The following is a 113,689-nucleotide window of genomic DNA, read 5'->3' as shown; positions in this document are numbered from 1 at the left end:
GGGCCAGATCCGCGTACCCGCGCCCGACCACCCCGTACTTCTCGCGCAGCCACGCCTCGTCGGTGAGCTGGAGCGTGCCCACGCCCTTCAGCGGGTACAGCACCCGCACCTCGCGCTCGTCGTCGACCAGCTGGTACAGGTCGCGGTCGCCGGTGACGATGTCGACCGGCTCCTTGGCCCGGGCGGTGAAGGTGCCGATCACGTCGTCCGCCTCGTACCCGGCGACGCCGACGCGCGCGATGCCGAGCGCGTCCAGCACCGCCTCGATGATCGGCACCTGCGGCGAGAGGGTGTCCGGCACCTCCTCCTCGTCCGGGCCGACCTCGTGCTCCTCGGCGACGCGGTGCGCCTTGTAGGAGGGGATCAGATCGACGCGCCACTGCGGCCGCCAGTCCGCGTCCATGCACGCGACCAGGTCCGTCGGCCGGTGGTCCTTGACCAGGCGGTCGATGAATTCGAGCAGCCCGCGCACGGCGTTCACCGGGGTGCCGTCCGGGGCCTTCACGGATTCCGGCACCCCGAAGTAGGCGCGGAAGTACAGCGAGGCGGTGTCGAGAAGCATCAGGCGTCGGGTCACGCCCCGCATCATGCCGTACACCACGGACACCCGGTCGCCGACGCAGCAGCGCGCGACTCTCCACGCACCGGCGAGGGGCTCCGCCGCACGGGCTCCCGCACCGGCGTACGGATCAGCCGCACGGTCTCCCGCGCCGGCGCACGGACTTCACCTCACCGGCGTGCGGCCCTCGGCGGGGCGGCCCGCGTGCCCCCTCGCGACAGCGCGTGCGCCCTGTGCAGGTGTTCCGTGAACGCCCCTGGCCTGCGGTGAATGCCCTGTGAAGCGGGACACGGGCGCGTTTCGGCCGGTCCGGCCAGGGCAGGCGCGGGCCCGGAGCAGCGCCGGTCGTGGTGTCGACATCACGGGCCGGGCGGGCCGATCCCGCCGCGCTCCACGGCCGGCCTGCGGGCGGGGAAGGCGGGCCGTTCCATCGCTATCCAAGAGGTGCACGTGTCAGCCAGGGAGTCCTCCAGACTCGAAGCCGAGGGCCTGTTCAAGGTGTTCGGCAGACGACCCCACGACGCGGTGGACCGGCTGAGGGCCGGCGCCGACCGCGAGGAACTGCGTGCCGAGGGCACCACCGCCGCCGTGATCGACGCCTCCTTCACCGTGGAGCCGGGCCAGATCTTCGTCGTCATGGGCCTGTCCGGGTCGGGCAAGTCCACGCTGCTGCGCATGCTCAACGGGCTCCTGGAGCCCACCGCGGGCCACGTCCGCTTCGGTGGCCGGGACCTCACCACGATCGACGACCGCGAACTGCGCGCGGTGCGGGCCACCGGCATCAGCATGGTCTTCCAGCACTTCGCGCTCTTCCCCCACCGCAGCGTCCTGGAGAACGCCGCGTACGGCCTGGAGGTCCAGGGCGTGCCGCGCGCCGAGCGGCTGCGGCGCGCCACCGAGGCCCTGGCCCTGTGCGGCCTGGCCGGCTGGGAGAAGTCCTGGCCCGACGAGCTGTCCGGCGGTATGCAGCAGCGCGTGGGCCTGGCCCGCGCCCTCGCCACCGACGCCGACGTCCTGCTGATGGACGAGTCGTTCAGCGCGCTCGACCCCCTGATCCGCCGTGACATGCAGGACCAGCTGCTGGAACTCCAGCAGACCCTGAAGAAGACCATCGTCTTCATCACGCACGACCTCAACGAGGCCATGCGCCTCGGCGACCGCATCGCCGTCATGCGCGACGGCCGCATCGTGCAGACCGGCACCGCCGAGGACATCCTGATCCGTCCCGCCGACGACTACGTGGCGTCCTTCACCCAGGACGTCGACCGTTCCCGGGTGCTCACCGCCGGGGCCGTGATGGACACGGCCGTACGCGGCGACGAGGCGGACTGCGGCTGCGGTACCGCGACGCCCGACACGCCGTTCGCGGAGCTCTGCGCGCTCAGCGCCCGCCTGTCCCACCCGGTCGCGGTGCTCGATCGGAAGGGCGCCGTCGTCGGCGTGGTGCCGCAGCGGCGCCTGATCGGCTTCCTCGCCGACCAGGACGGCGCGCACGGCGCTCACGGCCCGCACGACGCGCGCGACGCGCAGGGCACCCCCGTCCCCCCGTCCGTCCCCATACCGTGCGACGCCCCGCGCGCCCACGTCGTACAGGCGGTGAAGGCCAGTGCCTAGGATCCACCTCGGCGACTGGGTCGCCCACGGCGTCGACTGGCTGCGGGACCACCTCGGGCCGCTGTTCGACCTCGTCAAGCTGGTCGTCGAGGCCATGTACGACGCGGCGAACGCGGTGCTCACCGCCCCCGACCCCCTGCTCCTCGCCGGCATCCTCGCCGTGCTCGCCTTCTGGCTGCGCGGGCTGCTCCCCGGCGTTCTGGCCTTCGCGGGCCTGGTGCTCATCGACTCGATCGAGCAGTGGGAACCGGCGATGAACTCGCTCGCGCTGGTGCTGGTCTCCTGCGTGATCATCTTCGCCGTCGCGATGCCGATCGGTATCTGGGCGGCCCGCAGCCGCGCGGTCAGCGGCGCGATCCGCCCCGCGCTCGACTTCATGCAGACGATGCCGGCGATGGTCTATCTGATCCCGGGCATCTTCTTCTTCGGCGTGGGCCCGGTGCCCGGCATGGTCGCCACCATCGTCTTCGCGATGCCGCCCGCCGTACGCCTCACCGAGCTCGGCATCCGGCAGGTCGACGCCGAACTCGTCGAAGCGGCCGAGGCGTTCGGCACCCCTCCGCGCCGCACGCTGTGGCGGGTGCAGCTGCCGCTGGCGCTGCCCACGATCATGGCGGGCGTCAACCAGGTGATCATGCTGGCCCTGTCGATGGTCGTCATCGCGGGCATGGTCGGCGGCGGCGGACTCGGCTCCACCGTGTACGACGGCATCAGCTCCGTGGACGTCGGCCTCGGTTTCGAGGGCGGTATCGCGGTCGTCATCCTCGCGATCTACCTCGACCGGATGACCGGCGCCCTCAACCAGCGCGTGTCCCCGCTCGGCCGCCGCGCCCTCGCCAGGGCGAACACGGCCCTCGGCGGTCCGCGCTTCCTGCGCTGGAGGCCGGCCACCCCGGTCGCGATGGTCGGTGTGGTCGTCCTCGCGCTGGTCGCCGGCGGCCTGAACATGGTCGGCGGGTCGGACGACGACGCCGAGGTCACCACGAACGTCGGCCAGGGCCGCCCGATCAGCATGGGGTACATCGACTGGCCCGAGGGTGTCGCCTCCACCTACCTCTGGAAGGAGATCCTCCAGCGGCGCGGCTTCACCCCGGAGACCAGGTCGCTGGAGGTCGGCGCCCTCTACAACGGCCAGGCGCAGGGCAGCGTCGACATCCAGACCAACGCCTGGCTGCCGGCCACGCACGCCTCGTACTGGGCCAAGTACAAGGACCGGCTGGAGGACTACGGCAGCTGGTACGACGAGACCTCGCTGGAGATCGCCGTCCCCTCCTACGTCAAGGGCGTGAAGTCCCTCGACGACCTCAAGGGCAAGGGCACCCTGTTCAAGGGAAAGGTCTACGGCATCGAGCCGGGCGCCGGCGAGACGAAGCTCTACGAGGACGAGGTCCAGCGCGCCTACGGCCTGAAGGGCGAGTACGAGCTGGTCAAGTCCAACACCTCGGCGATGCTGGCCCAGCTGGACCGCGCCTACCAGAAGAAGGAACCCATCGCGGTCACCCTCTGGTCGCCGCACTGGGCGTACGACAAGTACGAGCTGACCAAGCTGAAGGACCCCGAGGGCGCCTTCGGCGCGGGCGACGGGATCCACACCCTCGGGCGCAAGGGATTCGCCGGGGACGAGCCGCAGGTCGCGCGGTGGCTGAAGGACTTCGAGCTCACCGAAGCCCAGCTCACCTCCCTCGAAGGCGCCATTCAGGACGCCGGAAAGGGCCACCAGGAGGACGGCGTCAGGGCCTGGCTGAAGAAGAACCCCGGGCTCGTCGACAAGCTGGCCCCGGTCGCCAAGTCCCGCTACGCGGAGGGCCGGCAGGCCGGTGCCGCGCCGGTCCTCGGCTACCCGGCGTGGGACGAGGGCATCGCCGTCACCCACCTCTGGGAGAACGTCCTGGAGAAGCGCGGCTACCGGCCGAAGAAGACCAAGCTCGACATCGGTCCGCTCTTCACGGGTCTGTCCACCGGGCAGGTCGACGTCGAGTTCGACGCCTGGCTGCCGGTGGCGCAGAAGGCGTACTGGGACAAGTACGAGAACGATCTCGTCGACCTCGGTGCCTGGTACGACAGGACGTCGCTGGAGATCGCCGTGCCGTCGTACGTGAAGGGCGTGCGCACGATGGACGATCTGCGGGCGCACAAGGACGAGTTCAAGGGCCGGATCGTCGGCATCGAGCCCGGCACCGGTCAGATGGTCCGGCTGGAGAACACCGTCATGCCCGCCTACGGACTGTCCGACTTCAAGCTCACCAAGGCCGGGACGAGTTCGATGCTCGCCGAACTGGACCGCGCGTACGCGAACAAGGAGCCGATCGCCGTCGTGCTCTGGTCGCCGCACTGGGCGTACGACAAGTACGACCTGACACGGCTCGCCGACCCCGAGAGGACCTGGGGCGCGAACAACCAGATCCGTACGCTCGCGCACCGGGACTTCCCCGAGAAGTACTCCGAGCTCAGCGGCTGGCTGAAGAACTGGCACATGACCCCGGACGAGCTGATGAGCCTGGAGCAGGCGATCCAGCAGGCCGGGCGCGGCAAGGAGGACGAGGGCGTCGAGAAGTGGATCGACGCGCATCCGGGGATCGTCGACGAGATGGCCCCCGTGACGTAGCCGGACGCGACCCCCGAACGTGTGCAGGGGTTCGCGTACGGGTGTACGAGAAAGATCCGGACAACCCTGGGGCGGTCCGCATCCATCCGGTTCCGCAGCCCGGCGGCCGGTGGGGCGGGCCGCCCCAGGGTGTTCAACTCCGTTTGACGGGACCTGACTTCGTGGTTCGGCGAGCGGTCGCGCCGTCCACCCGCGACGATGTAGTGGCTGCGCGGGGCGGCTTCAGGGTGCGGCGGACTCCCACCGTCGGTCCGGTGACACGGTGTGCCGGAGGGCGTACTCCGCGCGGTCGCCGTCGCGGCGGCGCGCCTCGCCGTGCCGTGCGCGGAGGACGTGAAAGGGGAGGTGGGGCGATGGCCGCGCTGGCGAGAAGTGTGAGCATGGACCTCTGCCGTCGCACAGGGATGTGACGGGCGCGTGAAACGGTTTGCCGAACATGCGTAGGGTGCAGAGAACTCATCAGGACAAGCGCGCCCGATGAGTGCCGGACGGGTGGGCATCCGTAACCGGACCAGTGCGCGTTCGCGAGTCCGCCCGGTGGGCGTCCGCGAGCCGACCGACGAGCGAAGGAGGGAGCCGGAGCGATGGGCGACCACAAAGAACAGCCCCTTCGGGTGGGCGCGGCCGTCCGGCGGCGGCGCCGGGCACAGGAGCTCACCCTCGCCGCCGTGGCCGAGCGCAGCGGCCTGTCGGTCCCCTTCCTCAGCCAGGTCGAGAACGAACGGGCCCGCCCCAGCAGGCCCTCCCTGGAACGCATCGCGGACGCCCTCGGCACCACCGCCGTCGAACTCCTCGCCGCGGCCGACCCGGCGTGCAGCGTCGACGTGGTGCGCGCCGCCGACGAGGACGGCTTCACGCCCCCCGACGCCTCCGCGCGCTCCCTGGTGCGCGGTCACCACCAGCTGCACGCCATGGAGTTCACCGGCGACCACGACGAGGGCCGCGAGGTCCAGCACCGCAACGACGAGCTGATGTACGTCGTCGACGGCGCCGTCGAGGTCGAGGCCGAGGGCCGGGCCCACCGCCTCGGACGTGGTGACACGCTGTACATGTCCGGTGGCGTACGGCACCGCTGGCGGGCCACCGAACCCGAGACCCGGGTGGTCGTGGTCGCCGTGGCGGACCACATCGAGGCCCTCGAGGACCGCCACCGCAAGGGCGCGTGAGGTCGCGGTGCGGTCCGTCTCCCGGGTCGTCTCCCTCGTCCCGTCCCTGACGGAGGCCGTCGCCGTCACGCTGCCCGGGGTGCTGGTCGGCGCCACCGACTGGTGCGCCCACCCGGGTGATCTCGACGTGGCGCGGATCGGCGGCACCAAGAACCCCAGGACCGACGACATCGTCCGCCTCGCCCCCGACCTCGTGATCGCCAACGAGGAGGAGAACCGGGAGCCGGACCTGACCGCCCTGCGGGAGGCGGGTGTGGAGGTCCTCGTCACCGAGGTACGGGACGTGCCGGGCGCCTGCGCCGAGCTGGACCGGGTGCTGCGGGCCTGCGGGGCCCGCTCCCGGCCGCGCTGGCTGGACGAGGCGGAGTCGGCGTGGTCCCGGCCCCCGGGCGCCGTGGACGGCCCGCTGACGCCCGGCCGCCGGACGACCGCCGTCGTGCCGGTCTGGCGCCGGCCGTGGATGGTCCTCGGCCGGGACACCTTCGCCGGGGACGTGCTCGCCCGGCTGGGCGTGGACCACCTGTACGCCGGGCACGCGGAGCGCTACCCGCGGGTCCCCGTGGAGGAACTGCGGGCCGCCGCGCCCGATGTCGTGGTCCTGCCCGACGAGCCGTACCGCTTCACCGCCGAAGACGGCCCCGAGGCGTTCCCCGGGGTGCCGTGCGCGCTGGTCAGCGGCCGGCACCTCACCTGGTACGGGCCGTCGCTGGCCGAGGCTCCGCGGGTGCTGGACGCGGCGCTGCGAGCAGCCCACCGCTGACCAGCCCGCGCACGGTGCACACGGCGGCGGTGGCCCAGGCCGCCAGGAGCAGCGCGTACAGCGCGACGGCGAGGACGTCGAGGGCGGCGAGCCCCGTGTGCCGGGCCAGTGCCGTCGCGCCGGTCGCACAGGTGCCGACCGGGAAGGTGAACGCCCACCAGGCCATCGAGAACCGCATGCCCCGCCGCCGGGCGCGCACGACCAGGGCGGCGGCGAGCGCGAGCCAGAGCAGCGCGAAGCCCAGGACCGGGACGCCGTAGAGGACGGCGAACGGGGTGAAGGCGTGCGCGTACGGGGCCGGTACGGCGCCGGGGGCCGCGTCGGCGAGATTGCCGACGGCGGTGGTCGACTGCCCGAGCGGGCCGAGGACCAGGAACAGGCTCGGCGTGAGCGCGAGCGGCAACGGCCCCGCCGCGACGAGCCGGCCGCACACCGCCGGCAGCACTACCAGGGTGGCCAGCAGGCTCAGCCCGAACAGCGCGAGACAGCCGAACAGCAGCGTCTGCCGGGCCTGCCCCGGCGGCAGGTACGGCACGAGCAGCGGACCGAGCGCGGCGGAGACCATGGGGGCGACGAGGGGGAGCAGTAGGGCGGGGGTGAGCCGGTCCGCGTCGATCCGATGCCGGACGATCATCAGATAGGGCACGACCACGGCGGCGGCGAGGCCCACGACCGTCCCGACGGAGAAGAGCACGACGTCCAGGACGACGGCCGCCCGCAGGCCGATCCAGTCCCGGCCGACGACCAGCGCACCGCCGCCGACGGCCAGCAGGGCCATGGAGAGGCAGCCGTGGAAGGGGGCCACGGCCGGGTCGAGGAGGTCGGCGCGGGCCCGGTCGCGGTGGTGGGTCCAGTGCAGGGCGCGGGCGCCGAGGACGGAGACCAGCGCGACCAGCGCGAGCGCCCACACCGCCGTGCAGGCCGTTCGCAGCCCTGGGAGGGCCAGGGGGAGCCCGGCACCGGCGGAGGCCACGATCGCGGTGCCCATGACGGGGGCGTACCAGTTCGGCCCGAGGTGGCGGAGGGAGGGGAAGCGGCGGGGGAGGGAGTGGGATCGCGAGGGGGAGGAAGCCAGGGCTGGTTGGGCTGGGCGTACTGGATGGGCTGGACGGACTGCGGTGGCCATGCCGTGAGCGTCTCGCTGCCGGGCGGGGCCCACCAGGGAGTTCGCGTGTATGGGGACATAAGCTGGGGTTATGGGTGAGACGAGCGGGGAGCGGGGCGGACTGGCCCACCGGGTGCCGGACCTCGGGGCGCTCGAACTGCTGCTGGCCGTGGCCCGGCTGGGGTCGCTCGGGCGGGCGGCGCGGGAGCTGGGGATCACCCAGCCCGCCGCGAGCAGTCGTATCCGCTCGATGGAACGCCAGCTGGGGGTCGCGCTGGTCGACCGGTCGCCGCGCGGGTCCCGGCTCACCGACGCGGGGGCGCTCGTCACGGACTGGGCGCGGCGGATCGTGGAGGCGGCAGAGGCGTTCGACGTGGGCGCGCAGGCGCTGCGGGACCGGCGTGACTCGCGGCTGCGGGTCGCCGCGAGCATGACCATCGCCGAGTATCTGCTGCCGGGCTGGCTCATCGCGCTGCGCGCCGAGCGCCCGGACACGGCGGTCTCCCTCCTCGCGGGCAACTCGACGGTCGTGGCGGAGCGGCTGCTCGCGGACGAGGCCGACCTGGGGTTCGTCGAGGGGCCGACGGTTCCGGCGGGGCTGGACGCGGCCGTGATAGCGCACGACCACCTGATCGTGGTGACCGCGCCGAGCCATCCGTGGGCGCGCCGTCGCAGGCCCCTGGAGGCGGCCGAGCTGGCTTCCACGCCGCTGATCCTGCGCGAGAAGGGGTCGGGTACGCGGCAGGTGCTGGAGACGGCCCTGGGGGGCCTCGCCCGTCCGCTCATCGAGCTGTCCTCCACGACGGCGGTCAAGTCCTCCGCGCTGAGCGGTGCGGGCCCGGCGGTCCTCAGCGAACTCGCCCTCGGCGAGGAACTCTCCGCCCGCCGCCTCGTCCGCGTCCCGGTGAACGGCGTCCGCCTGCGCCGCGCCCTAAGAGCAGTCTGGCCCACGGGCCACCGCCCGACGGGCCCGGCACGGGACCTGCTGGGGCTGACGAGGGGGGTAGCGGCCGGCGGGTGAGTCGTCGGGTGCGGGTGCGTGGGGGCTCGTCGCGCGGTTCCCCGCGCCCCTGAAGAGGCCTTCGGTCCTTCGACGAAAAGCACGGGGCGCAGCCCCTGCTTTTCAGGGGCGCGGGGAACTGCGCGAGAAGCCCCCACCGGAGGGACGCTTGGGGGTCAAAGGGGCGCAGCCCCTTGAGGATGGGACGGGTAGGGGCGGCGGGGGCGAAGAAAAATGTGGTGGCATGGCCGTACGGGCAGCCCCCAGCATGGTGGCCATGCCCGTCACCGCCCCACCCGCCACCGGCGTCCGCACCCCCTGGGAAGCCCTCCCCACCCCCGTGCGCGAAGCCGTCCACAACCTGCTCGGCGCCCCGGTGACCGAGGCGGTCACCCAGGACGGAGGCTTCTCCCCCGGCGTCGCCGCCCGAGTCGTCACCGCCGCAGGCGACCGCGCGTTCGTGAAGGCGGTGAGCGCGCACGCCAACCCCGACAGCCCCGGCATCCACCGCAAAGAGGCCCGCAACGCCGCCGCCCTGCCGCCGGAGGTGCCCGCGCCCCGACTGATCGGCTCGTACGACGACGGCACCTGGGTGGCCCTGGTGTTCGAGGACGTGGCGGGTCGACAGCCCCATGTGCCCTGGCGGAAGAGTGAGTTGGCGGTCGTGCTGAACGCGGTAGGGGAACTGAGCCGCGCGCTCACACCCGCGCCCATCGTCGCGCAGCCCCTCGTGGAGGGTTTGACCGACACCTTTCTGGGGTGGCAGCGGATGATCGACCAGGGGGATCGGGGCGAAGGGCTCGACCCGTGGACCGTGCGCGAGCTGCCCAGGCTCGCCGAACTGGCAGCCCGCTGGGCCGACTTCGCTGTCGGAGACAGTCTCGCCCACTGTGACCTGCGCGCCGACAACATGCTGTTGACGGGGGACGGCCGGGTCGTGTTCGTCGACTGGCCGCACGCGCACGGTGAGGCTGCGCCCTGGTTCGACCTGCTGTTGCTGCTGCCGTGCGTCCGGGCGCAGGGCGGGCCCGATCCGGAGGAGATCTTCACCTCCCACCCCCTGGCCCACGACGCCGACCCCGCCGGCGTCACCGCGACCCTCGCCGCGTTCGCCGGCTTCCTGATCGAGAGTTCCCGCCGCCCGCCGGTCCCCGGCATCCCCACCCTCCGCTCCTTCCAACGAGCGCAGGGTGAAGCGGCCGTGCGATGGCTGCGGGCGCGGCTGGGGTAGGGCCGCGGGGGCGTGGGCGCCTTGTCGGGCGCGGGTGGGTGGGGCTTCTCGCGCAGTTCCCCGCGCCCCTGAAAAGCAGGGGCTGCGCCCCGTGCTTTTCATCGAAGGGCCAAGCGCCCCGCAACCCCCACCAGCGCCCGCATCACCCTCACGTCCTCGCCCATCTCCGGATGCCACTGGACGCCCAGCACCCACGCGGGAGCCGGTAGTTCGATGGCCTCGATCGTGCCGTCGGAGGCGTGGGCCGAGGGGAGCAGGCCGGTGCCGAGGTCGTCCACCGCCTGGTGGTGGTAGGTGGGCACGTCCGTCTCCTCGGGGACGAGGTCGCCGTACAGCGTGCCCGGTACCGGCTTCACCGCGTGGCGGCCGAAGACGCCGACCTCGGCCACGTGGTCGTCGATGTGCTGGATCAGCGTGCCGCCGAGCGCGACGTTCAGCAGCTGCATGCCCCGGCAGATGCCCAGCAGCGGCGTCCCGGCGTCCAGCGCCGCCCGGATCAGCGCCAGCTCCCACGCGTCGCGCGCCGGCGCGGCCGGGCCGCAGCGCGGGGAGCGCTCGGCGCCGTAGAGGGACGGGTCCACATCGGGACCGCCCGCGATGACCAGGCCGTCGACACGGGCGACCGCCTCGGCGGCGTACGACGGGTCGTCCGGCGGCAGCATCACGGCCGCGCCGCCCGCCGCCTGCACGAGCCGGGGGTAGCCGACCGGCAGCAGCGCCGCGTCCAGCTCCCACACCCCCCAGCGCGCGCCCGACTCCAGATACGTACTCACACCGATCAACGGCCTGGTCACACATGCTCCTCACGTGTGGAAGTCACGAAACCCCGCACCACGGAACCCGCGGAACGGAGCGCTCAGTCCCGTGCCAACTCTGCCTCGGCCGCGGCCAGCGCCGCGAATTCCTCCTCCGGCGCCTTCGCCACCAGGTGCTTGCGGCTGTAGAACCCGAAGTACGCCGCCGCGACCGCGTACACGCCGAGCGCGATGAGCGCCGCCGTCACGTCCACCAGGAACGTCGCCACCAGCGCCGAGCAGGCGAGGACGAGGGCGACCGAGGAGGTCAGCACCCCGCCCGGCGTCCGGTACGGCCGCTCCAGACCCGGCTCCCGGCGGCGCAGCACGATGTGCGACAGGGACATCAGCGCGTAGCTGATCGTGGCGCCGAAGACGGCGATGTTCAGCATCCGGCCGCCGTCCCCGCTGGCCGCGGCCAGCGCGAAGCCGATCGTGCCCGGCACCAGCAGTCCCAGGTACGGGGCCTTGCGGCCGCTGGTGAGGGACAGGACGCGGGGCAGGTAGCCGGCCCGGGAGAGCGCGAAGAGCTGGCGCGAGCCCGCGTAGATGAGGGAGAAGAAGGAAGCCACGAGGCCGGCCAGACCGGCGTAGTTCACGAAGCGGCTCAGTGCCGTCGCCTTGCCGTCCGGCTGGAGCGCCTCGACCAGCGGGTTGCCCGCCGCCTGGATGGCGTTGGAGCCACGCGCCCCGGCCGCGGCGAAGAAGGTGATCACGGCCAGCACCACGAGGATGCCCATCGACCAGCGGATCGCCTTCGGCAGCGTACGGGCCGGGTCCCTGGTCTCCTCGGCGGCCAGCGGCACGCCCTCGACGCCCAGGAAGAACCACATGCCGAACGGGAACGCCGCCCAGATGCCCAGCAGCCCCATGGGCAGCCAGGAACTCGCGCCGAACGCCGAGGAATCGACCGGGATGTCGTCCAGCGCGGACGCACTGAAGTCGGGCAGCGCGCCCAGGGCGAACACGATCAGGGCAAAGACCGCGATGCCCGTGACGACGAAGCTGGCGATCAGTGCCTCACCCACACCCCAGAGATGGATGCCGATGAAGATCGCGAAGCAGACGAGGTAGACCGGCCAGCCGGACTCCAGGCCGAACAGGCCCAGCGATTCGACGTAGTCACCGATGAAGATCACGATCGCGGCGGGGGCGAGCACGTACTCGATCAGGATCGCCGTGCCCGTCAGGAAGCCGCCCCACGGGCCGAGCGCCCGGCGTGCGAAGCCGTAGCCGCCGCCCGCCGTGGGCAGGATCGCGGACAGTTCGGCGAGGGCGAAGACCATGCAGGCGTACATGGTGCCCATGAGCACCGTGGCGATCGCCAGACCGCCGAAGCCGCCCTCCGCCAGGCCGAGGTTCCAGCCGGAGAAGTCGCCGGAGACGACATAGGCGACGCCGAGGCCGGTCAGCAGGACCCAGCCGGCGCTGCCCCGGCGGAGCGTCCGGCGCTCCAGATAGTCGTCCGCCGCGTCGGCGGTGTCCGTGGCTTTCAGGGACATGGCGCACTCTCCCCACTCAAAGGAATGGATCCATACCTTTGTGGGGTGGGTGGCCGAAAAGCAATACCCCTGCGTTAAGCGAGCGTAAATACGTGCCCGTCCGGCTCATCCGAGGAAGCCGCGCAGCAGGGCCGCCGTGCCCGCGCAGTGTTCCCGCATGATCTCCCGCGCCGCCTCCGCGTCCTCGTCGAGGACGGCCTCCACCAAGGCCGTGTGCTGCTGCTGCGAGTGCTCCAGGTTGCGCACGAGCAGGGGGATGCAGTCGAGCAGGTCGTTCACCCCGGCGCGTACGCCCGCGTACTGGGCGGCCAGCGAGGGCGAGCCGGACAGCTCGGCGATGGTCAGGTGCAGCAGGGTGTCCAGCCGGCGGTACTCCGTGAGCGGCGCGTTGTGCGTGCGTGCCAGGGCCCCGCGCAGCCGCTCGGCCTGGTCGTCGCTCAGGCCGTGCGCCGCGCACAGTCCCGCCGCGCCCACCTCCAGCACCTCACGGAAGCGCAGCGTGTCCTCGACGTCGATGCCCTTCAGGCGCCGGCGCAGCTCGTCCTCGCCCGGGGTGTCGACCCGGGGCAGCACGAACGTGCCGCCGTACCGCCCGCGGCGCGCCTCGATCAGACCCTGGTCCTGGAGCACCTTCAGCACCTCGCGCAGCGTCACCCGGCTGATCCCGAGCCGCTCCGCCAGCTCGCGCTCGGCCGGCAGCCGTTCGCCGCCGGGCACCAGGCCGAGCCGGACCACCTGGAGGATCTGTTCCAGCGCCTCTTCGAAGCCGTTGCCCGCCCGGACCGGGCGCAGGACGGACGCCAGTCGGTCGTCGGCCCACGGAGTCTCCGGTTCCGCCCCTGTCCGCGACATGTGACCGTTCCCCCTTCCCAACTAATGGTTACGGGTAATACCTTATGGCTCCCGGATGGCTGAATGGCTCCGGGGTGGCCGAAGAAGCCCCTAGGAGGCTTTCCCGTGGCAGACCGCACACCCCCGCTCTCCGTCGAGGAACTGCACACCCTCGTCGCGGGCGGTGAGATCGACACTGTCGTCCTGGCCTTCCCCGACATGCAAGGGCGCCTCCAGGGCAAGCGGTTCGCCGCGCGCTTCTTCCTCGACGAGGTGCTCGCCCACGGCACCGAGGGCTGCAACTACCTTCTCGCCGTCGACACCGAGATGAACACCGTCGACGGCTACGCGATGTCCTCCTGGGACCGCGGCTACGGCGACTTCGCCATGCACCCCGACCTCAGCACCCTGCGCCGGGTGCCCTGGAACGAGGGCACGGCCATGCTCATCGCCGACCTCGCCTGGAACGACGGCTCCCCGGTCGTCGCCGCGCCCCGCCAGATCCTGCGCCGCCAGCTGGAACGCCTCGCCGAACTCGGCTACACGGCCAACGTCGGCACCGAGCTGGAGTTCATCGTCTTCAAGGACACCTACGAGCAGGCCTGGGACTCCGGCTACAAGGGCCTGACCCCGGCGAACCAGTACAACATCGACTACTCGGTCCTCGGCACGGGCCGCATCGAACCCCTGCTGCGGCGCATCCGCAACGAGATGGCGGCCGCCGGGCTGACCGTCGAGTCCGCCAAGGGCGAGTGCAACCCCGGCCAGCACGAGATCGCCTTCAAGTACGACGAGGCCCTGGTCACCTGCGACCAGCACGCCATCTACAAGACCGGCGCCAAGGAGATCGCCTCGCAGGAGGGCGTCTCGCTCACCTTCATGGCGAAGTACAACGAGCGCGAGGGCAACTCCTGCCACATCCACCTCTCCCTCGCGGACGCCGACGGCACCAACCTCATGGCCGACGGACAGGACATGTCCCAGGTCATGCGGCACTTCCTCGCCGGACAGCTGGCCGCCCTGCGCGACTTCTCGCTGCTCTACGCCCCCAACATCAACTCCTACAAGCGGTTCCAGCCGGGCTCCTTCGCCCCGACCGCCGTCGCCTGGGGCTACGACAACCGCACCTGCGCCCTCAGGGTCGTCGGCCACGGCCGCTCGATGCGCTTCGAGAACCGGCTCCCCGGCGGCGACGTCAACCCGCACCTCGCCGTCTCCGGACTGATCGCGGCCGGCCTGTACGGCATCGAGCAGAAGCTCGAACTGCCGGAGGTGTGCGCGGGCAACGCCTACGCCGCCGAGTACGACCACGTGCCGACCACCCTGCGCGAGGCCGCCGAGCTCTGGGAGAACAGCCCCATCGCCAAGGCCGCCTTCGGCGACGAGGTCGTCGCGCACTACCTGAACATGGCCCGCGTCGAGCTGGCGGCCTTCGACGCCGCCGTGACCGACTGGGAGCTGCGCCGCTCCTTCGAACGTCTGTGAGGCACCCCTTGTCCCAGCACCACATCCTGGACGTCCTCAACCCGGCGACGGAGGAGGTCATCGCCGCCGTCGCGGGCGCCGCCGAGCACGACGTCGACGCGGCCGTGCGCCGGGCGCAGAAGGCACAGCACGCCTGGGCCGCCGTCGCCCCCGCCGACCGGGCCCGGCTGCTGCGCCGCTTCGCCGGCGTCGTCGACGACCACCTGGAGGAACTGGCGCGCCTCGAGGTCCGCGAAGCCGGACACACCCTCGGCAACGCCCGCTGGGAGGCCGGCAACGTCCGGGACCTGCTCGACTACGCCGCCGGCGGCGTCGAACGGCTCTCCGGCCGGCAGATCCCCGTGCCCGGCGGCCTGAACATCACCATCCTCGAACCGCTCGGGGTCGTCGGCGTGATCGCCCCCTGGAACTTCCCCATGCCGATCGCCGCCTGGGGCACCGCACCCGCGCTCGCCGCCGGCAACGCCGTCGTCCTCAAGCCCGCCGAGACCACCCCGCTCACCGCGCTGCGCCTCGCCGAACTCGCCCTGGAGGCAGGGCTCCCGGAACACCTCTTCCAGGTCCTGCCCGGACGCGGCGACATCACCGGCGAGGCCCTCGTCCGCCACCCCGACGTCGCCAAGATCGTGTTCACCGGCTCCACCCGGACCGGCAAGCGCGTCATGGAACTCTGCGCCGACCAGGTCAAGCAGGTCACCCTCGAACTCGGCGGCAAGAGCCCCAACATCGTCTTCGCCGACGCCGACCTCAAGACGGCCGTCGACCCGTTCTCCTTCCTCGACAACGCCGGCCAGGACTGCTGCGCCCGCACCCGCGTCCTGGTCCAGGAGTCCGTGTACGACGAGGTCAAGAGCCTGCTCGCCGAGTCGCTGGCCGGCGTGATCGTGGGCGACCCCGCCGACGAGAAGACCCAGATGGGGCCGCTGATCTCCCGTCAACAGCTGGACCGAGTACGGTCGTTCGTGCCCGACGGCGCCTCCGCGCTGCGGGGCGACGCCCCCGAGGGGCCCGGCTTCTGGTTCCCGCCGACCGTCCTCACCGGGGAGGGGCCCGACTCCGCCGCCGCCCGCGAGGAGATCTTCGGCCCGGTCGCCGTCCTGCTGCCCTTCACCGACGAGGCGGACGCGATCCGGCTCGCCAACGACACCCCGTACGGTCTCTCCGGCTCCATCTGGACCCGGGACGTCGGCCGCGCCCTGCGGGTCTCCCAGGGCGTCCGCGCGGGCAACCTGTCCGTCAACTCCCACTCCAGCGTCCGCTACTGGACCCCGTTCGGCGGCTTCAAGCAGTCCGGCATCGGCCGCGAGCTCGGCCCGGACGCCCTGACCGCCTTCACCGAAACCAAGAACGTCTTCATCAGCACGGAGGGCCCCGCACAGTGACCGAACAGAGTGTTTGCCGCCGTCTCGTCGGCCGTACCGCCGTCATCACCGGCGCCGGCAGCGGCATCGGCCTCGCCACCGCGCGCCGGCTCGCCTCCGAGGGCGCGCACATCGTCTGCGGAGACGTGGACGAGGCACGCGGCAAGGCGGTCGCCGAGGAGGTCGACGGGATCTTCGTGAAGGTCGACGTCACCGACCCCGAGCAGGTCGAGGCGCTCTTCAAGACCGCCTACGACACCTACGGCAGCGTCGACATCGCCTTCAACAACGCGGGCATCTCGCCGCCCGACGACGACTCCATCCTGGAGACCGGCCTGGAGGCCTGGAAGCGGGTCCAGGAGGTCAACCTGACCTCCGTCTACCTGTGCTGCAAGGCCGCGATCCCCTACATGCGGCAACAGGGCAAGGGCTCGATCATCAACACCGCGTCCTTCGTGGCCCGCATGGGCGCCGCGACCTCCCAGATCTCGTACACGGCCTCCAAGGGCGGTGTGCTGGCGATGTCGCGGGAGCTGGGCGTGCAGTTCGCCCGGGAGGGCATCCGCGTCAACGCGCTCTGCCCCGGGCCGGTCAACACCCCGCTGCTGCAGGAGCTGTTCGCGAAGGACCCCGAGCGGGCCGCGCGCCGGCTCGTACACATCCCGGTCGGCCGGTTCGCCGAGGCCACCGAGATCGCGGCCGCCGTCGCGTTCCTCGCCAGCGACGACTCGTCGTTCGTGAACGCCACCGACTTCCTGGTCGACGGCGGTATCTCGGGCGCGTACGTCACCCCGCTCTAGGCGGCACGGCCGTGCCGCACATCCCGGCGCCCGGAACACCGACCCCGCCGGTGTGATTAGAGTGCCGGGATGAGCAGTTCGCCGCCGCCCGGCTGGTACCGCGACCCGTCCTTCCCGCTCACCGAACGCTGGTGGGACGGGACCGCGTGGACCGACCACCGGCGCCAGCCGGAACATCCCGTGCCGCCGGTGCTCCAGCCCCGACCGCCGCGGCGGGGCCCCGGCCGCACCAAGGTCGTGGCCCTGGCCCTCGCCGGGGCCGTCTTGGTCGCCGGGGCGGTGACCGGCGGTGTCCTGCTGCTCGGCAAGGACGGCGACGGCGGCCAGGAGACGAGAACCACCACGGCGTCCCCGACCTCCGACGCCGACGGGAAGGACAGCCCCTCACCGACGGAGTCCACCGCCCCGTCCCCCTCCGGAGACGCCGACCTCGTCGTGGACGAGCTCAACGGCATCGCGTTCCCGGTCCCCGACGGCTGGGAGAACGGCGACCGATCCGGTGAGGAGGACGCCGTCCTGGTCACGGACGGCACCTTCGACTGCCCCGGCGAGGGCAGTGTGTGCCGCGGTGGCGTCGTCGTCTCCCGGACCGTCACCGGCAGCGACGAGACCTCCCCGAAGATCCTCGCCGAGAAGGACATCGAGGACGCCGCCAACGACGCCTTCGACCGCGACGTCCTGGACCAGCAACCGTACGACGGCATCACCGGCCACGAGGTCGTCGGCTCCGGTTCGGTCGCCGTCGCGGGCCGCGCCGGCTACTACGTGCGCTGGCGGGTGACGACGGGGGCCGGCGCCGGCGGCTACGTCCAGTCCCTCGTCTTCCCCTCCAGCAGCGGTTCCGAGGCACCGGTCCTGGTCCGGTTCGCCCTCGACGCGGGCGACGAGGGCCCGCCGCTCGACGACATCGACGAGATCGTCAAGGGCATCCGCCCGGCCGGCGACGCCGACGCCGACACGGGTGGGGGAGTGGGCAGCAGCCTCGGCCCCTCGTGACCGCCGCTACGGGAACGCGCTAGAGGAACGTGTGACCCTCGCCGCGATACGTCGGCACGGTCGCCGTCACCTCGTCGCCCTCCACCAGGTGCAGCACGTCGAACCGCTCGCACAGCTCACCGGCCTTGGCGTGCCGGAACCACACCTTGTCACCGAGCAGCAGATCGTCCGCGGGCGCGCCGAGCAGCGGGGTCTGCACCTCGCCGGGGCCCTCCTGCGGGTCGTACTTCAGCCCCTCCGGCAGATACGGCACCGGCAGCCGGTCGCGGCCCGGCGCGCCGGAGGCCGGGTAGCCGCCGCCCAGCACGGTGACGACCCCGACACCGGGCCGTCGTACGACGGGCATCGCGAACAGCGCGGCCGGACGCCCCGTGAACGAGGTGTAGTTGTCGAAGAGCCGAGGCACATACAGCCCGGACCCGGCGCCGATCTCGGTGACCGCGTCCTCGGCCGCCGTGTGCTGCACACTGCCCGTGCCGCCGCCGTTGACGAACTCCAGGTCCGGCGCCACCCGCCGCACGGCACGCACCACTTCGGCCCGCCGCGCGGCCAGCTCCTTCTTCGCGGTGGCCTGCATCATCCGCACCGCCCGCGACCGCAGCGGCCGTCCGGCCACCGAGTCGCCGACACCGGCGATATGACCCTCGTACGCCATGATCCCGACCAGCTTGAACCCGGGGCGCTCGGCGACGGCGCGCGCCATGTCGGCGACCTGCCCGGGGGAGTGCAGGGGGGAGCGCCGGGCGCCGACGCGCACCCGGCCGCCGAGCAGCTTCAGCGAGGTGTCCAACTCCAGGCAGACCCGGACGACTTCGGTGCCGCCGCGTCGGGAGGTGTCGATCAGCTGGAGCTGGGCGGGGTCGTCGACCATCACGGTCACCGCCGCGGCGAGCTTGGGGTCGCCCGCCAGCTCGGCGAAGGCCTCGTGGTCGGCCGACGGGTAGGCGAGGAGGATGTCGTCGAACCCGGAACGGGCCAGCCACAGGGACTCGGCGAGGGTGAACGACATGATGCCCTGGAAGCCCTCACGGGCCAGGACCCTCTCCAGCAGCGCCCGGCAGCGAACGGACTTGCTCGCGACGCGGATCGGCTTGCCGCCGGCCCTGCGGAGGAGGTCGTCGGCGTTGGCGTCGAAGGCGTCGAGGTCGACGATCGCCAGCGGGGCGTCGAGATGAGCTGTGGCCCGGTCGTACCGGGCCCGGTCGGCGGCGCGCGCAGTCATGCACGAAGCCTGCCAGACATGATTACCGCAGGGTAGTGGGACGTTCCGGGCTAAAGCCACGGTCCCGCGGACTGGTTCCCGTTCGACCGGGGCCAACCCGTAGAGTGACGCGCACGCAGGGACGACCTCGACGGGGGTGCCGATCCGCTGCCACGGGTATGGCTTGCCCGAGGTACCGGCCGGGCCGTCGGCGGCCGACACCCACGACACACGCGCCGACCGCTCCCCACGGGCGGCCGGCCGACAGGACGACCTTCGGGTGCCTGAACGACGACCTTCGGGCCGCCGGGACGACGACCGCTGGGGACGTTGGCTCGGTGACCTTCGGGCCGCTGGAACGGCGACCTTCGGGCCGCCGGGACGACGACCCCCGGGTCTTCCGGGGCGGCGACCCAAGGGTCGGCGGGAACGACGGCCTCCGGGTCGGCAGGAAGCGACGACCTCCGGGTCTGCACGAACGAGGAAACGGGGGGTGCATGAGCACGGAAGCGCGCCGCGCCTCCATTCCCCCACGCCCCCGGTCCCACCCCGCCCCTCCATACCGCCGGGCCAGGACCCGTCGACCCCGACCCCGGGCACCCCGACGGACACCGCGCGCCCGACCACCCCGGCACCGGACACCACAGACCCGGTCGCCCCGCCCCGGCCGCCGTCCCGGGAAACCGCCGCAGGCCGGGAGACGCCGGGCAGGCGCCCGAACACGACAGGCGACTCGGGGGCACGGTCGTCCGACGCGGGCGGTTCGCAAGCGTGGCCGTCCGTCGGTGGTGGCTCAGGGACCCGGCCGTCTGTGGGTGATGGCTCGGGGACACGGCCGTCCGTTGGTGGGGGCTCGGGAGCGCGGCCGTCCGTGGACGGGGGGTCGGGACCGGTGCCGCCCCGCCCCGATCGCGCGCCCTCGGCCGGGGGGCCGCCCGCGCCGCGTCGCCCGCAGCGGCCGCCCGTGGCGGGTGCCCCCGCGCGGCCCAGCACACCGCCCCGTCCGTCCTCGGCGCCTACGTCGACACCGGGCGCGTTCCGGGACGTACGGCACCCGGGTACGGCGGAAGCGCCCAACGCCGGTCAGAACAGCGGGAGTTCCGACAGCCAGGGCGAGCCGGGGCTGCCCTCCCGGACGCGGGGTTCCGGCCCGGCCGCCGGTCACGCGGCGCCTTCGCGAGGCCCCCAGCGACCGACTCCCCACCGGCCCGCCCACGGCTCCGGCGAGACGAACGGGCGTAACCCGGTGCACGGTTCGGGAGAGACGACGGGTCAGACTCCCGCGCGGGGTGCCGGGCAGGCGGCGACCGGTCGTGGTCCCGGCCGTGATTCCGCGCAGAGCGTCAACGGGCGTGGCCCCGCGCGGGTTTCGGGTGAGTCCGTCGGGCAGAGCACCGGGCGGGGTTCCGCCGTGAACGGTGGCAGTGACGGTGACGGTGGCGGTGGCCGACGCCGCGCCGAACACCCGCGCTTCTCCGACTTCCGACGCACCGCGAACCAGAACGCCGGCACCCCCGCCACCCCGCCCCCGCCCCCGGCGGCCTCGGCCCGTTTCCCGGACACGCCCCCCAGGGGCTCGGCCCGCTTCCCGGCGACCCCTCCGACGACGTCGGCCCCTTCCCCGGACGCCCGGCCCGCCGCGTCGCCCCGCCTCCCCGACGACCAACGAGCGGCCTGGACCCGCTACCTGAACACCCCGCCGCCGACAGCGACACGTTTCCCGGACGGCCCGCCCGCGCCGTCGTCACGTTTTCCGGACGAACCGCCCGCGGCGTCCGCTCGGTTCCCGGACGAGCCGCCGGCCGCCCGGCGGCCGGAGGGCACCCCGCCGCCGGCGTCGGCGCGCTTCCCGGACGCCCCGCCCGCCGTGCAGGACACCGGTCGGCGTACGTCCGCTGCCTCGCGGGCGGCGGGTGGCCGGTCCGGTGACTCGGGCGCGACGCTCGGCGACCGCGCGTCCCGGCCCACGGGCACTTCGGGACCCTCCGCCGCCGGCGCGCCACCTCGCCCCGCCGGGCCGCCCTCCGGCGGCATCGCGTCCCGTACCGGCGACTCCGGCCCCCGCGACGCGTCCCCCCGCCCGACCGGACAGCCCCCGGCGTCCGCACCGCGCGACCGCGTACCGGCATCCGACGGCGCCATGCCGTCCTCGCCCCTGCGCCGTCCGCTGGCCGAGGAAGTAGGCCCCCAGGGGACTCCCCGGCCGCGGCCCCTCACCCCCGAGCGCCCCGGTGGCTGGCAGCCACCGTCGGGTAACTCCCGGCGGTCGGCCGAGGCCCTCGACGGCGTGCTCGGCACACCTCAGGGGCGGCCCTTCGTGACGTTCGCGCAGCCGGACACCTCGCCGTGGACGCCGCCCGAGTCGCACGACGGACGGCGCACACCCCGGCCGACCAAGGCGCGGGCGGCGGCCGTGGCGGCGTGCGTGGTGCTCGGCGTGGGACTCATCGGCGGTGCGGCGGCCGGGAGTTGGCTCACCGGGGACTCCGGGGCCGACGACCCCCGCACCACCTTCGCCGCCGCGGGCGAGCTGTGGCACGGCGTACCCGTGGACGAACTGTTCCCGCCCACGGTCCAGGGCGAGGGCGCGGGACCCGGCGGCACCGACCGCACCTGGACCCGGATCGCCGTCGCGCCCGACAGCGGCTGCGCCGACGCCTTCGACCCGCTGCTGCGCAAGGCCCTGGCCCCGGTCGGCTGCCTGCGGCTGCTGCGCGCCACCTACACGGACGCGACCCGCAGCAACGTCACCACCGTCGGCCTGCTGTTCACCAAGACGGACGCCGCCGCCATGACCGCGCTCAAGGCCCGCTTCACGCAGGACCGGCTCGACCGCCGCACGGATCTGATGCCCCGCCCGTACGCCGCCGAGGGCACCGTCGCCGCCGGCTTCGGCGACGACCAGCGGGCCTCCTGGACGATCTCCGTCCTCACCGACGTCCCCGTGGTCGTCTACGCCGTCTCCGGCTTCGCCGACGGCCGCACCGTCACCGAACCGCAGGCCGCCGAGGACGCGATGGCGTCCGGTGCGACCACCGCGCCCGCCCAGTCCGGCCTCGGCCACGAGGCGAAGGGCCTCGCCGACCGCATCGAACGCGGCCTGCGCAGGACCGCCGCGTCCGCCACGGAGCAGCCTTCATGAAAGCCGACAAACCCGAGACCACCGCCCCCGCTCCCGCGCACGCCACACCCCACAGCGCCACCGCGCCCCCCGCGGTCGTCGCGCGCGCCCCCAGAGCCCAGCTCCGACGGCGTCTGCGGAGCGGTCTGCTCACTGTGTCCCTCGCCGCCTCCCTGGCGCTCCTGCCGTCCACCGCCGCCCACGCCGACGGCATCCGGGACCAGCAGTGGGCGTTGGACGCGATGCGCACGCAGGAGGCGTGGCGGACGACGAAGGGCGCCGGGATCACCGTCGCCGTGCTCGACACCGGCGTCGACGACGAGCACCCCGACCTGGCCGGCAACGTCCTGCCGACGAAGGACATGATCGGCTTCGGCGCGTCGCGCGGCGACGACTCCTGGGCCCGGCACGGCACCGCCATGGCCGGCATCATCGCCGGCCATGGCCACGGCGTGAACCGCTCCGAAGGCGTCCTCGGTATCGCCCCCGAGGCCAAGATCCTCCCCGTCCGCGTCATCCTCGAGGACGGCGACCCGTCCCGCTCCAAGGCCCGCAGCACCCGGGGCAACGCCCTCGCCGACGGCATCCGCTGGGCCGCCGACCAGGGCGTCGACGTCATCAACCTCTCCCTCGGCGACGACTCCGAGTCCGCCCACCCGGAACCCTCCGAGGACGCGGCCGTCCAGTACGCCCTGGCGAAGGGCTCGGTCGTCGTCGCCTCGGCCGGCAACGGCGGCGAGAAGGGCGACCACGTCTCCTACCCGGCGGCCTACCCGGGCGTGATAGCGGTGACCGCGGTCGACGAGGATGGCGATCGCGCCCCGTTCTCCACCCGCCGCTGGTACGCCACCGTCAGCGCCCCCGGCATGCACGTCGTCATCGCCGACCCGGACCGCAAGTACTACGAGGGCTGGGGCACCAGCGCCGCCGCGGCCTTCGTCTCCGGCGCCGCCGCCCTCATCCGGGCCGCCCACCCGGGACTCACCCCCGCCCAGGTCAAACGCCTCCTGGAGGAGACCGCCCGCGAAGCGCCGGTCGGCGGTCGCGACGACTCCCGGGGCTTCGGCTTCGTCGACCCGGCCGCCGCCATCGAGGAGGGCGGCAAGCTCGAACCCGACGACCTCAAGGCCGCGTCGTACGGCGGCAGGTACTTCGGCTCCGGCCCGGACCCGGTCGAGGAGGAGGACCCCACCGCCGCCTGGACGGCCCCCGCCGCGGGCGGCCTCGGCGTGGTCCTGCTGATCGCCGCGGTGGTGATCTGGCGCGGCCGGGGTCGCGGCCGCCCCGACGAGTACATCGTCTGACCCTCGCGCCTACGGGCCGGTGGCAACCTCCGCCACCTCCGCCTCTGCCGCAGCGTCCACCGTCTCCGCCGTACCCGCCGTACCCGTGAAGACCGACACCCCCGCCTTCGCCGCCGCCTCGACCGACGCGATCCCCTTCGCCTTCGTCGTGTGACCGTCCGACACCACGGCGACCAGAAACTCCCGCCCGTCCACCGAGACCCGGCCGACGCTGTTGATGTCCCACAACCCGGTGGCGGTACGGGGCAGCCACCCGTTCTTCAGCGCGAAGCCGGACCCCGGGGCCCCGCCCGTCGCCGCGGCCGAGACACCCCAGTCCTGGCCCTCGGCGATCCGCCCCATCAGATCCTGGACGTACGCCCGCGAGGCCGCGCTCAGCTCGGAGGTGTCGTCGTCCCCGAACACCTGCCGGAGCAGGACGAGTTGATCGGCCGCCGTGGTCTGGGTGAGGCCCCAGTACAGCCCGTCGCCGCCCTCGGTCGCCGTCAGCCCGAACCGCTCGTTCGCCGCGTCCAGGCCGGCCGACTGCCCGATGGCCTTCCACAGCGCCGTCGCGGAGGCGTTGTCGCTGTCGCGGATCATCGCCGAGGCGTACGTCCTCTCCTGCGCGGTGAGCCGCCGGTCCGCGTCCTGCGCCTGGAGCAGCAGCGCCGCCAGGATGTCCAGCTTGACGATGCTCGCGGTGTCGAACCGGCCGTCCCCGTACCCGGCCGAGTCGCCGGACGCCACGTCGAGCACGGCCACGGAGACCGCCGCCCCGTCCTCGACGGTCACCGCCGCGAGGGCCGTCGCGAGCAGTTCGTCGTGGTCCACCTCGGGTGCCGCCACCGGTTCCACCGAAGCCTCCTCAGTGAGCACCGACGAGGGTGTCGATGACGCCGACGACGATACGGCGACGGCGCCGCCGTCCTGCGCCTGGGCCCGCATGAACACCGTCCCCGCGGCCGTGCCGCCCACCAGGACGAGCGAGGCGAGCGCGAGGTGCAGGAGCGGACGGCGACCGACCGACGTACGGGCGCGGCGGCGAGCTCGGCGAGAGGGCATGCTCGATGGTTCTGCGCCGGGCTGTGCCTGTGGTTAGGCCCTTGTTAGATGGTTGTCAGGGTTGGCTGAGAAAACCGTGAGTGAGGTGACGACCACGTTTCCGGCCCCCCGAACGCCCAGGAGACTTCCCCCGATAGGGTCGACGACCGTGGCGAACAAGAACATTCCCGACCCCGGCTTCTCCGACGACGACGGCTCCGCCGACCCCCGGCTGAGCGCCGCGCTCGCCGCCTGGGCCGACGACCGGACCGCCGTGGGCCCCGTCCTCGAGGCGCTCGAGGGCGCCCGGCTGCTCGTGCCGGTCGTGGCGGTGCTCGGCGAGGTCGAGGTGGACGAGAAGGGGCTGCGCCGCGAGAAGACCAGCGACATGGCGGTGCCCACCCTTCAGGCCGGCGGCCGCACCGCCCTGCCCGCCTTCACCTCCACCGAGAGCCTCGCCCGCTGGGACGCCGCCGCCCGCCCGGTCGCCGTACCCCTGCGGCAGGCTCTCCAGGCCGCCGCGCACGAGAAGGCCGACACGATCGTCCTCGACCTGGCAGGCCCCGTCCCCTTCGAGCTGACCGGCCGCGCCCTGCTCGCGCTCGCCGAGGGGCGCACCACCACCGACCCGCTCGCCGACCCCGCCGTCCTCGACGCCGTACGTTCCGCCGTAGCCGCCGAACCGGCCGTGCTCCGCGCCCACCTCGGCCCCGGGCAGGCCGACGGCACCCTGGCCCTGGTCCTCGACGCGTCCGCGCCCCCGGCCGAGACGGCGCGGTCCGTCGCCGGGCGCCTCGCCGCCGACGAGACGCTGAGGGCCCGCCTGGTACGCGGCCTCGACCTGGCACTGCTGCCGGCCGGGGCGACACCACCGGGCGAGCCCCTGTACGTACGGGCGTAGCCGTCGAGTACGGCCACGAGGCCGTAGTGGCTAGCCGTAGATCGGGCCCGTGTACTTCTCGCCCGGGCCCTGGCCCGGCTCGTCCGGGACGAGCGACGCCTCGCGGAACGCCAGCTGCAGCGACTTCAGACCGTCGCGCAGCGGGGCCGCGTGGAAGGAGCTGATCTCGGTCGCGGAGGCGTCCAGCAGACCGGCGAGGGCGGTGACCAGCTTGCGGGCCTCGTCCAGGTCCTTGTACTTGTCGCCCTCCTCGGTCAGACCGAGCTTCACCGCGGCGGCGCTCATCAGGTTGACGGCGACCGTCACGATCACCTCGACCGCGGGGACCTCGGCGATGTCGCGGGTCATCGAGTCGAAGTCGGGGTTCTCAGGAGGGGTCTCACTCATGCCCCACACGATAGGCCCCGCCACCAGCCTCCCGACCTGCGGGAGTCCGCCGCCGCCCGATTGGCACGTCAGGTTTGAACCCGGTATGGTGGTGTCAACGACCGGCTGGACACCTGTGTGCCCGGCCCGCAAGTGGAGGCTCCGCACTCCCACCTGACCGCCCTCCGGGACGGCAGGTCACCCGGTCAGACGGCCCCCACCGTTCCGTACGGACGGTGGAGTCGTCCGATATTGCGCCCCGCGGCACACCCGCGGCGGTGCTCCGGCAGTACATGGAGCCCCGCCTGTGTCCCGTCCCGGGGCATTTTTCATGCCTCCCGATGGTTGGTCTTGATGTCAACCAGACATAACGCGGCGGTCCGCCAGACCGTCGTGTGGTGCTACCGAGGAGGATCCATCAGCGCCGAGCCCCGCATCAACGACCGGATTCGCGTTCCCGAGGTGCGACTTGTCGGTCCCAGCGGCGAGCAGGTCGGGATTGTTCCGCTTGCCAAGGCCCTGGAGCTTGCGCAGGAGTACGACCTCGACCTGGTCGAGGTGGCCGCGAACGCACGTCCGCCGGTCTGCAAGCTCATGGACTACGGGAAGTTCAAGTACGAGTCGGCCATGAAGGCCCGTGAGGCGCGCAAGAACCAGGCGCACACGGTCATCAAGGAGATGAAGCTCCGGCCGAAGATCGACCCGCACGACTATGACACCAAGAAGGGTCACGTCGTCCGGTTCCTCAAGCAGGGCGACAAGGTCAAGATCACGATCATGTTCCGTGGTCGCGAGCAGTCCCGGCCGGAACTCGGCTACCGACTGCTGCAGCGTCTCGCGGAGGACGTCCAGGACCTCGGTTTCGTGGAGTCGAACCCGAAGCAGGACGGCCGCAACATGATCATGGTTCTCGGTCCGCACAAGAAGAAGACCGAGGCGATGGCCGAGGCCCGTCAGGCGCAGGAAGCCCGGAAGGCGGAAGCGAAGGCCAATCCTGGCAAGTCGCAGAACGCCGCCGACGCCGAGCACGCCGATGTCGACGTCGAGGCGCCGGCCGAGGAACCTGCCGAGGCGTAAGTCCCCGGGACGCGAGTCCGGGGGAAGCCCTGGACACCGGTCCAGGGTGCCAACCGAAAGAAATGACGTTCCGTCGTGCCCGGTTTCGCGACCGGGCACCGGAGCGCCACTGACGAGGAGAGAACGGCGCTATGCCGAAGAACAAGTCGCACAGCGGTGCCAGCAAGCGCTTCAAGATCACCGGCTCCGGCAAGGTGCTCCGTGAGCGCGCCGGCAAGCGCCACCTGCTCGAGCACAAGTCGTCCCGCGTGACGCGTCGCCTCACCGGCAACGCCGAGATGGCCCCGGGCGACGCCGCGAAGATCAAGAAGCTTCTCGGCAAGTGACGTACCCGGCGCCCCTCGTGAGCGCCGTACGTCAGGACCGGGACCCCATCGATTTCGGGTCGTGTGACGACAACCACGGCCCCGCTACAAGGAGTTAAAAAGTGGCACGCGTCAAGCGGGCAGTCAACGCCCACAAGAAGCGCCGGGCGATCCTCGAGCAGGCCTCCGGCTACCGCGGTCAGCGTTCGCGCCTGTACCGCAAGGCCAAGGAGCAGGTCACCCACTCGCTGGTCTACAACTACAACGACCGCAAGAAGCGCAAGGGCGACTTCCGTCAGCTGTGGATCCAGCGCATCAACGCCGCTGCCCGCGCCAACGGCATCACCTACAACCGCTTCATCCAGGGTCTGAAGGCCGCGAACATCGAGGTCGACCGCAAGATCCTCGCGGAGCTGGCCGTCAACGACGCCACGGCGTTCGCCGCGCTCGTCGAGGTCGCGCAGAAGGCGCTGCCGGCGGACGTGAACGCGCCCAAGGCGGCGTGACGCTGCGCTGGCTCTGAGCCGCGTATGACCCGGGCCCGCAGGTGCAAGCTGCCTGTGGGCCCGGGTTTTTTGGGTGCGTTGCCGGGTGCGGCTCCGGTGGGGCTTCTCGCGCAGTTCCCCGCGCCCCTCAAGGGCCTCCGGCCCTTTCGGGCCGAAAAGCACGGGGCGCAGCCCCGGCTTTTCAGGGGCGCGGGGAACTGCGCGAGGAACCACGGACCACCCGTACTCGCCCACGCACCCGCACCCCCGAGCTCTCAGGCGCCCCTCCCCACCCCCTCGATCCAAAAGGTGACCCATGCCCACCCCTGAGTTGATCTCCCCCCGCTCCGCCCGCGTCTCCGCGGCCCGGCGGCTCGGGAAGCGGAACTTCCGGGGGAAGGACCGGCTCTTCCTCGCCGAGGGCCCGCAGGCCGTCCGGGAGGCCACCGGGCGCCCGGACACCTTGGTCGAGCTCTTCGTCACGGTCGACGCCGCGGAGCGCTACGCCGACATCGTCCAAGACGCCCGCACCGCCGGCGCCCGCGTCCACCTCGCCGACGAGGCCGTCATCGCCGACATCTCCACCACCGTCACCCCGCAGGGCCTCGTCGGGATCTGCCGGTTCCTCGACACCCCGTTCGAGGAGATCCTCGCCGCGCGCCCGCGGCTCGTCGCCGTACTCGCCCACGTCCGCGACCCCGGCAACGCCGGCACCGTCCTGCGGTGCGCAGACGCCGCCGGCGCGGAGGCCGTCGTCCTCACCGACGCCTCCGTGGACCTCTACAACCCCAAGGCCGTGCGCGCCTCCGTCGGCTCGCTCTTCCATCTGCCGGTGGCTGTCGGCGTACCCGTCGAGGACGCCGTCGCGGGGCTCAAGGGCATCGGCGTACGCGTCCTCGCCGCCGACGGCGCGGGGCGGGACGACCTCGACGACGAGCTGGACAAGGGCACCATGGGCGGGCCCACGGCCTGGGTGTTCGGCAACGAGGCCTGGGGGCTGCCCGAGGAGACCCGGGGGCTCGCCGACGCCGTCGTCCGCGTACCGATCCACGGAAAGGCGGAAAGCCTGAACCTGGCGACCGCCGCCGCCGTATGTCTCTACGCGTCCGCCCGCGCACAGCGCGCCTTCGGAGGGTGCCGCACCGTCACGCCCAGCTAGTAGGGTGACGGGCTCGGGGGCCCACTGCACAACGCGAGAGGTGGGGTACGGGGATGAGGGTCGGCACGAGCAGCACACCGGTGGCACGGGACGTGCGCGCCACATCCGCGGCCCGGCAGGGCGACCTCGCCGACCTGGGCATCGACCCCGACGACCTCCCCGACGGACTGGTCGTGGCCGACGAGAACGGCCGCGTGATCTGCTTCAACGCCGCCGCCGCACGGATCACCGCCACCCCCGCCGCCGACGCCCTCGGCCGCCCCCTCGAATGGGCCCTCCCGTTAGAAGACCTCGAAGGCCGCCGCTGGTGGCAGCTGACCGACCCGTACGGAGGGCTCGCCATCCGGGTCGGACAGCCCGAGCGGAACCTGCTCCTGCCGGGGGCGCGGGAGATCCTCGTGTCGGCGCGCTACATCCGTAGCGAGCCCACCGGACCCGTCCGCCGGGTCGTCGTCTCCCTCCGCGACACCGAGGCCCGGCGCCGCACCGAGCGCAGTCACGCGGAGCTGATCGCCACCGTCGCCCACGAGCTGCGCTCGCCCCTGACGTCGGTCAAGGGGTTCACCGCGACGCTGCTCGCCAAGTGGGAGCGGTTCACGGACGACCAGAAGAAGCTGATGCTGGAGACCGTCGACGCCGACGCCAACCGGGTCACCCGGCTCATCGCCGAGCTGCTCGACATCTCGCGGATCGACTCGGGACGGCTCGAGGTACGACGCCAGCCCGTCGACATGGGCGCCGCCGTCGGCCGGCACATCCAGGCCTATGTCGCCGCCGGACAGCCCGCCGACCGGTTCATGCTGCGGATCGAGCAGCCGTTGCCCGCCCTGTGGGCCGACCCCGACAAGATCGACCAGGTGCTGAGCAACCTGCTGGAAAATGCGGTGCGGCACGGCGAGGGAACCGTCACGATTGACGTCACGCCCACGGCGTCCCCCCGGGAGGGGGAGGACACCGGTACGTCGGTCACGGTGAGCGACGAGGGCAGTGGCATCCCGGAGGAGTCCATGAACCGCGTCTTCACCCGCTTCTGGCGGGGCAGCAAGCGCGGCGGCACCGGCCTCGGGCTGTACATCGTCAAGGGCATCGTCGAAGCCCACGGCGGCACCATCACCGTCGGACGCGCCCCGGGCGGCGGCGCCGAGTTCCGATTTACGTTGCCCGTGGCGGCGCCGGCCTACCTGGCCTGAGCACCACGGGCGCGTTCGCAACACCTCCACCCCGTTAGACTCGGCCTTTGGCACCTTTGTGTCCCAAAAACCGTGACGATCTGTCCACGAGTCGGTACGGGGACCATCCGCCAGCCAATCGGAAGCACGGGAAGAGATGTCGGCACCGAATAAGTCGTACGACCCTGTAGAGGTCGAGGCCTTGAAACCGGAAGAGATCGAGCGCATGCGGGACGAGGCGCTCGCCGCCTTCGCCGCCGCGGACTCCCTCGACGCGCTCCAGGAGGCCAAGGTCGCCCACACCGGCGGCACCTCCCCGCTGGCCCTCGCCAACCGCGAGATCGGCGCGCTGCCCCCGCAGGCCAAGGCCGCCGCGGGCAAGCTCGTCGGCCAGGCCCGGGGCGCGGTGAACAAGGGCCTCGCCGCCCGACAGAGCGAGCTGGAGGCCGAGCGCGACGCCCGGGTGCTGGTCGAGGAGGCCGTGGACGTCACGCTGCCGTACGACCGCGTCCCGGCCGGCGCCCGCCACCCGCTCACCACCCTGTCGGAGCGCATCGAGGACATCTTCGTGGCCATGGGCTACGAGGTCGCCGAGGGCCCGCAGGTCGAGGCGGAGTGGTTCAACTTCGACGCCCTCAACATCGGCCCGGACCACCCGGCCCGCGGTGAGGCCGACACCTTCTTCGTGCAGGGCCCGGAGGGCGGCACCGAGTCCGGTGTCGTGCTGCGCACTCACACCTCGCCCGTGCAGATCCGCTCCCTGCTGGAGCGCGAGCTGCCGGTGTACGTGATCTGTCCCGGCCGCGTGTACCGCACCGACGAGCTGGACGCCACGCACACCCCGGTCTTCCACCAGGTCGAGCTGCTCGCCGTCGACGAGGGCCTGACCATGGCCGACCTCAAGGGCACCCTCGACCACATGGTCCAGTCGCTGTTCGGCGAGGGCATGAAGACCCGGCTCCGGCCGAACTTCTTCCCGTTCACCGAGCCGTCCGCCGAGATGGACATGCTCTGCTACGTCTGCAAGGGCACCTCCGTCGGCAACCCCGACCGGCCCTGCCGCACCTGCTCCAGCGAGGGCTGGATCGAGCTCGGCGGCTGCGGCATGGTCAACCCCCGGGTCCTCACCGCCTGCGGTGTCGACCCCGAGAAGTACAGCGGATTCGCCTTCGGGTTCGGCATCGAGCGGATGCTGATGTTCCGCCACAACGTCGAAGACATGCGAGACATGGTCGAGGGTGACGTCCGGTTCACCCGGCCGTTCGGGATGGAGATCTGATGCGGGTCCCGCTTTCCTGGCTGCGGGAGTACGTCGACCTGCCGGCCACCGAGACCGGTCGTGACGTCCAGGCCAAGCTCATCTCGGCCGGTCTGGAGGTCGAGACCGTCGAGCAGCTCGGCGACGGCCTCAAGGGCCCCCTCGTCGTCGGTCAGGTGCTGACCATCGAGGAGCTGACGGAGTTCAAGAAGCCCATCCGCTTCTGCACCGTCGACGTCGGCACCGCCAACGGCACCGGCGAGCCCCAGGAGATCGTCTGCGGCGCCCGCAACTTCGCCGTCGGCGACAAGGTCGTCGTGGTCCTCCCGGGCGCCGAACTGCCCGGCGGCTTCGCCATCTCCGCGCGCAAGACCTACGGCCGCAACTCGCACGGCATGATCTGCTCCAGCGACGAGCTGGGCATGGGCGACGACGGCACCAAGGGCATCATCGTGCTGCCGCCGGAGACCGAGGTCGGCAAGGACGCGATCGAACTGCTGGAGCTGGTCGACGAGGTCCTGGACATCGCCGTCACGCCCGACCGCGGCTACTGCCTGTCGATCCGCGGCGTCGCCCGCGAGACCGCCATCGCCTACGGCCTCCCGCTGCGCGACCCGGCGCTCCTCGACGTACCCGGCCCGAACGCGTTCGGCCACCCCGTCCAGGTCTCCGACCCGCTCGGCTGCGACCGCTTCACCGCCCGCACCGTCACCGGTCTCGACCCCGAGGCGCGCTCCCCGATCTGGCTCAAGCGCCGGCTGCAGAAGGTCGGCATGCGCCCGATCTCCCTCGCCGTCGACATCACCAACTACGTGATGATGGAGCTGGGCCAGCCCCTGCACGCCTACGACCGCTCCCTCGTCCAGGGCACGATCGGCGTCCGCCGGGCCGAGGAGGGCGAGAAGATCGTCACCCTCGACGGCGTCACGCGGAAGCTGCACGCCGAGGACCTGGTGATCACCGACGAGCGCGGCCCCATCGGCCTCGCCGGTGTCATGGGCGGCGCCAACACCGAGATCGCCGACCACGACGCAGCCGAGAACGGCGGGAACGCCTCCACCGACGTCGTCATCGAGGCCGCCCACTTCGACCAGGTCGCCATCGCGCGCACCGCCCGCCGGCACAAGCTGTCGTCGGAGGCGTCCCGCCGCTTCGAGCGCGGCGTCGACCCGCTGGCCGCGGCCGCCGCCGCCCAGCGCACCGTCGACCTGCTGGTGCTCCTCGCGGGCGGCACCGCCGACGCGGGCGTCACCGAGGTGATCGCCCCGTCCGCACCCCGCACGATCACGATCCCGGCGGACCACCCGGACAAGGTCGCGGGCGTCGCGTACGGCCGCGAGACCGTCGTACGCCGCCTCCAGGAGGTCGGCTGCGACGTCTACGGGACGGACGAGCTGATCGTCACCGTGCCGTCCTGGCGGCCCGACCTCACCGACCCGAACGACCTCGCCGAAGAGGTCATCCGCCTGGAGGGCTACGAGAACCTGCCCTCCACGCTGCCCAAGCCCCCCGCGGGGCGCGGCCTCACCCACCGGCAGCGACTGCACCGCCGGGTCGGCCGGGCGCTGGCCGGCGCCGGATACGTCGAGGCGCCGAACTACCCCTTCATCGGTGAGCAGGTCTTCGACCAGCTCGGCCTGGAGGCGGACGACCCGGCCCGCCGTGTCGTCCGGCTCACCAACCCGCTCAACGACGAGGAGCCCGCGCTCCGCACGTCGCTGCTGCCGGGTCTGCTGGGCGCGCTGCGCCGCAACGACGGCCGGGGCACGCACGACCTCGCCCTGTTCGAGACCGGCCTGGTCTTCCTCCCCCGTGAGGAGCAGCGTGTCGCCGTCGCGCTGCCGGTCGACCGCCGGCCCACCGACGAGGAGATCGCGACGCTGAACGCCGCGCTGCCCGAGCAGCCGCGCCACGTCGCCGTCGTCGTCGCCGGGGCCCGCGAGCAGGCCGGCTGGTGGGGCAAGGGGCGTCCCGCCGACTGGGCCGACACCGTCGAGGCCGGCCGCGCGGTCGCCCGCGAGGCCGGTGCCGAACTGGTCGTCCGCAAGGGCCAGTACGGTCCCTGGCACCCCGGGCGCTGCGCCGAGTTCGTGGTCGTCGCCGACGGCACCGAGCGGGTCGTCGGCCACGCCGGCGAGCTGCACCCGCGCGTCCTCAAGGCGCTCGGGCTGCCGGCCCGGACCGCCGCGATGGAGATCGACCTGGACGCCCTGGAGCAGGTGGGGGACGGCACCCCGCAGGCGCCGAGCATCTCCACGTTCCCGGTCGCCACGCAGGACGTCGCGCTCGTCGTCGACGCGTTCGTGCCGCACGCCGACGTGGAGGCCGCGCTGCGTGAGGGCGCCGGTGAACTCCTGGAGGGCATCCGCCTGTTCGACGTCTACGAGAACGCGGAGCAGCTGGGCGACGGGCGGAAGTCGCTGGCGTACGCGCTGCGCTTCCGGGCCGCGGATCGCACGCTGACCGTCGACGAGGCGTCGGCGGCCCGCGACGCTGCGGTCGCCCTCGCGGGCGAGCGCACGGGAGCGGTGCTGCGTAGTTAGGGCGCCTCGGGTGCCCAGGGGGCACGGGGACAAGTCCCTGTGCCCCCGGCCCGTCCCCATGTCACCTCACTCATTCGGGTGACAATCCAGGGTGATCGCCCCCAACCGGGCGTGCTGTGGACAGAATCGGACCGGCCTCTCTGGGCCGTACGCGCTGTCCGGGCCTGATGGGGGGCCAACGGCATGATTCGAAACAGGGCCGGGGCCCCTCGTCGGGCGTGGTCCCGGGGGCGCCGCCTCTCCGGTCGGCTCGGCGCCGGGATCGTCGGCGGTGCCGTCGTCCTCGCCGCCGGCACCGGGCTGATGCTCCACGTCAGACGGAGGATGCTGCGGGAAGTGCGGCAGGCGCGCGCCGTCGCGGGCGCCGTGCGGAGCGTCCTGCTCAGGCCGCTGCCCGCACGGATCGACGGACTCGCCACCGCCGCCGCCCAGCTCTCCGCCGACCGGGGCGCGACCGTCGGCGGCGACCTGTACGAGGTGATCGCCACCGAGCACGGCGTACGGGTGGTGATGGGCGACGTACGCGGTCACGGCCTCGCCGCGATCGGGACCGTCGCCGCCGTCCTCGGCAGCTTCCGCGAGGCCGTCCACGACGAGGCCGAACTCGCCGGGGTCCTCGCCCGTCTCGACCGTGCCCTCGCCCGGCACCTCCGCGCCCGCGCCGAGGACACCGAGGACTTCGTCACGGTCCTCCTCCTGGAGATCACCCCCGACGGCGAACTCAACGCCCTCAACTGCGGCCACCCCTGGCCCTACCTGCTCGGTGTCGACCGAGCGGCACCCCTCGCCCGCGCCGACCCGCTGCCCCCGCTCGGCCTCTTCCCGCTCCCCGCCGAACTCCCGGTCACCGCCTGCGGCCAACTCCTGCCCGGCGAGGCCCTGTTCCTCCACACGGACGGCGTGGAGGACGCGAGGGACAGCGAGGGCCGCTTCTTTCCTCTGGCGGGCGCGCTGAGGCAAACCGTACGAGGCCGTCCCATCTCTCCTCAGTCGGTCCTTCGCGCCGTCTTCACGCAACTCCTCCGCCACACGGCGGGAAGGCCCAAGGACGACATCGCGATACTGGTACTCCGCAACGATCGCCCACTTGTCTTGAGGGGCGCGGGGAACTGCGCGACCAGCCACCAACGACCCGCAGCCGACGCCCCACCCGTAGCGCCCACCCCGTAGTCGCCCCCGTTCCGCCCGGCAGGGCCACCGCACTGTACGAGGGGGAGCCGGCGGCCCGGCCGGCCTCTTGGCGAGGGATCCCAGTCAACCTGTCCGAAACTCTCTGCGACAGCGCGCACACAGCGCGAATTCGGGCGTTCCCGTCACACCCCGTGTGAAGAGGGAGGCGCTACGCTGCGATTCGCCGGCACCGAGCCACCGGAGGGCCTCCATGCAGCCCAATACCCTGCTCGACGCGATCCTCGACGAGGCCGGTATCTCCCACGCCGGTCTCGCCGCCCACGTCAACCAGGCGGGACGGGCCCGGGGGCTGGCGCTGAGATACGAACACACCGCCGTGGCACGGTGGTTGAAGGGGCAGCGGCCGCGCGGACAGGTGCCCGACCTGATCTGTGAGGTGCTCGCGGGGCGGCTGCGCCGTACCGTCACCCTCGACGACATCGGGCTCGGTGTGCCGGGCGAGGCCGCCGCCCCACACGGTGCCGGACTCTCCGGGTTCGTGGAGCGCGCAACCGCCCTGTGGCGCTCCGACGAACAACAGCGCCCCCATGTCCTCGGCGCCCCCGCCGTCACCGGGACGCCCGCCGTGATGCCCGTCTGGGAGTGGGAGAACCCGCCGGAGGACGTCGACGTCTCCCGGGGCGGACGGCACCGCGTCAGCATGGCCGACATCGAGATGCTGCGCGCGGCCCGGACGCACTACGAGCAGATGTACCGCAAGGCCGGGGGCGTCGCGACCCGCACCCGGATCGTCGGGTTCCTCAACGCCGAGGCCGCGCCGCTGCTGCGGGGCAGCTACACCGACGCCACCGGCCGCCAACTGCACCGGGCCACCGGCGGGTTGGTCGCGATCGCCGGGATCTGCGCGTACGACTCCGACGCCCACGGCCTGGCCCAGCGCTACTTCCACCAGGCGCTGCGGCTGGCGAAGGCCAGCGGGGACCGGGGGCTGGGGGCGTATGTGATCGCGCTCCTCGTCAACCAGTCGCTGTTCATGCGGGAGCACCGGCAGGCCGTCGCCTTCGCCGAGGCCGCGCTGCGCACGGCCGGCACGCACATCACCCCGGCGCTCGCCTCCGACCTGTACGCGATGCAGGCGAAGGCGTACGCGCACCTGGGCGACGGCACGAGCGCGCTGTCCTGCATCCGGCGGGCTGAGCAGGCCGCCGAGCGCATCCGGCGCGGGCACGAACCGGATGAGACCGGCTATGTCCAACCCGGCCTGGTGAACGTCCAGGTGGCGGAGGCGCTGCTCAGCCTCGGTGACCTGACGGCAGCGGCGGAGCACGCCGCGGCGGCCGTCGACACCCCGGCGCACGACCGGGGGCGGGTGCACCGGCTCGCGATGCTCAGCCACATCGAACTGCGGCAGGGCAACGCGGACAAGGCGGTGGCCACCGCCGTCGAGATGGCCGAGCGGGCGCGCGGAATGGAGTCCATGCGGCTGCGTGACAGACTCCGGGCGGTACGCGAACACCTCGTGCGCAACGGCTGCGCGGGGACCTCCGAGGCCGCCGAACTCATCGACGGGGCACTGCGCGTACCGCTCTGACGCCGTCCCGGGACGCGGCCGTGCACCGGCTGTGCGCCTGCTGTCACCTAGCTACTGCTGCGATATTGCCACTTACTCGGCGGAAGGTGGCAGAACCGTGCAGTGGACGAAACAGAGCGAACAAACTGTGTACTCGAACCGCTGGTTCAGCGTCAATCTCGCGGATGTGGCGCTGCCGGACGGGCGGCACCTCGATCACTTCCTGATACGGCTGCGGCCTGTCGCCGTGGCCACCGTGGTCAACGAGGCGAACGAGGTGCTGCTCCTGTGGCGGCACCGCTTCATCACCGACAGCTGGGGCTGGGAACTCGCGGCCGGCGTCGTCGAGGACGGCGAACCCGTCGTGGAGGCCGCCGCCCGCGAACTGGAGGAGGAGACCGGATGGCGGCCGGGACCCCTGCACCACCTGATGAGCGTCGAGCCCTCCAACGGGCTCACCGACGCCCGGCACCACATCTACTGGGCCGACGAGGGCGCGTATGTCGGTCACCCCGTGGACGACTTCGAGTCGGACCGTCGGGAATGGGTTCCCCTCAAGCTCGTCCCCGACATGGTCGCCCGCGGCGAGGTCCCGGCCGCCAACATGGCGGCCGCCCTGCTCCTGCTGCACCATCTGCGGCTCGGGCAGGACACCAAGCCCTGAATCCCCGCGCGTCCCGCCCGAGGGACCCTAACGGCCCAGCGCCTGCCAGATGGACACCACGAGGGCGCCCAGGGCCGTGAGGGCCGCCACCGCGGGCAGCGGCCAGCGGGCGTGCTCCAGGGTGACGACCCGGGTGTTGAGGTCGTCGAGTTCCTTGGCGCTCTGTTCGGCGCGGTGGCTCAGCAGGGTCAGCCCTCCTTCGACGCGTGTGTGCGCCACATCCAGGCGGCGGCGTAACTCAGCGAGTTCGCCGTGGTGCACGGGATGCTCGGGGTCGATGGCCACGAGTCCGCTCCTCTCTGTAGTCAGCGCATCCCTTGCATGCGCACGTGAAGTCAACTCGCCTGGTGGACGGGTGGGGAGAGTGTGCGAACGGCATATGCGTGTCCGCCGCGCACACGGTGTGTGAATGCGACGGGCCCGGCACCTCGTGGGTGCCGGGCCCGTACGCGCAAGGGAACTGACGGTGCGTAACCGGACTGCCGGGGATCAGGCGTACGCGTAGAAGCCCGACCCGGACTTCCGGCCGAGCCGCCCCGCGTCCACCATGCGCTGGAGCAGCGGGGGAGCGGCGTACAGCGGTTCCTTGTACTCCTCGTACATCGAATTGGCGATGGAGACGATGGTGTCCAGGCCGATCAGGTCGGACAGCTTCAGCGGGCCCATCGGGTGGGCGCAGCCCAGCTCCATGCCGTTGTCGATGTCCTCGCGGCCCGCGATGCCCGACTCGAACATCCGGATCGCGGAGAGCAGGTACGGCACCAGCAGCGCGTTGACGACGAAGCCCGAGCGGTCCTGGGCCCGTACGGCGTGCTTGCCGAGCACCTTCTCGGCGAACAGCTGCGCCCGGCTGAGCGTGCCCTCGGAGGTGGTCAGCGCCGGGATCAGCTCGACGAGCTTCTGCACCGGGGCCGGGTTGAAGAAGTGGATGCCGATGACGTGGTCCGGCCGCGAGGTGGCGACCGCGAGCTTCACCAGCGGGATCGAGGAGGTGTTGGAGGCGAGGATCGCGTCCGGGCGGGTCACCACCTGGTCGAGCACCTGGAAGATCTCCGTCTTCACCTGCTCGTTCTCCACGACCGCCTCGATGACGAGGTCACGGTCGGCGAACTCGCCGAGATCGGTGGTGAAGCTCAGGCGCGCCTGGGTCTCGTCCCGCTCGGCCTCGGTGATCTTGCCGCGCTCGGCGGCCTTGGACAGGGAGTTGAACAGCCGGGTACGGCCGATCTCCAGGGCTTCGCCGGTGGTCTCGGCGACCTTGACGTCCAGTCCGGCGCGGGCGCACACCTCGGCGATGCCCGCTCCCATCTGGCCGCAGCCCACGACTCCGACGCGTGCAATGTCTCCCGCCGGGATGTCCGTCACATCGTCCCTTTCAGTGGTGTTCTTGGCCGGCAGATACCCCTGGTGGGGGCCTGCGCCAAACCTGCACGTTACCCGCGACGCCTACTGATCAGTATTCCGGGTGTCACATGGAAGGCTGGTCCGGGATCGGTCCGCGCCGGGGCGGACAGGCGTGACGCGGTAGGCGGAGGTACGAGGATGCATCGGAAGCCACGGATGTCACGGCGGGCGTTCTGGGCGACCGCCGCGGCGACCGTCGTGGCCGCGGGCGGCGTGGTGGCGGGCACCGCCATCGCCGGCGGCGACCCGAGTCCGCGCCGCAGGGCCGGCGAGGGCGAGCTGCGCGGCATGTGGCTGGCGTCCGTCCTCAACCGGGACTGGCCCTCGAAGGCCGGCCTGACCGCCGCCCAGCAGCGCGCGGAACTCCTCGCCCACCTCGACACCGCCGTGGAGCGCCGCCTCAACGCGGTGATCTTCCAGGTCCGCCCGAGCGCCGACGCCCTCTGGCCCTCCCCGTACGAGCCGTGGTCGCAGTACCTCACCGGCACCCAGGGCAAGGACCCCGGCTGGGACCCGCTGGGCACGGCCGTCAAGGAGGCACACGCCCGTGGGCTGGAACTGCACGCCTGGTTCAACCCGTACCGGGTCGCGGTCCACACCGACCCGAGCCGGCTGGTCGCCTCCCATCCGGCCCGGCAGCACCCCGACTGGGTCGTCCCCTACGGCGGCAAGCTCTACTACAACCCCGGCATCCCCGCCGTCCGCGCCTTCGTGGAGAAGGCCATGCTCGACGCCGTCCGCAGGTACGCCGTGGACGCCGTGCACTTCGACGACTACTTCTACCCGTACCCGGTGGCGGGCCAGGTCTTCGACGACGACGCGGCGTACGACGCGTACGGCGGGAGCTTCCCCAACCGGGCGGCCTGGCGGCGCGCCAACATCGACCTGCTGGTGCGGGAGACGGCGGCCCAGATCAAGACGATCCGCCCCGGCACCCAGTTCGGGATCAGCCCCTTCGGCGTGTGGCGCAACGCCGAGACCGACGCGCTGGGCTCGGACACCCGGGCGGGCGTGCAGACCTACGACGACCTGCACGCGGACACCCGGAAATGGGTCCGGGAGAACTGGATCGACTACATCGTCCCGCAGCTGTACTGGAACATCGGCTTTACCGCCGCCGACTACGCCAAGCTCCTGCCCTGGTGGGCGAAGACCGCCCAGGGCAGCGGGACGCGGCTGTACATCGGGGAGGCCCTCTACAAGGCGGGCGACCCGGCGCAGCCCGCGGCCTGGCAGGACCCGGCCGAACTGTCCCGCCACCTCACCCTGGCCCGCGACTACCCGGAGGCACGCGGCCACGTCTTCTTCTCGGCCAAGGAGGTCAAGGAGGACAAGATCGGCGCCATGGCCCGAGTGGTCACCGACCACTACCCACAGCCGACCCGCACCGCACGCTGACGGCGATCCGCAGCTCAGGAAATGGAGGCACCGGCGGTGGGCCGCACACCGCTCTTGGCCTGCCGGGTGCGCTCGTCCATCAGCCGCAACGCCTCTTCGGCGCGCTCGCTGGTGGCGGTCTGCTTCGACCCCAGGGCGAAGACCCACAGGACCGTGTTGCCCGTACGGGCCTTGATGGACAGCGTGGTCGCCTCGCCGACCTTCCTTCGGGTCACCTCGTGCTCGTCACCGACCGAGCCGGAGAGCGTGAGCCCGGTGCCGCCCAGGTCCAGTGCGGCGTACAGGTCATGCGCCGCGCGCTCGCTCCGGAAGGAGTACAGGGTGAAGCTCAGGCGCACCCACTCCTGCGGTGTCCGTCTTCCCCGCGTGAACTCCGACTGGCCGAGGGCCACCAGGTCGTCGCACTCATCGGTGAACAGGTTCTGACACAGGAAACGGTCCGCGTCGGCGGTCGGCTTGACGACGTTGTCCCAGCCCGGCAGAGCGGCCGCGTCCGGCATCGCCTGCCGGACGTGCGATACGCGCAGCACGGGCACGGGGGTGCGGACGGCCGTGGTGGCCGGTGTGCCGCCGGAGGCACAACCGGCGAGCAGCAGGCACGCCGTCACCGCCCCCGCCACCCCGCGTCTCCATCGGCTGCCGCCGCTCACCGCCACGCACCCCACCCCCGTGTTCGAGTGGCGTGATCATACGCACGCGGAGGGGCGCGACGGCACGCGTTTCCGCCGACCACTGCCGGCGGTCGGCGGGAGCGCCTCGCTGACTGACGGAAACGGGGTGTCGGGGCCGGGGCGTCGGGGCTGTCGTTACTCGGTTTCTCCGAGGTGGCGGACGACGGTGTCGGGGCCCGGGGACATCAGGGCCTCGTGCCCGTCGTCGAACCTGACCCGGTAGGGCGGGTTCCCGTTCTGGCCGAGCACCTCCAGGACCTCCGCGGTCCGGTCGTGGTGCCCGACGGTCCTGCCGTGCACCAACAGGGTGTCGCCTTTGGCTGCCTGCATCGGGGGCCTCCTCGTCTCGCACGGGAGTGGCGGTCCGTGACCGCAGTCTATTGCGGGCGGCGCCGAATGGACCGGGGTGAGTACGGCTCTCACGCGCTCCCGCGCCCGACTCAGGCGGACGAGCGCTGGGTGACCGCGATGCAGACCAGTACCGCGGCGGCCGTCAGGGGCGCGGCCGGGGTGAGCTGCTCACCGAGGAGCAGCACCGACCACACCAGTGTGAGCAGCGGCTGCGCCAGCTGCAACTGGCTGGCCTTCGGTATGCCGATCGCCGCCATACCCCGGTACCAGACGACCAGCCCCAGGAACTGGGACCCGGCCGCCACCCACAGCAGCCCGGCCACGCTGTGCGCCGTCAGCTGCGCCGGCTCGTACGACAGGGCCAGCAGCGCGCCCGGCACGCTCAGCGGCAGACAGAGCACCAGGGCCCAGCCGATGACCTGCCAGCCGGGCATCACCCGGGCCAGTCGCCCGCCCTCGGTGTAGCCGGCCGCGCACACCAGCAGGGCGCCGAAGAGGTAGAGGTCGGCCGTGGTGAGCGAGCCGCCGCTCTGGGTCACGGTGAACACCAGCACCGCGGCGGCTCCGGCGAGCGCGGCCGCCCAGAAGGTGCGCGAGGGGCGGCTGCCCATCCGCAGTGCCGAGAACAGGGCGGTCGTCAGCGGAAGCAGACCGACCACGACGGCGGCGTGCGCGGTGGTGGAGGTCTGGAGCGCGAGCGTGGTCAGCATCGGGAAACCCAGCACGACACCGGCGGCCACCACCGCGAGCCCGGCCCAGTGCCGACGCCCCGGCGGGGGCACCCGCAGAACCAGCAGACAGACACCCGCGATGACGGCCGCCAGGGCGCTGCGCACGGCGACCAGCGACCAGGGCCCGAAGCCCTCCAGACCCCACGCGGTGGCAGGGAACGTGAGGGAGAAGGCAGTGACGCCGAGGGCCGCCTGGAGCGTGCCGCCGGCCCGGAGTCGCTGACCGCGCGATAGCGCGGCGGGGCGGGCAGCGGCGGGAGCCGCGCCGGCGGCACGGGCTCCCGGAGTGGTCGGTCCCGGCTCGGTGTCCTGCCGCGTGCCCGTGCCCACCGCTACTGAGGAATCGGCGATAGCGCTATTCTCTGCTCTCATGCAAGAGCGTAGCAGTGTCGCGGAACTGGTGGAACAGCTGCGGAAGGAGCTCGACCGCTACTCCGTGGGTGGAAAGCTGCCGTCGAGTCGTGCCCTCGTCGAGCGGTTCCGGGTGAGCCCGGTGACCGTGTCGCGGGCCCTGGCGCAGCTGTCCGCCGAGGGGCTCGTGGTGACCCGGCCGGGGGCGGGCGCCTTCCGGGCCGGCCCGCGCGAGGGCGCCACGGCGGCCGTGGGCGACACCTCCTGGCAGGAGGTCGCGCTGAGCGCGGACGGCAGCGCCGAGCCCTCGCCCCGCACGGTGGACGCCTCCGGGGTCCTGGTCTCGCTCGCCTCCCCGCCGCCCGGCGTCATCGAGTTCAACGGCGGCTATCTGCACCCGTCGCTGCAGCCGGAGCAGGCGATGGGCGCCGCCCTGTCCAGGGCCGGGCGCCGGCCCGGGGTGTGGGCGCGGCCGCCGGTCGAGGGGGTGCCGGAGCTGCGCGAGTGGTTCGCGCGGAGCATCGGCGGAGGGATCACCGCGGCCGAGGTGATCGTCGCGGCAGGCGGCCAGTCCGCCCTGACCACCGCCCTGCGCGCCCTCGCACCGCCCGGGGCGCCCGTACTCGTCGAATCGCCCACCTACCCCGGCATGCTGGCGATCGCCCGGGCGGCCGGCCTGCGGCCGGTGCCGGTGCCGGTGGACGCCGACGGGGTCAGACCCGCTCTCCTCGCCGACGCGTTCAAGGCGTCCGGCGCCCGGGTCCTCGTCTGCCAGCCGCTCTTCCAGAACCCCACCGGTGCCGTCCTGTCGGCCGACCGCAGGGGCGAGGTGCTGCGGATCGCCCGCGCGGCGGGGGCCTTCGTCGTGGAGGACGACTTCGTGCGCCGTCTCGCGCACGAGGACGCGGGGCCCCTGCCCCGGCCCCTGGCGGCCGACGATCCCGACGGCGTGGTCGTGCACGTCTCCTCGCTGACCAAGGCGACCTCGCCCAGCTTCCGGGTGGGTGCCCTGGCCGCGCGGGGCCCGGTCCTGGAACGGCTGCGCGCCATCCAGGTCGTCGACACCTTCTTCGTGCCGCGCCCCCTTCAGGAGGCCGCCCTCGAACTCGTCGGCTCGCCCGCCTGGCCCCGCCATCTCCGGTCGGTCGCAAGGGAGTTGCAGAACCGACGAGTCGCACTCACCTCCGGGCTGCGGTCGCGCCTGCCTCAACTCGCCCTGCCCCACATCCCCTCCGGCGGCTACCACCTCTGGTTGCGGCTCCCCGACGGCACCGACGAACCCGCCCTGGTCGCCGCCGCCCTCCGCGCGGGTGTCGCCGTCACCCCCGGCCGCCCCTACTTCAGCGCCGAACCCCCGGCCGGACACCTGCGGTTGAGCTTCGCGGGTGTCGCGGGCGCGGGCGAGATCGCGGAAGGGGTACGGCGGCTGGAGGAGGCCGTAAACGGTTCGACAGCGGGCGCCCGGCCTGCGAACGTCCTGCCATGAGCGACGAGTCGAACCCCGCCGTCCCCCCGGGCTACGAGATCTCCGACGATCCCGGACGCATCGACGTCGGACGGGTCCACCACTGGCTGTCCACCGACGCCTACTGGGCCCTCGGCCGCGCCCGCGAGAAGCAGGAGAGCGCGATCAGGGGATCCCTCAACTTCGGCGCTTACGAGGTGGGTTCGGGGGAGCAGGTGGCGTACGCGCGGGTGGTGACCGACCGGGCCACGTTCGCCTGGCTCTGCGATGTGTACGTCGCCCCGTCGGCGCGCGGGAACGGGCTCGGCACCGCGCTGGTCGCGGCCGTGCGCGAGCACCTGCGGGCGTACGGTCTGCGGCGCGTCCTGCTCGCCACGCACGACGCGCACGGCGTCTACGCGAAGCTCGGGTTCGAGCCGCTCGCCAAGCCCGATCAGTGGATGGCTCTGATGTTCGAGTGAGGGGCCGGGTGCGGCGACGCGTGCCCGGAGTACCGGACGCGGTACCCCCGGTAACTCCTGAGTAACGCCTCTTGACCTGCGCAGAACCCCGTTCCACCATCGCCGCATGCATCTTCGGGTCACGTTCGTCGCCGCCGCGCGCTGCTCCTCGCTGCTCGCGGAGCGTTTCGAGGACGACCGGCCGCTGGACCAGGCCGGCTGGGACGAGGTGCAGCGCGCCGCCCATGAGCTGGTGCCGCTGGCGGCGGCCGAGCTGCGTTACTGCTCGCCCACGCCTCGCAGCCGGGCCACCGGGGACGCCCTCGGCTACGCGCCGCTGGCCCAGCCCGCGCTGCGGGACTGCGACATGGGCCGCTGGCGCGGCTTCACGCTGGGCGAGGCCATGGCGCGGGAGCCCTCGGCCGTGGACGCCTGGCTCGCCGACCCGCACTCCACCCCGCACGGCGGCGAGTCACTGATCGGCTTCATCTCCCGCATAGGCGGCTGGCTCGAGACCCGCCCGGTGGCCGAGGGCGGCCGGGTCGTCGCGGTGGCCGAGCCGTCCGTGCTGCGCGCCGCCCTGGTCTACGCGCTGAAGGCCCCGCCGTCGTCGTACTGGAACATGGACATCCGTCCGCTGTCGACGGTCACGGTCGCGGGCCACGCGGGCCGCTGGAACCTGCGGTTGGGCGCCGCGCAGTAGAAGCGGGGTCTCCGGCCGGCCGGTCGCGGGTGTAGTCGGTGACGAGGAGCAGATCCTTCGCGGGCCCGCCGACCCGCCAGGTCGTCCGCCAGCGGTCCTCGTCGTACACCTCGAACTCGCCCCGGTAGAGGTCGGCGACGCAGGGGTGGTCCGTGTGCCATCGCCCGGTCGTCAGATCCAGGTCGTGGAAGGGGCGGCCGTCGGCGAAACGGACGTCCGCCGTGCCGGGCGCGGCCCCCGGGAGGAAGCGCAGTGTGCGTTCCGCGGGGCGCGGGACGCCCTGCCAGACGAAAGTTCCGGATTCCCGGTGCAGAAGACCGCCGTCGTCCAGCGGGCTGAAAACGGTCGTCCCGGTGAACTCCCCTTCGGCGCCGTTCGCGAGGTCCCGAACGGACCGCTGGAGCCGCCAGTGCCCGCGGAGATGGGCCAGCACCTCCGGAACTGGCAGGAAAGCGCTCATCCGTCCTTCACTTCCGATCACTTCCGACACTTTCGGTGCCGTGTGACCCGTTGACGCTGTCTCGGTCACCTCCCTATCTTGCCGTTCGACGTGCTGATCATCGTCCGATATTTCGAATAACTCCAGACCCCCACCCCGAGCCGCGGAGTATCCATGTCACGCAGCACCCGCACCCGTTGGAGACTCGGCCTCACCGCCACCGCCTTCCTGGTGGCCGCCGCCTCCGTCCCGGCCCCCGCGCACGCCGAGGACGTGACCGACTACGCGATCACCGTCGACCCGGCCGCGAAGGGCGCGAAGATCGACGACACGATGTACGGCGTCTTCTTCGAGGACATCAACCGGGCCGCCGACGGCGGTCTCTACGCCGAACTCGTACAGAACCGGTCCTTCGAGTACTCGACCGCCGACAACCGCGCCTACACCCCCCTCACCTCGTGGACCGTCGACGGCACCGCGCAGGTCGTGAACGACGCCGGCCGGCTCCACGAGCGCAACCGCAACTACCTTTCCCTGGGCGCCTCTTCGGCCGTCACCAACGCGGGCTACAACACCGGTGTCCACGTCGAGGAGGGAAAGAAGTACGACTTCTCGGTGTGGGCGCGCGCCGACGCCCGTACGACGCTGACCGTCACCCTCCAGGACGCCGACGGCACGCTCGCCGAGGCCCGCCGGGTCACGGTCAAGGGCGGCTGGGCCAAGTACCGGGTCTCGTTCAAGGCGACGCGGACCAGCTCCGACGGCCGGCTGACCGTCGCCTCCGCCGACGCCGTCGCCCTCGACGAGGTGTCCCTCTTCCCGCGCGACACCTACAAGGGGCACAGGAACGGCCTGCGCAAGGACCTCGCCGAGAAGATCGCCGCGCTGAAGCCGGGCTTCGTCCGCTTCCCCGGCGGCTGCCTCGTCAACACCGGCTCCATGCAGGACTACAGCGAGGCCTCGGGCTGGGAGCGCAAGCGCTCGTACCAGTGGAAGGACACCATCGGCCCCGTCGAACAGCGCGCCACCAACGCCAACTTCTGGGGCTACAACCAGAGTTACGGCCTCGGCTACTACGAGTACTTCCAGTTCTCCGAGGACATCGGCGCGATGCCGCTGCCCGTGGTGCCCGCCCTCGTCACCGGCTGCGGCCAGAACAAGGCCACCGACGACGATGCCCTGCTCCAGCGGCACATCCAGGACACCCTCGACCTCATCGAGTTCGCCAACGGGCCCGTCACCAGCAAGTGGGGCAAGAAGCGGGCCCAGATGGGCCACCCGAAGCCCTTCCACCTCACCCACCTCGGCGTCGGCAACGAGGAGAACCTGCCGAACGAGTTCTTCGCCCGCTTCCAGAAGTTCCGGGCCGCCATCGAGGCGAAGTACCCCGACATCACGGTGATCTCGAACTCCGGCCCCGACGACACGGGCACCACCTTCGACACCGCGTGGCAGCTGAACCGCGAGGGCGACGTCGACATGGTCGACGAGCACTACTACAACAGCCCCCAGTGGTTCCTCCAGAACAACGACCGCTACGACTCGTACGACAGGAACGGGCCCAAGGTCTTCCTCGGCGAGTACGCCTCCCAGGGCAACGCCTTCAAGAACGCGCTCTCCGAAGCCGCGTTCATGACCGGCCTGGAGCGCAACGCCGACATCGTGAAACTCGCCTCCTACGCACCGCTCCTCGCCAACGAGGACTATGTGCAGTGGAGCCCCGACATGATCTGGTTCAACAACCACGCCTCGTGGAACTCCGCCAACTACGAGACGCAGAAGCTCTTCATGAACAACGTCGGCGACCGCGTGGTGCCGTCGAAGGCCACCGGCACACCCGCGCTGACCGGCCCGATCACCGGAGCCGTGGGCCTGTCCACCTGGGCCACGACGGCGGCGTACGACGATGTGACGGTCACGGCCGAGGACGGTACGAGCCTGCTCGGCGACGACTTCAGCGGTGACGCCTCGAAGTGGACCCACACCGGCGGCGGCAGCTGGAGCGTCCAGGACGGCCAGTACGTGCAGACCGACGTGGCCGCCGAGAACACCATGGTCACGGCCGGTGACACCGCCTGGCACGACTACGACCTCAAGGTGAAGGCCACCAAGAAGTCCGGCAAGGAGGGCTTCCTCGTCGCCTTCGGCGTCAAGGACACCGGGAACTACTACTGGTGGAACCTCGGCGGCTGGAACAACACCACCAGCGCGGTCGAGCAGGCCGTCGACGGCGGCAAGTCCTCGCTGATCTCCAAGCCGGGCACGATCGAGACGGGCCGTACGTACGACATCGAGGTCAAGGTGCGCGGCCGGCAGGTGACCCTGCTGCTGGACGGCAAGGAGTGGGGGAGCTTCACCGACGACAAGCCGGCGGAGCCGTTCCGGCAGGTGGTGACGCGGGACGCGAAGACGGGCGACCTGATCCTGAAGGTCGTCAACGCGCAGGGCGTGGCCGCGCGGGCGGCCATCGACCTCGGGGGCGCGAAGGTGCGCTCCACGGCGCGTGTCACGACGCTGACGGCCGCGCCGGACGCGGTGAACACGGAGACGGCGACGCCGGTGGCGCCCGTGAAGTCCACGTTCAGGGGGGTGGCCGAGGAGTTCAGCTACACGTTTCCGGCGAACTCCGTGACGTTTCTGAGGATCAAGAAGCGGTGACGGGGGGAGCGGGCTCGGCTTTGTGAGCCGGGTGCGGGTGGGTGGGGGCTGGTCGCGCCCGCGCGGCGGAGCCGCATGATCGACACAGCCCCGCGCCCCCAGATGGGGCCTTCGGCCCATCTATGAGCGGCGGCGGGGCTTTCCGGGCCTGCCGCCGCTCTTGGCGTTTCTGCCGCCGGACGAACCGCTCCGGGGGGTGCGGGCAGCCGGCTTGCTCGTGCCCGGGCGCTTCGCTTTCTGCTGCGGCTTCTTCTCCTCCGCGGGCTTCGCGCGGCCCCGGGAGCTGTTGACCGTGCGGCCCCGGACGATGCCGATGAAGTCCTCGACCATGTCGGTGGTCGCGTCCTGGGGCCAGGACAGGGCGACACGGGACTCGGGCGCGTCCGTGACCGGGCGGTAGGTGAGGTCCTTGCGGTGGTGGAGCCGGGCCAGCGACTGGGGGACGACGAGCAGTCCGATCCCGGCCGCGACCAGCTCGATCGCGTCCGCCGTGGTGGCGGGACGCTCGAACGCCGGCTCTCCGGGCGGGCGTTCCCAGTCGAGGGTGTCGTCCAGGGGGTGCAGCACGACCTCGTCCGCCAGGTCCTCGCAGCTCACCTCGTCGACCGCGGCGACGACGTGGTCCTTGGGGATCACGACCACCGTGGTCTCGGTGTAGAGGGGGATCGCGCTGAGGTCGGCGTCGTCCACCGGCAGCCGTACGAAACCGGCGTCGGCGCCGCCGTCCCGCAGCACCCCGAACGCCTCGGCGGCGGACACCTGGAGGAGCGTCAGGGGGATGTCGGGCAACCGCTCGTTCCAGATCCGCACCCACTTGGTGGGCGTCACTCCCGGGACGTAGGCGAGCCGGAACGAGGGGAACGAGGAGGATGCTTCCGAGCCTGTCACGTGACCAGGCTAACGGGCGCGCGGCCGGGCCCGGTCATCACCGCCGAGCGGTCGAGGGGCCGAGGGGGCGAGCGGCCCGGCAGCGGTGTGGTCGGCGGTCGCGCAGGCGCTCGATACCCTTGACCCATGACGTCGCACCAGACCACCCAGACCATGAAGCCCGCCACCGCGGCGAAGAAGCTGGGTGTGTACCTCCAGGCCACGCCCGCCGAGTTCCAGGAGGGCGCCGTCTCGCGCGCCGAGCTGAGCGCGCTGCAGACGAACCCGCCGACCTGGCTGGAGGAGCTGCGCCGCAACGGCCCCCACCCCCGCCCGGTGGTCGCCGAGAAGCTGGACGTCTCCATCGCGGGGCTCGCGCGCGGCGGAGTCACCGAGCCCCTCACCACCGAGCAGATCGAGGCCCTGAAGCAGGACAGCCCCGAGTGGCTGCAGAAGGAGCGCGCCACCCAGGCCGAGGTCCGCAAGGAAGGCGCCCGCATCAAGAAGCGCAACGCCGAGCGAGCGGCCCAGGCGGACGACCGGAGCTAGCGCCGCGGCAGCGCCGCGGCAGGCGTCGCGGCCCGGCGAAAATTCGGGAGCCGCGCGGCAGGGGCCCGGGGCAGGATGCCCCTTGTGAATCCCCTCCTGTGCGGGCTCGCCGCCAATCCGGGCCTGCCCGCCGAGCTGGTCGACCGGTTGATCGGGCTCGCGGACGCCGATCTCGACGACGAACTCGCCCGCCGTGACGACCTCACCCGGGCGCAGGCGATGACGCTGGCCTCGCGGGACGAGAGCAACGGGGTGCGGCTGGCCTACGAGGGCGCGCTGACCGCCGCCGACGTCGACCCCACCGCACAGCCGCGCATCGCCCTCGCCCTGCTGGACGAAGGCGCCGGCGACCCGCGGTGGGCTCGTCTCCTCGCCGCGTCCGTGCACGTCCAGCACCGGGAGCGGCTGGCGGCCTGCCCCGGCCTGCCGCCGGACGTGGTGGAGACCCTCGCCGCGGACCCGGACATCCAGGTCGTCGCGGAGCTGGCCCTGTGGGCCGAGCCGGACGTGGCCGCACGGCTCGCGGCGCATCCGCACGCCGAGGTCCGCCGAGCGGCGGCGCTCAACGAGGCGACCCCACCCGAGGCGCTGGCCGCCCTCGTCGCCGGCGAGGAGCTGCCTCCCGTCCGGCACTGCCTGGTCTGCGACCGCGAGGAACCGCCGTTCACACACGCACCGGACTGCCCACGGCTCGACTGTGATCTGCGGCCGGGCGCCTCCTGCGACGGCTCCCACGAGTCCACCGCCCTCGAGATCCTGCGGGCGGTCCTGGAGAACCCGGCCACACCGGCGGACGCGTGCGCGGCCTTCGCCGACCACCCGTCGACGCTGCTGCGCTGGGCGGTCGCCGCCCGTCCCGGCCTGCCCCCGCAGGTGTACGCACGGCTCGCCGTGGACCCCACGCCCGGTGCGCGCGCCGACCTCGCCGCGAACCCCGCGATCGACGACACCCTGATCCGCGCACTGGCCGACGACACCTCGCCGGACGTGCGGCGCGCGCTCGCGCACAACCCTCGGGTGCCGCTCGACGTCCTCGCGGAGCTGGCCGCCACGACCCGGATCGGTACGACGCCGCTGCCGCGGATCGCCTCCGCCACGGCCGCCGAGGTCGAGGAGCTGGCCCGGTCGCCGCACGCCGCCGTACGCATGCTGCCGGCGCGACGGCGTGATCTGCCGGCCGGCGTCCGTGACGCGCTGGCCGACGATCCCGACGCCAAGGTGGTCTCGGCCGTCGCCGCGCATCCCGGTCTCTCTGAGGCCCGACTGCACGCCATGGTCGACCGGCACGGCGTCCAGGTCCTCACCGGGGTGGCGGCCAACCCGGACGCGACCCCGGCGTTCCTGGAGCGTGTGGCCCGGCACCGGCCACCGGTCCGCAAGGCGCTCCGCGCGATCGCCCAGCACCCCCGGGCGACGGCCGCCGCGCTCCTGCCGTGCCTGGCGGACGAACGGGCCAGGCCCCTCGCCGCCCGCCACCCGGCGCTCCCGCCCACGGTCGTCGTCGAACTGCTCTCCGACCCGGCCGACCCGGTGGCGGAGGCCGCGGCCGCCAACCCGTCCCTGCCGCTCGCCGTGATGGACGAGCTGACCCGGAGGCCGACGGGTCAGCTCGGAGGACGGTCGGGGTGACGAACTGGGGTGATCGCGGCTCCCGCGATCAGGACGGTGCGAGGACGCAGAACTCGTGACCTTCGGGGTCGGACAGGCACGTCCACGGGACGTCGCCCTGGCCGAGGTCGAGGTCGGTGGCGCCGAGGGCCCGCAGCCGGGCCACCTCGGCGGCCTTGTCGTCACCGGGACCCGGCAGCAGGTCGAGATGGACGCGGTCCGGCACGGGCGCCGAGGCGGGCGTGCGGAGGAACTCCAGAAAGGGGCCGACGCCCTCGGCCGAGCGCAGCGTGGCCTGCTCGTCGGTCACCTCGTGCGGGGTCCAGCCCGTCGCCTCGCCCCAGAACCGGGCCATGGCCCGCGGATCCGCACAGTCCACGACAACGGCGGCGATCGGGCCGGTGTCCCGGTAGACCTCCCGGGGCTCCAGCACACAGAACTCGTTGCCCTCGGGGTCGGCGAGGACGGTCCACGGCACGTCGCCCTGGCCCACGTCGGCGGGCGTCGCGCCGAGCGCCCTCAGCCGCGCGACCAGCTCCGCCTGGTGCGCCTCGGACGTGGTGGCGAGATCGAGGTGCGTACGGTTCTTCGTCGCCGTCTTGCCCTCGGGGACGGGAACGACGTCGACACCGACCGCGACCGGGTGCGGCCAGACCAGGCCGCCCGCGGGCCCGACATAGGTGGTCACGCCGGGGCTGTAGGCGGTCCAGCCGAGCGCCTCCGCCCAGAACCGTCCGACCGCCCCGGCGTCGAGAGCCTTGATGTTCACGTGCACGGGTCGCAGCGCCATGCCGATGATCTTATGCGCCCGCTCCGGCCGACCCTCGTGCCCGCGACGGAGGCAAGATTGCATAAACGTGCATCGAAACGTATAGTCATGCCATCCAAGAGGAGGGTTCCATGGCGGTACGTGTGGCGGTGGCGGGAGCGAGTGGTTATGCGGGCGGCGAAGTGCTGCGCCTGCTGCTCGCCCACACCGAGGTCGAGATCGGTGCACTGACCGGCAACTCCAACGCGGGCCAGCGCCTGGGCGCGCTGCAGCCGCACCTGCTGCCGCTGGCCGACCGGGTGCTCCAGGAGACGACCGCCGAGGTGCTCACCGGTCACGACGTGGTCTTCCTCGCGCTGCCGCACGGGCAGTCCGCGGCCGTGGCCGAGCAGCTCGGCCCGGACGTGCTCGTCGTCGACATGGGCGCCGACTTCCGGCTCAAGGACGCGGCCGACTGGGAGAAGTTCTACGGCTCGCCCCACGCCGGCACCTGGCCCTACGGCCTCCCCGAACTTCCGGGTGCCCGCGCCGCGCTGGAGGGGTCCAAGCGCATCGCGGTACCCGGTTGCTACCCCACGGCCGTCACCCTGGCCCTGTTCCCGGCGTACGCGGCGGGCCTCGCCGAGAACGAGGCCGTGATCGTCGCCGCCTCCGGCACCTCCGGCGCGGGCAAGGCCCCCAAGGCGCATCTGCTGGGCAGCGAGGTCATGGGGTCGATGACCCCGTACGGCGTCGGCGGCGGTCACCGGCACACGCCCGAGGTGATGCAGAACCTCGGCGGTGTCGCCGGCGAGCCGGTCACCGTGTCCTTCACCCCGACCCTCGCACCGATGCCCCGGGGCATCCTCGCCACGTGCAGCGCGAAGGCGAGGCCCGGCGTCACCGCCGAGGCCGTGCGCGCCGCGTACGAGAAGGCCTTCGCCGACGAGCCGTTCGTCCATCTGCTCCCCGAGGGCCAGTGGCCCGCCACGGCGTCCGTCTACGGTTCCAACGCCGTTCAGGTGCAGGTCGCGTACGACGAGGCCGCGGGCCGCATCATCGCGATCAGCGCCATCGACAACCTCACCAAGGGCACCGCCGGTGGCGCCCTCCAGAGCATGAACATCGCCCTCGGACTCCACGAGACGACGGGGCTTTCCACGATCGGAGTCGCACCGTGAGCGTGACGGCAGCCAAGGGATTCACGGCGGCGGGCATCGCCGCCGGGATCAAGGAGAACGGCAACCCGGACCTGGCCCTCGTGGTCAACAACGGGCCCCGCCTCGCCGCCGCGGGCGTCTTCACCTCCAACCGTGTGAAGGCCGCACCCGTCCTCTGGTCCGAGCAGGTGCTGAAGGGCGGCCGGGTCTCCGCCGTCGTCCTCAACTCCGGTGGCGCCAACGCCTGTACGGGCCCCAAGGGCTTCCAGGACACCCATGCGACCGCCGAGAAGGTCGCGGATGTCCTCGGGCACAGCGCCGGCGAGATCGCCGTCGCCTCCACCGGCCTCATCGGCGTGCTCCTGCCCATGGACAAGCTGCTCCCGGGCGTGGAGACGGCCGCCGCGCAGCTCTCCGAGCACGGCGGTGAGAAGGCCGCCATCGCCATCAAGACCACCGACACCGTGCACAAGACCTCCGTCGTCACCAAGGACGGCTGGACCGTCGGCGGCATGGCGAAGGGCGCCGGCATGCTCGCCCCCGGCCTCGCCACCATGCTCGTCGTGCTCACCACCGACGCGGACCTGGAGAGCGAGGCGCTCGACAGCGCGCTGCGGGCCGCCACGCGGACGACCTTCGACCGGGTCGACTCCGACGGCTGCATGTCCACCAACGACACCGTCCTGCTGCTCGCCTCCGGCGCCGCCGAAGTCGTCCCGGACCACGCGGAGTTCGCCGAGGCCGTACGCCAGGTCTGCGACGACCTCGGACAGCAGCTCATCCGGGACGCCGAGGGCGCCAGCAAGGACATCAAGGTCGAGGTCGTGAACGCGGCGACCGAGGACGACGCCGTCGAGGTGGGCCGCTCCATCGCCCGCAACAACCTCCTCAAGTGCGCCATCCACGGCGAGGACCCCAACTGGGGCCGTGTCCTGTCCGCCATCGGCACCACCTCCGCCGCCTTCGAGCCGGACCGCCTCAACGTCGCCATCAACGGCGTCTGGGTCTGCAAGAACGGCGGCGTGGGCGAGGACCGCGACAACGTCGACATGCGCTACCGCGAGGTGCACATCGTCGCCGACCTCGCCGCCGGGTCCGAGACCGCCACGATCTGGACCAACGACCTCACCGCCGACTACGTCCACGAGAACAGCGCCTACTCCTCATGAGCACCACGCGGAAGCACACCGCCCTCCCCAAGGCCCAGATCCTCATCGAAGCGCTGCCCTGGCTGACCCGCCACAACGGCAAGACGGTCGTCATCAAGTTCGGCGGCAACGCCATGATCGACGAGGACCTGAAGGCGGCCTTCGCCCAGGACGTCGTCTTCCTGCGGCACGCCGGGCTCAACGTCGTCGTCGTGCACGGCGGCGGCCCGCAGATCAGCGCCGCCCTCGACAAGCACGGCATCGTCAGCGAGTTCAAGGCCGGCCTGCGCGTCACCACCGAGGACGCCATGGACGTCGTACGCATGGTGCTCGCCGGGCAGGTGCAGCGCGAGCTGGTCGGGCTGCTCAACCAGCACGGACCGCTCGCCGTCGGCCTCACGGGCGAGGACGCGCACACCATCACCGCCACCAAGCACCAGCCCGAGATCGACGGAGAGTTGATCGACATCGGGCGGGTGGGCGAGATCACCGCGATCGACACGGGCGCGATCGAGGCACTCCTCGCCGACGGCCGCATCCCGGTCGTCTCGTCGATCGCCCGTAGCCAGGACGACGGACATGTCTACAACGTCAATGCTGACACGGCGGCTGCGGCACTCGCTGCTGCTCTTGGAGCGGAGACTCTCATGGTCCTCACGGACGTGGAGGGCCTCTACGAGGACTGGCCCAACAGCGACGAGGTGATCAGCCGCCTCACGGCTTCCCAACTGGAGAAGCTGCTGCCGGAGTTGTCCTCCGGCATGGTGCCGAAGATGCAGGGGTGCCTGCACGCCGTACGCGGCGGCGTCAACACCGCCCGCGTCATCGACGGCCGGGTCCAGCACTCGATCCTGCTGGAGATCTTCACCGACGAGGGCATCGGCACGATGGTCGTGCCGGACGCCGAAGAGGGGGACGCCGCATGACCACCAACGAAGAGCTGACCCAGCGGTGGCGGGGCTCGCTCATGAACAACTACGGCACCCCGAAGCTCTCGCTGGTCCGCGGGTCGGGCAGCCGGGTGTGGGACGCCGACGGCACGGAGTACGTCGACTACGTCGGCGGCATCGCGGTCAACGCGCTCGGCCACGCCCACCCGGCGGTCGTCGAGGCCGTCAGCAACCAGATCGCCTCCCTCGGCCATGTCTCCAACCTGTTCGTCGCCGAGCCGCCCGTCGCGCTCGCCGAACGGCTCCTGGAGCACTTCGGGCGGGACGGCAAGGTCTTCTTCTGCAACTCGGGCGCCGAGGCCAACGAAGGCGCGTTCAAGATCGGCCGGCTGACCGGGCGGACCCACATGGTCGCCACCCAGGGCGGCTTCCACGGCCGGACCATGGGCGCCCTCGCCCTCACCGGCCAGCCCGGCAAGCAGACCGGCTTCCACCCGCTGCCCGGCGACGTCACCCACGTCCCCTACGGCGACGCGCAGGCCCTGGCTGCCGCGGTCACCGAGGAGACGGCCCTCGTCATCATCGAGCCCGTCCAGGGTGAGAAGGGCGTCGTCGTCCCGCCGGCCGGCTATCTGAAGGCCGCGCGAGCCATCACGGCCGCCACCAGCTCGCTGCTCGTCCTCGACGAGGTGCAGACCGGTATCGGCCGGACCGGGCACTGGTTCGAGTACCAGGCCCATGAGGGCGTCCTGCCGGACGTCGTGACCCTCGCCAAGGGCCTCGGCGGCGGACTGCCGCTCGGCGCGACGGTGGCCTTCGGCCGGGCGGCGGACCTCCTGCAGCCCGGTCAGCACGGCACGACCTTCGGCGGCAACCCGGTCGCGTGCGCCGCCGGACTCGCCGTCCTGGAGACCATCCGGGCGGAAGGGCTGCTGGAGAACGTCAAGCGGCAGAGCGAGAACCTGCGGAACGGGATCGAGTCCCTCGGGGACCCGATGATCGACCATGTCCGTGGTGCGGGCCTTCTGCTGGGTATCGTGCTCACCGAGCCCCTCGCGCCCCTGGCGCAACAGGCCGCTCAGGACGCCGGTTTCCTGGTGAACGCGCCCGCCCCCGATGTCGTACGGCTGATGCCGGCGCTCAATATCGGGGACGCGGAGGTGGATGCCCTCCTCCAGGCGCTGCCCGGTGTCCTCGACGCGGCGCGGGCGGCGCACGAAGCCAGTGGGGACGGACGAGCCGGAGAATGAGACGACGATGAGCCAGGCGCAGGAGCACGACCAGGCGGGGCCCGCGGTGCCGCAGACCCGTACCGCACGCCATCGGCGGATCGTGGACATCCTCAACCGGCAACCGGTGCGGTCGCAGAGCCAGTTGGCGAAGCTGCTGTCCGACGACGGGCTGAGCGTCACGCAGGCGACGCTCAGCCGGGACCTCGACGAGCTGAACGCGGTGAAGATCCGCAACACCGACGGCGACCTCATCTACGCGGTGCCGAGCGAGGGGGGTTTCCGGACACCTCGGGCGCCGCTGGGGGAGTCGGCGAAGGAGGAGCGGATGCGGCGGCTCTCGGCGGAGCTGCTGATCTCCGCGGAGGCCTCGGCGAACCTGGTCGTCCTCCGCACGCCGCCGGGCGCGGCCCAGTTCCTCGCCTCGGCCATCGACCAGGCGGAACTCCACGACATCCTGGGCACGATCGCCGGCGACGACACGCTGCTGCTGATCAGCCGCGATCCGGTGGGAGGGCAGGCGTTGGCCGACCATCTGCTGAGGTTGGCGCAGAACGGGCACTGAGGGGGTGGACGGGGGCGGGGGCTCGGGGGGTGCCGGGTGGTGGTGAAAGCGGCTACCGAAGGGAGTGCCTGGGCCGGCACGCCGACCGCGGGTCCGTCGTGGCCGGTCGCGCAGTTCCCCGCGCCCCTGAAAGGGCTTCGCCCTTTTCCCGGCCCGTCGTACCGTCGACGCGAGTCTTCGCCCACGCGACCGTCCCACCCAGCCGCCGCCCCCACTCGCGGCCGTCGTGCCGCCGCCGCTGATGCACGGCCCGCACTGCTGCTCAGCCGCCTTTTCCCTCCCCCCCACCGCGGGCAGTCGTGCCGCTGGGGCGGCACGGGTGGGCGCGGCGGCGCCCTGTCAGCGCCGGTAAGCGTCCTGCCCACCGCTCAGCCCCCGCGGGCGGGTCTCGTCGGCTCCCGCTCAGCCCGTCCGCCCCGCCGAGCCCAACCCCGTTCAACCGACCCCGCTCAACCCAACCGCCGCGCCAATCCCCCCGTGCAGCGGACCTCGTCGCCCGCTGTGATCAGGAGGGCCTCCGTGTCCTCCAAGGACTCCAGCCACGCCAGCCCCTCCCGCGAACCCATCGCGAACGCGGCCGTGGCCCAGCAGTCGGCCCAGGTCAGGCGAGGGGCGACCACCGTCACCGAGACGAGGTCGGTGACGGCGGACTTGCCCGTGCGGGGGTCGACGATGTGCGCCCCGCGCTCGGCCGTACCCGACGTGGCCACCGCCAGCCGATCCGCGCCGGCGGCCGTGACGACCGCCGCCAGCCCCCCGGGCCGGAGAGGATCAGCGACCCCGACACGCCACGGGCGGTCCGGCCCGGGCACACCGCACAGCTGCACATCGCCACCCCCGTTCACACTCACCCCGACCACCCCGGCCTCGACCAGCCTCGACGCGGCCCGCTCGGTGGCCCACCCCTTCACGAGGCCGGTCGGATCGAAGCGGCCCTCGTACGTCGCGCTGAACCAGCCGTCGCTCAACCGCTCGGCCTCGGCGCACAGTTCGAGCACCTCGGCGACCTCGGCATCGCACTCCTCGATCGTCGCCTCGCCCCGGGCGAGCCGGGAGATCTGGCTGTGCTCGCGGTAGGTGCTGAACACCTCGTCCACGGCGTGGAGCCCGGCCACCGCCTCCTGCAGCGCGGCCTCGACCGCACCGGGCTCGCCTCCCCGGATGTCGAACGAGAAGACGGTGCCCATGACCTCCTCGGCGTGCCGCAGTTGGGCGGGCGCGGCGGCCCCGGCGGGTTCGGCCACCGGATCAGCCGGCCTGGTCCAGCGCGGACTGGAGGGACTGCTTGTAGCCACCGCTGGTGTACGTGGCGCCCGAGACAGCATCGATGTCAGCGCTCCCTGCCGAGACGGCGTTCTGGTTGAGCTTCGGGATGGCGTTGCCGCTGATCTGGGTCGAACGGCCGCCGCTGGGCTGCTGCAGCGCCTCGGCGTTGGTGATCTTGCCATCGGTGACCGTGACCCGGACCTGCACCGGCCCGTAGTCCGTCTGGATGGTGGAACCGGTGAGCACCTGGGTGCCCGTCGCCTGCCCGCCCCCGGCCGCGGCCCCGCCGCTCCCGGCGTCCGCGCCGTCCTCGGCGCCGCCGCCCGCGTCCTGCGAGCCGCCCGCCTCGACCTCGGAGCCGGAGCCCTGTGCCTTGCCGGCCTGGTCCAGTGCGGCCTGGAGGGATTCCTTGTAGCCGGCGCTGGTGTAGGTGGCGCCCGAGACCGCGTCGATCTCGGCGCTGCCGGCCGCCACCGCCGCCTGGTTGAGCTTCGGCACCGAGTCGCCGGTGATCTGGGTGGAGCGACCACCGCTCGGCGCCTGGATCGCCTCGGCGTTGGTGATCTTGCCGCCGCTGACGGTGATCCGGACCTGCACCGGCCCGTAGTCGGTCTGCACGGTGGTTCCCGTGAGCACCTGCGCGCCCGAGTCCTGCGCCTTGCCGGCCTGGTCCAGCGCGGCCTGGAGGGATTCCTTGTAGCCGGCGCTGGTGTAGGTGGCGCCCGAGACCGCGTCGATCTCGGCGCTGCCCGCGGCCACGGCCGCCTGGTTGAGCTTGGGGATCGCGTCGGCGCTGATCTGGGTGGAGCGCCCGCCGCTGGGCTGCTGCACCGTCTCGGCGTTGGTGATCTTGCCGCCGTTGACGGTGATTCGGACCTGCACCGGCCCGTAGTCGGTCTGGACGGCGGTGCCGGTGAGGGTCTGCGCTCCGGCCGCCACCCCGCCCTGCGCCGAAGGAGCGCCCCCTGCCGCCCCCGCCTGGACCGATCCGGCCGGGTCGGAGGCCGGCTTCAGCGACAGCAGCAGCACGATGCCGGACACGGTGGCGGCGGTGGCGAGCAGGGTCCGCCGGATGGGGTGGCTCTTCTTCATCGCTCCTTCAGCTCCTGAAATGTGAAGTCTCGCGGGGGAGACCCGGGGCGAACCCACGGGAAACCATGGCCAGAAGTCGGGGTGGGGCAGGTCGTGGTGACCGACGGCTGGAACGGCCGGCCGGAGGGGGAACCGCGGTGAGCGGCCCCGTCGCTCACATCTCGAACGACTCGTGGTGGATGCGCCGGGTCGGGACGCCCGCGCCGCGCAGGGCCTCGTAGACGTTCTGCGCGAAACCGGGCGGCCCGCACAGGAAGACGTCGTGGCTCTCGATGTCCGGGATCTTGCGGCGCAGCGAGTCCGGTGAGATGTCCGGGCGTTCGCCGTCCGGGCTGTTCACCGCGTACATCAGCCGCGCCCCGCGCTCCTCGGCGATCAGCGCCAGCTCGTCCCACAGGGCCAGGTCCTGCGTGGTGTTGGCCCGGTAGAGCAGGGTCAGGTCACCGGCCGCGCCGGGCAGCGTCTCGAACAGGGCTCTCATCGGCGTGATGCCCACACCACCGGCCACCAGCAGCACCTTGCCGCGGCTGCGCTTGCCGGCCGTCAGCGCCCCGTACGGGCCCTCGGCCCACACCCGGGTGCCGGGCTCCAGGTCACGCAGGGCCGTGCTGTGGTCGCCGATCGCCTTGACCGTGATGCGCAGCATGTTGGGGCGGGGCGCCGCCGACAGGGAGTACGGGTGCGAGCTGAACCGCATGCCGGGGGCGAGGAACCGCCACCGGAAGAACTGCCCGGCCTCCGCGCCCATCCGGTGCAGCTTGCGCCCGCTCATCAGCACGGAGACGATGCCGGGCGACTCCTCGATGACCGCCTCGACCCGCAGCCGGTGCCGCATGTTGAGCCGGATCGGCGTGATGATCCGGTACCAGAGCACCAGCGCGGTCACCGACCCGTACAGCGCGTACCAGCCGGTCTTTGCCGCGGGCGTGACGGCGAACTCGTTGCCGGTGGAGATCTGGTGCCAGAACGTCAGGAACGTGGCCGCGTACGTCAGCAGGTGCGTGTGGTACCAGAAGTCGTACGGGATCCGCTTGCGCACCGGGCCGATCGACATCAGCCCGATGAGCACCAGCAGACCGGTGCCGATGGCGGCCTTGCCCATGTCCGGCAGCTGGTTGATGGAGTCGATGGTCTGCTGCAGGATCGCGGTGTGGGTGAGACCGGCCTGCAGCGCGTAGCCGTACATCGTGAGGACGACGTGCGCGACGACCAGGCAGAGCGTGTAGCGGCCGGTCATCGCGTGCCAGCGGGCGACCCGGTCGGAGCCGACGCGGCGTTCCAGCGCGGGCACCCGGGCCATCTGGAGGACCACCAGGGCCATCATGTAGCCGCCGAGCAGACCGGTGATCCGGCCGGCGTTGACCATCTTGCTGCCCTGGTCGGCGATGGAGGGCGTGTTGTCCCACCACAGCCACACCACCGCGGCCACGCCCGCAAAGAAAATGATCAGCAGCGGGACGGCGGGGGAGCGGCGAGGTCGGATGCGGCGCATCGTCTGGCGGCGCGCGGCGCGACCTCCGGCGATCGTGGACACGGTTCCTCCGTGGTGGGCTGGACCCTTGGCCCACACGTACGTGCTGGGAGTGCCGTGTGTTCAACCGTGTGAACAACTGTCTTGCGGAACGATCGCTACCGGAGGGCGCCCGCGCCTCCCACGCCGTCAGGCGACGGACGGCGGCAGCGGCAGTGGCAGCCCCGGGAGGCCGTCCATGCTGGTCGCGATCTGGTCCTTGGAGCTGAAGTAGGCGCTGAGCGAGTCGTCGTCCTCGCGCGCGAAACGCCGGCCGTGCAGGTCGCGCTCCTCCTCGTACGCCATGAACGGCACCGCGTAGCCGCAGCTGTCGCGGATGTGCTCGGCGCGGACCACGATGATCGCGCGCAGACCGTGCGGCGCGGGGTCGATGTCGGGGAAGCGGGCGAGGAGTCCGGCGAAGCGCGGGTCGTCGCGGAAGACAGGCTCGCCCGTGCCGTGCACGCGGACGATGGTGGGCGGGCCCTGGAAGGCGCACCACATCAGGGTGATCCGGCCGTTCTCGCGCAGATGCGCGATCGTCTCCGCGTGGGAGCCGGCGAAGTCCAGGTAGGCGACGGTCCGTTCGTCGAGGATGACGAACGAGCCCTTGAGGCCCTTGGGGGAGAGATTGACCGTGCCGTCGGCGGCCAGGGGCGCCGTAGCGGTGAAGAACAGTGGCTGTGCCTCGATGAACGTACGCAGGCGGCCGTCGATGCGCTCGTAGGTCTTTCCCATGACTGACGATTATCGACGGAGTTGCTTCGTCTGTCTAAGGAGTTAGAGCTCGCAGAAACGAGTTCCGGGTGGATCCCCTCGCTGGGATCCACCCGGAATCAGGTCTTCCATGGCCGCCCCGGCCGGCGCGCGGGGCGGCCACGACCCCTGTCACTCACCAGGAGGGCAGGAGGTCACTCGGGCCGAGGCCGTGGACTACTGGTTGAGCTGGCAGGGGGCGAGCGCCTCCAGGCCCTCGGGCTTGGCGGCGGCGCGGCCGATGGCGGTCTCGATGCGGTTGAGCGCGGCGACGCGCTTGTCCTCCAGCGGGCCGAGGATGGCGTTGTTGACGAAGTTCGGGCCGCCCTGGCCGACGGTGTCGATCAGGCGCTGGTTGGCTTCCTGGATCTGGGTGTCGAGCTGGGCGAGGTTGCGGTCGACCTCGGCCTGCGCGGAGGCCGGGATCGCGGGGAGTTCGCCCTCGACCTCGGGGCAGGTGATGGTCCCGGCGGCGCCGGCGTTGCCCGCGTCCGCGGCACCCTCGCCCGCACCGGCCTCGGCACCCGCGCCCGCTTCGGCACCCGCACCGGCCTCCTGGCCGGCCTCCGCCTCGTCACCGGCGCCCGCGGCGCCGCCCTGGTTGAGCTGGCAGGGGGCGAGCGCCTCCAGGCCCTCGGGCTTGGCGGCGGCGCGGCCGATGGCGGTCTCGATGCGGTTCAGCGTGGCGACGCGCTTGTCCTCCAGCGGGCCGAGGATGGCGTTGTTGACGAAGTTCGGGCCGCCCTGGCCGACGGTGTCGATCAGGCGCTGGTTGGCTTCCTGGATCTGGGTGTCGAGGAGCGCGAGGTTGCGGTCGACCTCGGCCTGCGCGGAGGCCGGGATCGCGGGGAGTTCGCCCTCGACCTCGGGGCAGGTGATGGTCCCGGCGGCGCCGGCGTTGCCCGCGTCCGCGGCACCCTCGCCGGCGTCGGCCCCGGCCCCGGCGCCCGCACCGGCCTGCGCCCCTCCGTCGGCTGCCGCGGCGCCGCCCTGGTTGAGCTGGCAGGGGGCGAGGGCTTCGAGGCCCTCGGGCTTGGCGGCGGCGCGGCCGATGGCGGTCTCGATGCGGTTGAGCGCGGCGACGCGCTTGTCCTCCAGCGGGCCGAGGATGGCGTTGTTGACGAAGTTCGGGCCGCCCTGGCCGACCGTGTCGATCAGGCGCTGGTTGGCTTCCTGGATCTGGGTCTGCAGCTGGGCGAGGTTGCTGTCGACCTCGGCCTTCGCGGAGGCCGGGATCGCCGGGAGGCTGCCTTCGACGGCCGGGCAGGTGATGGTGCCGGGGGAGGCGTTGCCCGCGGCGTCCTCGTTGTTGGCACCCTCGCCGGCGAGGGCGGAACCCGCGATGACCGCTCCGGAGAGCACGACCGCGGCGGCGCCGCCGATGATCCCTACGCGACGCTTGTTGTACTTCGGAAGAGCCCTGGACATGCGGATGCCTCACTCGGGTCGGGTGTGGTCGTTGTTTACGAACGCGGCGCCTGCGTCCGGTGTGAGTTACGTGAAAGCGGTTTCGTTTGTTCAAAGGTTTCTCGGCGTCTCTCAAACTTCTCTCAGATTGACGATTCATGCAGAGTTCTGCATACTCATGCATGGCAGTGAACGCAGTAAGCGGAGATCTAGGAGCAACGCGAGTGAGCAGCAACAGCGGTGACGTACGGCTCTGGGGCGCCCGTTTCGCCGACGGTCCCGCCGAGGCCCTGGCGAAGCTGTCCGCGTCCGTCCACTTCGACTGGCGGCTGGCCCCGTACGACATCGCGGGCTCCCGCGCCCACGCGCGCGTGCTGCACAAGGCGGGCCTGCTCACCGAGGACGAGCTGTCCCGGATGATCGCGGGCCTCGACCAGCTCGAAACGGACGTGGCCTCGGGCGCGTTCGTCGGCACCGTCGCCGACGAGGACGTGCACACCGCCCTGGAGCGCGGTCTCCTGGAGCGTCTCGGCCCGGACCTGGGCGGCAAGCTGCGCGCCGGCCGGTCCCGGAACGACCAGGTCGCGACCCTCTTCCGGATGTACCTGCGGGACCACGCCCGTACGATCGGCGGCTTGATCGCCGACCTCCAGGACGCGCTGATCGGCCTGGCGGAGGCCCACCCGGACGTGGCCATGCCCGGCCGCACCCACCTCCAGCACGCGCAGCCGGTGCTCTTCGCCCACCACGTCCTCGCCCACGTGCAGTCCCTCTCCCGGGACGCCGAGCGGCTGCGCCAGTGGGACGAGCGCACCGCGGTCTCCCCGTACGGCTCGGGCGCCCTGGCCGGTTCCTCCCTCGGCCTGGACCCGGAGGCGGTCGCCAAGGACCTCGGCTTCGAGCACGGCAGCTCGGCGAACTCCATCGACGGCACCGCGTCCCGCGACTTCGTCGCCGAGTTCGCCTTCGTCACCGCGATGATCGGGGTGAACCTCTCCCGGATCGCCGAGGAGGTCATCATCTGGAACACGAAGGAGTTCTCCTTCGTGACCCTCCACGACGCGTTCTCGACGGGCTCGTCGATCATGCCGCAGAAGAAGAACCCGGACATCGCGGAGCTTGCGCGGGGCAAGTCCGGCCGCCTGATCGGCAACCTGACGGGCCTGATGGCGACGTTGAAGGCCCTCCCCCTGGCCTACAACCGCGACCTCCAGGAGGACAAGGAGCCGGTCTTCGACTCGATCGACCAGCTGGAGGTCCTCCTCCCCGCGTTCACCGGCATGATGGCCACCCTCACCGTCCACCGCGAGCGCATGGAGGAACTGGCCCCGGCCGGCTTCTCCCTCGCCACCGACATCGCCGAGTGGCTGGTCAAGCAGGGCGTCCCCTTCCGGGTCGCCCACGAGGTCGCCGGCGAGTGCGTCAAGGCCGCCGAGGCCGAGAACAAGGAACTGAACGACCTGACGGACGACCAGTTCGCCAAGATCTCCTCCCACCTCACCCCCGAGGTCCGCACCGTCCTGAACGTCCCGGGCGCCCTCGCCTCCCGCAACGGCCGAGGAGGCACGGCCCCGAGCGCGGTCGCGACCCAACTGGCGGACATCAAGCAGGACGTGACGGCCCAGCACGCCTGGGCAAACGCCAAGAAGAGCTGACCCACCCGCCCCTGGAAAAAGCCGGGGCGCAGCCCCGCTTTTTCCAGGGGCGCGGGGAACTGCGCGAGAAGCCCCACCGGACGGACGCTTGGGGGTCGAAGGGGCGCAGCCCCTGAAGGATGGGACGGGTAGGGGCGGCGGGGGCGAAAATCCCCGGGAGGCCCGCCCCCGCCCCCTCACCCGCCACTCACCCCACCCCACAACACAACAAAGGTCATCCCGGGTTACGTTGGCTCAGGAACCGCAAGGAGCCGACCCGAACGGAGCCCGCGATGCCCTTCGCCCGACTGGCCGCAGCGACCACCCCCACCTGCCACATCGGCTTCGGTCTGGCCGCGGTCGCCCGCCCCGGCTACATCACCCTCGGCCGCGACGCCGACCTCGGAGAGACCCGCACCGTCGAAGCCCTCCGCACCCGCACCCACGAACTCCTCGACGCCGCCTACGCCCAGGGCGTCCGCTACTTCGACGCGGCCCGCTCCTACGGCCGCTCCGAGGAGTTCCTCGCCGACTGGCTCCGCACTCGCCCCGGCCTCGACGACGTGGTCATCGGCAGCAAATGGGGCTACACCTACACCGCCGACTGGACCACCGACGCCGAGAAGCACGAGGTCAAGGACCACAGCCTCCCCACGTACGAGCGGCAGCGCGCCGAGACCGCCGAGCTGCTCGGCGACCGGCTCGACCTCTACCAGATCCACTCGGTGACCCCGGACAGTCCGGCCCTCACCGACAAGGAACTCCACGCCAGGCTGGCGGAGGCGGCCGCCCAGGGCGTCACCGTTGGCTTCTCCACCAGCGGCCCGGCCCAGGCGGACGCCATCCGCACCGCCCTCACCGTGACCGTCGACGGCGAACCCCTCTTCCGTACCGTCCAGTCGACGTACAACGCGCTGGAGACCTCCGCCGCCCCCGCCCTCGCCGAGGCGCACGACGCCGGTCTGACCGTGATCGTCAAGGAGGGCATGGCCAACGGCCGCCTGGCAGGTCCGCACGCCCCGGACGAGCTCAGGGCCGTCGCCGAACGGACGGGCCTCGGCTGCGACGCGGTCGCCCTCGCGGTGGTCCTGCGCCAGCCGTGGGCCGGAGTCGTCCTCTCCGGCGCCGCCACCACCAACCAGCTCGCCTCCAACCTGCACGCGGCGGTCGTCGACCTCGACGACGACGAACTGGCCCGCCTCGCGGACCTCGCCGAGGACCCGCGGACGTACTGGGAGAAGCGCGGCAGCCTGCCCTGGCACTGACCGCACGGAGGGAACCCGCGACCAGCGGAAGGAGCCGCTGAACCCACAGCCATGAGACACCGATGCCCTCGATGAGACAAAAATGTCTCATGTGGGCTATGGTTGTCTCATGGCCGTCGACCGTGAACACGTGCTGCGCAGCGCAGCCGCCCTGCTGACCCGCAAGTCCACCGCGACCATGGACGAGGTCGCCAAGGCCGCCGGGATCAGCCGGGCCACGCTGCACCGCCACTTCGCCGGGCGCGACGCGCTCGTCCGGGCGCTGGAGGCGCTCGGCATCGAGGAGTGCGAGGCCGCGCTGGCCGCGGCCCGCCCGGCCGAGGGCCTGGCGCGTGACGCCGTACGCCGGCTGGTGCGCGAGATCGAACCGGCCGCGGGCCTGCTCGCCTTCCTCTACACCGAGAACCAGCTGTTCGAGGGCGAGGGGCAGCACGAGGGCTGGGCCCGGATCGACGCCGCCATCGCGACCCTGTTCAAACGCGGCCAGGCGGCGGGCGAGTTCCGTATCGACCTCACCCCGGCCTGGCTCACCGAAGCGCTCTACGGCCTGCTGGCCTCCGGCGCGTGGGCCGTCTCGGAGGGCCGCGTGGCTCCCAACGACTTCACCTTCATGATCACCGAACTGCTGCTCGGCGGCGCCCTGCGCCACCCCGAACACCCCAGTCACCCCGAACACCCCAGCCACCCCGAAGACCCGAGAGAGGAATCATGACCAGCACCCTGCGGCCGGCCCGCACCGTCGAGGCGGAGAAGAGGCCGGGCCGCTGGCTCGCGCTCGCCGTCCTGGTGCTCGCTGTGCTGCTGGTGGCCGTCGACGCGACCGTCCTCGGTCTCGCGACCCCCTACATCAGTGAGGACCTGGCGCCCTCGGGCACCCAGCTCCTGTGGATCGGTGACATCTACTCGTTCGTCATCGCGGGCCTGCTCGTCTCGGCCGGCAGCCTCGGCGACCGCATCGGCCGCAAGAAGCTCCTGCTGATCGGCGCCACCGCGTTCGGCGCGATATCCGTGCTCAACGCCTATGCGACGACGCCCGAGACGATGATCGTCGCGCGGGCACTGCTCGGTGTCGCGGGCGCGACCCTGATGCCCGCCACGCTCGCCCTGATCCGCAACCTCTTCCACGACCCGCGCGAACGCAGCCTCGCCATCGGCGTATGGGGCGCCACGGCCTCCGCCGGTACGGCCGTCGGCCCGGTCGTCGGCGGCTTCCTGCTCGAACACTTCTGGTGGGGCTCGGTCTTCCTCATCAACCTGCCCGTGATGGCCGTCCTGGTCCTCGTCGGCATCAAGCTGCTCCCCGAGTCCCGCCACCCGAACCCGGGCCCGTGGGACATGCCCAGCGTCGGCCTGTCGTTGGTCGGCATGATCGGTGTCGTGTACGCGGTGAAGGAGACCGCCACCCACGGCGTCGACGGCAACGCGCTCGCCGCCGGCCTATTCGGTGTCGCCGGGCTGTTCTTCTTCGTACGCCGTCAGCTCACCCTGCCGCACCCGTTGCTGGACATGCGCCTGTTCCGCAACCGGGGCTTCTCCGGAGCCGTCCTCGCCGACCTGCTGACCATCCTCGGCCTGTCCGGCCTGGTCTTCTTCCTCTCCCAGTTCCTGCAACTGGTCCAGGGCAGGCGTCCGTTGGAGGCGGGCCTCGCGGAACTCCCGGCGGCGATCGGAGCGGTGGCCGCGGGGCTGATCGCCGGAGCCGCCGCCCGCCGCTTCTCCGTCCGCTCCGTAGTAGCGGGCGGCCTCGCGGCCATCGGTCTGGCCCTCGCCCTGCTCACCCTGGTCGACCGCTCCACCGGCTACCCGCTGATCGGCGTCGCCCTGCTGGTCGTCGGCATCGGCGCAGGCTTCTCCTTCACCGTCACCGCCGACGTCATCCTCTCCAGCGTCCCCAAGGAACAGGCGGGTTCTGCCTCGGCGGTCTCCGAAACGGCCTACGAGCTGGGCGCGGCCCTGGGCATCGCGGTCCTGGGCTCGATCGTGACGGGCGTGTACCGCGACTTCACGGCACCGGCGGGCACCCCGGAAGGGGCATACGAGTCACTGGGTGGCGCGGTCGACGCGGCGGGACGAATGCCGTCGGACACGGCCCAGGCCATGCTGACCTCCGCGAGGGAGTCCTTCGTGGAAGGCCTCACGACAGCGGCGGGCGCAGGCGCGGCCGTCCTCCTGGCCACCGCAGCAGCGGCCTGGTTCATGCTGCGCGACCAACACCTGGAAAACGCCGCTTAGCCCAGCACCCCCAGGGGCGCGAGGAACGGCGCGACCAGCCCCCACCAACCCGCACTCGACAAACAACCGAAACCTGGCACCCCCCGCTGCCGGCGCTCGCAGAGCCCTCGCTCAGCGACAACGGGCCCAGGGGCGCGGGGAACTGCGCGACCAGCCCCCACCGCCCCGCACCCGACCAACAACCGAACCCGGCACCCCCAGCGGAGCGCCGCCGCGGAGCTAGGCCGCTTCCTTGGCCTTGGATGCGTACATGTCCACGTACTCCTGCCCCGACAACCGCATCACCTCGGCCATCACGGAATCGGTCACCGCCCGCAGCACATACCGGTCCCGATCCATCCCCTCGTACCGGGAGAACTCCATCGCCTCACCGAACCGCACGGTGACCCGCCCCGGCCGGGGCACCCCCGCCCCGCCCGGCTGGATCTTGTCCGTCCCGATCATCGCGAACGGCACGACCGGCGCCCCGGTCATCAGCGTCAGCCGGGCGATCCCGGTCCGCCCCCGGTACAGCCGGCCGTCGGGCGACCGCGTCCCCTCGGGGTAGATCCCGAACACCTTGCCCTCGTCCAGGATCCGCCGCCCGGTCATCAGGGCGGCGACCCCGCCCCGCCCGCCGTCGCGGTCGACGGGGATCATGCCGACCCCGGTGAAGAACCAGGCCATCAGACGGCCCTTGATCCCCTTGCCGGTGACGTACTCGTCCTTGCCGATGAAGAAGACCTGCCGGTCGCAGACCAGCGGCAGGACCATCGAGTCGATGAAGGTCAGATGGTTGCCGGCGAGGATCACCGGACCGTCCCCCGGAATGTGCTCAGCGCCTTCCACCCGAGGGCGGAACATCAGGCGCATGATCGGTCCGAGCACTGCCTTGATGAGCGCGAAGCGGGACAACGGGCCCTCCCATGTCAAGCGTTCCGGTACAAGTCTGTGCAGGTGAGGACGATACTCCCGCCTCATGGCGCGGCGCACGTCGGGTTCACCGAGTGGATACCAACTGTTGACGCTGTTTTACCTGCGGTGACGCGCTGATGGCGGGTTGTCACCCGGCGCGTCATGTGACGGACATCGCGTCACCGAACCGACACTCCGTCAAATTCCGCCTCCCGGGCGACACAAGGCGTCTTCCGCGTGTTCGGTCCCAGGTCTCCCAACGGTCACCTCGGGACACCTACGATCGTCCCGCTTTGACAGGTGCAGGGCATCACGGTGGAGGAGCCGGTCATGGGGACGCAGGAGCCGCGGCAGTCGCAGGACGCGAAGGACGCGAACGAACAGGGCCGCGGAACGGGCCGACGTGCACTGCTCGGCGCCGCGGTGCTCGGCGCGGGCGGAGCGGTCCTCGGACTGCCGGCCGCGGCGAGAGCCGACGAGGCCACGGCGGACGCCAGGTCGGCCGGCCACTCGGGCGGCGGCTACCGGAGCCTGCCGGTGCCGACGGTCATCGCGCACCGAGGGGCCAGCGGCTACCGCCCGGAGCACACGCTCGGCTCGTACCAGCTCGCCCTCGACATGGGCGCGCACGTCATCGAGCAGGACCTCGTGCCCACCAAGGACGGCCATCTCGTATGCCGTCACGAGAACGACATCACCGGCACGACCGACGTCGCGGTCCACCCCGAGTTCGCCGACCGGAAGACCACCAAGGTCGTCGACGGCGTCACCTACACCGGCTGGTTCACCGAGGACTTCACCCTCGCCGAGCTGAAGACGCTGCGCGCCAAGGAGCGCATCCCGGGCAACCGGCAGGAGAACACCCTCTACGACGGCCGCTGGGAGATCCCCTCCTTCGAGGAGGTGCTGCGCTGGGCCGACAAGGAGGGCCGGAAGCGGGGCAGGCGCGTCTGGCTGCACGTCGAGACCAAGCACCCCACCTACTTCCGCAAGCTGGGCCTGGGCCTCGAGGAGCCGCTCGCCAAGCTGCTGCGCAAGTACGACCGGCACAAGAAGAACTCGCCGGTCTTCCTCCAGTCGTTCGAGCCGAGCAGCATCCAGCGGCTGAACCGGCTGGTGGACAGCCCTCTCGTCGTCCTGCTGTCCGGCGCCGCCACCCGCCCCTGGGACTTCGTCGAGGCCGGCGACCCGCGCACCGTCGCCGACCTGGTCAAGCCGGCCGGACTCGCCTGGATCGCCTCGTACGCCAACGGCATCGGCCCCACGCTGGACCTGATCATCCCGCGCGACTCGGGCGGCAACCTCACCACGCCGACCACCCTCGTCGCCGACGCGCACGCCAAGGGCCTGATCCTGCACCCCTACACGATGCGCAACGAGAACAGCTTCCTGCCCGCGAACTTCCGCAAGGGCACGGACGCCAACGCCTACGGCGACGCCTTCGGCGCGTTCAAGGTGTACTTCGACACCGGCATCGACGGCATCTTCACCGACAACCCGGACACCGGTCTGCTGGCCCACGCGGACTTCGTCGGCGACTGACGAACGGCACGGGGGTTCGAACGTCAACGGTTGAGCCCCGAGCCCCGATTGGGGTGACTCCGCTCCGCCCCGGCAACCCCTGTCGGGGCGGCGGCGTCCCGGGGCATATGACACACGACATGCTCGTCGGCCTCCGCCCCCTGCTGGTCGCGGAGGTCTCGGCGGAGGCGTACGCGGCCGGGGCCGAGGCGGGGGACCTGGAACAGGCGGTCTGGCTGCGCCTCTTGGAACGGCTCGACAGCGACGGCCCACCCGAGGACCCCGAGAGCTGGCTGCGCAGCGCCGTCCGATTCGAGGCGCGCCTCAGCCGCCGCAAGGCCCGCCTCGAACAGCCCTACGCCGCCGAGCCCGCCGACGACCGCGCGCCCGGCCCCGAGCAGCAGGCCCTCACGGCCGCCCGCCGCCGCGCGCTGTACGCGGCCGTGCGCCGACTGCCCGGCCGCTGCCCCCGTCTGCTCGCCGCCCTGCTGTCCCCGCAGGACCTCACCTACCGTGAGATCGCGGGCGAGTTGGGTATCTCACAGGGCAGCCTCGGTCCGGAACGTTCCCGATGTCTGGGATGTCTTCGCCGATTGCTGACGGCGGAGGTTGCGGCGCGCGAACCACGGGGATAGGAGTGAGGGACATCGGGTGAGCAGGTGAGCGGGAGGCGTGCACACATGGGCATGAGCGTGACCATCTCGGTGGCGACCGAGCAGGACGCCGAGCAGATCTTCAAGCTGCAGTACCTGTGCTTCCAGAGCGAGGCGGCACTGTACGGCAACTACCGCATCGATCCGCTCGTCCAGAGCCTCGACTCCGTCCGCGCGGAGGTCGCCTCGGACTGCGTGTTCGTGGCCAGGCTGGGGGACGAGGTGGTCGGTTCCGTGCGCGGCGCCCTCGACGCCGACGGCACCGCCGCCATCGGCAAACTCTGCGTCCACCCGCGTCTCCAGGGGCACGGCATCGGCGCGAGGCTCCTGCGCGCCGCCGAGTCGGCCCTCGCCGGGGAGCACGGCGCCACCAGGTTCCGCCTCAGCGCGGGCCACCGCAGCGAGGGCAACCTCCGGTTGTACCGCCGCGTCGGCTACGAGACGGTCGGCACCAGCCAGGGCCAGGACGGCGTACCCATGGTGGTGCTGGAGAAGCCGGCGGGGGCGTACGCGACGACGGCGTGAGAAGCGTGCCGCGCCCCTAACGGGGCGCCCGCGCACCCTTTCGCAGCCAGTACAGCGCCGTGATCGGCAGGATCACGGGAATGAACAGATAGCCGATCCCGTAGTCCGACCACACGGTCTTGTCCGGGAACGCCGACGGCTCCACCAGTGTCCACGTGCCCACGATCAGCACGCCCGCCAGCTCCACAGCACAACAGATCCGGGCCGCCCGCCGGGCGAACTCCCCGCCCCGCACCAGCGAGTACGTGATGAAGCCGTACACGACACCGGCGAGCGCGGACAGCGAGTACGCGAGCGGCGCGTGCTCGAACTCCGTCGAGATCTGCACGGCGGACCGCGACACGGCCCCGACGACCATCACGCCGTACAGCCACACCAGCAGTATCCCCGGCCCGCTGATGAGCCGCGCCCGCTTCTCGTCCCGAGGCCGGTCGTCCGTCGCGGTCATCTCAGCCTCCCCAGATGTCGTAGAGCCGCACCTGCAGCACGGCGAGGACCACACCGCCGGCCGCGACGGTCACGCTGCCCCAGCGGGTGCGCTCGGCCAGTGACATGAACCCGGTCACCGGGACGCAGGCGAAAGCCCCGAGGAGGTAGGAGACGAAGATCGTGGTCCCCTGCTCCGCCTTCTCCCCGCGCGCCAGCTGCACGATCCCGACGACCAGCTGGACGAGGGCCAGCACCGACACCACGGCCATGCCGATGAAGTGCCAGTCCTTGGTCGGCTGATCGCGGTACGCGGCCCAGCCGCACCACGCGGCGAGCAGAAGCGCGGCGACGGCGGTCGTCACCGTCAGGGCAACAAGCATGCCGCGACCCTATTACGGCCAAAATCCCCTGCCGCTCCCGGCCCCGGGCCGGGAAACCCCCGGGCCCGGGATCGTGGCCTTGGCCACAGCGGCGGATGCCCACAGAGTGGACGACACCCTGCTGCACCTGCGGATATGTGCCTCACGTGCGTCCGTCATACGGACAGCCCCCTCTCACCTGCTGCATACATCTGATTTACTGATCTCATGACCACGACGAGCTGCCGCATGTTTGCGACCGAGGCGACGATGACGCCCGGTGCTCGTTGTATGTGTCGAATGTGCGCCTTCTAGAAGGCCCCGCACGCCGCCGCGCGTGACGGACCGAGCCTCCCGCGCACAAGTTCTCCTCCGGTTCCATCGCCACCGCGAGAACCGTGTCGCGTCCCTGACCGCTTGCACCCGTGTCCGGGCACACCCACGCCCGCGCACTCGACAGTGACGGAAATCCAGTGATCACCACATCGGGCCTGACCAAGGTCTATCGAGGTCGTGGCCGCGAGGTCACCGCCCTCGACGGCGTCGATCTGCATGTACGCGAGGGCGAGGTGTACGGCGTGATCGGCCAGTCCGGCGCCGGCAAGTCCTCGCTCATCCGCTGCGTCAACCTGCTCGAACGCCCCACCTCCGGAACCGTGGCCGTGGCGGGCCAGGACCTCACCGCCCTGGCCGGCCGCGGTCCCCGCGCCGGCCGGCAGCTCCGGCAGGCGCGCAGCCGGATCGGCATGGTCTTCCAGCACTTCAACCTGCTCTCCTCCCGCACCGTCCAGGACAACGTCGAGCTGCCGCTCGAAATCCTCGGCAGGTCCGGCCAGGAGCGCTCCCGCAAGGCCCTGGAACTGCTCGACCTCGTGGGTCTCGCCGACAAGGCCAAGGCCTACCCGGCCCAGCTCTCCGGCGGTCAGAAGCAGCGCGTCGGCATCGCCCGCGCACTCGCCGGCGACCCGAAGGTGCTCCTCTCCGACGAGGCCACCAGCGCCCTCGACCCGGAGACCACCCGCTCGATCCTGGCGCTGCTGCGCGACCTGAACCGGCAGTTGGGCCTGACCGTCCTGCTCATCACGCACGAGATGGACGTCGTGAAGAGCGTCTGCGACTCCGCCGCCCTCATGGAGAAGGGGCGCCTCGTCGAGTCCGGCACGGTCAGCGAACTGCTCGCCACCCCGGGCTCCGAACTGGCCGCCGCGCTCTTCCCGGTGGGCGGTGAGGCCACCGGCGACGACCGCACCGTCCTCGACGTCACCTTCCAGGGCGAGGCCGCCACCCAGCCGGTCATCTCCCAGCTGTCCCGCACGTACAACATCGACATCTCGATCCTCGGCGCCGCCATCGACACCGTCGGCGGCCTCCAGATCGGCCGGATGCGCATCGAACTGCCCGGCCGCTACGAGGACAACGTGGTTCCCGTCGGCTTCCTGCGCGAACAGGGCCTCCAGATCGACGTGGTCGGCCGGGACGCCCAGGCGTCCCCACCGGCGCCCGCGCTGTCGTCCGCGCCGGTGAAGGAAGGTGCCAAGTGACCTGGTCCGAGATGCGGCCCCTGCTGGAGCAGGCCTGTTGGGACACCCTCTACATGGTCGGCTGGTCCACCCTCATCGCCGTCGTCGGCGGCCTCCCGCTCGGCATCCTGCTCGTCCTCACGGACCGGGGCGGCCTGCTGCAGAACGTCCTCGCCAACAGGGTCGTCGGGCAGATCGTGAACATCGCCCGCTCGATGCCCTTCATCATCCTGATGGTCGCGCTGATGGGCTTCACCCGCTGGGTCACCGGCTCGACCATCGGCCGTGAGGCCGCCATCGTGCCGCTCGCGATCGGCGCCATCCCGTTCTTCGCGCGCCTCGTCGAGACGGCCGTGCGCGAGGTGGACCACGGGCTGGTCGAGGCCGTGCAGGCCATGGGCGGCAACACGTGGACCGTCGTCCGCAGCGTCCTCGTCCCCGAGTCCCTGCCCTCACTGATCTCCTCCGCCACGACCACCGTCGTCGCCCTGATCGGCTACTCGGCCATGGCCGGCACCGTGGGCGCGGGCGGCCTCGGCGACATCGCCATCCGCTACGGCTACCAGCGCTTCGAGACCGAACTGATGTGGATCACCGTGGCGGTCCTCGCCGTCGTCATCTCCGCCATCCAGTTCGCCGGCGACTACGCGGCCCGCGCCCTGCACCGCCGCGGCGGCCGCTCCGGTCCCGCGCCGGCGCTCCGGCTGCTCAGGGCCAAGACCGAGCCGACCGCGCCCGAGGCCACCAAGGTCTGACCTCTCTCGGCCACCCACAGATTTCCCGTCCCACCCAAGACGGGACCGCTCCACCCAAAAGGAAAGGCACTTTTCGTGCGTAACACCGCCAAGCTCACCACCGCCGTCCTCGCCGCCGGAGCCCTCACCCTCGGGCTCACCGCCTGCGGCGCGGACAAGACCGACAGCGCGTCCGACACGAGCGGCCCACTGGTCGTCGCCGCCAACCCCACCCCGCACGCCGAGATCCTGAACTTCGTCAAGGACAACCTGGCGAAGGACGCGGGCCTCGACCTGGAGGTCAAGGAGTTCACCGACTACGTCCTGCCGAACACGGCGACCGAGGACGGCTCCGTGGACGCCAACTACTTCCAGAACCAGCCGTACCTCGACGACTTCAACAAGAAGCAGGGCACCCACATCGTGCCCGTCGTCACCGTGCACCTGGAGCCGCTCGGCCTCTACTCGAACAAGGTCAAGAGCAAGGACGACCTCAAGAGCGGCGCGACCGTCGCCGTCCCGAACGACACGGTCAACGAGGCCCGCGCCCTCAAGCTCCTGGACTCCGCCGGGATCATCACGCTCAAGGACGGCGTCGGCACCGACGCGACCCCCGCCGACATCACCGAGAACCCCAAGAAGCTCAAGTTCAAGGAGCTGGAGGCGGCCCAGACCCCGCGCTCCCTGGACGACGTCGACGCCGCGGTGATCAACGGCAACTACGCGCTGGAGGCCGACCTCTCGCCCGCCGACGACGCCCTCGCCGTCGAGCCCGCCAAGGACAACCCCAACGGCAACTTCCTCGCCGTCAAGGAGGGCAACGAGGACGACCCGCGCGTCAAGAAGCTCGCCAAGCTCCTCACCTCGGACGAGGTCAGGAAGTTCATCGAGGACAAGTGGAGCAACGGCTCCGTCATCCCGTCCTTCTGACCGCCTCCCGATCCGCCGTCTGATCGCCTTCCGATCCGTACATGATCCGACCGTACGTATACGGCGTATCGCCACGCATGGGGTCCGCTCCCTCACAGGGAGTGGACCCCTGTGGTGCGATTCAGTGCTTTCATGCTGCATGCTGGGCAGTTCAGCAGGCCCTCAAAGTTTTCGAAGGTTACGGAGCGGCGCATGACGAGCACCTTTCCCGACATCTCCATCAGCACGGATCGGTTGGTTCTGCGCCCGTTCGACGAGGACGACATCCAGGCGTTCACCGAGATGATGAACGACGAACAGGTGATGGCCTGGACCGACGTCCCGCAACCGTTCACCGAACGTGAGGCGCGTACCTGGATCACCGAGTACGCGCCCACCGAACGCACCTCCGGACGCGGACTCGACCTCGCGGTCACCGAGTTCCTCACCCAGCGCCTGGTCGGTGTCATCCAACTGACCAGGACCGACTGGCACGTCAGAGCCACGGAACTGTCGTACGTCGTCGCCCCCTGGGCGCGCGGCGAGGGCTACGCCTCCGAAGCGGCCCTCGCGACCGCCCAATGGCTGTTCCGCGAGCAGAAGTTCGAACGCATCGAGCTGCGCACCGCCGCCGACAACACCGCCTCCCAGCAGGTCGCGCAGAAGATCGGCTGTATCAGCGAGGGCGTACTGCGCAACGCCTGCATAGCGCGGGCCCGCACCGCCGAGGACGGCTGGACCGAGATCCGCACGGACTTCATCGTCTGGAGCCTGCTGCCCGAGGACATCGAGGGCGTCAGCGAGGAACTGGCCGACAGCGGTGGTTTCGGCTCCTACTCGGACTGGAACTGAACAACCCACGGGTACGCGGAGGCCGCCGCCCGGCCGCCGGGTCCCACCCCGTCACCAGGTACTCTCACGGGACCCCGAGCGGGCAATCCGACGACCTGCGAAGACCCTCTGGAGACTGACGACGATGGCCGACCGGGTCACGGTGATCGGCTGGGACGGCTCCCCCCTGACCGCCGCGGCGCGCTCCGCCCTCGCCGCCGCCACCCTGGTGGCCGGCGCCGCCCACCACCTCGCCCTGCCCGAGGTGCCCCCGGCCGCCGAACGCATCCGCCTCGGCAGTGTCGCCCTGGCCGCCCGCCGCATCGCCGGCCACCGGGGCACCGCCGTCGTCCTCGCCGACGGCGACCCGGGCTTCTTCGGCGTCGTCCGCACCCTCCGGGCCCCCGAGTTCGGCCTGGAGGTCGAGGTGGTCCCCGGCGTCTCCTCCGTGGCCGCCGCCTTCGCCCGCGCGGGCATGCCCTGGGACGACGCCCAGGTGGTCGTCGCCCACCGCCGTACGCTGCGCCGCGCGGTCAACGTGTGCCGCGCCCACGCCAAGGTCGCCGTCCTCACCTCGCCCGGCGCCGGACCCGCCGAACTCGGCCTCCTCCTCGACAGGGTTCACCGCACCTTCGTGGTCTGCGAGGAACTCGGCACGGAACGCGAGAGGGTCACCGTCCTCAGCTCCGACAAGGCCGTCGACCGCACCTGGCGCGACCCCAACCTCGTCATCGTCATCGGCGGACCCGCCACCGCCGGCGAGAACGGCGGCTGGCTCGCGGGCCGCGACCCCGGCACCGGCCCGCGCGGCTGGGCACTGCCCTCCGGTGTCTACGGCGCCGCCATGGGCGAGGGCGAGGCCGAACTGCTGCGCTCCTCCCAACTGGCCCGGCTCGGACCCCGGGTGGGCGACCTGGTGTGGGACATCGGCTCGGGCAGCGGTGCCTTCGCCACCGAGGCGGCCCGCTCCGGCGCCGCCGTCATAGCCGTCGACCGCGACCCCGAGGCCTGCGGCCGTACGACCCTCGCCGCCCGCCGCTTCGGCGTCCAGCTCCACGTGGTCCACGGCGCCGCCCCGCACGTCCTGGAGAACCTCCCCGAACCCGATGTCGTCCGCGTCGGCGGCGGGGGAGCGACGGTGGTCTCCGCCGTCGCCGACCGCCGCCCGCAGCGCATCGTCACGCACGCGCTCACCCGCCCCGCCGCCGAGCGCATCGGACGCGACCTGACCGAGCACGGGTACGAGGTCCGCTGCGAGTTCGTCCAGTCCGTCGAACTCGATACAAGGGCTTGGACGGAGAGGGAACGGAGCGTCGCGTTCCTGCTCAGCGGGAACCTGCCCGACCGTTCCCAGTGATCCGGTTGTCGTACCGGCGCGGTAGGCTGGCCGACCGTCGTACCGCACTTCGACACCCGGCACTTCGTCGGTCAATGTCCTAAAAACGCGCCCGTTTTGAGAGCGTGTGTGGTACGGCGGAACGGGGAGGACGCGCAACGTGGCGCAGTCCACAGCGGACCGTCGCGGATCAAGCTGTCGCGACGGGGGGACGACCGCGACAATGGCCCTTCAATGGCTTTGTCGACATGCAGGCGGGTCGTCACGTGCCGCTGGGCACGCACGCTCGTTCTCCACAGCAGTGGGGCGGTAGGTGCGCCGTTCCCGGGCCAGCTGGCATGGAGGCACTAACCGATGGGCGAGGGGTACGCATGACCGACACCGGCCAGGTCCCGGGCGAGGGACAGCCGGAGAGCGCAGGCATGGTGGAGCAGCCGGGCGTCCCTGCGCCGGGTGCGTACACCTACCTCTCCGAGACCGCCGCCGAGGACGAGGACCTTCTGCTGCCGGGCGCCCAGGGCGCGTGGGGCAACGAGATGCCGCCGCCCGCCCCCGAGCCCGTCGTCCAGGTCGTCCACGAGCCCGTCGTCCACGAGCCGGGCCCGCACGAGATGTCCGGCCGCGACAGCGGCGCGCACGACCTCAGCGCCGTCCGCACCCCCGTCGCGACGCCCGTCCCGCAGCCGCCGGTGGCCCGCCGCCCGCTGCACCTCGGCCCGCCGACGCCCGACGCCTCCGCCAGCCCGGTCCGCTCCCTCGCCGACCGGGGCCCCGCCGGAGCCCCCGTCCCGCCCGGTGCCGCACGCCACGCCGGTCCGGCCACCACCGGTCCGGAGTACCTCGACGTACCCCCGCAGCCCGTGTCCCAGTGGGTCGGCGCCCCGGCCCAGGCCGCCCCCGCGCCGGGAGTCGCCGCAGGGGGAGCGGCTGCAGAAACGGTCGCTCCGCAGGAGACGCCCCACTCCGTGGCCGTGGCCGAGGCACCCCTGGCGGCGCAGGCTCCGCAGACCGCGGAGACCCCGGAGGAGATCCAGGACCCCGAGGCCCTCCACCAGGCGCAGGACGCCGCCTACGCCCTGGCTCAGGAGGCGGCGGTCGCCCAGTTCCGCGCCCCCGACGTGGTCGGGACCCCGGTCGCGGCGCATCTCCAGGCCCCGGAGGTCGCGGAAGCGCCCGGTGCCGTGGAGGAGCAGCTCCCGGAGGCGGCCGAAGCGCCGGCAGCCGAGGGCGAGGCCGCGACCGCCGAGATCCCGCAGGCAGCCCAGGCGCCGGCCGCTGTCGAGGTCGAGGCCCCGCAGCCCGTCGAAGCCTTCCAGCCGGTCGAGGCACCGGTTGCCGTCGAGGCCGCTCAGGTCCAGACGCCCGCCGAAGCGCCGGTCGCCGAGCAGATCCCGGCCCCCGAGTCCGCCGTCCCGGCCCCCGAGTCCGCCGCTACGGCGTTCACGGCACCGGAGACGGCCGAGACCGGGGCCGTTGCCGCCGAGGAGGCCACCCAGGCTCCGGAGGCCGAGGCGCCGCAGCCCGAGCCGGCCGCCGCGACTGCCGGGGATCAGCCCGCCGAGGCCCAGGACCCCACCCAGGCACCCGTCCCGGCCCCTGAAGCGGCAGCGTCTCCCGCCGAGGCCGCGCAGGCACCGGACGCGACGCCCTTCCCCCCGGCAGCCCAGGACCCCGAGCCGATCGCGGCGCAGTCCGCCGCCGAGGCGCAGGACGTTCCCCAGGCCGCGCAGGAGGCGGAGACCGCCACCCCCGTCGACGACGCCGCACCGGCCCAGCCCGACGCCCTGACCGGGGCCGCCCCCGCGCAGGCCGACCCGGTGCCGCCGACTGCCGCAGATGGCGCCGAGCAGGCCCCCACCGTTCCCGAGCAGCAGACGCCGCCCACCGTGGCCGATGAGCAGGCCTCCGCCGACGTAACCGACGTACCGGACCCGCAGACCGCGACCGCCGCGCCGACCGAGGGGACCGCCACCGCGCCCCCGGCCGAGCAGATCGACGAGGTCCCACCGGCACCCGCCCCGGACACTGAGCCCGGCGCCCAGCAGTCGGAAACTCCGGCCGCCGAGGAGCCCCAGTCGGCGGAGCCGGATGCGGCCGAGGCCCTGCCCCAGGAGGCCCTCGCGGCGGAGACCGCGCAGCCCACGCCCGAGGCCCTCGCCGAGGGCGTCCAGCCGACGGAGACCGTCCAGGCGGGGCAACACCCCACGGTTCAGGACCCACAGGCCTCCGAGCCGGACGCAATTGTCGCGGACACGGTGACCCAGGCGCAGGGCCAGGACGCGACCCCTGCTCAGGACCCCGCTCAGGACCAGGTCGCGGCGGCGCAGCCCACCGGGACCCCCTCGCAGTCGGAGCCCTCCCAGCCCCTCACCCCCGACGCCATCGTCGAGCCGGGGGCCACGGATGCGGGCGCGGCAGCCCAGCCGACCGACGGAGCGAACGCCCAAGAGCCCGCCCCCGCCGACGAGTTGACCGGCGAGGCCCCGACTCCCGCCGGCCAGGCCGCCCCCACGGCCGACCCGACGCCCGTGGACGCGGCGTCTGTCGCCTCAGCCCCCGTGGACCCCTCGTCCGCCGAGCCGCTCGCCGCAGAAGCCCCTGCGGCCCCGGCCGCCCAGGCCGACGCCCCACAGGGCGCCGTCATCCAGACCCCGGCCGAGCCCGACGCCGACGCCCAACCCCTCGCGGTGACCTCCCAGGCGCCCGCGCCCGGCGCCGAGGCCGACACCGAGCAGCCGGCGAGCCGGCCCGTGCCCACCGACGGCCCCGTGCCGGTCGCCGCGCAGCCGGCCCCGAACCCGCCCCAGGGGATGGTGGTTTCGGCGCTCCCCGTGGACGGGTCGACGTCCGCCCCCGCCGAGTTCCCGGCGGCCGAGGGGCAGACGGACGCAGCCGAAGGCCCGACGGAGGGGGAGGGCGAGCACGTGGTCATGGTCCCCGCCCCGCGTGGCTCCGAGGCCGAGACGATCGTCGTACCGCGGCCGCTCGCGGCGGCGGCCGGCGCCCACCCGGACGTCGTCCAGAACGCCGAGGACCTCGACACCAGGGCCGCCGACCAGGAGGACGGCGAGACGACGGCGCCGGAAGCGGAAGCAGTGGAATCAGCAGCAGCCGAAGAGAGCACGGCCCCGGTGGACGAAGCATCCGAAGACGTGAGGGACGACGTGCGGCAGCCCGCGGGCCCGGCCGCGCCCCCCTACGACGACGCCGAGCGCGAGGCCGTCCTGAAGGTCATGCGCGAGCGCCGCGACATCCGCAACGGCTTCCGTGACGACCCGATCCCGCACGACGTGCTGCTCCGCGTCCTGGAGGCCGCCCACACGGCGCCCTCCGTCGGCCACTCGCAGCCCTGGGACTTCGTGGTCATCCGCTCGGCCGAGACCCGCCGCACGATGCACGAACTGGCCCAGCGCCAGCGCGAGGCGTACGCGAAGTCGCTGCCGAAGGGCCGGGCGAAGCAGTTCAAGGAACTGAAGATCGAGGCCATCCTCGACACCCCGGTGAACATCGTCGTCACCGCCGACCCGACCCGCGGCGGCCGCCACACCCTGGGCCGCCACACCCAGCCCCAGATGGCCCCGTACTCCTCCGCCCTCGCGGTCGAGAACCTCTGGCTCGCGGCCCGCGCCGAGGGCCTCGGCGTCGGCTGGGTCAGCTTCTTCGACGAGCGCGAGATGGTCCGCGCCCTCGGCCTGCCCGAGCACCTGGAGGTCGTGGCGTACCTGTGCGTCGGGTACGTCGACGAGTTCCCGGAGGAGCCCGAGCTGATGCAGGCGGGCTGGGCCAAGCGCCGCCCGCTGTCCTGGGTCGTACACGAGGAGACGTACGGCCGCCGCGCCCTGCCCGGCGCCGAGCCGCACGACCTGCTCGCCGAGACCGTCGCCGGCATCCGCCCGCTGGACGCCAAGGCGCTCGGCGAGGCGTGGGAGCGCCAGAAGCGCATGACGAAGCCGGCCGGCGCGCTCGGCATGCTGGAGATCATCTCCGCCCAGCTCTCCGGACTGTCCCGCCAGTGCCCGCCGCCGATCCCGGAGCCCGCGGCCGTCGCGATCTTCGCCGGTGACCACGGTGTCCACGCCCAGGGCGTCACCCCCTGGCCGCAGGAGGTGACGGCCCAGATGGTCGCCAACTTCCTCGGCGGGGGAGCGGTCTGCAACGCCTTCGCCGCCCAGGTGGGCGCCGAGGTCTGCGTCGTCGACGTGGGCGTGGCGAGCGACCTCCCGGCCACCCCGGGGCTGCTGCCGCGCAAGGTCCGCGCCGGCACGTCGGACATGACCACCGGCCCCGCGATGACCCGCGAGGAGGCCAAGCAGGCCATCGAGGTGGGCATCGAGACCGCCCGCGACCTGGTGGCGGCCGGCAACAAGGCCCTGCTCACGGGCGAGATGGGCATCGCCAACACCACGGCCTCGGCCGCCCTGATCGCCGTCTTCACCGGCGCGGACCCCGCCGAGGTCACCGGCCGGGGCACCGGCATCAACGACGAGACCCTCGCTCGCAAGACCGAGGTCGTCCGCCGGGCCATCGAACTCCACCAGCCGGACCCCGCCGACCCCATCGGCGTCCTGGCGGCCATCGGCGGCTTCGAACACGCCGCCATCGTCGGCCTCCTCCTCGGCGGCGCCTCCCTCCGTACGCCGGTGATCCTCGACGGCGTCAGCGCCGGCGCCGCCGCCCTGGTGGCCCGCGCCATCGCCCCCGAGGTCCTCGCCGCGTGCATCGCGGGCCACCGCAGCGCCGAACCGGGCCACGTCGCCGCCCTCCAGAAGCTGGGCCTGCGCCCCCTGGTCGACCTCGACCTCCGCCTTGGCGAGGGCACCGGCGCCCTCCTCGCCCTCCCGGTCGTCCAGAGCGCGGCCAGAGCGATGCACGAGGTGGCGACGTTCGACTCGGCGGGGGTCACCGAGAAGTAAAAGAAGCGAGCAGGGAGTGGAGACCGGGTCCTTCTTCGACCCGGCTCAGGCTGTGGGCAGTCGTTCCGCGGGGCGGAACGGGTGGGCACAGCCGACCACCCGCCTGCACGGTCGGGGGTCCGGGGGCAGCGCCCCCGGTTTCGGGAAGGGGTGGGCCTGGGGAAAGGAACCCCACCCACCTCAGCCACCCACCGAACCCGCAGCCTAAAATTCCACGTCAGGGCCGCTCCAAAGCCGCAGCGCCCCCACCGCACCGCCGCCAGCCCGAGGAGCCGCACCCTCATGGCCGAACACCCCGCCTACCCCGTAGGCCTCCGCCTCGCCGGCCGCCGAGTGGTCGTCATCGGCGGCGGCCAGGTCGCCCAACGCCGCCTCCCCGCCCTCATCGCGGCCGGCGCCGACATCGTCCTCGTCTCCCCGTCGGCGACCCCGTCCGTGGAGGCGATGGTGGACGCGGGCGAGCTGACCTGGGAGAAGCGCCGCTACGCGGAGGGCGACCTGGCCGAGGCCTGGTACGTCCTGATCGCCACCGGCGACCCGGAGGCGAACGCCCGCGCGTCCGCCGAGGCGGAGCGCCACCGCATCTGGTGCGTGCGCTCCGACAGCGCCGAGGAGGCCACGGCCTGGACCCCGGCGACCGGCCACAGCGAGGGCGTCACGGTCGCCGTCCTCACCGCCCGCGCCGAGGGCCGCGACCCCCGCCACACCGCCGCCATCCGCGACGCGGTCGTCGAGGGCCTGCGCGACGGCACCCTCGTCGCCCCCCACCACCGCACCCGCACCCCCGGGGTCTCCCTGGTCGGCGGCGGCCCCGGCGACCCGGACCTCATCACCGTGCGCGGCCGCCGTCTCCTCGCCGAGGCCGACGTCGTCATCGCCGACCGCCTCGGCCCCCGCGACCTCCTCGCCGAACTCCCGCCGCACGTCGAGGTGATCGACGCCGCGAAGATCCCGTACGGCCGTTTCATGGCACAGGAGGCCATCAACAACGCGCTGATCGAGCACGCCAAGCAGGGCAAGTCGGTCGTCCGTCTCAAGGGCGGTGACCCGTACGTCTTCGGCCGTGGCATGGAGGAGCTCCAGGCCCTCGCCGAGGCCGGCATCCCCTGCACGGTCGTCCCCGGCATCTCCAGCTCGATCTCCGTGCCGAGCGCGGCCGGCATCCCGGTCACCCACCGGGGCGTCGCCCACGAGTTCACCGTGGTCAGCGGCCATGTGGCCCCCGACGACGAGCGCTCCCTGGTGGACTGGCCCGCCCTTGCCCGCCTCACCGGCACCCTCGTGATCCTCATGGGCGTCGACAAGATCGGCCGGATCGCCGAGACGCTGGTGGCGAACGGCAAGTCCCCGGACACCCCGGTCGCCCTGATCCAGGAGGGCACCACGGCCGCCCAGCGCCGGGTCGACGCGACGCTCGCCACGGTCGCCGAGACCGTGCGGACGCGGGAGGTCAAGCCGCCGGCGGTCATCGTCATCGGCGAGGTCGTGAAGGTGGGGCCCGGGACGGAGGCGTGACTCCCGGGGGACGACCCCCGGACCGTAGCGGAGCGGAACCGTAACCACCGGTAACCCAACCCGTCCCAAGCCGTTGGCACCACACCCAGGACAAGGCAGTATCACCCTGTGGCCGATCTCATCACCGTTGAGGACCCCGACGACCCGCGCCTGCGCGACTACACCGGCCTGACCGACGTGGAGCTGCGCCGCAGGCGCGAACCCGCCGAAGGCCTGTTCATCGCCGAGGGCGAGAAGGTCATCAGACGGGCCAAGGAAGCCGGCTACGAGATGCGCTCGATGCTGCTCTCCGCCAAGTGGGTCGACGTCATGCGCGACGTCATCGACGAACTCCCGGCCCCCGTCTACGCGGTCAGCCCCGAACTCGCCGAACAGGTCACCGGCTACCACGTCCACCGGGGCGCCCTCGCCTCCATGCAACGCAAGCCCCTGCCGACCGCCGACCAACTCCTGGGGGTCGCCCGCCGGGTCGTGATCATGGAGTCGGTCAACGACCACACCAACATCGGCGCGATCTTCCGCTCGGCCGCCGCCCTCGGCATGGACGCGGTCCTGCTCTCCCCGGACTGCGCCGACCCGCTCTACCGCCGAAGCGTCAAGGTCTCCATGGGCGCGGTCTTCTCCGTCCCGTACGCCCGTCTCGACATCTGGCCCAAGGGCCTCGACGCGGTCCGCGACGCGGGCTTCACCCTGCTCGCCCTCACCCCGGACGAGAAGGCGAAGTCCCTCGACGAGGCCGCCCCGCACCGTATGGACCGCGTGGCCCTCATGCTCGGAGCCGAGGGCGACGGCCTCTCCACCAAGGCCCTGATGTCCGCCGACGAATGGGTCCGCATCCCCATGGCCCACGGAGTCGACTCCCTCAACGTGGGCGCGGCGGCGGCCGTGGCGTTCTACGCGGTGGCGACGGGCCGCCCGGCTCCGTAAGCCGGCGCGCCCCTAAAACCGTGCGCCCCGTAAGGGGCGCGGGGAACTGCGCGACCAGCCCTCCACAACCCGCAGCGAACAACGAAGAAGCGGTCCCGAGCCCTGTTGTCCGCGCTCTCGTCGCCGACCGGCCGTCAGTCGCCGCGCAACTCCACAACCGCCCGTTCCGGCCGGAGGTCGTCCCCGCCGAGCCCGCGCGGCGGCCCCTGACACCCTTGCGCCGTGGCGATCCCGAGCGCGGCCAGCAGGGTCACCACGACGAACACGAAGAGCCGCTGCCGCAGCAACCGAGGATTGGCGGGCCGCCGCCCGGTCCCGTTGGTCCTGGGCCCCGACCGCCCCGCACCACTGCGCGGAGCGGGCCGCTTCCCGGACCCCGAGGTGTTGCGGGCCGACGCGGGCCGCGCCCCCGGCCGGGAACCGCCGCCGGTCCGCGAAGCGCCGCCCCCACCGGTCCGGGACCCGCCCCCGGTCCGGGGCAACGGCGTTCCCGCCGCACCGGGCTGCGCCCGACGGGTCTCCGGCGGCTGCCGCAACGTGCGCTGCTCGACGTACTGCTCCGCGAGCCGCCCCGAGGGCCGGTCCGGATCACCGCGCGGCGCCGGCGGCCGTACGTCGGCCAGCCCCTGCGCCTCACGGGCGGCGATCTCCTTGAGCCGCAGCGACAGTTGCAGCGTGCTGGGCCGCTCGTCCGGATCCTTCGCCAGACAGGCCCGCACCAGCGGGGCCAGCGCGTCGGGCACCCCGCGCAGTTGCGGCTCCTCGTGCACCACGCGGTAGAGCATGACCTCCGAACTGCCGTGTCCGAAGGGCGAGTCGGAGGTCGCCGCGTAGGCGAGCGTGGCCCCGAGGGAGAAGACGTCCGTGGCCGGTGTGACCGCGGCGCCACGCACCTGCTCGGGCGCGAGGAACCCGGGCGACCCCACGGCGGTGCCGACATGGGTCAGGGTGGAGGCCCCGGTCGCCCAGGCGATGCCGAAGTCGATGATCCGAGGCCCCTTGGGGGACAACAGGATGTTGGACGGCTTCAGGTCCCGGTGTACGACCCCGGCCTCGTGCACGGCCACGAGCCCCTCGGAGAGGGCGGCGCCGACGGCGGCCACGTCGGCGGCCGACATGGGTCCCTCCTCGGCGATCTTGTCGTGCAGCGAGGGCCCCGGCACGTACTGCGTGGCGAACCACGGACGGTCCGCCTCCAGATCGGCGGCGACCAGCCGGGCGGTGCACCCGCCCCTGATCCGCCGCGCAGCCGACACCTCGCGCGCGAACCGCGACCGGAACTCCTGGTCCTCCGCCAGATCCGGCCGGATCACCTTGAGCGCGACACGCTGTCCACGCCGGTCGGAGCCCAGGTAGACGACGCCCATCCCGCCCGCGCCGAGCCGTCTGTGGATCCTGAACGAGCCGACGACGCGCGGGTCCTCGCGCCTCAGGCGCATCATCGCCATGTTCATCCCCGCTGCCCGTTCCGTCTGACGAGCCACAGCTTACGTTTCCACGGCCGGGCGTGCGCAGAGGCCGCGCCCTCACGACCCGATCGATTGTCAGTGCCGGGTGGGAAACTTGAAGGGTGGTCAGGGAACAGGAGTTCGGGCCGGTGTTGGGCTGCCTGTGATCCCAACCACCCGCCACAGAAGGGGGATTGAACCCGTGAAGGGTGACCGTGTGGAGATAGTCGTCGACGCCGGGGACACGACGCGCACCTACGAGGTGATCGCGAGCAGGGCGGGCCGTCGGGTGGAGACAGCGGTACGCCGAGGTGTAGTGGAAGTGAGCGAAGTCACCCGCAATGGAACGGTGGTACGAACGGCCAGGTTCATGGCGAACAGGGTCCTGGCCCTGGTCGAACAGCCGGTGCCCCGCGAGGACGGCTCGGAACGACAGGCGTGACGACCGAGTGGCAACAGGCGTGACGACCGAGTGGCAACAGGCGTGACGACCGAGTGACAACAGGGGGCAGACCGGACGTCCCTTCCGGGAAGACCCCGAGACCTAGGACCCCGTCTCCACCCTGGGGAGTACGTCGCAGGTCACCGCTCATCCTCGGGGAGGCCCGGCAATCGGTACGAGGGCATGACGACCCGGAGGGGCCGCGCGCCTAGATTTGAGGTCAAGCGGCGGGTGCAGCACTCGTCCCCCGAGGTCAGACACCCGCCGCTGCCAACCACAACGCAAGACCGACGAGAAGGTCAGAGGAGGGACCATGGCCCACACGGCACCGCGGACCGCGATCCGCACACGGGAGCACAGGACGTTCGCCGCCGACCGCCGTCCGGGCCGTCGCCACCCCTTGGTGGCGACCGCGATGGTCCTCCCGCTGGCGGCCCTGCTCGTGTACGCCTTCGGCGGCTGGGAAGCAGTGGTCACACAGGCGTCGTCCGTGGGTGTGATGCTGGGGCGCTGAGCGGCGACCCCAGGCCCGGAAGAGCGGTCCGGGCGGGGACATCCACCCATGAAACCCCGTGGGGACGGGGGTGCGGCGGACGGCAAATAAACGCCCGCGCAGCTGGGGAGCTGCGCGGGCGTTGTCGTGCGCGCCATCGCCCTCGTTCCCGCTGACTGCGGGCAATCGTGCCGCTGGGGCGGCACGGGTGGGCGCAGGCGGCACCTCGTAACCGCCGAGCAGCGGAACCTCCCCCGGCCGACCCCGGCAAGGCGCACCCGAACCGTAGGCTCGACGCCAGCGCCGTACGCCAACCCAGGGGGACCCATGACCACCACCGACCCGGCCGCCCCCGCCGTACTCCCCGCCCTCAAGGCGAAACTACGCGGCACGGCCCACCCGGAATCCACCCCCTGCACCCACCCCGACACGGTCCTCGCGGAACGCGCCGACGGCACGGTCGTCCGCCACGCGAACACCGTCGCCAAGGCGCACGCCCCCGACACGGACCCCACCCACCTGGCCCTCCGCCTGACCGTCGCCGCCTCCCACCCCGACACCCTCCTGGCGCCCCTCTACACCACCCCCACCCCCCTCCACGACCGCCTCGTCACGTTCTGGCCGTACGGCACCCCCGTGGACCCCGACACCCCGGAGGCCGCCCCCTGGGAGGAGGCGGCCACCCTCCTCGCCCGCCTCCACCGGCAGCCCCCACCCCCGGGCCTGCCCCCCATGCGCGGCCCGGCCAAGGCGGCCCAGGCCGTCGCCCGGCTGGAAGCCGCGGCACCCCACCACCCCGCCACGGCACCGATCCTCCGCGCCTGGCGCACCCTCCCCGCCTGGGCCAGGTCCGAGACCCCCATGCCGGATACGACCACCCTCTGCCACGGCGACCTGCACCTCGGCCAACTGGTCCGCCACCCCGCGACCACCGGCCCGTGGCGCCTCATCGACGTCGACGACCTGGGCGTGGGCGTCCCCACCTGGGACCTCGCCCGCCCGGCCGCCTGGTACGCCTGCGGCCTCCTGCACCCCGACGACTGGTCCCGCTTCCTCACCGCGTACCGGAGCGCCGACGGCCCCGCGCTCCCCGCACACGGCGAACCCTGGCCCGTACTGGATGTACCGGCCCGCGCACTCACCGTGCAGACCGCGGCCCTGGCGATCGCGAAGTCCACCGCCTCCGGACACCCTCTCGACGACGCGCAGCAGTCCGTTGTGGACGCTTGTGACCGAATGGGAAGCATCCCGCCGGAGTTGGTGGAGCCTTTCCCGAAGTAGGGTGCAACCGACCGCAGCCGGACAGTGTCTGTCCTGGCGTAACGCGAAGCAGGACCGAACGGCGAGGAGTTGACCCGAACCATGCACATGCAGTGTCCGAAGTGCCATGCGCCGATGCACACCTACAACCGCAGTGGCGTCCAGATCGAGCAGTGCAGCGGCTGTCGCGGGATCTTCCTCGACTACGGCGAGCTGGAGGCCCTGACCCGCCTGGAGGGCCAGTGGGCGGGCGGCCCCGGCGTGCCGCCGCCGCCGGCCGCCCCGCAGTACCCGGCGGGCGGCGGCCACAATGCCCCGGCCTGGGGCGCTCCGCACGGCGGTCACGGTGGTGGGCACCACGGCGGCCACCACGGCCACCACAACCGGGGCTTCGGCCACATGCTGTTCTCCAGCTGAGGCGCGGGGCGCATCCGCGCCCTCCGCTCACCGACAACAGCACACAGCACACAGCACACAGCGCAGAGCGCAGAGCGCAGAGCGCAGAGCGCCCAGCGCCCCGCGCACACGACGAAGCCCCCGACCGTACGAGACGGCCAGGGGCTCGGTGCGTGTGGACGATACTGGGATTGAACCAGTGACCTCTTCCGTGTCAGGGAAGCGCTCTCCCGCTGAGCTAATCGTCCTCGGGATCACAGCCCGGGGACTGTGGATCTTGCGTGCGCGATACTGGGATTGAACCAGTGACCTCTTCCGTGTCAGGGAAGCGCTCTCCCGCTGAGCTAATCGCGCGGGATCGAAGCCGTACGGCTCCGGAAGCCCTCAGGCCTCAGTGGACGATACTGGGATTGAACCAGTGACCTCTTCCGTGTCAGGGAAGCGCTCTCCCGCTGAGCTAATCGTCCTTGGAGGTGGAGACGGGATTTGAACCCGTGTAGACGGCTTTGCAGGCCGTTGCCTCGCCTCTCGGCCACTCCACCAGGAGTGCGGGGGTCCGTGAAGATCCCCCACGTTCCTGCGAGCGGACGACCAGGTTCGAACTGGCGACCTCAACCTTGGCAAGGTTGCGCTCTACCAACTGAGCTACGTCCGCTTGTCGTTTCCGTTTCGCTTCCGCGTCCCGGCGACGAGTTGAACTCTAGCGGATTCCGGGGCCAGTACAAAAACGCGTTTGTGCAGCGTGCTGCGGTGCGTCCAGTCCGGGACCCGGCCGGGCCCGCCCGCGGGGCACCCGTCCTAGACTCGGCTGCGTGCCCGACCTCCCTCCGCTCGCCCGCTTCGGCAACCTCGTGGCCACCGGTCTCACCGATGTGACCAGCGACGCCGCCGCCCTGGACTCCTCCGGCTTCTGGGCCGTGTGCGCGGACTACGAGGGCGGTCTGGTGTGCGCGCGCTTCAGTGACGTACGTCGCGAACCCGCGCCGGCGCCGGTGCCGGGGGAGTGGCGCGGGCCGCGCCCCGACGACTGGACGTCCTCGCTCGACCGCGCCGCGTACACGGCGGGCGTGCGCCGGATCCGAGAGCACATCGCGGCCGGGGAGGTGTACCAGGCGAACCTGTGCCGGGTGCTGTCCGCACCCGTCGCGCCGGACGCCGACGTGGACGCCCTGACCGCGCTGCTGGCCCGCGGCAACCCGGCCCCCTTTGCAGGAACGATTCGCCTCCCGGCGTACGGCGTCGAGATCGCCACCGCCTCACCCGAACTCTTCCTGCGCCGCGACGGCCGTGTCGTCGAGTCCGGCCCGATCAAGGGCACCGGACGCACCGAGGCGGACCTCCTGGAGAAGGACTACGCCGAGAACGTGATGATCGTCGACCTGGTCCGCAACGACATCGGACAGGTCTGCGCCACCGGCACCGTGACCGTCCCCGACCTCTGCGTGGTCGAGAAGCATCCGGGGCTGGTGCATCTGGTCTCGTTGGTACGAGGTGACCTGCGCGACGGCACCGGCTGGCCCGAACTGCTCCGCGCCGCCTTCCCGCCCGGCTCCGTCACCGGAGCGCCCAAGTCGAGCGCCCTGCGGATCATCGACGCCCTGGAGACCGCCCCGCGCGGCCCGTACTGCGGAGGCGTCGGCTGGGTGGACGCCGACCGGGGCACGGCGGAGCTGGCCGTCGGCATCCGCACCTTCTGGATCGACCGCGCGGCGGGCGAACTGCGCTTCGGCACCGGTGCGGGCATCACCTGGGGGTCGGACCCCGAGGCGGAGTGGCGCGAAACCGAGCTGAAGGCCGCCCGGCTGCTCGCGGTAGCGTCGGGAACGTACGAGGCGAGTGGGAGGACCCTTACGTGAAGATCTGGCTCGACGGCGGACTGCAGGACATCGACTCCGCCCGTGTCTCCGTCCTCGACCACGGACTGACCGTGGGCGACGGCGTCTTCGAGACCGTGAAGGCGGTCGGGGGCCGGCCGTTCGCGCTGACCCGCCACCTCGACCGGCTGACCCGCTCGGCCCGCGGACTCGGTCTGCCCGAGCCCGACCTCGACGAGGTGCGCCGCGCCTGCGCCGCCGTCCTGGAGGCCGAACCGATCGCGCTCGGCCGACTGCGCATCACCTACACCGGCGGCCTGTCCCCGCTCGGCTCCGACCGCGGCGACCACGGCCCGACCCTCGTCGTGGCCCTCGGCGAGACCGCCCGGCGGGCCGACTCCACCGCCACGATCACCGTCCCCTGGACCCGCAACGAGCGCGGCGCCCTCACCGGCCTGAAGACGACTTCGTACGCCGAGAACGTCGTCGCCCTCGCCCGAGCCCACGAACAGGGCGCCACCGAGGCGCTGTTCGCCAACACGGTGGGCCGGCTCTGCGAGGGCACGGGCTCCAACGTCTTCGTCGTCCTCGACGGCGAGATCCACACCCCACCGGTCGCCTCCGGCTGCCTCGCGGGCATCACCCGCGCCCTCGTCGTCGAGTGGACCGGCGCCCGCGAGACCGACCTGCCCCTGGACGTCCTGGACCACGCCGACGAGGTGTTCCTGACGTCGAGCCTGCGCGACGTGCAGTCGGTGCACCGCGTCGACGCCCGCGAGCTGTCGGCCACCCCGGGCCCGGTGACGGCCAAGGCGATGCGCGTCTTCGACGAGCGGTCGGGCGACGACCTGGACCCGTGATCCGGCCACCTGCTCCTGACGACCGGATCCGGACCCGCGAACGCCGAAGATATTCGGCAGACTCGACGCGCTGTGGCGGGTAGAACTCCCCTGATGACCACCACCCTGCGGCCCATCGAGCCGCTTCAGCACGCCGCCGACGGGACGCGCTCGCGTCGCTACCAGGTGTGTGTCAACAGCCGTCCCGTCGGCGAGATACACCTCGCCACGCGCCCCGACCCGGGGTCCACGGCCGCGCGGATCCTCGACCTGCGGATCGACGAACCGGACCGGCGGCGAGGCCGGGCCACCGTGGCGGCGCTCGCCGCCGAGGAGGTGGCCCGCGGCTGGGGCTGCCGGCGCATCGAGGTGTCCGTCCCGGCCGACGCCGAGCCCGCCCTGCGGCTGGCCCAGGCGCTCGGCTACGTCCTGCGTAACCGGGGCATGAGCAAGACCCTCGGGACCACCCCGCCCGAACTGCCCGAGGGCAGCAGGGGCAGACCCATGACCGAGGCCGAGTACGGGCCGTGGAAGGAAGCCGGGCTGGAGGGCTACGCCCAGGACTTGATCACCCGTGGCGTGCCCGAGGCGGAAGCGTACGCGAAGGCCGCCCTGGACTACGAGCGCTGCCTCCCGCAGGGAGTGGCCTCCGCGAACAGCCTGTGCAGCGTGCTGGAGCACGAGGGCACCAGAGTCGGCACCCTCTGGCTGTGGCTGACCGAGGACAAGGCCTCCGTGTACGACGTGGAGGCGGACGCCGCCCACCGGGGCAGGGGACACGGCCGTACGCTCATGCTGCTGGCCGAGGCCCAGGCGATCGCGGCCGGAAAGCCCGCCATCGCGCTCAACGTCTTCGCAGGCAACTTCCGGGCCGAATGCCTCTACGACTCCCTCGGCTACGAGACGACCGCGTACCACCTCTCCAAGCCGCTGCTCTGAACTTCGTGGGGCACGAGGTCCGCGGCTTCGGTGGGGCACGAGGTCCGCGACCTCCGTGGGGCACGAGGTCCGCGATCTCTCCGGGGCGCGAGGTCCGTGACAGTCGTGGGGCGTGAGGCCCGCCCTGCACCCCTCTCCGCCCGCTGCCTCGCCGTCGCCCCTCTCACCCGACGGCTCAGGCGCTGCGCTGCGAGCCGGTTCACGACAGCCGACCGATGGCCCCGGTGGTCGCCCGCGGACAGTCGCTGGCGTCGGCCGCCCCGCCGGTCAGGTGCTCTCGGCCAGCAGGCGGTCGGCGATCTCCTCGATCCGCTCGCGCAGCCCCGCCTGGCTCTTGCCGCCGTCGAGACGCTCGCCGCCGATGACGTACGTGGGCGTGCCGGTCACACCGATCGCCTTGCCCTCGGCCTGGTCGGCGTCGACGATCAGGATGTGCCGTCCGTCGATCAGCGCCGTGTCGAACTCCTCGGCGTCCAGGCCGAGTTCACGGGCGGCCTCCACGAGGAACGGCTCCCCGGACCGGCCCAGCTCTTCGACCCGGCCGAGCACGGCCTCGACGTACGGCCACGCCCGCCCCTGCTCCGCGGCCTCCTCGGCGGCCTGCGCGGCGGCGAAGGCGTGCTTGTGCTTCTCCAACGGGAAGTGCCGCAGCCGTACGTCGAGCCGGTCGCCGTAGCGGGCCCGCAGCGCGCGGATGTCGTCGAGGGCGTCGCGGCAGTCGGGACACTGGAGTTCGCACCAGACGTCCAGGACGACGGCGGACGGCACGGGGGAGGAGTCGCTCATGGGATCAGTCTCCCAGCTTCGCGGGCCGCGCCGGACGTGGGCCGAGTGCGGCCCGCGGCGGCGCCCCGACCCCGAGACGACCCGGAGATGTCCCTGAGGTCTCCCCGGACCGTGGCATATCGGGCGCGTGGCGGTGCAGGATGGAAGGGACGCACCACGAACGCCCGACCGAGCACCGCCTGGAGGACCGGATGATTGCCGAGACAGTCTGTGCCGCAGTCGCAGCGGCAGGCTTGGGCATCGCCGCGATCACGGCGTATCGGAAGCGTTTCCTCCGGGCGACCCGGATCGCCGCCTACTCGCTCGTGCCGCTCGGCCTGGTGATGACCGGAGTCGTCGAATGGGTGGCCGACACCGCGTTCAGCCCGACCGCGTGGGCCGGTTTCGGTGTGCTGGGCGCCGCCTGGTTCCTGTTCATGACCACCCGCGCCGTGGAGCGGCGCCGCGGGGTCACCGGCAAGGAACGCAAGGAGGCCAAGGCCTCCCGTACCGAGGCGATAGCCCCGACGGCCTCGGCCCCCTCGCTGGGCCAGGGCGCACGGCCGGCGGGCCGCCCGGCGGCGGCACCTCGGTCGGCGGGTTCCGGCGCGTCCGGCGCGGACGACTTCAGTGACATCGAGGCGATCCTGAAGAAGCACGGCATCTGACCGCGCCGGCACGGCCTCCGGCCGCCCCGAGGGGGCGCGGACTGAAACGACACAGAAGGTCGGGCAGCGGCGACGAAATGATCACGTTCGCTCCCTACCTTGTGGATATTGGCGAACTCTCCGTCATTCCGGGTGGGTTGATCGCGCGAAGGGGCTCCGCTGCGTCATCATCGCGGCGAGATGCTGGACACAACACAGAGCGACACCGCCGCCCCACCAGAGGAGCGACGAGGTTGTCTCTTCGCGCTCTCCCAGCCACCGCTGATGATCTTCCTAGCGGTGATCGGCTGCCTGCTGCTCATGGCGTCACTGCACGACCTGCTGATGCTGTGAGCTGTAAACGGAGCCCCTGACGTCACCCGTCGAGGGCTCCGTCAGCCCCCGTACGCCCACCCGTGCCGCGGGTCGGCGGGCTCGTTCAGCCCGCCGCCTCCTTGCGGCGTGCCCGGTAGGCGGCCACATGCAGGCGGTTTCCGCAGGTGCGGCTGTCGCAGTAGCGGCGCGAGCGGTTGCGGGAGAGGTCCACGAAGGCGCGTCGGCAGTCGGGCGCCTCGCAGCGGCGCAGCCGCTCCTGTTCCCCGGCGACCACGAAGAAGGCCAGTGCCATGCCGCAGTCCGCCGAGAGGTGGTCGGTCAGCGAGGCGCCGGGCGCGAAGTAGTGCACGTGCCAGTCGTAGCCGTCGTGATCGGTGAGACGGGGGGTGGTGCCCGCCGCGGCGACCAGCTCGTTGATGACCGAGGCGGCCGAGGCGGCGTCGGCGGCGGCGAAGACCTCCGCGAACCGCCCACGGACCCGGCGCACGGCCGCGAGGTCGAACTCCGACAGCACTCCGACATCGCTGATGTCGTGCCTTCGTACGAAGTCGGCGAGCGCCGCGACGGTCGCGAGCCCGTCGGTCGCCGTGTCGTTCTCCGGCGCGGTGTTCACCAGATCGACCACGGCGTCTAGGGAACACCGGGTGTCGTGGGTGATCAGCACGTTTCGCTCCCTGGCCTGCGAGGGTCGGGCGGGCGCCCGCCGATGCTGGCCGATGGTAATGGCTCGGCGGGGCGGCGGACCGGTGTGGACCGTCCTGGGGCATCCCTGGAACGCCCCTGTACAGCCGGAACGGGCCAGCAAGCCGATTGGTGCCCGGGCCCGGCCCACCCGGGACGAGGACCCCGGGACGTGCCGAGGCCCCCGCGGCGGCCACGGCACGGCGACGCCGCCGCGCGGAGGTCCGCGACGACGGCGTCGATGGGTCGGCCTGAAGCCGTATTCGGTTGTCTTGGCCCGAGCCGTCTCCCCGAGTGGACGGCGCCGGGCGACTCTGGGGGCCTCGCGCCCTAGCTTTCCGCCAGGATGTGCGAGAGCTCCTGATCGAGGTCGAAGTGCCGGTGTTCCGTGCCGGGAGGCACGGCGGCGTCTGTGCGCTTCAGGAAGGACTCCAGGGCCCGCGCCGGGGCTTCGAGAAGGGCTTCGCCCTCCGGGGAGCTCAGGGCGATGCACACGACGCCCTGGCCGTGACTGCGCGACGGCCAGACACGGACGTCACCGGTGCCGGTGGGCCGGTGCAGGCCCTCGGCGAGGAGGTCGCGGGCGAACACCCATTCGACCGTTTCCTCTGCTCCGGTGTGGAAGGTGGCGTGCACGGCATAGGGATCGGCCGTGTCATACCGCAGTCCCGCGGGAACGGGCAGTGAGGACTCGCTCGACACAACGAGGCGCAGGTGCAGCTCGCAGCTGACCGTGGTGTTCATAAGCGCCAAGGCCTTTCGCTCAGTGTGCGCTCGGGGATTCGCACGTCGGCGAAATCGACATGCCACCTACGGTGCCGTTGTAAACCCCTCTGGGAGTTTTGCGTCGCTTTTGGTAGCTCATCCGGCCGAGACCGTCTTCTGTGGGTACGACCATTCCGGTGACCGGTTTCCCTCCGGTAGGGTTTGGCCGTATGGATACGGGGAGTTACGGAACGGGGGAGGTCGCCGTGGCGGCCGACGGAACGAAGAGTGACACCAACGTAGCGAACAGTGAGGCCGATGTGGCCAAGGACGAGGCGCCGCTCGGATCCCGTGCGCCGGAATTCGTCAGAGCGCGCCGGATGCTGCACCTGAGCTGGCAGGTGGCCATCTTCGTCGTCGGTCTGGCGGTGGTGATCGCGGGTGTGCTCATGCTGGTGCTGCCCGGCCCCGGCTGGGTCGTGATCTTCGGCGGCATGGCGATCTGGGCGACCGAATTCGTCTGGGCCCAACTGGTGCTCCGCTGGACCAAGCGGAAGGTCACCGAGGCCACCCAGCGCGCCCTCGACCCCAAGGTGCGCCGCCGCAACATCATTCTGACGTCGATCGGCCTGGTGATCGTGGCCGGCCTCGTCGGTTTCTACGTCTGGAAGTTCGGCTTCGAGATGCCCTGGAACATCAAGAACCAGTGAGTCCCGCAGGGGCGGCGCCGGGGATTGTGGGTGTGGTCGGAGGCACCCCCTGACATGGGGTAATGTTCTTCCTGCGTCCGGGCGATTAGCTCAGTGGGAGAGCGCTTCGTTCACACCGAAGAGGTCACTGGTTCGAACCCAGTATCGCCCACCGGATGATGGCGACCCGGTCCACGGAAACGTGGGCCGGGTCGCTTTGCGTGGTGGTGGTCCGGGGGTGTTCGGAGTGGCGTCCGGATCCGCCGTCTTCCTCGGGTCGGGGTACGGGGAGGGGCGGTCGGTATTCGTGCGCGGCCTGGGTACCCGCCCCGGGCCCTCACTCCGATTGACCGGATCCGGCCCTTCTCGGTCCCGTGACGGCATGCGTGCGCGGTCGGGCCGGCGTGCTCCGGAAGCGGTTCGGGGGCGGCGGACGAGCCGCGCTCCGCTGACTCCTTTCAGCCTCGTCCGGCAGCCGCTTGGCGGCCCCGTCGGCGTTCGGCCCGTCGGCCGCAACTCGCCTACCTGCGCTTTCGGTTGACCTGCCGTCACCTGCGAGGCCGCCTCGCCCGGCAAGGCCCGGACTCCGCTTTCCATCAAATCCTGTCCGAATCATTGACGTCTCCTGAGGGTCTCCGTACCTTGTGCCAGCAAGCGCTTACTTGAAACGATTCATGGCGCGGGACGCAGCGTCGCGGGGAGGCTCAACCATGCAGCAAAACAGGAACGTTGAGAGGCGGACGGTCCTCAAGGCGGCCGGAGCCTCACTGGCCGTCGCGGGACTCGGGGCCACGGCCACGGCCTGTGGGGGCGACAGTGGGTCGTCGGGGGACGGGACGGTGACGATCCGTTACGCGTGGTGGGGCGCCGAGGACCGCGCCGAGCGCATCAAGAAGACCATCGCGCTTTTCGAGAAGAAGTACCCGAAGATCAAGGTGAAGACGGACTTCCAGGTCTATCCCGACTTCTGGAAGAAGTTCAACACGCAGGCCTCCGGCGGAAATCCCCCGGATGTCTTCCAGAATGCCATCGGTTTCCTGCGTAAATACGACGCGAAGAATGTGCTGCTCGATCTCAGCGCGCAGGTCGAGGCGGGCAACCTCTCCCTGGACGGTTTCAGAGCCGGCCTGGAGAAGTTCGGAGAGGTCGACGGCAAGCTGCTCGGCATTCCGGTGGGCTCCAACTCGATGGCCCTCGTGATCGACAAGCCCGTCTACACCAAGTCCGGAGTGAAGCCGGAGCAGGGCTGGACCTGGGACGACTTCGACGCGGCGATGAAGAAGATCCGCGACAAGGCGGGACGGGCCGGCGACAGCGGCATGTACGGCGTCATGTACCTCTATGACCTCTACCTGCGCCAGAACGGCAAGGCGTTCTTCACCGAGGACGGGCTCGGCTTCACCGAGTCGGATCTGAAGCAGTGGTGGACGAAGGCGGAGAAGGGCATCAAGGAGGGCATCTACGCCGACCCCAAGAAGGTCGCCCAGACCAAGCCCAAGTCGGCGGTCGCCGCGGAACTCGCCGCCGGTGAGTTCACCTGGGACAACTTCACCGTCCGCTACACCTCCGAGGGCAAGAGCGAGTACGGTCTGGCCCCCATCCCGACCACCGACGGCAAGAAGACCGGCCAGTACCTCGGCTCCCTCATGCTCAGCGCGTCCAAGCGCACGCAGCACCCCAAGGAAGTCGCGCAGTTCATCAACTTCATGGTGCACGAGCCCGAGGTCGCCGAGATCATGGGCTACGACCGCGGAGTGCCCGCGACGCAGGCCCAGTACGACGCGTTCAAGCCGACCGACCCGGTCAACAAGGCCATCGCCGAGTACGAGGAGTCCCTCGTCAAGGCGGGCGTCCTGGAGCCCATCACCCCGCACCCGAACGGCGCGGACATCTGCGAGTCCGCGTTCATGCGCATCGCCGAAGAGCTCGCCCTCGGCAAGCGGTCCGTCGACGACGCCGTCAAGCAGTTCTTCACCGAGTCGAAGACGGCTCTCGGCAGCTGATGGGAACCGCCGTGACACACGCCCCCGCGATGGAGGACCTCACCAAGGACTCCGAGCCGAGGCAGCGTCCGGCCAAGTCCCCGCGCCCCGCCGCACTCAAGCGGCGGGGCCGCCGGGAGACCCTGGCCGGCTATCTCTTCATGTCCCCCTGGATCGCCGGGTTCCTGCTGCTCACAGCGGGCCCGATGATCGCCTCGCTCTACTTCGCCTTCACCGACTACAACCTGTTCGACGCGCCCAAGTGGATCGGCCTCGACAACTTCTCCGAGATGTTCGACGATCCGCGCTGGCAGAACTCGGTGAAGGTGACGCTCTGGTACGTCGCCGTCGGTACGCCGATCAAGCTGATCGCCGCTCTCGGTGTGGCGCTGCTGCTGGCCCAGAAGCGGCGCGGTCAGGCCTTCTACCGGGCCGCCTTCTACGCGCCGTCGCTCATCGGGGCGAGCGTCTCCATCGCGATCGTGTGGAAGGCGATCTTCTCGGACGACGCCATCGTCGACCGTACGCAGAAGCTCTTCGGGATCGACGTCGGTGGCTGGACCGGCGACCCGGACCTGATCATCTACAGCCTCGTGGCGCTCACCGTCTGGCAGTTCGGTGCCCCGATGGTGATCTTCCTCGCCGGTCTCAAGCAGGTCCCGCGCGAGCTGTACGAGGCGGCCGAGGTCGACGGGGCGGGCACGCTCCGGCGGTTCTGGAACATCACCCTGCCGATGATCTCCCCGGTCCTGTTCTTCAACGTCCTGCTGGAGACGATCCACTCCTTCCAGATCTTCAGCTCGGCGTACATCGTCGGCGGCGGCGCCGGAGGCAGTGCCTGCGGTCCGGCCGACGGTTCGATGGTCTACACCTGTTATCTGTACGTCCAGGGCTTCGAGAACAGCCGGATGGGCCTGGCCTCCGCCATGGCCTGGGTGCTGCTGGTCGGGGTCGCCCTGGTGACGGCGGTTCTGTTCTGGTCCCAGAAGCGCTGGGTGCACTACGAGGAGGGCGCCTGATGAGCGCACAGGCCACCGAGATCGCCCCGGCGCCGGCCCCGTCCGGTGGGTCGGGAGCGCTCCGGCGCAAGCTGCCCGGTTCGCTCGCCTGGCACCTAGGGTCGCTGCTGATTCTCGCGGTGATCCTCTACCCGGTGATCTGGGTGATCGGCGGCTCCTTCAAGAACAGCGACGACATCGTCGGCAGCCTGGATCTGCTGCCTAGCGACCCGATCATCGGCAACTACACACGGCTCTCCGAGGGCATCGCCGACATCCCGATCTCCACCTTCTTCGTCAACTCGCTCACGCTCGCGCTCGGTTCGGTGGTCGGGATCCTGGTGTCCTGCTCGCTGACCGCGTACGCCTTCGCGAAGATCAAGTTCGCCGGCCGCAATCTGCTCTTCACGCTGATGATCGGCACGCTCCTGTTGCCGTACCACGTCCTGCTGATCCCGCAGTACGTGCTGTTCCGCAACATGGACATGATCAACACCTACACCCCGCTGCTGCTCCCCAAATACCTGGCCACGGAGGCGTTCTTCGTCTTCCTGATGGTGCAGTTCATGCGGAACCTGCCCAAGGAGCTCGACGAGGCGGCCCGGCTCGACGGCTGCGGGCACTTCCGGATCTACTGGTCGATCGTGCTGCCGCTGTCCCGGCCCGCGCTCATCACCAGCGCGATCTTCACCTTCATCAACGCCTGGAACGACTTCATGGGGCCGTTGATCTATCTGAACGAGCCCGACAAGTACACCGTGTCGCTCGGTCTGAAGATGTTCGTGGACCAGGACGCCGTGGCCAACTACGGCGGCATGATCGCGATGTCGCTGGTGGCCCTGCTGCCGGTGCTCGCGTTCTTCCTCGCCTTCCAGCGCTATCTGATCGACGGTATGGCCACGTCCGGCCTGAAGGGCTGAGGTGACCGACCATGGCCCTCCTCCGCACCCGCACCCCTGCCCACGACCGTGCGAAGCAGGCCCCACCCCGTGAGGAGTCCCTGCTCGCCGAACGGTTCGCGCTGTTCGCCGAGTGTCTGCTCACCGGGGTGTGGATCGCGCTGGCCTCGCTGCCGCTGGTGACCTACCCCGCCGCGTTCGCCGCGGGCTCCCGGCACCTGCGACGCCGTACGGCCCATGAGGGCGGCGGCTGGCGGGAGTTCCTGGCCGACTTTCGGGCGGCGGTGCGCGGCGGCTGGCTCGTCGGGCTCGCCGGATGGGGGGCGCTGGCGGCGGTCTGGGTGGATGTCCAGGCCGTGCGCGCCGGAGTCCCGGGCGGGCCGCTGGTCGGCGTGATCGGCGTCCTCGCGCTGATCGGCGCCGCCGTCGCCGGACTCCGCGCGGCGGCGGTCTGGCGACCCGGGGCCACCTGGCGGGCCCTGCTGGGCGCGGCCGGGAGGCGGACCGTGCTCGACCCCGCCGGATCCTTTCTCCTCGTCGGCGGACTGGCCGTGGTGGCCTGCTCCGCCTGGTTCGTCGCGCCGCTCGCGGTCCCCGTGCTCGGGGCCGTCGCGGCGGCGGCCGTCGCCGTGGAGGAGCGGTACCGGCGCCGCCGCTGACCGAAACCGCGATGCATCGCACCAGGTCGGCGCCTCCGGGGCGCCGCACCTCCCTCTGCCATGCCCCTGACTACCCGCACGCACGACTTCCCGTTCGGAAAGGAAAGGCCATGTCCCCCATCGACCGCAGGTCCCTTCTCAAGGCGGCCGCCGTCGCAGGAGCCGCAGCGCAGGTCAGCTGGGCCCTAGGGAGTTCGAACGCGCAGGCCGCGCCCAGAGCCGAGGCCGCGGAGGCCGAGCCGGTGACCCTCGACTGGCTGGAGGACGGCGGACTCGGCGCCGCTCCCGGCTCGACCGTGGGTGTGCCGTGGCCGAAGGGCGCCTACGAAAAAGAACAGTCGTTTTCCGTGACGGACGCGGACGGCAAGGACATCCCCGTCCAGTCCTGGCCGATCGGCTACTGGCCCGACGGCTCCGTGAAGTGGACCGCGCACGCGGTGGGCGCGGGCGCCGGCTCCGGCAAGCTCACCCTCGCCGCCGGCACGCCGACCGCCCCGGAGAAGAAGGTCACCGTCGACAAGAGCGGCGGCACCATCGACGTCTCGACCGGCGTGATCACCGCGAAGATCGGCAAGTCCGGTTCCACGCTGGTCAAGTCCGTGCGGCGCGGCTCCACCGAGATCGCCCACACCGGCCGTCTGGTGCTGCTGCGCCAGCCGGAGATCGAGGACGGCGACCAGGGCGAGGAGAAGTACGAGCGCTTCGAGAGCGTCATCGGTGAGGTCGAGGTCGAGCAGGAGGGCCCGGTCCGCGCGGTCGTCCGCATCGACGGCAAGCACCGCAAGGGAAGCCGCAGTTGGCTGCCCTTCTCGATCCGGCTCTACTTCTACGCGGGTGCCGAGTCGTTCCGCATGGTGCACACCATCACCTTCGACGGCACCCAGGAACCCGGTAAGGCCAGCGGCGACTTCATCCGCGGCATCGGCGTCCGCTTCAAGGTCCCGATGCGCGACGCCGCGTACGACCGCCACATCCGGATCGGCGGCGAGGGCACCGGTCTGCTGCGCGAGGCGGTCAAGGGCGTCACCGGACTGCGGCGCGACCCCGGGGCGGCCGTGCGCACCGCCCAGTTCGAGGGCAAGAAGCTGCCCGACCCCTCGACGTGGGACCAGCGGGTCACCAGCCGCCTGCAGTACATCCCCGAGTGGGGCGACTACACGCTCTCGCAGCTGTCCGCCGACGGCTTCGGGGTCCGCAAGCGCACCAAGAAGGGCCACGGCTGGATCCCGGCCGGCGGCGGCCGCAGGGCGAGCGGCTTCGGGTACGTCGGCGGCGCGTCCGGCGGGTTCGCCTTCGGCCTGCGGGACTTCTGGGAGAAGTTCCCCGCCCAGCTCGACATCCGCGACGCCCACACCGACACCGCCGAGGTCACCCTCTGGCTCTGGTCGCCCGAGGCGCAGCCCATGGACCTGCGCTTCTACCACGACGGCATGGGCCAGGACACCTATCCCGAGCAGCTCGAAGGCCTCAACATCACCTACGAGGACTACGAGCCCGGCTTCGGCACCCCGTACGGCATCGCCCGCACCAGCGAACTGCTCTTCTGGGCCCACGAATCCACGCCCGCCGCCGAGGACATGGCCAAGCAGGTCCGGGCCGTCCGCACGCCCGCGCAGCTCGCCGCCCCGCCCAAGCAGCTCATCAAGGCGGGTGTCTTCGGCAAGCTGTTCTCCGAGCCCGACCGGTCCACCGCCGCCAAGGCGAAGATCGAGGACCACCTCGACTTCCTCTTCACCTACTACAAGGACCAGGTGGAGATGCGCCGGTGGTACGGCTTCTGGGACTACGGCGACATCATGCACAGCTACGACCCCAGCCGTCACCAGTGGTGCTACGACGTCGGCGGCTACGCCTGGGACAACTCCGAGCTCTCGCCCGACCTGTGGCTGTGGTTCGCGTACATGCGCTCCGGCCGCGCCGACATCTTCCGCTTCGCCGAGGCCATGACCCGCCACACCGGCGAGGTCGACGTCTACCACCTCGGCAAGTGGGCGGGTCTCGGCACCCGCCACGGCGTCCAGCACTACGCCGACAGCGCCAAGCAGCAGCGGATCGCCAACACCACGTACCGCCGCTACTACTACTTCCTCACCGCCGACGAACGCGTCGGCGACCTCATGCACGCCAACGTCGACTCCGACGAGACGTTCCTCGTCCTCGACCCCATCCGCAAGATCCGCACCGAGCCCTACACGCCCGACCGCAACGCGCTGTCGATCGGCTTCGGCACCGACTGGTCCGGGCTGGTGTCGGCCTGGCTGACCGAGTGGGAGCGGCGCGGCCCCAAGTGGGAGAAGGCCAAGGCCCGCGTGCTGTCGACCATGGAGACGATCGCGGCCCAGCCCAACGGCTTCGTCCAGGGCACCGGGCTGTACGACCTGGACACCGGCAAGTTCGCCGTCGCCGACAAGCCCGTCGTCGGGGTCTCGCACCTGTCGGCGATGTTCGGCCTGGTCGAGATGTGCGCGGAACTCCTCGACCAGATCGACATGCCCAAGTTCAAGGAGGCGTGGCTCGACTACTGCCGCTACTTCAACGCGACCAAGGCGGAACAGGCCGCCCGCTACGGCTCCAACTTCGGGACGCTGCTGCTCTTCCAGGGCCACTCGCGCCAGGACGCGTACGCGGCCGTGCAGTTGAAGGACGACAAGCTCGCGGCCCGTGCGTGGCGGCAGTTCTACAACAGCGCCGACACCTGGGACTACAAGGAGTCGACCGACTGGTCCACGAAGAAGATCGAGGGGCCGACGGCGCTCGTACCGGGCAGCGAGGCGGCGTGGGTGTCGACCAACGCGACGGCGCTGTACGGGTTGGCGGCGATCCAGAACCTGGCGTTGGTCGGCGACAAGATGCCGTAGCGCTCCGCTGGGGGAGCCGGGGGGTGGGGTGCCTGGGCTGGGTGGGGAACTGCGGGATCGTCGGGGCTGATCGCGCAGTTCCCCGCGCCCCTTACGGGGGCGCTCCTCAGGAGGTTCATGTGAGTTTTCCTAGCGCCTCCCGCACTCGGCGTGCGTCGCGCAGGCGTTGTTCGTAGGTGGCACCCGCCGCGAGCAGGGCCAGACCGGCGAGTGCGGGAGGTACCCAACGGGGGAGGGCGTCCACGACCTGGGCGATGTAGGGGGCCAGTTCGTGCAGGGCGACCAGGGCGAGGGTGGCGCCGCCGAGGAGCAGCGGGGCCTGGAGGCGGTGGCGGGCGCCCAGCAGGGTGACGGCCAGGGCGGCGCTGCCCAGCAGGAGCGGGCGGAGCCAATGGGTGTCGGCCCAGGCGGCGACGAGGCTCGGGACGAGGGTGACGGCGAGTCCCGGCCCGTACGCCGTCCAGGACGAGGCCGTACGGTCCCCGCGCCGGCGCAGATGGCCGACGAGCAGGGCGGGGAGGGTCACCGGCAGGGTGTACGCCTCCGGTGAGCCGACCTCCCAGACGGCCAGCCGTACCCAGGACGCCGTCACGAAGAGCGCGGCGGCCAGATAGGTGAGGTGACGGCGGTCCGGGCGTACGGCTCGGCCCGTGACGATCACTCCGCAGAGCGCGAGGGTCAGGGCGAGCAGCGGCGGGTGCGTGGCCGAGAGAGCGATGGCCAGGAGGCCGGCGGCGGCGCCGGTCGCCTCGACCGGGATCGTCATGGGCGAGTCCGCGAGGCGTGCCGCGACCAGGGCCGCGATCGCCGGGACGGTCAGGACGAGCAGGGCGGTGTGCTGCGGCTGCCAGCCGACGGACGCGCCGATCGCGCAGCTCAGGGCCGTGGCATGGACGAGGGAGGCGGGCGCGGCCAGGGCACCGAGGTCGGTGCGCCAGGCCGCCGCCGCGAACAGGACGGTCGAGGTCGCGAGGGCGATCAGGGTCGCGGGTTCGGTGGCCAGGGAGTGGAGGACCAGGCTCACCGAGGTGACCAGGGCCAGGAGGGTGCCGGCGAGCGGCAGCGGCGACCGAAGACCATCGGACACTGTGGATGCCGTGGATGCCACGGATTCCGTGGGGACCGTGGACGGCTGAGGCTGCTCGGGGGCCGCCGACCGTGCCAGGCCGGCGAAGGCCAGCGTGGCCACCAGCAGTACGCCCTGAGTCACCAGCCCCGCCGCGTACGGCAGTTCCAGGACCGCCGGAAGGACCAGGACCGTCGCCCAGGCGAGGACCGAGGCGCCGACCAGGGCCGGGGTCCGCCACGGGGTGGTGCGTCCGGTCAGGGCCAGTACCCCGGCGACGGCGGCGAGCACGAGGGGGACGGTCGCCGTGTTCGGGGGCCACGGAGCGTCGAACGTCACGGCCGCGCGGGCGTCCGAGGGCGGGCCGGACCAGATCCGCTCCAGCAGACCGACGGGCCCCAGCAGCGCGATCGCCACCGCCGGCACCGTGGTCGCCAGCGCGAAGCCCTGGACGACGGCGGAGGCGTGGACGAGACCACGCCGTACGGGCTCGGGGGCCTGTGCCCGTACGGCTGTCAACAGGGCAATCCCGCAGAGGAGATGGGCCGGGACCGTCCACACCTCGGGCAGCACCGCGCGGGCCAGGCCACCGAGTCCCGCCACCGCGACGAGCCCGCTGGTGAGGGCGGTGCCGAGCGCCAGGGCGGGCTTCGGGGCGAGCCAGGCGGTCGTGAGGGCGATCGCCGCCGCGAGGGCGAGGAGCGCCGCCGCACGGGCGGCGGCGCTCGGGCCGGCGGCGGCCCACGAGAGCCACCCGGCCGCCAATACACCCCAGGCGCCCCAGCCGCACGCGCCGACCACGGCGACGATCCGTACCGGCTTGAGGGGCGCCCGGAGCGCGATCGCGGTGTCGGCGGCCGCTGTCACCAGCAGCACCGCCGTGACCGTCTCCACGCTCGCGTCTACCGCGAACGACCAGAGGAGGAGCGGGAGTTGAGCGGCGACCAAGGCCAGCGGGAGCGGCAGACCCAGGGCGGTGCGGGGCGCCGTCGAGCCGGACCCCGCCACCCCGGTCGGCAGCGCGGCGAGGCCCAGCCCGTACGCCGTCCACACCGTCGCGAGCACCGCCGCCGCGACCGCCGCGTATCCCGTGCCGTCCGCGCCCGTGAACGCGACCTCGTGCAGGGCGTAGGCGTCCAGGACGGTCAGGGCGAGGCCCAGGCCGGCCACCGCCTCGGCCGTCGAACGCAGGCCGCGCCGGAGGAGGAGTACGGGAGCGCCGAGCGCGGCCACCGTCACGGCGCCGAGCACCAGCGCCCGGCCCGCGATGCCCAGGTGCCCCCAGCTGACCAGCGTGAACGCGATCGCCGCGACGGTCAGCAGGACACCCCCGAGGACCAGCAGCACGTTCTGGACGCGAGGCGCCGACGCCTCGGGGCGCCGTACGGGCGGCGCGGCGGACGTGGGCCCGGGCGCGGCGGCGTACAGGGCGTTGACCAGCCACGCGCGGCGGCTCAGCAGGAAGGCGCGGCGGGCGTCGAGGTGCCGCAGTTCGGCGTCGAGGACCCGCAACTCCTCGGCAGGGGACGGAAAGGACGTCATGCACCGGAGTGTGGCCCGCGTCACGGCGTACGACATGAGCGCGGATACTCAGGACGTACTCACTTCCCGTGTGAACCGGCCCTGTGCAGGCAGAATCCGACCATGGACTGGTGCCACTACCGCTTCCGCAGCCACTGGAACCTGCCCGCCCGCCCCACGGCTGTGTACGACGTGCTCCAGCGCGTAGACGACTACCCGCACTGGTGGCCGCAGGTCCGCGAGGTGACCCGGATCGACGACACCACCGGCACCGTCCGGATCCGTTCGGTCCTCCCGTACGACCTCGCCTTCACCGCGCGGGAGGTACGGCGCGACCGGGCGGCCGGCGTCCTGGAGATCGAGATGGCCGGTGACGTGGACGGCTGGGCCCGCTGGACGCTCACCGCCGACGGGACCGGCACGCTCGCCCGTTACGACCAGGAGGTCGACGTCTCCAAGCCCCTGCTGCGACAGCTCGCCGTACCGGGCCGGCCCGTGTTCCGCGCCAACCACGCGCTGATGATGCGGGCGGGACGACGAGGGCTCCTCGCGTATCTCGCGGCAGCCGGGGAAGCGGTTTGAACCAGACCCGCCGGGACCTGTATTGTTCACTCCGTTCCCGGGCGATTAGCTCAGTGGGAGAGCGCTTCGTTCACACCGAAGAGGTCACTGGTTCGAACCCAGTATCGCCCACCGGGAAAAGGCCGGTCCGCAGCTGCGGACCGGCCTTTCTCATGCCGCGGCGGCCGGCAGATCCGGGCGCAACGGCCACGCCGGGTCCACCGCTTCCTCCGTGCCGCTGCGGGCGAACCAGGCCTGCAGACCGCGCGCCTGGGCCGCGTGCCACACGGCCTGCAACGTGTGCAGTTCGGCGGGGGAGAGGCGGGCGAGGCGGGTCGCGAAACGGTGGCCCACCGCCCGGACGACGTCCATCGCGGCCTGCGCGTCGGCCGCCGCGTCGTGCGCGCCGTCCAGGGACACCTCGTAGTGCGCGCACAGATCGGTGAGCGTGCGCCGACCCTTGCGGTAGCGGTCCAGGTGTTTGTCCAGGACCCGCGGATCGAGGACCCGCAACGGTGTCGTCTCGAACCAGCGGTCCAGCGACGAGGCGCGGTGCCGTCGCAACTCCCGGTCCAGCAGGGTCAGATCGAACGGCGCGTTCATCACCACCAGCGGACGGCCCCGCACCGCCTGCTCGGCCAGCGCCCTGGCTATCTCCTCCATCACCGGCGCCGGCCACCGGCCGTCGCGCTGCAACTGCTCGTCCGTCAGCCCGTGCACCGCCGTCGCCGCGGCGGGCACCGGCACGCCCGGGTTCACCAGCCACCGGGTCACCCGGGGGCGGGTACCGGGCGCGTCCTGGACGACGACGGCGGCCGACACGATCCGGTCGGTCTCGACGTCCACGCCCGTGGTCTCCGTGTCGAACGCCGCCAAGGGTCCCTCGTACCAACACGTCATGTGTCCACAACTCCTCGTTCACCCACGGCAGCTGACGTCCCGTCTTCTGCCAGTTTGGTGATACCCGGGCTGTTTGCGCCGTACGCCGGACGGAGACAACAGAAGTACGGGTCTGCGCAGTTCAGGGGCCCGGCACGGGGAAACACCTGTAGGGGAAGGCTGTTGGTCATGGCCATAACGCAGCCCGAGCGGGGCGGGCTGCTGCCCGAGCACGCGGCACCGCTCCGCGGCTCCCTCGCCATCACCGCCTGCATGGAGACCCTGCAGGTGGGCTATCTGCACGCCGTGGCGGCCGCCGCCGGCTGCTCCCTCTCCCAGCCCTTTCCGGACAACGGCATCGACTGGCACGTCAGTCACGGCTCGCCCGGCCACACCGTCGACGACGAGGTCACCATCAAGGTGCAGCTCAAGGCCACCTACCAGCTCGCGCCGAACCCCCCGGGCCGCTCCTTCTCCTTCACCCTCGACAACGACCACCTGGCGAAGCTCGCCCGCACCCCCGTCTCGGTGCACAAGATCCTCGTCGTGATGATCGTCCCCCGGTCGCAGGAGCAGTGGCTGCGGGCCGGCCACGACCGGCTCGACCTGCGGCACTGCTGCTACTGGACCAACCTCGCCGGACACCCGATCACCGGTCGGCGCCGCACCACCGTGCGCGTCCCGACCTCGCGCATCTTCGACGACCGAGCGCTCTGCGAGATCATGACGCGGGTCGGAACGGGAGGCAGACCGTGACCCACGGCCCCATCGACGACACCCCACGCCCGCGGACCGCGGGCGTGTCCGCGCGCCGCCCCATCAACCAGCCCGCGGGTCCCGCGCGGCCCCACCCCGTCGAACCCACCTGGACCCAGCCGCCCGACCCCGCACAGGTGGACCCCGCCGTGCTGGGCGCCCTGCTGCGACGGCACGGATGGCAGCGGCGCGGCGGAGCCGCCGGGCGGTACGGGCGCTGGACCCCGCCCGAGCCGGCCGGACGGGCCATGAGCCTGCTCGTACCGGAGAACCGGGCCTTCCCCGACAGCGACGACCTGCTCGGCGAGGCGCTCACGGCACTGTCCCGCAGCGGTTCGCCCGCCGCGCGGGACGTCCTGATCGCCCTCACCCTGCCCAGCGACGAGATCCACTGGTGGCGCGACGTCCCCACCGGCCCCCTCGGCACCGCCTCCTGGGTCGTCGAGGACCAACTGCGCTCCGCCGCCCGTCAGATGCTCCTCGCGGCGGCCCTGGCCACCCGCGCCCGCGCCGGCTACCACGGAGCCCGGCACCGCCTGCCCGCCGCCGCCTCGCTCGACGGCGTCCTCGTCGGTGCGGCCCCCGGCGGCCGCCGACTGACCGCCTTCGTCCCCGTCGCCACCGGCCGCCCCCTGGCCTTACGGCTCCACCAGGCGCTGTACGCCGCCCGCGAGGCCATCGACTACCAGCGCGCCACCGGCGGCATGGACGCCTTCGACGGCGCCGTCGAGGCCGGGGTCAGTCACGAGCTGACCGAGGCCCTCGTCGCCCTGGTCCGCGGCACCGAGGGCGCCCGCGTCGCCGTCGACTGGGCGCCCGCCGCCGGGGTCCCCGAGGGCGGTGCGACACGGGCCGACCCCGTCGAGTTCTCCCCGGGCGACCTGCCCGTGCTGCGCGAGGCCGGGGCCCGCTACCTCCGCGCCGAACCCCCGATGCCGGTGCGGATCACCGGGGCCGTGGTGCGGATGCGCCGGTCGGCGGCGCGCGGCGAGGGCACGATACGGCTGCGGGTCATCGCCGGCGCCGAGGTCCCGCACGTCCGGATGACCCTGGACGAGGAGTCCTACCGGATCGCCGGCCAGGCCCACCTCGTCGGTCTGCCCGTCCGGGTGCAGGGCAGGCTGGAGAGCCGGGGCGGCTTCCGGCGGTTGACCGACGCCGACGGCATCGCCCCCGTGCAGGTCGACGAGGCCGAACGGGACCGGCTGATGAAGTCGCTCCAGGAGACCGCGGAGATCACGGCCTTCTTCGAAGAGGCGTGCGGAGGGGACTGACCACGTCCGCCCTTAACCGTTTCGCAGAGGGCACCCCCGGCTCGGTACGATTCGGGGACCACCTCCGAAAATCCGGAGGTGGTCCCCTTCAGTCAGGAGAGACCGGTGTCCGACGTCCGTGTGATCATCCAACGCGATTCCGAGCGGGAAGAGCGCGTGGTGACGACGGGCACTACGGCCGCCGACCTCTTCGCCGGCGAGCGCACCGTCGTCGCGGCCCGCGTGGCCGGTGAGCTGAAGGACCTCGCGTACGAGGTGAAGGACGGCGAGACCGTCGAGGCCGTGGAGATCTCCTCCGAGGACGGCCTCAACATCCTGCGCCACTCCACCGCGCACGTCATGGCCCAGGCCGTGCAGGAACTGTTCCCCGAGGCGAAGCTGGGCATCGGCCCGCCGGTCCGGGACGGGTTCTACTACGACTTCGACGTGGAGAAGCCGTTCACGCCCGAGGATCTCAAGGCCATCGAGAAGAAGATGCAGGAGATCCAGAAGCGCGGCCAGCGCTTCTCCCGCCGCGTCGTCACCGACGAGGCGGCCCGTGAGGAGCTGGCGAACGAGCCGTACAAGCTGGAGCTGATCGGCCTCAAGGGCTCGGCCTCCTCCGACGACGGCGCGGACGTCGAGGTCGGCGCCGGCGAGCTGACGATCTACGACAACCTGGACGCCAAGACCGGTGACCTGTGCTGGAAGGACCTCTGTCGCGGTCCCCACCTGCCCACCACCCGCAACATCCCGGCGTTCAAGCTGATGCGCAACGCCGCCGCGTACTGGCGCGGCAGCGAGAAGAACCCGATGCTCCAGCGCATCTACGGCACCGCCTGGCCCTCCAAGGAGGAGCTGAAGGCCCACCTCGACTTCCTCGCCGAGGCCGAGAAGCGCGACCACCGCAAGCTGGGCAACGAACTCGACCTGTTCTCCATCCCGGACGAGATCGGCTCCGGCCTCGCCGTCTTCCACCCCAAGGGCGGCATCATCCGCCGGGTCATGGAGGACTACTCGCGCCGTCGGCACGAGGAGGAGGGCTACGAGTTCGTCTACACCCCGCACGCCACGAAGGGGAAGCTCTTCGAGGTCTCGGGCCACCTGGACTGGTACGCCGACGGCATGTACCCGCCCATGCAGCTCGACGAGGGCGTGGACTACTACCTCAAGCCCATGAACTGCCCGATGCACAACCTGATCTTCGACGCGCGCGGCCGCTCCTACCGCGAACTGCCGCTGCGCCTCTTCGAGTTCGGGACGGTGTACCGGTACGAGAAGTCCGGCGTCGTGCACGGCCTGACCCGCGCCCGCGGCTTCACCCAGGACGACGCGCACATCTACTGCACCCGCGAGCAGATGGCGGACGAGCTCGACAAGACGCTCACCTTCGTCCTCAACCTGCTGCGTGACTACGGCCTGACCGACTTCTACCTGGAGCTGTCCACCAAGGACCCGGAGAAGTTCGTCGGCTCCGACGAGGCGTGGGAGGAGGCGACCGAGACGCTTCGCCAGGTCGCCGAGAAGCAGGGCCTCCCGCTGGTCCCGGACCCGGGTGGCGCCGCGTTCTACGGGCCGAAGATCTCCGTGCAGGCCAAGGACGCGATCGGCCGTACCTGGCAGATGTCCACGGTCCAGCTCGACTTCAACCTGCCGGAGCGCTTCGACCTGGAGTACACCGGCCCGGACGGCTCCAAGCAGCGCCCGGTCATGATCCACCGCGCGCTGTTCGGCTCGATCGAGCGGTTCTTCGCCGTGCTCCTGGAGCACTACGCGGGCGCGTTCCCGGCCTGGCTGGCGCCTGTCCAGGCGGTCGGCATCCCGATCGGCGACGCGCACGTGGAGTACCTGCAGAAGTTCGCCGGCGAGGCGAAGAAGCAGGGCCTCCGCGTCGATGTCGACGCCTCCTCCGACCGTATGCAGAAGAAGATCCGCAACGCTCAGAAGGCGAAGGTGCCCTTCATGGTCATCGCGGGCGACGAGGACATGGCGGCCGGTGCCGTCTCCTTCCGCTACCGCGACGGCTCGCAGGAGAACGGCATCCCCGTCGAGGAGGCCATCGCGAAGATCGCGCAGGTCGTGGCGGACCGCGTCCAGATCTGAGGCGTACCCGTACCGAGGTGAGGGCGAGGCCCCCGGAGAGTTCAGCTCTCCGGGGGCCTCTGCTCGTCCTCCCGTGCGAACACCTGGAGCAGCCACGACCCGAACGACCCTGTCACCGTGCCGAGCAGGGCGAGACCGCAGGCCATGAGGAACACGGCGATCGTCCGGCCCAACGGGGTCACCGGGGTGACGTCCCCGTAGCCGACCGTGGCGAGCGTCGCGCAGGTCCACCACACGGAGTCCCCGAACGTCACGATCGTCGCGTCCGGTGCCGCGTGTTCCTGCTGGTAGACGGCGAGGGCGCCGGTGAAGCCGAGCAGGGTCACGGACAGGCCCGCGTAGACGGCCACGCGGGCGTGCAGGGAGAGTCGGGGACGCTCGTGCCGGCGCTGCACGGCGTCGTGGATCTGCACCACGCGCAGGGGCCGCAGCAGGGGCAGCACGAGTACGACGGTGTCCAGCCAGTGGACGCGGACGAACTTCGGGCCCAGGCCGCTCAGCCTCCAGCGCACCGCGTAGTCGATGACGAAGATCGCCCAGCACGCCATGGTCACCGCGAGACAGAGGTCGAGCCAGACCTGGGGGAGATCGTGGGCCAGTACCCGCACCGCGTACGACGCGAGGAAGAGGGCCGACGCCCCGGCGAGGACGCGTCCCGTACGGCGTTCCCAGCGGAGCGCGAGGCTGTCGTGGTCCATCGCCTCAGCTTGGCCTCGCCCGTCCCGCGCCGGTACCCGGCGACACGCCGCGAACGGGCGAAGCCATATGCTGCACTGCATGACGAGTGAGCCGGAGCAGCAGATCGGAGTGGGGACGCAGGACGCGTTCCAGCGCCTGTGGACGCCTCATCGGATGGCGTACATCCAGGGCGAGAACAAGCCGACCGGTCCTGGGGCCGACGACGGCTGTCCGTTCTGCTCGATCCCGGCCAAATCGGACGAGGACGGCCTGATCATCAGGCGCGGGGAGCACGTCTACGCGGTGCTCAACCTCTACCCGTACAACGGCGGCCACCTCATGGTCGTGCCCTACCGCCACGTCGCGGACTACACGGACCTCACCGGGCCGGAGACCACCGAGCTGGCCGAGCTGACCAAGCAGGCGATGACCGCCCTGCGCACCGCCTCCGGCGCGCACGGCTTCAACATCGGCATGAACCAGGGCTCGGTCGCCGGGGCGGGCATCGCCGCCCACCTCCACCAGCACATCGTTCCGCGCTGGGGCGGCGACACCAACTTCATGCCGGTCGTCGGCCACACGAGGATTCTGCCGCAGCTCCTGGCCGACACGAGGAAGATGCTCGCGGAGGCGTGGCCGGCGGCGTAGCCACGGGTTCACTGGTTCTTCGTCCGCGGCCCGGTGGGGGCTGATCGCGCAGTTCCCCGCGCCCCTGAAGGTGCCTTCGGCCCTTCACCAAAAAGCACGGGGCGCAGCCCCTGCTTTTTGAGGGGCGCGGGGAACTGCGCGACCAGCCCCCACGCACCCGCAGACGAAAACGGGCCCCAACCCCCACGCACCCCCCGTCGGCCCAGGCCGCCGCAGCGCTCACGCGTCGTAGAGGTCCGCCTTCCGCGGCGTAGGATCCTGCACCGCCCCGCTGAGGAACCCGGCCCGCGAGCCGAACTTCTCGGTGTCGACGCCGTTCTCCTTGAGCACCTTGATCGCGGCGTTGTGCACCACGCGCAGCACCGGCGTGGCGGCGCGCAGCGCGTCGTCGGCCATGAAGCGGTGCCGCCAGGGCTGGTCGGCCCAGGCGTGCCGCAGGCCGAAGGGCTCGGGCAGGCCCATGGAACCGCCGAGCCAGTTGAGCAGCGGCGGGTACCAGGTCAGGGGGGCGCGCGCGGCGAGCCGTACGACCTCGTCGGCGTCGACGAGGGGGAGCTTGATCTTGCGTGTCTCCCAGAAGCGCAGCGACTTCTGGACTTCCTTCTCCTTCGCCGCGGGGCCGGTCGTGAAGAGGCCGTGCACCGGACCCAGGGCGTGCCCGGTCACCTCGATGCGGAGCGTCTGG

General features: G+C 71.8%; 101 protein-coding genes, 7 tRNA genes and 1 pseudogene (2 of these 109 cut by a window edge). 72 read left to right on the top strand and 37 right to left on the bottom strand.

Annotation, left to right across the window (positions count from 1 at the left end; translation table 11 throughout):
- Positions 1–586 carry the 5' portion of a 5'-3' exonuclease gene (locus tag L3078_RS09200; protein ID WP_239760258.1) on the bottom strand. It extends 344 nt beyond the left edge of the window, so only the first 586 of its 930 coding nucleotides appear in the window; it begins with the start codon at positions 584–586; its stop codon lies off the left edge, out of view.
- Between the two features lie 423 nt (positions 587–1,009).
- Between L3078_RS09200 and L3078_RS09195 the strand changes: the two genes are divergently transcribed.
- The 4 genes from L3078_RS09195 to L3078_RS09180 all read left to right on the top strand — a co-directional run bounded on the left by L3078_RS09195 (position 1,010) and on the right by L3078_RS09180 (position 6,704).
- Positions 1,010–2,173 carry a quaternary amine ABC transporter ATP-binding protein gene (locus L3078_RS09195; protein ID WP_239752889.1) on the top strand — a complete coding sequence of 388 codons (1,164 nt, stop codon included), beginning with the start codon at positions 1,010–1,012 and terminating at the stop codon, positions 2,171–2,173.
- The gene (locus tag L3078_RS09190) at positions 2,166–4,778 is read left to right on the top strand and encodes an ABC transporter permease/substrate binding protein (protein WP_239752888.1); all 2,613 of its coding nucleotides are present in this window, start codon (positions 2,166–2,168) and stop codon (positions 4,776–4,778) included. Before L3078_RS09195 ends, L3078_RS09190 begins: the two co-directional genes overlap by 8 nt.
- A 584-nt stretch (positions 4,779–5,362) precedes the next feature.
- On the top strand, positions 5,363–5,944 hold the full coding sequence (locus tag L3078_RS09185; RefSeq protein ID WP_239752887.1) for a helix-turn-helix domain-containing protein: 582 nt from the start codon (positions 5,363–5,365) through the stop codon (positions 5,942–5,944).
- A 7-nt stretch (positions 5,945–5,951) separates the two neighbouring features.
- A complete protein-coding gene (locus L3078_RS09180) occupies positions 5,952–6,704 on the top strand; it encodes a helical backbone metal receptor (RefSeq protein WP_239752886.1) in 753 nt (250 codons plus the stop codon).
- On the opposite strand, the gene L3078_RS09175 is transcribed toward L3078_RS09180, so the two are convergent.
- Entirely contained in the window at positions 6,631–7,830 is a 1,200-nt protein-coding gene (locus tag L3078_RS09175) for a TDT family transporter (protein WP_239752885.1), read from the bottom strand. The genes L3078_RS09180 and L3078_RS09175 overlap by 74 nt on opposite strands.
- 70 nt (positions 7,831–7,900) lie before the next feature.
- Here L3078_RS09175 and L3078_RS09170 point away from each other — a divergent pair, with 70 nt between their 5' ends.
- Positions 7,901–8,830, top strand: coding sequence for a LysR family transcriptional regulator (locus L3078_RS09170; RefSeq protein WP_239752884.1), 930 nt, complete (start codon positions 7,901–7,903; stop codon positions 8,828–8,830).
- Between the two features lie 256 nt (positions 8,831–9,086).
- On the top strand, positions 9,087–10,040 hold the full coding sequence (locus L3078_RS09165; RefSeq protein ID WP_239760257.1) for a phosphotransferase: 954 nt from the start codon (positions 9,087–9,089) through the stop codon (positions 10,038–10,040).
- Positions 10,041–10,138: 98 nt separating this feature from the next.
- Here L3078_RS09165 and L3078_RS09160 read toward each other — a convergent pair whose 3' ends face one another.
- The 3 genes from L3078_RS09160 to L3078_RS09150 form a co-directional block, all read right to left on the bottom strand.
- Positions 10,139–10,834, bottom strand: coding sequence for a gamma-glutamyl-gamma-aminobutyrate hydrolase family protein (locus L3078_RS09160; protein ID WP_239752883.1), 696 nt, complete (start codon positions 10,832–10,834; stop codon positions 10,139–10,141).
- Between the two features lie 62 nt (positions 10,835–10,896).
- On the bottom strand, positions 10,897–12,336 hold the full coding sequence (gene eat / locus L3078_RS09155; protein WP_239752880.1) for an ethanolamine permease: 1,440 nt from the start codon (positions 12,334–12,336) through the stop codon (positions 10,897–10,899).
- Positions 12,337–12,441: 105 nt separating this feature from the next.
- Complete coding sequence (locus tag L3078_RS09150) at positions 12,442–13,188, bottom strand: FadR/GntR family transcriptional regulator (protein ID WP_239752878.1); 747 nt, start codon at positions 13,186–13,188, stop codon at positions 12,442–12,444.
- Between the two features lie 105 nt (positions 13,189–13,293).
- Here L3078_RS09150 and L3078_RS09145 point away from each other — a divergent pair, with 105 nt between their 5' ends.
- The 4 genes from L3078_RS09145 (at position 13,294) to L3078_RS09130 (ending at position 17,809) form a co-directional block, all read left to right on the top strand.
- Positions 13,294–14,652: a glutamine synthetase family protein gene (locus tag L3078_RS09145; protein ID WP_239752868.1), complete on the top strand. Its 1,359-nt coding sequence runs from the start codon at positions 13,294–13,296 to the stop codon at positions 14,650–14,652.
- Between the two features lie 8 nt (positions 14,653–14,660).
- Positions 14,661–16,034 carry an aldehyde dehydrogenase family protein gene (locus L3078_RS09140; RefSeq protein ID WP_239752845.1) on the top strand — a complete coding sequence of 458 codons (1,374 nt, stop codon included), beginning with the start codon at positions 14,661–14,663 and terminating at the stop codon, positions 16,032–16,034.
- Positions 16,031–16,813 (top strand): 3-oxoacyl-ACP reductase, encoded by a 783-nt coding sequence (locus L3078_RS09135; protein ID WP_239752843.1) that lies wholly within the window; start codon positions 16,031–16,033, stop codon positions 16,811–16,813. The genes L3078_RS09140 and L3078_RS09135 overlap by 4 nt, the downstream gene beginning before the upstream one ends.
- Before the next feature lie 69 nt (positions 16,814–16,882).
- On the top strand, positions 16,883–17,809 hold the full coding sequence (locus L3078_RS09130; RefSeq protein ID WP_239752840.1) for a DUF2510 domain-containing protein: 927 nt from the start codon (positions 16,883–16,885) through the stop codon (positions 17,807–17,809).
- Positions 17,810–17,828: 19 nt separating this feature from the next.
- Here L3078_RS09130 and L3078_RS09125 read toward each other — a convergent pair whose 3' ends face one another.
- On the bottom strand, positions 17,829–19,031 hold the full coding sequence (locus L3078_RS09125) for an amino acid deaminase/aldolase (RefSeq protein WP_239752839.1): 1,203 nt from the start codon (positions 19,029–19,031) through the stop codon (positions 17,829–17,831).
- Between the two features lie 1,390 nt (positions 19,032–20,421).
- Here L3078_RS09125 and L3078_RS09120 point away from each other — a divergent pair.
- Positions 20,422–22,152 carry a hypothetical protein gene (locus L3078_RS09120; protein ID WP_239752835.1) on the top strand — a complete coding sequence of 577 codons (1,731 nt, stop codon included), beginning with the start codon at positions 20,422–20,424 and terminating at the stop codon, positions 22,150–22,152.
- Positions 22,149–23,435 (top strand): type VII secretion-associated serine protease mycosin, encoded by a 1,287-nt coding sequence (gene mycP, locus L3078_RS09115; RefSeq protein WP_239752834.1) that lies wholly within the window; start codon positions 22,149–22,151, stop codon positions 23,433–23,435. The genes L3078_RS09120 and mycP overlap by 4 nt, the downstream gene beginning before the upstream one ends.
- A 9-nt stretch (positions 23,436–23,444) precedes the next feature.
- Here mycP and L3078_RS09110 read toward each other — a convergent pair whose 3' ends face one another.
- Positions 23,445–24,479, bottom strand: coding sequence for a class A beta-lactamase-related serine hydrolase (locus L3078_RS09110; RefSeq protein WP_239752802.1), 1,035 nt, complete (start codon positions 24,477–24,479; stop codon positions 23,445–23,447).
- Positions 24,480–24,627: 148 nt separating this feature from the next.
- Between L3078_RS09110 and L3078_RS09105 the strand changes: the two genes are divergently transcribed.
- Entirely contained in the window at positions 24,628–25,359 is a 732-nt protein-coding gene (locus tag L3078_RS09105) for an SseB family protein (protein ID WP_239752800.1), read from the top strand.
- A 30-nt stretch (positions 25,360–25,389) separates the two neighbouring features.
- Here the strand turns inward: L3078_RS09105 and L3078_RS09100 are convergent, their stop codons facing one another.
- Positions 25,390–25,746, bottom strand: a complete 357-nt coding sequence (locus L3078_RS09100) for a DUF1844 domain-containing protein (protein ID WP_033531706.1) — start codon at positions 25,744–25,746, stop codon at positions 25,390–25,392.
- 333 nt (positions 25,747–26,079) lie between these two features.
- On the opposite strand from L3078_RS09100, the gene infC reads away from it, so the two are divergent.
- From infC to L3078_RS09045, 10 genes are all read left to right on the top strand, one after another.
- Positions 26,080–26,802 (top strand): translation initiation factor IF-3, encoded by a 723-nt coding sequence (gene infC, locus L3078_RS09095; RefSeq protein ID WP_239752795.1) that lies wholly within the window; start codon positions 26,080–26,082, stop codon positions 26,800–26,802.
- Between the two features lie 131 nt (positions 26,803–26,933).
- Entirely contained in the window at positions 26,934–27,128 is a 195-nt protein-coding gene (gene rpmI / locus L3078_RS09090; protein WP_003977225.1) for a 50S ribosomal protein L35, read from the top strand.
- A gap of 101 nt (positions 27,129–27,229) precedes the next feature.
- Positions 27,230–27,613, top strand: coding sequence for a 50S ribosomal protein L20 (gene rplT / locus L3078_RS09085; protein ID WP_033531708.1), 384 nt, complete (start codon positions 27,230–27,232; stop codon positions 27,611–27,613).
- Positions 27,614–27,908: 295 nt separating this feature from the next.
- Entirely contained in the window at positions 27,909–28,751 is an 843-nt protein-coding gene (locus L3078_RS09080) for a TrmH family RNA methyltransferase (RefSeq protein ID WP_239752758.1), read from the top strand.
- A gap of 53 nt (positions 28,752–28,804) precedes the next feature.
- Positions 28,805–29,941, top strand: coding sequence for a sensor histidine kinase (locus L3078_RS09070; protein WP_275593131.1), 1,137 nt, complete (start codon positions 28,805–28,807; stop codon positions 29,939–29,941).
- Between the two features lie 136 nt (positions 29,942–30,077).
- Complete coding sequence (gene pheS / locus L3078_RS09065) at positions 30,078–31,199, top strand: phenylalanine--tRNA ligase subunit alpha (RefSeq protein WP_239752757.1); 1,122 nt, start codon at positions 30,078–30,080, stop codon at positions 31,197–31,199.
- Positions 31,199–33,721, top strand: a complete 2,523-nt coding sequence (pheT, locus tag L3078_RS09060; protein ID WP_239752722.1) for a phenylalanine--tRNA ligase subunit beta — start codon at positions 31,199–31,201, stop codon at positions 33,719–33,721. Before pheS ends, pheT begins: the two co-directional genes overlap by 1 nt.
- A gap of 183 nt (positions 33,722–33,904) precedes the next feature.
- Positions 33,905–34,891, top strand: coding sequence for a PP2C family protein-serine/threonine phosphatase (locus L3078_RS09055; RefSeq protein WP_239752708.1), 987 nt, complete (start codon positions 33,905–33,907; stop codon positions 34,889–34,891).
- A gap of 211 nt (positions 34,892–35,102) precedes the next feature.
- Entirely contained in the window at positions 35,103–36,443 is a 1,341-nt protein-coding gene (locus L3078_RS09050; protein ID WP_239752688.1) for an NsdA family TPR-like regulatory protein, read from the top strand.
- Positions 36,444–36,540: 97 nt separating this feature from the next.
- Positions 36,541–37,086, top strand: a complete 546-nt coding sequence (locus tag L3078_RS09045) for an NUDIX domain-containing protein (protein WP_239752680.1) — start codon at positions 36,541–36,543, stop codon at positions 37,084–37,086.
- 27 nt (positions 37,087–37,113) lie between these two features.
- On the opposite strand, the gene L3078_RS09040 is transcribed toward L3078_RS09045, so the two are convergent.
- Positions 37,114–37,371 carry a hypothetical protein gene (locus L3078_RS09040; protein ID WP_045557154.1) on the bottom strand — a complete coding sequence of 86 codons (258 nt, stop codon included), beginning with the start codon at positions 37,369–37,371 and terminating at the stop codon, positions 37,114–37,116.
- Positions 37,372–37,575: 204 nt separating this feature from the next.
- Positions 37,576–38,451 (bottom strand): 3-hydroxybutyryl-CoA dehydrogenase, encoded by an 876-nt coding sequence (locus L3078_RS09035; protein WP_275593130.1) that lies wholly within the window; start codon positions 38,449–38,451, stop codon positions 37,576–37,578.
- A 177-nt stretch (positions 38,452–38,628) separates the two neighbouring features.
- Between L3078_RS09035 and L3078_RS09030 the strand changes: the two genes are divergently transcribed.
- The gene (locus L3078_RS09030) at positions 38,629–39,888 is read left to right on the top strand and encodes a glycoside hydrolase family 10-like protein (RefSeq protein WP_239752679.1); all 1,260 of its coding nucleotides are present in this window, start codon (positions 38,629–38,631) and stop codon (positions 39,886–39,888) included.
- Positions 39,889–39,902: 14 nt separating this feature from the next.
- Here the strand turns inward: L3078_RS09030 and L3078_RS09025 are convergent, their stop codons facing one another.
- From L3078_RS09025 to L3078_RS09015, 3 genes are all read right to left on the bottom strand, one after another.
- The gene (locus L3078_RS09025) at positions 39,903–40,508 is read right to left on the bottom strand and encodes a hypothetical protein (RefSeq protein ID WP_239752677.1); all 606 of its coding nucleotides are present in this window, start codon (positions 40,506–40,508) and stop codon (positions 39,903–39,905) included.
- Positions 40,509–40,694: 186 nt separating this feature from the next.
- The gene (locus tag L3078_RS09020; protein ID WP_239752669.1) at positions 40,695–40,889 is read right to left on the bottom strand and encodes a DUF1918 domain-containing protein; all 195 of its coding nucleotides are present in this window, start codon (positions 40,887–40,889) and stop codon (positions 40,695–40,697) included.
- 110 nt (positions 40,890–40,999) lie between these two features.
- Positions 41,000–42,013 carry a DMT family transporter gene (locus L3078_RS09015; RefSeq protein WP_239752667.1) on the bottom strand — a complete coding sequence of 338 codons (1,014 nt, stop codon included), beginning with the start codon at positions 42,011–42,013 and terminating at the stop codon, positions 41,000–41,002.
- On the opposite strand from L3078_RS09015, the gene L3078_RS09010 reads away from it, so the two are divergent.
- The 3 genes from L3078_RS09010 to L3078_RS09000 all read left to right on the top strand — a co-directional run bounded on the left by L3078_RS09010 (position 42,012) and on the right by L3078_RS09000 (position 44,600).
- Positions 42,012–43,478 carry an aminotransferase-like domain-containing protein gene (locus tag L3078_RS09010; protein WP_239752651.1) on the top strand — a complete coding sequence of 489 codons (1,467 nt, stop codon included), beginning with the start codon at positions 42,012–42,014 and terminating at the stop codon, positions 43,476–43,478. The two genes, L3078_RS09015 and L3078_RS09010, sit on opposite strands and share 2 nt — an antisense overlap.
- Entirely contained in the window at positions 43,475–43,918 is a 444-nt protein-coding gene (locus L3078_RS09005; protein ID WP_239752644.1) for a GNAT family N-acetyltransferase, read from the top strand. Before L3078_RS09010 ends, L3078_RS09005 begins: the two co-directional genes overlap by 4 nt.
- Positions 43,919–44,024: 106 nt before the next feature.
- Positions 44,025–44,600 carry a histidine phosphatase family protein gene (locus L3078_RS09000; protein ID WP_239752634.1) on the top strand — a complete coding sequence of 192 codons (576 nt, stop codon included), beginning with the start codon at positions 44,025–44,027 and terminating at the stop codon, positions 44,598–44,600.
- Here the strand turns inward: L3078_RS09000 and L3078_RS08995 are convergent.
- Entirely contained in the window at positions 44,545–45,060 is a 516-nt protein-coding gene (locus L3078_RS08995) for a DUF6314 family protein (protein ID WP_239752632.1), read from the bottom strand. The two genes, L3078_RS09000 and L3078_RS08995, sit on opposite strands and share 56 nt — an antisense overlap.
- Before the next feature lie 153 nt (positions 45,061–45,213).
- Here L3078_RS08995 and L3078_RS08990 point away from each other — a divergent pair, with 153 nt between their 5' ends.
- Complete coding sequence (locus L3078_RS08990; RefSeq protein WP_239752630.1) at positions 45,214–47,697, top strand: alpha-L-arabinofuranosidase C-terminal domain-containing protein; 2,484 nt, start codon at positions 45,214–45,216, stop codon at positions 47,695–47,697.
- 120 nt (positions 47,698–47,817) lie between these two features.
- Here L3078_RS08990 and L3078_RS08985 read toward each other — a convergent pair whose 3' ends face one another.
- Positions 47,818–48,585 (bottom strand): LysR family substrate-binding domain-containing protein, encoded by a 768-nt coding sequence (locus L3078_RS08985; protein ID WP_239752629.1) that lies wholly within the window; start codon positions 48,583–48,585, stop codon positions 47,818–47,820.
- 126 nt (positions 48,586–48,711) lie between these two features.
- On the opposite strand from L3078_RS08985, the gene L3078_RS08980 reads away from it, so the two are divergent.
- Complete coding sequence (locus L3078_RS08980; RefSeq protein ID WP_239752614.1) at positions 48,712–49,113, top strand: DUF5997 family protein; 402 nt, start codon at positions 48,712–48,714, stop codon at positions 49,111–49,113.
- Positions 49,114–49,197: 84 nt separating this feature from the next.
- Positions 49,198–50,742 carry a DUF2336 domain-containing protein gene (locus L3078_RS08975; protein ID WP_239752600.1) on the top strand — a complete coding sequence of 515 codons (1,545 nt, stop codon included), beginning with the start codon at positions 49,198–49,200 and terminating at the stop codon, positions 50,740–50,742.
- 28 nt (positions 50,743–50,770) lie between these two features.
- On the opposite strand, the gene L3078_RS08970 is transcribed toward L3078_RS08975, so the two are convergent.
- A complete protein-coding gene (locus tag L3078_RS08970; RefSeq protein WP_239752594.1) occupies positions 50,771–51,511 on the bottom strand; it encodes a VOC family protein in 741 nt (246 codons plus the stop codon).
- Between the two features lie 110 nt (positions 51,512–51,621).
- On the opposite strand from L3078_RS08970, the gene argC reads away from it, so the two are divergent.
- Genes argC through L3078_RS08945 form a run of 5 tightly spaced genes read left to right on the top strand, consistent with a single transcriptional unit; the run spans position 51,622 to position 56,461 of the window.
- Positions 51,622–52,650: an N-acetyl-gamma-glutamyl-phosphate reductase gene (gene argC, locus L3078_RS08965; protein ID WP_239752590.1), complete on the top strand. Its 1,029-nt coding sequence runs from the start codon at positions 51,622–51,624 to the stop codon at positions 52,648–52,650.
- Positions 52,647–53,798, top strand: coding sequence for a bifunctional glutamate N-acetyltransferase/amino-acid acetyltransferase ArgJ (gene argJ, locus L3078_RS08960; RefSeq protein WP_239752589.1), 1,152 nt, complete (start codon positions 52,647–52,649; stop codon positions 53,796–53,798). The genes argC and argJ overlap by 4 nt, the downstream gene beginning before the upstream one ends.
- Entirely contained in the window at positions 53,795–54,703 is a 909-nt protein-coding gene (gene argB / locus L3078_RS08955) for an acetylglutamate kinase (RefSeq protein WP_239752588.1), read from the top strand. Before argJ ends, argB begins: the two co-directional genes overlap by 4 nt.
- Positions 54,700–55,917, top strand: coding sequence for an acetylornithine transaminase (locus tag L3078_RS08950; RefSeq protein ID WP_239752587.1), 1,218 nt, complete (start codon positions 54,700–54,702; stop codon positions 55,915–55,917). Before argB ends, L3078_RS08950 begins: the two co-directional genes overlap by 4 nt.
- Positions 55,918–55,924: 7 nt before the next feature.
- On the top strand, positions 55,925–56,461 hold the full coding sequence (locus tag L3078_RS08945) for an arginine repressor (protein ID WP_033532332.1): 537 nt from the start codon (positions 55,925–55,927) through the stop codon (positions 56,459–56,461).
- Positions 56,462–56,910: 449 nt separating this feature from the next.
- Here the strand turns inward: L3078_RS08945 and L3078_RS08940 are convergent, their stop codons facing one another.
- The 5 genes and pseudogenes from L3078_RS08940 to L3078_RS08920 form a co-directional block, all read right to left on the bottom strand.
- Positions 56,911–57,705, bottom strand: coding sequence for an FAD:protein FMN transferase (locus L3078_RS08940; protein ID WP_239752563.1), 795 nt, complete (start codon positions 57,703–57,705; stop codon positions 56,911–56,913).
- 4 nt (positions 57,706–57,709) lie between these two features.
- Complete coding sequence (locus L3078_RS08935; RefSeq protein ID WP_275593129.1) at positions 57,710–58,819, bottom strand: FMN-binding protein; 1,110 nt, start codon at positions 58,817–58,819, stop codon at positions 57,710–57,712.
- Positions 58,820–58,973: 154 nt separating this feature from the next.
- Entirely contained in the window at positions 58,974–60,311 is a 1,338-nt protein-coding gene (locus tag L3078_RS08930; RefSeq protein ID WP_239760253.1) for a ferredoxin reductase family protein, read from the bottom strand.
- Positions 60,312–60,479: 168 nt separating this feature from the next.
- Positions 60,480–61,067 (bottom strand): pyridoxamine 5'-phosphate oxidase family protein, encoded by a 588-nt coding sequence (locus tag L3078_RS08925; RefSeq protein WP_239752562.1) that lies wholly within the window; start codon positions 61,065–61,067, stop codon positions 60,480–60,482.
- A 615-nt stretch (positions 61,068–61,682) separates the two neighbouring features.
- A pseudogene (locus L3078_RS08920) lies at positions 61,683–62,513 on the bottom strand (hypothetical protein); the annotation flags it as partial.
- A 203-nt stretch (positions 62,514–62,716) separates the two neighbouring features.
- Between L3078_RS08920 and argH the strand changes: the two are divergent.
- The 4 genes from argH (at position 62,717) to L3078_RS08900 (ending at position 67,623) form a co-directional block, all read left to right on the top strand.
- Positions 62,717–64,147 carry an argininosuccinate lyase gene (argH, locus tag L3078_RS08915; RefSeq protein ID WP_239752550.1) on the top strand — a complete coding sequence of 477 codons (1,431 nt, stop codon included), beginning with the start codon at positions 62,717–62,719 and terminating at the stop codon, positions 64,145–64,147.
- A gap of 272 nt (positions 64,148–64,419) precedes the next feature.
- Positions 64,420–65,391: an aldo/keto reductase gene (locus L3078_RS08910; protein WP_239752539.1), complete on the top strand. Its 972-nt coding sequence runs from the start codon at positions 64,420–64,422 to the stop codon at positions 65,389–65,391.
- Positions 65,392–65,500: 109 nt separating this feature from the next.
- Positions 65,501–66,103, top strand: coding sequence for a TetR/AcrR family transcriptional regulator (locus tag L3078_RS08905; RefSeq protein ID WP_239752513.1), 603 nt, complete (start codon positions 65,501–65,503; stop codon positions 66,101–66,103).
- On the top strand, positions 66,100–67,623 hold the full coding sequence (locus tag L3078_RS08900; protein WP_239752512.1) for an MFS transporter: 1,524 nt from the start codon (positions 66,100–66,102) through the stop codon (positions 67,621–67,623). Before L3078_RS08905 ends, L3078_RS08900 begins: the two co-directional genes overlap by 4 nt.
- Positions 67,624–67,842: 219 nt before the next feature.
- Here the strand turns inward: L3078_RS08900 and L3078_RS08895 are convergent, their stop codons facing one another.
- Positions 67,843–68,517, bottom strand: a complete 675-nt coding sequence (locus L3078_RS08895) for a lysophospholipid acyltransferase family protein (RefSeq protein WP_239752511.1) — start codon at positions 68,515–68,517, stop codon at positions 67,843–67,845.
- 330 nt (positions 68,518–68,847) lie between these two features.
- Between L3078_RS08895 and L3078_RS08890 the strand changes: the two genes are divergently transcribed.
- The 3 genes from L3078_RS08890 (at position 68,848) to L3078_RS08880 (ending at position 71,216) form a co-directional block, all read left to right on the top strand.
- Positions 68,848–70,059: a glycerophosphodiester phosphodiesterase gene (locus L3078_RS08890; RefSeq protein WP_239752510.1), complete on the top strand. Its 1,212-nt coding sequence runs from the start codon at positions 68,848–68,850 to the stop codon at positions 70,057–70,059.
- Between the two features lie 107 nt (positions 70,060–70,166).
- Positions 70,167–70,673, top strand: a complete 507-nt coding sequence (locus tag L3078_RS08885; RefSeq protein WP_239752509.1) for an RNA polymerase sigma factor — start codon at positions 70,167–70,169, stop codon at positions 70,671–70,673.
- Between the two features lie 45 nt (positions 70,674–70,718).
- Positions 70,719–71,216, top strand: coding sequence for a GNAT family N-acetyltransferase (locus L3078_RS08880; RefSeq protein ID WP_239752508.1), 498 nt, complete (start codon positions 70,719–70,721; stop codon positions 71,214–71,216).
- A 16-nt stretch (positions 71,217–71,232) separates the two neighbouring features.
- Here L3078_RS08880 and L3078_RS08875 read toward each other — a convergent pair whose 3' ends face one another.
- Together L3078_RS08875 and L3078_RS08870 are read right to left on the bottom strand one after the other, a co-directional pair.
- Positions 71,233–71,664, bottom strand: coding sequence for a hypothetical protein (locus tag L3078_RS08875; protein ID WP_239752507.1), 432 nt, complete (start codon positions 71,662–71,664; stop codon positions 71,233–71,235).
- 1 nt (position 71,665) lies between these two features.
- Positions 71,666–72,025, bottom strand: coding sequence for a hypothetical protein (locus tag L3078_RS08870; RefSeq protein ID WP_239752506.1), 360 nt, complete (start codon positions 72,023–72,025; stop codon positions 71,666–71,668).
- 452 nt (positions 72,026–72,477) lie between these two features.
- Between L3078_RS08870 and L3078_RS08865 the strand changes: the two genes are divergently transcribed.
- The 8 genes from L3078_RS08865 to L3078_RS08830 all read left to right on the top strand — a co-directional run bounded on the left by L3078_RS08865 (position 72,478) and on the right by L3078_RS08830 (position 84,689).
- Positions 72,478–73,545: a methionine ABC transporter ATP-binding protein gene (locus L3078_RS08865; RefSeq protein ID WP_239752505.1), complete on the top strand. Its 1,068-nt coding sequence runs from the start codon at positions 72,478–72,480 to the stop codon at positions 73,543–73,545.
- A complete protein-coding gene (locus L3078_RS08860) occupies positions 73,542–74,279 on the top strand; it encodes a methionine ABC transporter permease (RefSeq protein ID WP_239752504.1) in 738 nt (245 codons plus the stop codon). The genes L3078_RS08865 and L3078_RS08860 overlap by 4 nt, the downstream gene beginning before the upstream one ends.
- Positions 74,280–74,354: 75 nt before the next feature.
- Positions 74,355–75,188 (top strand): MetQ/NlpA family ABC transporter substrate-binding protein, encoded by an 834-nt coding sequence (locus tag L3078_RS08855; RefSeq protein ID WP_239752503.1) that lies wholly within the window; start codon positions 74,355–74,357, stop codon positions 75,186–75,188.
- Positions 75,189–75,380: 192 nt separating this feature from the next.
- Complete coding sequence (locus tag L3078_RS08850; protein WP_239752502.1) at positions 75,381–76,019, top strand: GNAT family N-acetyltransferase; 639 nt, start codon at positions 75,381–75,383, stop codon at positions 76,017–76,019.
- Positions 76,020–76,143: 124 nt separating this feature from the next.
- On the top strand, positions 76,144–77,355 hold the full coding sequence (gene cbiE / locus L3078_RS08845) for a precorrin-6y C5,15-methyltransferase (decarboxylating) subunit CbiE (RefSeq protein ID WP_239752501.1): 1,212 nt from the start codon (positions 76,144–76,146) through the stop codon (positions 77,353–77,355).
- Positions 77,356–77,705: 350 nt separating this feature from the next.
- A complete protein-coding gene (gene cobT, locus L3078_RS08840; RefSeq protein WP_239752500.1) occupies positions 77,706–82,247 on the top strand; it encodes a nicotinate-nucleotide--dimethylbenzimidazole phosphoribosyltransferase in 4,542 nt (1,513 codons plus the stop codon).
- A 282-nt stretch (positions 82,248–82,529) separates the two neighbouring features.
- Positions 82,530–83,762 (top strand): uroporphyrinogen-III C-methyltransferase, encoded by a 1,233-nt coding sequence (cobA, locus tag L3078_RS08835; protein WP_239752499.1) that lies wholly within the window; start codon positions 82,530–82,532, stop codon positions 83,760–83,762.
- A 108-nt stretch (positions 83,763–83,870) separates the two neighbouring features.
- Positions 83,871–84,689 (top strand): TrmH family RNA methyltransferase, encoded by an 819-nt coding sequence (locus tag L3078_RS08830; protein WP_239752498.1) that lies wholly within the window; start codon positions 83,871–83,873, stop codon positions 84,687–84,689.
- 134 nt (positions 84,690–84,823) lie between these two features.
- On the opposite strand, the gene L3078_RS08825 is transcribed toward L3078_RS08830, so the two are convergent.
- Positions 84,824–86,143 (bottom strand): serine/threonine-protein kinase, encoded by a 1,320-nt coding sequence (locus L3078_RS08825; protein ID WP_239760252.1) that lies wholly within the window; start codon positions 86,141–86,143, stop codon positions 84,824–84,826.
- Positions 86,144–86,339: 196 nt separating this feature from the next.
- On the opposite strand from L3078_RS08825, the gene L3078_RS08820 reads away from it, so the two are divergent.
- The 4 genes from L3078_RS08820 to L3078_RS08805 all read left to right on the top strand — a co-directional run bounded on the left by L3078_RS08820 (position 86,340) and on the right by L3078_RS08805 (position 88,749).
- On the top strand, positions 86,340–86,579 hold the full coding sequence (locus tag L3078_RS08820; RefSeq protein ID WP_239752497.1) for a hypothetical protein: 240 nt from the start codon (positions 86,340–86,342) through the stop codon (positions 86,577–86,579).
- Between the two features lie 313 nt (positions 86,580–86,892).
- Positions 86,893–87,093, top strand: coding sequence for a hypothetical protein (locus tag L3078_RS08815; protein WP_239752496.1), 201 nt, complete (start codon positions 86,893–86,895; stop codon positions 87,091–87,093).
- 306 nt (positions 87,094–87,399) lie between these two features.
- Entirely contained in the window at positions 87,400–88,353 is a 954-nt protein-coding gene (locus L3078_RS08810) for a phosphotransferase family protein (protein WP_239752495.1), read from the top strand.
- Between the two features lie 87 nt (positions 88,354–88,440).
- Positions 88,441–88,749 carry a TFIIB-type zinc ribbon-containing protein gene (locus L3078_RS08805; protein ID WP_239760251.1) on the top strand — a complete coding sequence of 103 codons (309 nt, stop codon included), beginning with the start codon at positions 88,441–88,443 and terminating at the stop codon, positions 88,747–88,749.
- 155 nt (positions 88,750–88,904) lie between these two features.
- On the opposite strand, the gene L3078_RS08800 is transcribed toward L3078_RS08805, so the two are convergent.
- The 5 genes from L3078_RS08800 to L3078_RS08780 form a co-directional block, all read right to left on the bottom strand.
- Positions 88,905–88,976, bottom strand: a tRNA-Val gene (locus L3078_RS08800).
- 34 nt (positions 88,977–89,010) lie between these two features.
- A tRNA-Val gene (locus tag L3078_RS08795) sits at positions 89,011–89,082 on the bottom strand.
- 41 nt (positions 89,083–89,123) lie between these two features.
- Positions 89,124–89,195, bottom strand: a tRNA-Val gene (locus L3078_RS08790).
- Position 89,196: 1 nt separating this feature from the next.
- Positions 89,197–89,270 (bottom strand) — tRNA-Cys (locus L3078_RS08785).
- Between the two features lie 40 nt (positions 89,271–89,310).
- Positions 89,311–89,383 (bottom strand) — tRNA-Gly (locus tag L3078_RS08780).
- A gap of 157 nt (positions 89,384–89,540) precedes the next feature.
- Here L3078_RS08780 and L3078_RS08775 point away from each other — a divergent pair.
- The 3 genes from L3078_RS08775 (at position 89,541) to L3078_RS08765 (ending at position 92,320) form a co-directional block, all read left to right on the top strand.
- Positions 89,541–90,584 (top strand): chorismate-binding protein, encoded by a 1,044-nt coding sequence (locus L3078_RS08775; protein ID WP_239752494.1) that lies wholly within the window; start codon positions 89,541–89,543, stop codon positions 90,582–90,584.
- Positions 90,581–91,402, top strand: a complete 822-nt coding sequence (locus tag L3078_RS08770; RefSeq protein WP_239752493.1) for an aminotransferase class IV — start codon at positions 90,581–90,583, stop codon at positions 91,400–91,402. Before L3078_RS08775 ends, L3078_RS08770 begins: the two co-directional genes overlap by 4 nt.
- A 93-nt stretch (positions 91,403–91,495) precedes the next feature.
- Positions 91,496–92,320 (top strand): GNAT family N-acetyltransferase, encoded by an 825-nt coding sequence (locus L3078_RS08765; protein ID WP_239752492.1) that lies wholly within the window; start codon positions 91,496–91,498, stop codon positions 92,318–92,320.
- Between the two features lie 267 nt (positions 92,321–92,587).
- Here L3078_RS08765 and L3078_RS08760 read toward each other — a convergent pair whose 3' ends face one another.
- Entirely contained in the window at positions 92,588–93,106 is a 519-nt protein-coding gene (locus tag L3078_RS08760; RefSeq protein ID WP_239752491.1) for a DsbA family protein, read from the bottom strand.
- Between the two features lie 191 nt (positions 93,107–93,297).
- On the opposite strand from L3078_RS08760, the gene L3078_RS08755 reads away from it, so the two are divergent.
- Both L3078_RS08755 and L3078_RS08750 read left to right on the top strand, forming a co-directional pair.
- A complete protein-coding gene (locus L3078_RS08755; protein WP_239752490.1) occupies positions 93,298–93,753 on the top strand; it encodes a hypothetical protein in 456 nt (151 codons plus the stop codon).
- A gap of 180 nt (positions 93,754–93,933) precedes the next feature.
- Positions 93,934–94,086 carry a hypothetical protein gene (locus L3078_RS08750; RefSeq protein WP_189785967.1) on the top strand — a complete coding sequence of 51 codons (153 nt, stop codon included), beginning with the start codon at positions 93,934–93,936 and terminating at the stop codon, positions 94,084–94,086.
- 85 nt (positions 94,087–94,171) lie between these two features.
- On the opposite strand, the gene L3078_RS08745 is transcribed toward L3078_RS08750, so the two are convergent.
- Together L3078_RS08745 and L3078_RS08740 are read right to left on the bottom strand one after the other, a co-directional pair.
- A complete protein-coding gene (locus L3078_RS08745; RefSeq protein ID WP_239752489.1) occupies positions 94,172–94,732 on the bottom strand; it encodes a CGNR zinc finger domain-containing protein in 561 nt (186 codons plus the stop codon).
- A 347-nt stretch (positions 94,733–95,079) separates the two neighbouring features.
- Positions 95,080–95,493 (bottom strand): SsgA family sporulation/cell division regulator, encoded by a 414-nt coding sequence (locus tag L3078_RS08740; RefSeq protein WP_004002642.1) that lies wholly within the window; start codon positions 95,491–95,493, stop codon positions 95,080–95,082.
- Positions 95,494–95,684: 191 nt separating this feature from the next.
- On the opposite strand from L3078_RS08740, the gene L3078_RS08735 reads away from it, so the two are divergent.
- The 7 genes from L3078_RS08735 to L3078_RS08705 all read left to right on the top strand — a co-directional run bounded on the left by L3078_RS08735 (position 95,685) and on the right by L3078_RS08705 (position 103,539).
- Positions 95,685–96,164: a TIGR02611 family protein gene (locus L3078_RS08735; RefSeq protein ID WP_239760250.1), complete on the top strand. Its 480-nt coding sequence runs from the start codon at positions 95,685–95,687 to the stop codon at positions 96,162–96,164.
- Between the two features lie 79 nt (positions 96,165–96,243).
- Positions 96,244–96,315 (top strand) — tRNA-Val (locus L3078_RS08730).
- A 538-nt stretch (positions 96,316–96,853) separates the two neighbouring features.
- A complete protein-coding gene (locus tag L3078_RS08725; protein ID WP_239752488.1) occupies positions 96,854–98,146 on the top strand; it encodes an ABC transporter substrate-binding protein in 1,293 nt (430 codons plus the stop codon).
- Positions 98,146–99,144 carry a carbohydrate ABC transporter permease gene (locus L3078_RS08720; protein WP_239752487.1) on the top strand — a complete coding sequence of 333 codons (999 nt, stop codon included), beginning with the start codon at positions 98,146–98,148 and terminating at the stop codon, positions 99,142–99,144. Before L3078_RS08725 ends, L3078_RS08720 begins: the two co-directional genes overlap by 1 nt.
- The gene (locus tag L3078_RS08715; RefSeq protein ID WP_239752486.1) at positions 99,144–100,043 is read left to right on the top strand and encodes a carbohydrate ABC transporter permease; all 900 of its coding nucleotides are present in this window, start codon (positions 99,144–99,146) and stop codon (positions 100,041–100,043) included. Before L3078_RS08720 ends, L3078_RS08715 begins: the two co-directional genes overlap by 1 nt.
- 11 nt (positions 100,044–100,054) lie before the next feature.
- Positions 100,055–100,681 (top strand): hypothetical protein, encoded by a 627-nt coding sequence (locus tag L3078_RS08710; protein WP_239752485.1) that lies wholly within the window; start codon positions 100,055–100,057, stop codon positions 100,679–100,681.
- A 110-nt stretch (positions 100,682–100,791) separates the two neighbouring features.
- The gene (locus L3078_RS08705) at positions 100,792–103,539 is read left to right on the top strand and encodes an exo-rhamnogalacturonan lyase family protein (RefSeq protein ID WP_239752484.1); all 2,748 of its coding nucleotides are present in this window, start codon (positions 100,792–100,794) and stop codon (positions 103,537–103,539) included.
- A gap of 115 nt (positions 103,540–103,654) precedes the next feature.
- Here the strand turns inward: L3078_RS08705 and L3078_RS08700 are convergent, their stop codons facing one another.
- The gene (locus L3078_RS08700; protein ID WP_239752483.1) at positions 103,655–106,147 is read right to left on the bottom strand and encodes an SCO7613 C-terminal domain-containing membrane protein; all 2,493 of its coding nucleotides are present in this window, start codon (positions 106,145–106,147) and stop codon (positions 103,655–103,657) included.
- 102 nt (positions 106,148–106,249) lie between these two features.
- Here L3078_RS08700 and L3078_RS08695 point away from each other — a divergent pair, with 102 nt between their 5' ends.
- Together L3078_RS08695 and L3078_RS08690 are read left to right on the top strand one after the other, a co-directional pair.
- Positions 106,250–106,708: an SRPBCC family protein gene (locus L3078_RS08695; RefSeq protein WP_239752482.1), complete on the top strand. Its 459-nt coding sequence runs from the start codon at positions 106,250–106,252 to the stop codon at positions 106,706–106,708.
- Positions 106,709–106,747: 39 nt separating this feature from the next.
- Positions 106,748–106,819: transfer RNA gene (locus L3078_RS08690), tRNA-Val, on the top strand.
- 39 nt (positions 106,820–106,858) lie between these two features.
- Here L3078_RS08690 and L3078_RS08685 read toward each other — a convergent pair.
- A complete protein-coding gene (locus L3078_RS08685) occupies positions 106,859–107,587 on the bottom strand; it encodes a 3'-5' exonuclease (RefSeq protein ID WP_239752481.1) in 729 nt (242 codons plus the stop codon).
- A gap of 168 nt (positions 107,588–107,755) precedes the next feature.
- Between L3078_RS08685 and L3078_RS08680 the strand changes: the two genes are divergently transcribed.
- The 3 genes from L3078_RS08680 (at position 107,756) to thrS (ending at position 111,678) form a co-directional block, all read left to right on the top strand.
- On the top strand, positions 107,756–108,322 hold the full coding sequence (locus tag L3078_RS08680; RefSeq protein ID WP_239752480.1) for a DUF4365 domain-containing protein: 567 nt from the start codon (positions 107,756–107,758) through the stop codon (positions 108,320–108,322).
- Positions 108,323–108,366: 44 nt separating this feature from the next.
- Positions 108,367–109,596, top strand: coding sequence for a hypothetical protein (locus L3078_RS08675; RefSeq protein ID WP_420864164.1), 1,230 nt, complete (start codon positions 108,367–108,369; stop codon positions 109,594–109,596).
- Positions 109,597–109,701: 105 nt separating this feature from the next.
- A complete protein-coding gene (gene thrS, locus L3078_RS08670) occupies positions 109,702–111,678 on the top strand; it encodes a threonine--tRNA ligase (RefSeq protein WP_239752478.1) in 1,977 nt (658 codons plus the stop codon).
- A 41-nt stretch (positions 111,679–111,719) separates the two neighbouring features.
- Here thrS and L3078_RS08665 read toward each other — a convergent pair whose 3' ends face one another.
- Positions 111,720–112,376 carry a potassium channel family protein gene (locus L3078_RS08665; protein WP_239752477.1) on the bottom strand — a complete coding sequence of 219 codons (657 nt, stop codon included), beginning with the start codon at positions 112,374–112,376 and terminating at the stop codon, positions 111,720–111,722.
- Positions 112,377–112,443: 67 nt separating this feature from the next.
- Here L3078_RS08665 and L3078_RS08660 point away from each other — a divergent pair, with 67 nt between their 5' ends.
- On the top strand, positions 112,444–113,004 hold the full coding sequence (locus L3078_RS08660; protein ID WP_239752476.1) for an HIT family protein: 561 nt from the start codon (positions 112,444–112,446) through the stop codon (positions 113,002–113,004).
- A 219-nt stretch (positions 113,005–113,223) separates the two neighbouring features.
- Here L3078_RS08660 and L3078_RS08655 read toward each other — a convergent pair whose 3' ends face one another.
- Positions 113,224–113,689: the final stretch of a hypothetical protein gene (locus tag L3078_RS08655; RefSeq protein ID WP_239752475.1), read on the bottom strand. The gene runs 1,208 nt beyond the window's last position; only the last 466 of its 1,674 coding nucleotides appear in the window; its start codon lies off the right edge, out of view; it ends in the stop codon at positions 113,224–113,226.

This window comes from Streptomyces deccanensis (assembly GCF_022385335.1).
Classification (GTDB): Bacteria; Actinomycetota; Actinomycetes; order Streptomycetales; family Streptomycetaceae; genus Streptomyces; species Streptomyces deccanensis.
This window is presented reverse-complemented; position numbering and strand designations above follow the sequence as displayed.

What these genes read in the sequence shown, in the direction of transcription:
- L3078_RS08890 (WP_239752510.1), top strand. Translation starts at nt 68,848, where the DNA reads ATGGGGACGCAGGAGCCGCGGCAGTCGCAGGACGCGAAGGACGCGAAC.
- L3078_RS08885 (WP_239752509.1), top strand. Translation starts at nt 70,167, where the DNA reads ATGACACACGACATGCTCGTCGGCCTCCGCCCCCTGCTGGTCGCGGAG.
- L3078_RS08970 (WP_239752594.1), bottom strand. Translation starts at nt 51,511, where the DNA reads ATGGCGCTGCGACCCGTGCACGTGAACATCAAGGCTCTCGACGCCGGG.
- L3078_RS09070 (WP_275593131.1), top strand. Translation starts at nt 28,805, where the DNA reads ATGAGGGTCGGCACGAGCAGCACACCGGTGGCACGGGACGTGCGCGCC.
- L3078_RS08930 (WP_239760253.1), bottom strand. Translation starts at nt 60,311, where the DNA reads ATGCGCCGCATCCGACCTCGCCGCTCCCCCGCCGTCCCGCTGCTGATC.
- L3078_RS08900 (WP_239752512.1), top strand. Translation starts at nt 66,100, where the DNA reads ATGACCAGCACCCTGCGGCCGGCCCGCACCGTCGAGGCGGAGAAGAGG.
- L3078_RS08680 (WP_239752480.1), top strand. Translation starts at nt 107,756, where the DNA reads ATGGCCATAACGCAGCCCGAGCGGGGCGGGCTGCTGCCCGAGCACGCG.
- cbiE (WP_239752501.1), top strand. Translation starts at nt 76,144, where the DNA reads ATGGCCGACCGGGTCACGGTGATCGGCTGGGACGGCTCCCCCCTGACC.
- cobA (WP_239752499.1), top strand. Translation starts at nt 82,530, where the DNA reads ATGGCCGAACACCCCGCCTACCCCGTAGGCCTCCGCCTCGCCGGCCGC.
- L3078_RS08685 (WP_239752481.1), bottom strand. Translation starts at nt 107,587, where the DNA reads ATGACGTGTTGGTACGAGGGACCCTTGGCGGCGTTCGACACGGAGACC.
- infC (WP_239752795.1), top strand. Translation starts at nt 26,080, where the DNA reads ATGTCAACCAGACATAACGCGGCGGTCCGCCAGACCGTCGTGTGGTGC.
- L3078_RS08665 (WP_239752477.1), bottom strand. Translation starts at nt 112,376, where the DNA reads ATGGACCACGACAGCCTCGCGCTCCGCTGGGAACGCCGTACGGGACGC.
- L3078_RS09125 (WP_239752839.1), bottom strand. Translation starts at nt 19,031, where the DNA reads ATGACTGCGCGCGCCGCCGACCGGGCCCGGTACGACCGGGCCACAGCT.
- L3078_RS08760 (WP_239752491.1), bottom strand. Translation starts at nt 93,106, where the DNA reads ATGAGCGACTCCTCCCCCGTGCCGTCCGCCGTCGTCCTGGACGTCTGG.
- L3078_RS08875 (WP_239752507.1), bottom strand. Translation starts at nt 71,664, where the DNA reads ATGACCGCGACGGACGACCGGCCTCGGGACGAGAAGCGGGCGCGGCTC.
- L3078_RS08740 (WP_004002642.1), bottom strand. Translation starts at nt 95,493, where the DNA reads ATGAACACCACGGTCAGCTGCGAGCTGCACCTGCGCCTCGTTGTGTCG.
- L3078_RS09150 (WP_239752878.1), bottom strand. Translation starts at nt 13,188, where the DNA reads ATGTCGCGGACAGGGGCGGAACCGGAGACTCCGTGGGCCGACGACCGA.
- L3078_RS08995 (WP_239752632.1), bottom strand. Translation starts at nt 45,060, where the DNA reads ATGAGCGCTTTCCTGCCAGTTCCGGAGGTGCTGGCCCATCTCCGCGGG.
- eat (WP_239752880.1), bottom strand. Translation starts at nt 12,336, where the DNA reads ATGTCCCTGAAAGCCACGGACACCGCCGACGCGGCGGACGACTATCTG.
- rpmI (WP_003977225.1), top strand. Translation starts at nt 26,934, where the DNA reads ATGCCGAAGAACAAGTCGCACAGCGGTGCCAGCAAGCGCTTCAAGATC.
- L3078_RS08720 (WP_239752487.1), top strand. Translation starts at nt 98,146, where the DNA reads ATGGGAACCGCCGTGACACACGCCCCCGCGATGGAGGACCTCACCAAG.
- L3078_RS08825 (WP_239760252.1), bottom strand. Translation starts at nt 86,143, where the DNA reads ATGAACATGGCGATGATGCGCCTGAGGCGCGAGGACCCGCGCGTCGTC.
- pheT (WP_239752722.1), top strand. Translation starts at nt 31,199, where the DNA reads ATGCGGGTCCCGCTTTCCTGGCTGCGGGAGTACGTCGACCTGCCGGCC.
- L3078_RS09100 (WP_033531706.1), bottom strand. Translation starts at nt 25,746, where the DNA reads ATGAGTGAGACCCCTCCTGAGAACCCCGACTTCGACTCGATGACCCGC.
- L3078_RS08980 (WP_239752614.1), top strand. Translation starts at nt 48,712, where the DNA reads ATGACGTCGCACCAGACCACCCAGACCATGAAGCCCGCCACCGCGGCG.
- L3078_RS08925 (WP_239752562.1), bottom strand. Translation starts at nt 61,067, where the DNA reads ATGGGAAAGACCTACGAGCGCATCGACGGCCGCCTGCGTACGTTCATC.
- L3078_RS08850 (WP_239752502.1), top strand. Translation starts at nt 75,381, where the DNA reads ATGACGAGCACCTTTCCCGACATCTCCATCAGCACGGATCGGTTGGTT.
- L3078_RS09020 (WP_239752669.1), bottom strand. Translation starts at nt 40,889, where the DNA reads ATGCAGGCAGCCAAAGGCGACACCCTGTTGGTGCACGGCAGGACCGTC.
- L3078_RS08870 (WP_239752506.1), bottom strand. Translation starts at nt 72,025, where the DNA reads ATGCTTGTTGCCCTGACGGTGACGACCGCCGTCGCCGCGCTTCTGCTC.
- L3078_RS08700 (WP_239752483.1), bottom strand. Translation starts at nt 106,147, where the DNA reads ATGACGTCCTTTCCGTCCCCTGCCGAGGAGTTGCGGGTCCTCGACGCC.
- L3078_RS09165 (WP_239760257.1), top strand. Translation starts at nt 9,087, where the DNA reads ATGCCCGTCACCGCCCCACCCGCCACCGGCGTCCGCACCCCCTGGGAA.
- L3078_RS08950 (WP_239752587.1), top strand. Translation starts at nt 54,700, where the DNA reads ATGACCACCAACGAAGAGCTGACCCAGCGGTGGCGGGGCTCGCTCATG.
- L3078_RS08765 (WP_239752492.1), top strand. Translation starts at nt 91,496, where the DNA reads ATGACCACCACCCTGCGGCCCATCGAGCCGCTTCAGCACGCCGCCGAC.
- L3078_RS08750 (WP_189785967.1), top strand. Translation starts at nt 93,934, where the DNA reads ATGCTGGACACAACACAGAGCGACACCGCCGCCCCACCAGAGGAGCGA.
- L3078_RS09010 (WP_239752651.1), top strand. Translation starts at nt 42,012, where the DNA reads ATGCAAGAGCGTAGCAGTGTCGCGGAACTGGTGGAACAGCTGCGGAAG.
- L3078_RS08710 (WP_239752485.1), top strand. Translation starts at nt 100,055, where the DNA reads ATGGCCCTCCTCCGCACCCGCACCCCTGCCCACGACCGTGCGAAGCAG.
- mycP (WP_239752834.1), top strand. Translation starts at nt 22,149, where the DNA reads ATGAAAGCCGACAAACCCGAGACCACCGCCCCCGCTCCCGCGCACGCC.
- L3078_RS08945 (WP_033532332.1), top strand. Translation starts at nt 55,925, where the DNA reads ATGAGCCAGGCGCAGGAGCACGACCAGGCGGGGCCCGCGGTGCCGCAG.
- L3078_RS08660 (WP_239752476.1), top strand. Translation starts at nt 112,444, where the DNA reads ATGCTGCACTGCATGACGAGTGAGCCGGAGCAGCAGATCGGAGTGGGG.
- pheS (WP_239752757.1), top strand. Translation starts at nt 30,078, where the DNA reads ATGTCGGCACCGAATAAGTCGTACGACCCTGTAGAGGTCGAGGCCTTG.
- L3078_RS08705 (WP_239752484.1), top strand. Translation starts at nt 100,792, where the DNA reads ATGTCCCCCATCGACCGCAGGTCCCTTCTCAAGGCGGCCGCCGTCGCA.
- L3078_RS08815 (WP_239752496.1), top strand. Translation starts at nt 86,893, where the DNA reads ATGGCCCACACGGCACCGCGGACCGCGATCCGCACACGGGAGCACAGG.
- L3078_RS08905 (WP_239752513.1), top strand. Translation starts at nt 65,501, where the DNA reads ATGGCCGTCGACCGTGAACACGTGCTGCGCAGCGCAGCCGCCCTGCTG.
- cobT (WP_239752500.1), top strand. Translation starts at nt 77,706, where the DNA reads ATGACCGACACCGGCCAGGTCCCGGGCGAGGGACAGCCGGAGAGCGCA.
- L3078_RS08695 (WP_239752482.1), top strand. Translation starts at nt 106,250, where the DNA reads ATGGACTGGTGCCACTACCGCTTCCGCAGCCACTGGAACCTGCCCGCC.
- L3078_RS09175 (WP_239752885.1), bottom strand. Translation starts at nt 7,830, where the DNA reads ATGGCCACCGCAGTCCGTCCAGCCCATCCAGTACGCCCAGCCCAACCA.
- L3078_RS09000 (WP_239752634.1), top strand. Translation starts at nt 44,025, where the DNA reads ATGCATCTTCGGGTCACGTTCGTCGCCGCCGCGCGCTGCTCCTCGCTG.
- argC (WP_239752590.1), top strand. Translation starts at nt 51,622, where the DNA reads ATGGCGGTACGTGTGGCGGTGGCGGGAGCGAGTGGTTATGCGGGCGGC.
- L3078_RS08810 (WP_239752495.1), top strand. Translation starts at nt 87,400, where the DNA reads ATGACCACCACCGACCCGGCCGCCCCCGCCGTACTCCCCGCCCTCAAG.
- L3078_RS09110 (WP_239752802.1), bottom strand. Translation starts at nt 24,479, where the DNA reads ATGCCCTCTCGCCGAGCTCGCCGCCGCGCCCGTACGTCGGTCGGTCGC.
- L3078_RS08910 (WP_239752539.1), top strand. Translation starts at nt 64,420, where the DNA reads ATGCCCTTCGCCCGACTGGCCGCAGCGACCACCCCCACCTGCCACATC.
- L3078_RS09055 (WP_239752708.1), top strand. Translation starts at nt 33,905, where the DNA reads ATGATTCGAAACAGGGCCGGGGCCCCTCGTCGGGCGTGGTCCCGGGGG.
- L3078_RS08880 (WP_239752508.1), top strand. Translation starts at nt 70,719, where the DNA reads ATGGGCATGAGCGTGACCATCTCGGTGGCGACCGAGCAGGACGCCGAG.
- L3078_RS09130 (WP_239752840.1), top strand. Translation starts at nt 16,883, where the DNA reads ATGAGCAGTTCGCCGCCGCCCGGCTGGTACCGCGACCCGTCCTTCCCG.
- L3078_RS09015 (WP_239752667.1), bottom strand. Translation starts at nt 42,013, where the DNA reads ATGAGAGCAGAGAATAGCGCTATCGCCGATTCCTCAGTAGCGGTGGGC.
- L3078_RS08990 (WP_239752630.1), top strand. Translation starts at nt 45,214, where the DNA reads ATGTCACGCAGCACCCGCACCCGTTGGAGACTCGGCCTCACCGCCACC.
- L3078_RS09005 (WP_239752644.1), top strand. Translation starts at nt 43,475, where the DNA reads ATGAGCGACGAGTCGAACCCCGCCGTCCCCCCGGGCTACGAGATCTCC.
- L3078_RS09030 (WP_239752679.1), top strand. Translation starts at nt 38,629, where the DNA reads ATGCATCGGAAGCCACGGATGTCACGGCGGGCGTTCTGGGCGACCGCC.
- L3078_RS09170 (WP_239752884.1), top strand. Translation starts at nt 7,901, where the DNA reads ATGGGTGAGACGAGCGGGGAGCGGGGCGGACTGGCCCACCGGGTGCCG.
- L3078_RS08735 (WP_239760250.1), top strand. Translation starts at nt 95,685, where the DNA reads ATGGATACGGGGAGTTACGGAACGGGGGAGGTCGCCGTGGCGGCCGAC.
- L3078_RS09050 (WP_239752688.1), top strand. Translation starts at nt 35,103, where the DNA reads ATGCAGCCCAATACCCTGCTCGACGCGATCCTCGACGAGGCCGGTATC.
- L3078_RS09185 (WP_239752887.1), top strand. Translation starts at nt 5,363, where the DNA reads ATGGGCGACCACAAAGAACAGCCCCTTCGGGTGGGCGCGGCCGTCCGG.
- L3078_RS09080 (WP_239752758.1), top strand. Translation starts at nt 27,909, where the DNA reads ATGCCCACCCCTGAGTTGATCTCCCCCCGCTCCGCCCGCGTCTCCGCG.
- L3078_RS08935 (WP_275593129.1), bottom strand. Translation starts at nt 58,819, where the DNA reads ATGAAGAAGAGCCACCCCATCCGGCGGACCCTGCTCGCCACCGCCGCC.
- L3078_RS08805 (WP_239760251.1), top strand. Translation starts at nt 88,441, where the DNA reads ATGCAGTGTCCGAAGTGCCATGCGCCGATGCACACCTACAACCGCAGT.
- L3078_RS08755 (WP_239752490.1), top strand. Translation starts at nt 93,298, where the DNA reads ATGATTGCCGAGACAGTCTGTGCCGCAGTCGCAGCGGCAGGCTTGGGC.
- L3078_RS08725 (WP_239752488.1), top strand. Translation starts at nt 96,854, where the DNA reads ATGCAGCAAAACAGGAACGTTGAGAGGCGGACGGTCCTCAAGGCGGCC.
- L3078_RS08715 (WP_239752486.1), top strand. Translation starts at nt 99,144, where the DNA reads ATGAGCGCACAGGCCACCGAGATCGCCCCGGCGCCGGCCCCGTCCGGT.
- argB (WP_239752588.1), top strand. Translation starts at nt 53,795, where the DNA reads ATGAGCACCACGCGGAAGCACACCGCCCTCCCCAAGGCCCAGATCCTC.